The organism is Pseudoglutamicibacter albus, from assembly GCF_022346425.1.
Lineage (GTDB): Bacteria > Actinomycetota > Actinomycetes > Actinomycetales > Micrococcaceae > Pseudoglutamicibacter > Pseudoglutamicibacter albus.
The window spans coordinates 1-104,788 of the sequence record NZ_JAKRCW010000008.1 but is presented as its reverse complement, the minus strand read 5'-3'; the positions used below and the strand labels follow the sequence as shown (position 1 = coordinate 104,788).

Below are 104,788 nucleotides of genomic sequence, written 5' to 3'. Positions count from 1 at the left end.
GGGCTGGTATGGGGCCGGGGTTGAGCGAGTTTGTTGCGTCGATATCGGGCGCTCGCACCGCGAGCGTGTCCTTCTCCGGTTCAGGCCGCCCGGTTTGGCCGGTGGAGGGCTCAGCCTTGCTGTGTTCCGCCGTTACGTCGGGATCCTCGCTGTCAGATGATGCCGGCGTGTCGCTAGAGTCCGGGTCGCTAGGTAGGTCACCGCCGAGGCGTATCTCATCGGGGAGGTCTTCGGGTTGCATGCCCGGAGGCCTGGAGGTTTGGCCATCAAGCTCCGAGGCGTTGGGCTCATCTGAACGCGCAGTCATGTCGGCTAGACTACCTAAGTTTGGAGCGAATTACGGGAAAGACGAGAGTCTACTCGTTAGACTCTTAGTAGACGCGGCATCGCCCGCGATTGTGACTTGACCGAACTGCGGTGCTGTGCGCCGCGGCTGATACGAGGATGATTGACCTATAGTGCGCAAAATTATTAGCACGGCTGCCCTGGTGATAGGCGTGGTGTGCCTCATTATCGGTATCGGACACATGACCTGGTGGTCTCCGCAGGATCGCCTCAGCGCTGAGATCCCGGACGATACCCCGGATGCGCCGATCACCATGATTTCTTCAGAGATTCATTTGGCGCCGGATTCCAACCCAGAGGTCAAACTGGGGGAAGAAGGCAAGTTCACGGTCGCAGTCGCACGCCCCTGGGACATCCAGGAGTGGGCGGGGTCCTCTGCGATGAACGTGATCGAATCTGTGGACACCGGTTCGCGCACGTTCAAGGTCGAGCACAAGAAGGGCGATGCAAAGGCTCCTAATCCTCAGGGCTCTGACCTCTGGATTTCAGAGTCTGAGCAAGAAGGCCGGTGGGATGTGGCCTGGCCTGAGGAGATTCACGGTCCTGTCGCGCTGCTGGTCATTAAGGACGGGACTGAACCTGCGCCGAAGGATCTTGTGGTGACGTGGGATAACCCGGAGGCTGAGATGTCAGCCAAGTGGGCTAAAGCGACTCCGTGGTTTGTTGCCGCTGTCATCTTGTTTGGTCTTGCCCTGATTCTGGCGATGTCTCGTCCGAAACGGCGCGGTGGCCGTCGCGTTGCTGATTCTCCGCGCCGTGCCGCAGCGGCTCGTCGAGGAGAGGACGCTGACCGGCGGGCTAACCACACCGGCCGCGCCGCTGGCGCAGGTATCGGTGCCGGTGTCGGTGCTGGCGCCGCCGCTGGGCATCCAGACGGCCAGCCGGGGGCAGATGCTGGATACGACGGTGACTCCTTTGAAGGTGCCGGCGATACGGCTGAATACGAGTTGCCTAACTTTGGCGGTAGCGATCCATATGTTCCGCAGTCGGATGACACGATCGTTGCAAGCCGCAGGCACGGCGTGGTTGCTCCCGCTGATTCTGAGGAACATGACGGTAACGACCAGGACCGCCGCGACGACGATGACGACTATAACGGCGGCGGATCTGCCGCACCGGCTCACGGCGAACAATCATGGGGAGACGATGAGCGCAACTGGCAGGAGGGCGATGACGTGAACCCTGAAGAAGATCCACGATTCCGCTCTGTTGCTGAACCTGCTACAACTAAGAGCCTTGGCCAACGTGAGGGTCGGCGCTCTCGTGCCTGGAAGGGCCTGATTGCTGTGGGTGCGGCCCTCGGCCTTGCGCTCCCGTCTCAGGTCGCGTGGGCGGACACCTCGGCCGAGAAGTCTGAGGAGGCCACCGCTAAGGCTGAAGAAGAGGAAGCCTATTCGATCCTGGTCACAACCCAGCTAGAGCGCATCATGAGTGATGTCAGCGACGTTGCTGCTGAGGGCGATAAGAAGCGTGACGCGAAGAAGCTCGAATCACGTTTTGAGGCAGACGCTCTGAACCTGCGCCAGGATCTTTACAGCGCGTTGAAGAAGAAGGTCAAGCTCAACGACAATCTTGTTCCGCCGATTTCGAAGAAGGTTGTGACCGCCGCTGTTCCGGTAGACCGTGGCTTCCCTCGAACCGTCATGGCTGTGACCACGGGTAGCAACAAGGACCTGCCGGTCATTGTGACCCTCAAGCAGGCGAATGCCCGTTCTCAGTACAAGGTTGTGTCCGCAGTCCCGATGGTCGAGGGGGCAACGTTCCCGGGTATCGCTGTGGGGGACCCGGAGGTCCGCGCAGTTTCTGGGGGAGGTAAGAAGGGTGGCCCGATGTCACCTGAAGATGCCTTGAAACAGTTCTCTTCTGCACTGGGTGATGCGAAGTCCGGCGCTGCGAAGAAGTTCGCTAAGTCCCCGATGGTCGATCAGCTGCGTAAAGCAAACTCGGAGACCAAGAAGAGCTACGAGGGCGACGGCAAGGGTAAGTTCACGACCGATTACAAGGTCAACGCGAAGTCTGCTAACGCTTTGAAGATGCCGGATGGCAGTGTCATGGTCTCCGGTTTGGTCACCGAAACCATGAGGATGACCCCGGAGAAGGACGGCGGTAAGACGAAGCTCGCCGGCTTCATCCGCGAGTTTGTTGGCAAGGAAGAGACTGACAAGCCGGTCGAGGCTCGCCTCACGATTCCTGTGGTCATCAACATCAAGGACGGCAAACCAGCCGAGGTCGTTGGTATGTCGTATGTCCCTGTTGGTGTAGAGCTGAAGTAGCGACCGTGCGCCCCGAGGAACCCGCGGGGCGCGACTGAGAGGATGAGGCACGCAGTGTCGATGGATTCTTCATCATTTGATGCACAGCCTGGGCAGGCACACAACCCGAATGCGAGTGTGGGTGCTTCCGGAAGCCAAGTTGAGTTCGCCGCTCCAGCGTCCTCGGCAGGTGCTGTGGACTTATCATCGCTAGGCCAGCAAACTCCAGGCCAGGCTACTGAGGCATCGGACATGGAAGCCTCGCTGGGCCAGTGGGCCACGATGGTTACGGAAGAGTCGCTGCAGGAGTTCGCGCAGCTCAGCACGCGGGTCCCGGCGTTCTTGGTCGCGTATTCGGCGCGCTCTGAAGCCGCCGACTCCGTGGTCCGGGTTGTGGATGATGCGGTTGAGGCTCAGGCGGGTAAGTTCGTTCTGGGTGTTGTGGATGTCGATGAGCATCCGCGTGTGGCTCAGGCCTTGCAGATTCAGCAGGTGCCGATGCTGCTTGCGGTCTTAGGCGGCCGACCGATGCCGCTCTTCGCAGGCCCCGTTGATTCCGAACAGATGGCGGCAACACTTCAGGAGTTGCAGCAGGTTGCGGTTCAGCAGGGGATGGCTTCCACGGTCGCACCTATTAACACGGCTGGCGCCGAAGCGGCTGGTGGCCGGTTCGCTGAGGCTGATGCGCTGGTTGCGCAAGGGGAATATGATGCGGCGCGGGCTTTGTATGAGCGTGCCGTGGAGGAGAACCCGGCTGATGCGGAGGCTGAGGCCGGTGTGCATCGGGTTGATTTGTTGAAGCGGGTCTCTGGTTTCGATGCGCAGGAGGTCCGTGATGCTGCGGCTTCCAACCCGGATGATGTTCATGCCCAGATCGATGTCGCTGATCTTGACGTCGTGGGCGGGCACGTGGATGATGCCTTCTTACGTCTGATTCGTTTCATCGGAGCGCATCGCGGTGATGACCGTGAGACGGCACGGGTGCACTTGGTTGAGTTGTTCAGCGCGGTGGGGCAGAACGATCCACGCGTTGCCGCTGGTCGCCGCAAGCTGGCGATGAGCTTGTTCTAGTTGGACCGGTGAAGTAACCGGAGAAAATGTGTCAAGAGCCACACATTCTAGTGTGGCTCTTGATCTGCATTAAATCGCATGGTTCGATTTTTATATGACGCATATTGCAGGCGAACCTGCGCATAACCATGAACGTGGGGTGGGGCCTACGCATAAAGGTCATGAAACAACATCACATCAGACGCAAGGAAGTTATCAGATGCAAGGTTTAGCGGATCCGTCCTCGGCGGCGGTGAGTTTCCGTGGGCTAGGTAAGAGTTTCGGGGATAAGGTCGCGGTCTACCCGTTCGCCTTCGACGTTCCGCGTGGATCGTTCTATGGACTGGTGGGGCCTAACGGGGCAGGTAAGACCACAACGTTGTCCATGCTGACCGGCTTGCTACGCCCGGATACCGGACATGCCTATGTTCATGGAGTCGATGTGTGGAAGGAACCACTCGTAGCGAAGAAGAAGCTGGGCGTTCTGGCTGATGGTATGCGGCTTTTTGACCGGCTTTCGGGCCGTCAGTTGATCACATACACGGGACGTTTGCGTGGCATGGATGCCGAGGTGGTTAACGCGCGCGTTGAGGATCTCTTGCGGGTCATGGACCTACAAGACGCGGCTGATAAGCAGGTTGTGGATTATTCCGCGGGTATGCATAAGAAGATCGCGCTCGCGTGTGCGATGATTCAGGCGCCGCAGGTTTTGGTTTTGGATGAGCCTTTCGAGGCCGTGGATCCTGTTTCGAGTGCCAATATTCGCGACATCTTGAATAACTATGTTGAGCAGGGCGGTACGGTCCTGATTTCGAGCCACGTCATGGCGATGGTTGAGCGGATGTGCACGCACGTTGCGGTGATCGCGCAGGGGCAGCTCAAGGCTGCTGGGACGGTGCAGGACGTATGCGACGGTATGACCCTTGAAGACCGCTTTGTTGACTTGGTGGGTGGCCGCGGCGAGCAGGAAGGGTTGTCTTGGTTGCACAGCTGATCAAGCTGCGGTGGAGGTTGTTCGTTAACGGCCTGATCCGCAATAAATGGCAGCTCTTTGGCGTAATCCTGGGCGGGCTGTACATGGGGTTCCTGCTGGTGATCGGTGCGTTGGCGTTGGCGGCGATGACCCCGGAAGATGCGCCTTTTGCTCAGATGATCGTGGTGACGCTGAGCGCACTGGTAGTGCTGGGTTGGACTGTTGTGCCCGCGTTCTTCACGGGCATGGATGGGGCGATGGAGCCGCAACGCTTTGCGTTGTTCCCCATCAGCGCCGGAAGGCTCGCTCCAGGGTTGTTACTCGCCGGTTTCATCGGAGTACCTGGCGTGGCAACGCTGATCTTCATGCTGATCGCTGCCTTCTCTTTTAAGTTCAACGCTGACTTGCTCGCGTGGGCGATTGTTGCCGGTCTGCTCTCAGCGTTGGCGGCGCAGCTTTTTGGGCGTACGTTCATGACGTGGTTTAGCACGGTGGGTGTCAAGCGTGGTGTGCGTGAATTAGGGACTGTGGTCTTGTTCCTCCCGGTCATGTTCATGGGGCCGATGATGGCCACGTTGGGTCCGGAGACGGATCATCACCTGATCGTGAACGTTCTAAACACGCTAGCTACCGTGAGCTCATATTCACCGTTCGGTGCGTTCTTTGGCGCTGTGTGGGCCTTTGCATCGGGGAACATGGTCCACGGCGTGATCAGTAGCGCGATCGGTTTTGTGAGCATTGTGGTGTGCTGGGTTCTCTATGTTCGCATCGTCAAGAAGGCCGCGGTGTCTCCTCCGCATACGGCCGCATCGAAAGACGTGAAGGGGCTGGGCTGGATCGGGCGCATGCCGGCAACTCCGTGGGGTGCGATCGCCGGCCGCGCGCTGATCTATTGGCTTAAGGACGCCCGCTATTCGGCCTCCTTGATCATGGTGCCGGTCCTCATCGTGGTGATCGGCATATTCATGCCACTGTTCCAACCGGACGCTGCTTTCGGTGGCCACCTCGCCGGCATTATGGTTGGCGCGCTCATGGGGTTCAGTATTTCTGCCGATATTTCTTATGACTCAACGGCGTTCCATACACATGTTCTCACCGGGGTGCGTGGCTGGCAGGACCGGCTGGGCCGTGTAGTTGCGGTGCTACCGCTCTCATTCGTAGCAGTCGGACTATCCGCGGTGGTTCCGTTGCTGATTCTGGACCGCGTCGAGATGATTCCTGATTCGCTACTGGCTTCGCTGGCAGCACTCGGTGTTTCATTGGGGCTGTCTGCGCTGGTATCGGCACGCTGGATTTATGCTGTTCCACAGCCCGGGGACTCCCCGTTCCAAACGCCACAGGGTGCCGGTATGCGGATGTTCATTACCCAGACCCTCTACCTCGTCGCCGTAGCCATTCTGCTCGCGCCTACCATGGTCTTCTACCTCATGGCGTGGAACGAGGCACGCGTGGTTCCGTTCGCAGTAACCGCCGCGTTCGACATCGTGTGGGGTCTGGTGATCTGTGTAGTAGGTATCTGGCTAGGCGGGAAGTGGTATGACCGTTCGACGCCTGAGCTAATGCAGACCGTTATCCGCCACGCGTGATCAATCATCTTTCCTCGTGTGCGCTCGGGCCGGGGCGGCATAGAATGGGTGGCATGAGTTCTCTCAACGATCCGTATGCCAACGATCCTGCCTCGCCTGACATTGCCTCACCTGGCGGTACTGCTGTGATGGACCGGCAGCTGCAAGAGCAGTTGTCGGAACCAGGGGACCATGAACGTTTTGCGCACTACGTGCAGAAAGACAAAATCATGGAGTCCGCTCTCACGGGTGAACCGGTGATCGCTTTGTGCGGCAAGGTTTGGGTTCCAGGCCGTGACCCGCAGAAGTTCCCGGTGTGCCCGGACTGCAAGGAAGTCTATGATTCGATGATGGGCGACTAAGCTAGCCCAGCGTCTGCGCCGGTTGACCCAGCGGTTCACTGTCGCGCTGTTTCCAAGCCGTGTTTGTTGCACGCGATGCTTGTTTTGTTGCGCCCGTTTCCGCATAGAAACCGGTGCTCTGTTTCTGTTGGTTGAAGAATGATTGTGGAGTGATGCCTTTATGTCCGATGCCCTGTTTTCCGTGGGCGAGGACATGCCACCGGCGTATCCGGAACGAGCCGCGTGGGGCACGGCTCCTAAGCTGCGGCAGTGGCAGGCGGAGGCTCTCGAAGCGTTCTTCAACAGCCCAGAGAAGGACTTCCTTGCAGTTGCAACCCCAGGCGCAGGTAAAACAACGTTCGCGTTGCGTGTAGCCAAGACCCTGGTTGAGCGCGGCACCATCAACCGCATCACTGTTGTAGCGCCGACCGAGCACCTGAAGACGCAGTGGGCTGACGCCGCCGCCCGCATCGGGCTCTCCATTGACCCGAACTTCAAGAACTCCGATGGCCGCCACGGCCGTGGCTTCATCGGCGTTGCGGTGACATACGCGCAGGTTGCGAACAAGCCGCTGTTGCATCGAGCACGCACTGAGGCCGGGAAGACGCTCGTGATCCTCGATGAGGTCCACCACGCAGGCGACGCGTTGAGCTGGGGCGACGGTATCCGGGAGGCTTTCGAACCTGCGGTGCGCAGGCTATCGCTTACGGGTACGCCGTTCCGTTCGGATACGGCGCAGATCCCGTTCGTTGAGTATGTAGAAGACGAAGAGGGCATCCGCCGTTCGAAAGCCGACTACACCTACGGTTATGGTGAGGCGCTCAAGGACCACGTTGTTCGCCCTGTCATGTTTATGGCCTATTCCGGTTCGATGCGGTGGCGCACCTCAACAGGTGAAGAGATGGAAGCCCAGCTGGGGGAGGCCGCGACCAAAGACATCACACAGTCAGCATGGCGTACCGCTTTGAACCCTGAGGGTGAGTGGATCCCGAAGGTTCTTCGCGCAGCGGATCAGCGTTTGACTGAGGTGCGTCGAAGCGTTCCGGATGCCGGCGGATTGGTGATCGCAACCGACCAAGATAGCGCGCGTGCGTATGCGGCGATCCTGGATCGCATCACAGGCGAGAAGACCACGGTTGTGCTCTCCGATGATGCCGGGGCCTCGCAACACATCGAGGACTTCACAGAGAACACGAAACGGTGGATGGTCGCCGTGCGCATGGTGTCTGAGGGTGTTGACGTGCCGCGTTTGGCAGTCGGCGTTTATGCGACCTCTACGTCCACGCCACTGTTCTTTGCTCAGGCGATCGGGCGTTTTGTGCGCTCCCGCAAGCGCGGCGAGGTCGCGAGCGTCTTCTTGCCCTCGGTGCCTGTTTTGACGCATCTTGCCAACGAGATGGAGGTAGAGCGCGATCACGCACTGGACCGGCCAAGTAGCGGTGAAGACCAGACGATGCAGGAAGTCGAGGCGGAACTGGCTCAAGCCAACCGTGAAGAGCGCGCATCAAGTGAGCTCACTCATGGCACCTTCCAGGCCCTTGAATCGGATGCGAGCTTCGACCGTGTTCTCTACGACGGCGGTGAGTTCGGGCTAGGCGCGGGCGTGGGTTCCGAAGAGGAACTTGATTTCCTTGGCATCCCGGGCCTACTGGATGCCGAACAAGTCGGTGAGCTGTTGCGTCAGCGGCAGGCCAAACACCTGAGCAAGCGAAAGACCACGGCACAGCGACAAACGCCGGGGCAAGAAACACAGGGAGTCGTGGATCACCGCCAGCTCATGGATTTGCGTACCCAACTCGCTAAGTCTGTTGCGGCGTATGCGAATAAGACGGGTATTCCACACGGTCAGATCCACAACAAGCTACGCGCCATTAGTGGTGGCCCGCCGGTGGCGCAGGCTTCCGAAAAGCAGTTACGTAACCGCATCTCGACGCTACAGAAATGGTTTGTCGGCCAAAAATAAGGGCCGAAAATAAACGCCGTGGACGGCGCCTAACCGTGGACGGCGCCTAACAACAGCGGCGGCGTCCAGAACAAATATGCCATCTATGCCCTGGGCGCCGCCGGTTGTGTGTGCTTCGTTTCTGTGATCTTAGTCCTCGATCAGCGTTGGGATCACGGGTTCGCCCCGCATCAGCTGGCGTGCCCGCCCCGGCATTTCTTCGATCGAGGATTTACGCCGCTCGATCGCTGCCTCGACACCAGCAGCGCCGGTCAAACCGTCCTGGATTTCGCCGTTCACCACGAGTGGGATCTGCAGCGGGCGGTCGCTATCGGTGGCCCCGGAAGGAACCCGGTTCACACCGATCAGCTCAGCGGTTGCGCGGCCGCGTTCATTGATCTGGCGGTACGCATACTTCTTACCACCCACCGATTTCTTACCGGATGCCGATTTCGCGACCGGAACCCACTGGCCGTCATTGCCCTGACGCGCAACCAGCTTGTACACCATGGAGGCGGTCGGTGCACCCGAGCCGGTCACGAGCTGGGTTCCGACCCCGTAACCATCCACTGGGGCAGAACGCAGCGCTGCGATCGCGTACTCGTTGAGGTCCGAGGTCACGATGATCTTGGTATTCGGGTTGCCGAGATCATCGAGAAGCTCCCGCACCCACACCGCCTGGGACAGCAAATCACCTGAGTCCAAGCGCACACCACCAAGCTGGGGCCCTGCTACTTCAACGGCGGTGCGCACGGCCTGCTCCACATCGTAGGTATCCACGAGCAGGGTCGTGTCAACACCCATCGAATCAATCTGGGCTTTGAACGCCTCACGCTCAGAATCGTGCAGCAGGGTGAAGGAATGCGCGGCCGTGCCCGCGGTTGTGAGACCGTAGCGGCGGCCCGCTTCAAGGTTGGAGGTGCTAGCAAAGCCTGCGATGGCGGCCGCGCGTGCCGCCGCGATCGCGGACTCTTCGTTGGCCCGCCGCGATCCCATCTCAATGCATGGCCGTCCGCCCGCTACAGCGATCATGCGGGACGCCGCTGAGGCGACCGCGGTGTCATAGTTGAGCACTGAGAGCAGATAGGTTTCCAGGATCACCGCTTCAGCGAACGTGGCCTCGACCTGCATGATCGGGGAGTTCGGGAAATAGATCTCACCTTCGGCGTAGCCGGTGATATTGCCGGAGAAACGGAAATCGGCGAGCCAGTTGAGCATCGCATCGCCAACCACTTTGTTATCCGAGAGGTAATCGAGGTCTTCGGTGGTGAAACGGAAGCTTTCAAGCCCCTCAAGGAACCGTCCGGTACCGGCCAAAAGGCCGTAGCGGCGTCCCTCCGGGAGACGGCGTGCGAAAACTTCAAAAACACTCTTACGGTTTGCTGTACCGGAGGCCATCGCGGCCTCGATCATGGTCAGCTCGTAGCGGTCGGTCATCAGTGACGTGCTCGTTGACATGTCCCCAGCCTAATATGTCAAGCCCTCTGAGGTGGCACTCGGGTCCCACCACTACAATGTGTCGTATGGTTGCCGCAACCTCTGTGAGTTATCAAGTGGAGAAGGACAACGCGTTCGCACCCGCTGCCTCGCGCCCTTTCGAGCTTGTTGTGTGGGATGACCCGGTCAATTTGATGTCCTATGTTTCCTACGTGTTCCGCACGTACTTCGGCTATTCGGATTCGGTTGCACAGAAACTCATGCTTGAAGTGCACCATTCGGGCAAGGCCGTGGTGGCTCGCGGGCCGCGGGAAAAGATCGAAGCCGATGTTGAAGCCATGCACGGTTTCGGTTTGCAGGCCACGATGCGCGGAGGCGACGCCTGATGGCACGTCCTTTCAGAGCTACACGAAAAGGCTATTCAACTGAACTTGACTACGCAGAGGCCCAGCTGTTGGTGATGCTGGCTCGCGACATCGACCAGTTGCTTGCCGGGCGTGAAGCCGAACACGTCGATGCGGGTCTGAAGGCCGTATCGGGCACAACGGGCGCCGCTTCAAGGACAGCCTCAGACTCCGTAGAAGAACCAACAGTTACAGCAGCCGACGGGGCAGACCGCTGGTGGGAAGAACTGGGGCTCAGTAACGACATAGCGGACGCGGGGGCCTCGCTGCTAGGCAGGTCGGCTACGTTGGATGACCCTCAGGACCCAGCGCTTTTGGCTATCTTGCCGCGTTCGATCCATACCGATGACGCGGTGGGCGCCCTTGACGGTGCGGATGCAGCGATGCGTGCACGCACCGAGCCGGGGCTCATCGCTCGTCAAAGGGAAGGCTTGAAGTGGCTTGCGCGTGCTGTGATGAAAGACCCATTTTTGATTCCGCATGAGAAAGCGGGGCAGGTGGCCTCGACACTCAACGTCATGCGGCTTGTATTGGCAGCCCGCCTGGGCATCGAGGATCAACAGGACGCCGATCGCGTGCAGGAAGCCATGGAACAAGGAGTGTCCGATGACCCGGACCAAGGCATGGTTATGCTTTACGGCTTCACCTCGTGGCTGCAAGACTCACTCATGCATGCGTTGTTGCGTGGAAAGGCTTAGCCTAGATACGCATCAAGCACCTCATTTTCTATGTGCATAACGGAGACCATGAAACCGGCATTGAACTCTGCCTTAGCAGATAGCGCCCGAGCGGATAGCGCCTCAGCAGAAAACGCCTCAGTGGAAGGCAGCGTCGCAACAGAAAACAACGCCGCGGCTACGGTGACTCGTGCGTTGCGTGGAGAAGCTTCAGCGAGTGATCCCACGTTGGCGCCGATCGGCGTGTTCGATTCCGGGGTTGGCGGGCTCACGGTGGCTCGCGCGATCATCGATCAGCTTCCACAGGAGTCCATCCTCTATGTGGGGGATACCGGGCGCGGCCCGTATGGGCCGTTGCAGCTTGCGCAGGTGCGCGCGAATGCGCTCGACATCATGGACCAGCTGGTCGAGGCCGGTGTCAAGCTTTTGGTGATCGCATGCAACACAGCCTCGGCCGCTGTTTTGCACGATGCACGCGAGCGTTACACGGTGGGTTACGGCATCCCGGTGGTTGAAGTGATCAAGCCGGCCGTGCGTGCGGCGGTGCGTGCAACCCGTACGGGCCGCATCGGTGTGATTGGTACGCAAGCCACGGTACGCTCACGAGCCTATGAGGATGCGTTCGCGGCCGCCCCGCATATTGAGGTGCGTGCGGCTGCGTGCCCTCGTTTTGTGGAGTTCGTTGAACGCGGCGAAACCTCAGGCGAGGAACTATTGGATGTTGCCCAGAGCTATCTGCAGCCGCTCAAAGAATATGGCGTGGATTCGCTCGTGCTGGGGTGCACGCACTACCCGTTGCTCACGGGCGTGATCTCTTACGTCATGGGGGAGGACGTGAGCCTGGTGTCCTCAGCGGACGAGACCGCGAAAGACGTGTTCCGTTCCCTCACTGAGGCGGGCCTCATCGCCCCACCCGAGGCGAGCGCGCGCCACATGTTCATGGCTACCGGTGACACCGAGCATTTCTCGGTCATGGCTCAACGATTCCTCGGACCCGAGGTGACGGGTGTAACCCACATGATCCCGCGATATCCCGACAACACTTAATCGGAGCTCATGACATGAAACTGACGATCATCGGCTCCACGGGATCATTCCCAGGCCCCGGCTCGCCTGCATCGTGCTATCTGCTGACCGCACACGACGGAACCCGCCCGTGGCGCGTGCTATTGGATTTCGGGTCCGGATCCCTTGGCGTACTGCAACGCTACATGGATCTCAAAGACATCGACGCGGTCCTGATATCCCATCTGCATCCAGACCACTGCATGGATCTGTGCGGGTTACACGTTGCAGTGCACTGGGACCCAGAAGGCTGGGGCAGGGACCGCGTGCGGGTCTATGGCCCAGCCGATACCGCAGACCGCATGGCAGATGCCTACGGCCTACCGCGCGATCCGGGTATGCGTGAAGACTTCGACTTCCGGGATTGGGTTGCATACGAAGCCGTCACGATAGGGCCGCTGACCGTAACACCGTATCCGGTGGTCCATCCCGTCGATGAGGCCTATGCGTTCCGCATTGAAGGACACGAGATCCTCGAAGGCCGGCAAATCCACTCCGTATTGACCTATTCAGGAGACACGGACGAATGCCCCGAACTCGTCGAAGCCGCCCGTGATGCCGACCTCTTCTTGTGTGAGGCCGCATTCCAAGAAGGACGCGACGACCACATCAAGGGAGTCCACCTGACCGGAAAGCGGGCCGGCGAGGCAGCGAAAGCAGCCGGAGTCCAGCGGCTCCTGCTCACCCACATCCCCGTCTGGACCGACCACACCACCGTATTAGAAGAAGCCCGCGCCGAATACAGTGGCGAACTCGCGGTGGCCGTCTCAGGGGTAACCTACGGCGTACGTTCAGGCGAACGCATCGGCGACCCACGCACTGCAACCATGTCCCGCGTCCCAGAATCCCTAGCACGCGCGCTCCAAGAGGCCGGCGTGCGGCACCGGCCCATCCCAGGCCACCGCGGAACCCGCGAAAACCCCGTCCAACCGGGGCCGCACGATCCATCGCCATAAAATCCACCGCCATAAATGCAGGCGACCCTTGCCGCACCAGCACATAACAAGCCGATTACAAAACACCGTGAACCCACCAAAGAACGGATACGATGACCGCATGGGCATAACTAACACACGCGCCGATGGTCGCCGAGCAGACCAGCTGCGTCCCGTCACCATCACCCGGGCATGGTCAAAAAACGCTGAAGGATCAGCTCTCATCGAATTCGGTAATACCCGGGTTCTGTGCACCGCTTCCTTCACCGAGGGCGTACCCCGCTGGCTCAAAGGAGAAGGGCGCGGCTGGGTTACCGCTGAATACGCGATGTTGCCGCGGGCAACCAACACCCGCAATCAGCGTGAATCCGTCAAAGGGAAAATCGGGGGCCGAACCCACGAAATTTCCCGGCTCATCGGCCGATCCCTTCGCTCCGTGATAGACACCAAACAGCTCGGTGAAAACACCATCGTGCTCGATTGCGATGTACTTCAAGCCGACGGCGGCACCCGCACCGCCGCCATCACCGGCGCATTCGTCGCACTCGCCGACGCAGTCGAATGGGCACGCCAAGAAGGCCTAGTTGATCAGGACGCGCAGGTGCTGACCGATACCGTCGCGGCAGTCTCGGTGGGCATCATCGACGGAACCCCTGTTCTGGATTTGCCGTACGTTGAGGACGTCCGCGCGGAGACGGACATGAACGTTGTGGTCCGCGGCTCGGGCGATTTCGTTGAGGTACAAGGTACTGCCGAGGGTGCGCCATTCAACTGTTCAGAGCTCGATGCACTGCTGGATTTGGCAGTGACGGGAGCGGCAGAACTAGCCGCAATGCAATGCGAAACACTGGGATGGCAACGATGAACGCAAACCCTACCGAAACTGTGAACCCCAACGAGGAAACAGCCCCGCGGATCGTGCTGGCATCCCATAATCAGGGAAAGCTAGCGGAGCTACGCGAACTGTTGCGCGGCAAGGTCGAAGGCCTCGATGTAGACACCCAGCTCATTGATGCGGCAACCGCGGGCGCTGCCGATGTGGTCGAAAGTGACGTGACTTTCGAAGGCAACGCGCTGCTCAAGGCCCGCACCGTGGCCCGAGAGACCGGGCTGATCGCGATCGCCGACGACTCCGGCCTGGCCGTAGACGTCATGGGTGGATCCCCAGGTTTCCTCTCTGCACGCTGGGCAGGGGTGCACGGCGACGATGAAGCTAATAACCGCTTGTTGCTAGCGCAGATGGCCGACATCACCGACCCGATACAGCGGCGCGCTTACTTCGTGTGTGCTGCCGCAGTGGCAAGCCCCGACGGCTACGAAGTCGTGGAACGCGGGGAGCTCGAAGGAACCCTCTTGACCGAGCCGCAAGGTGAGGGCGGCTTCGGATACGACCCCATCGTGCAACCGCTGGGCTCCAGCAAGTCACTCGCCGAACACACCCCAGAGCAGAAGAACAGCATCAGCCACCGCAAGAAAGCAATAGAGGCGCTCTTGCCTTCGATTATCGCTGCCTGCTCTAACAGCTAACGGAAAATAGCTGACGGAAAACAGCGGCGGGCGGATTGCGTTGATACGCAATCCGCCCGCCGTTTAGTTTCTCGGTTGTTTAGTTTTTCGTTTGATGAGTTTCTTCTACCGCTTCCCGTGGGGCGGCTGGCTTGTTCTTTTTCGAGTTGATGCGGTGACGCACGGCCTCGAAGATGATCGGGGTGATGGAGAGCAAAACGATCGCGATGAAGATGATGTCGATGTTCTTGCCGACCCATTCGAAACGGCCCAGCCACGCACCTAGCAGGGTCACGCCGCCGCCCCACAAGACGGCGCCGATCACGTTGTAGAGGAAGAACTTGGCTTTGTTCATGCCGGCAACACCGATGATCACCGGAACGAAGGTGCGAACAATCGGGACGAAACGCGCCAGAATCAGGGCTTTGCCGCCGTGGCGTTCAAAGAAGTCGTGCGCCTTGACCACGTGCTCGCGTTTGAAGACCTTGGAATCGTCGCGGCTGTAGAGGGCTGGGCCGGTTTTCTCGCCGATATAGAAACCGAGTTGGTTACCCACGATCGCGGCGATGATGATCGCGGGGATCGCAACCCATAGTGGGGTTTCGATCGCCCCGGTTGCCATCAGCATGCCCGCGGTGAACAGCATGGAGTCACCCGGTAGGAAGAAACCTAGCAATAAACCGGTCTCAGCGAAGATGATGCCGACGACCAGCGCGATGACCCACGGACCTAACCCTGAATCACGCAAGAAAACGTCAGGGTTCAACCAGTCAGGTAGGAACGCGGCACCGACATTAACGACGTTGGTCACGGCCTCAGGCGAGACTAAACCAGTGAATAGATTGCTCAGCATGAGAAGAATTCTACGTGGCTATCCGTGATGAGCCGCATCGGGGCTTATATGATCCGCATCGGGGTAGAATAAGCTCACGTGGCTGTGGATTTTGTAGCAATTGACTTTGAGACCGCTAACGGTTTTCGTGGTTCTGCGTGCGCCGTGGGGCTCGTGAGAGTCCGTGATGGGGCAGTGGTCGATACCTATGCGTCGTTGCTACAGCCGCCTGCGGGTTTCGATCATTTTGATCCCCGCAACGTCTCGATCCACGGGATCCATCCCGAGCAGGTTGAAACGGCGCCGCGTTTTGCAGACGCCTATCCTGAGATTGCCGAGTTCATCGGCGGTGACCTTGTCCTGGCGCATAATGCGGCTTTCGATATCGGCGTGATCCGTGCCGGTCTGCAGGCGTGTGGTGTTGGTGCGCAGAAGTTGGTGTATGCCTGCACGGTCCAGTTGGCCCGTAAGGTCTATGACTTGATGTCTTATTCCTTGCCTTTTGCAGCACATGCTGCGGGCTTCGACTTGACCTCACATCACGATGCGTTGGCGGATGCGCGCGCGTGCGCGGCCATCGGGGTCGATGCGGCCCGCAGGCTCGGTGCCAGCACGATGACCGAGGCTGTGGAACAGGCTGGCTTGCAGGTCTCGACGATGGCGAGCTTCAAGCCGGGGGACCCTGAGTGCAAAGCGCTGCGTGACGCGCGCGGATGGCGGGTTGCCGGGCACGCTGTTCCGCAACAGCTGGATGCTCCGTGGCCGGTTGAAGGCCCTAACCCTGAACCGAATCACGACGCAGACCCTGCGAATCCGCTCTTCGGTCAACGCGTGGTGTTTACTGGCGAGCTCGGTATTCCCCGTAACGAGGCGAAAGAGCGCGCCGCCGCGGTGGGCGCTCAAACAGCTGACAGGGTGTCTACCACCACGAGCGTTTTGGTTGTTGGCGACGGTTTCGTTGCCGAAGACCTCACATCAGGCCGCATGACGCGCAAGGCACGCCATGCATTGGCGCGCCGCGACATGGGGCAAGACATTTCAGTGATGTCCGAGGCGGAGTTCCTCCAAGCCGTTGGCGGCCACTGGCCTTTGGGTGTTTGATACCAGCCAGTGAACACGCTGCGCTAGCCAGGCCCAGCGCAGGCTCAGAACATGAGTTCTGCGAGCTTCTTCGAGTATTCCTCGATGAGCGGGTAGTGGTGGCGGGTGCCTGACTTGCCGGTCACGGCGGCGATGAGAGCGGCGGCGAACATGCCGGCCTGGAGGTAGCCTTCATCGGCGAGCGCGGTCCCTACGTCGGTAGCGTGGGCTTCACTTGCATCTGTACCTAACGCGTTGAGGGCTACACCGGCAGCCAAGGTGAGGTTCGAGCGCGCAACACCGTCGTTGTTGTGGTCTGCCCGTTGGGCATGGTGGTCTAGCTGTTGGGCGCTGCGGTCTGGTTGCTGGGTGTGTTCGCCAACTTCGGCGGCGCGCTCGAGTGCCTGGATGAACGAGTTTTCTCCGGCGTCTTGGGGCATCTGGTGGGTGGCGCGGACGATCAGTTCCGCGGCATCCGCGCACGCGGCGTGGGCCTGTGGGGAGCCGTGGGAGAGGGCTGCGGCGGCTGTTGCGAAGGAACGGGTCTGCTCGATGGGCAGATAAGGGACCACTCCGAGTGCAATGGCGCGTGCCAGGACGCCGGGACCGTCTGTTGCGGCGAGCTCGGGAACGCTTGCGGCGGGACGGTTAAACGGGCGATGCGGAAGACTCATCTCGGGGGAGCGCAACCCAACGATGTTCTGCGGGTCCCCGCCTTCCTGGACGCCGAGCGCGAGCATGTGGTCCGTGAACGGGCGCGCCGGAGGGACCGGAGCGCCATCCGGTAGTTCACGGTCAACTGCGCGGATCCAACGCAGTGCACCGAGCCAGATGCATGCCGGCTCATCGGATGCCACCCCGTCGTGGGCCCATTCGAGGGCTTCCATGAGGCCGTCTCCGATCGAGAGCATCAGCATCGTTTCGGGTCCGAGTTGATGGACCTCGGTGGTGTCGGTGCGTTCAACCTCTGCCGCGGCACTGAGCACAGCGTAGACGAGCCCGGCGTATCCTGCAGGGTCGGATGGGCGAGGTGTTGGTGCGGAGTCTGCGGGAGAATTGCTCATGCCTCCAGCCTAGCGGTGTTCGTCATCAAAATCTCAGGGGTGCTGGGTAGGGTGAAGCCATGAAGTTCCTGCACACATCGGACTGGCATTTGGGCCGTAATTTTCACGGTGAGTCCCTCGAATCGGCTCAACGTAAGGCGTTGGGTGATGTGGTCGATGCCGCCCGTGAGAACGCGGTCGATGCGGTCTTGATCGCCGGTGATGTGTATGACCGCACGGTCCCGCCTGAACGAGCGGTCACGATGTTTGAAGACACACTTGAAGAACTCGTGTGCCTGGGTATCAGCGTGGTGGTGACGAGCGGGAATCATGACTCGGCGCGCAGGATGTCTTTCGGTAGCCGCTTCATGTCCGCTGCTGGCGTGCACTTCCGCACGAACCTGGAGGGCAGCATCGTCCCTATCCGCTTCACGCAACGCAGTGGCAACGGCGGAGGGGTCACTGTTAGCAGCGAGGCCGAGAGAGGGGTTCATGGTGCAGGCGGCGAGGTGGTTCAGCACGTTGATGTGTATGGGCTTCCGTACCTCGAACCGCGGGTTGTCGCAGCGCAATTGGGGGTTGAGAAACTCACTCATCACGATGTGGTTGCCGCCGCGGTAGCGAGAATCCGCGAGGTTGCCCAGCAACGCGAAAGCCAAGCCGGGGAAGTTCCGGTCAGGACGGTCATCATGGCGCACCTCTTCGCGGCCGGCGGCATGCCCACCGATTCGGAAGCAGTATTGTCTGTGGGGCAACTGGATCAGGTTTCAGCCGGGCTTTTCGCTTGGAGTGACTACACGGCCTTGGGGCATCTGCACGGTCCGCAAAGCCCCCTACCGAACGTGAAATATAGTGGCTCGCCGCTGCCCTATTCCTTCTCTGAAGCGCATCAAGAAAAAGGCGGGTGGATCGTGGAGATCAACCCGGGTGAGGATGTGAGCGCATCCTGGGTTGCGTGGCCGCCAGCGGTGCCGCTCGCGATCCTTAGAGGACCTATCGAGGAGCTTCTCACCAAAGAAGAACACGCCTGGGCCGAGCAAGCGTATTGTCAGATCACGCTCACAGATGATCAGCGCCCAGAGCGCCCCATGGAACGGCTGCGGGAACGTTTCCCTAAGACCTTGGTGCTCCATCACGAAAACCGTGCAACCTCCCGCGGTGCTGAAACCTACCGGGCACGGATGAAAAAGGCGGAGAATCCGCAACAGGTCGCCGAAGGGTTCCTGGAATTCGTGCGCGAGCGCAGCCCGAATGAAGAAGAGACGAAACTCATCGAAGAACTCATCGAGCAGGCACGTGTTGAACAAGCAGGTGCCCAACAATTAGGCGTTGGGCAGAGGCAGGTAGATGGGCGGAGACAGGTAGATGGGCAGAGACAGGTAGAACAGTCCCACAGCGGGGCGGACGCGCAGAAGGGCCGGGCATGAAACTCCACACCCTCACGATGACTGCCTTCGGCCCGTACGCCGGAACCGAAACCATCGACTTCGATGCGCTCTCCGGAACCGGCCTGTTCTTGCTGCAAGGGGACACCGGGGCCGGGAAAACCACCATTCTCGACGCCGTGTGCTTCGCCCTCTACGGGAAGCTTCCCGGCGCCAGAAGCGAACTGGGAACCAACCCGCCCGTCAGAAGCAGCTACGCTCCCGCATCCCTCGCCGCTTCCGTAGAACTCGAATTCTCAATTGATGCGCAACGCTATCGAGTCAAACGTTCCCCGGCATGGAACCGACCGAAGAAACGCGGCACTGGAACCACCGCAGAGAACGCGAAAGCCTACGTCGAAGAGCTGGTGGATGGCCACTGGGTCAGCCGCGGCGCCAAACCTGCTGACGTCAACGTCTTCCTTGACGGCGCACAAGGCCTCTTAGGCCTCACCCTCGACCAATTCACTCGCGTGGCACTGCTACCACAAGGGGAGTTCGCCCAGTTCCTCAAAAGCAGCACGAATGAACGCGACGCACTGCTCTCAACCCTGTTCGATGTGTCCCTCTACGAGAACCTGCAGAAAACCGCGAACGAACATTCCAAACATCTCGAAGCCCAAACCCGGGACACTCAAGAAGCCTATGAACGCTGCATCGAAGACCTTGAAGAGCTCGCCGTGCGCTTTTGTCTTGAACCAGCGGATCTGGAAGGCGCAAGCGATGATCTCGGGTGGGCTGAAGGCCTGACCGAGGCGGCATCGCAGCTCATCCAGCGGCGCAGCGAGGCTCGCCAAACGGCAACACAGCACTACGGGGATGCGAAAGATAAGCTCGCCCGCCTGGAATCTGTGGCGCGGGACGCCCGTGAATATGAAAACTACCGGCAGGCCCGCGCCGAACTAGAGGCCGGAGAGGGAGAGGCCGAGCAGAAACGGCAGGTCTTAGCACTCCATGAGCGCGCACGTGAAGCCCAGCGCTTCATGGAAGCAGAAGCGAACGCGGCCAGCACGGTTGCGAAACTCAGCGACGCATTCGAACAAGCTCGCTTGGAACTACCTCGTACGCTTCCGGTGGACCAACCCGAACACGCCTACCCATACCGGGAACTGACCCGAGGCAATGATGCATCTGAAACTCATGCCGCGGGCCTCGCGCTCTCACAACCTGTGCACGAGTTCACCGCGTGGGAAGAGGCCATTGCTCAAGCGCGCACACGGCAGCGGGAACTCATCACAAGCCAGGAGGCGTGCAAAGCATCTGCGGCTACACTTCACCGCGCCCAGGCCGAGAGTGAAAAGCGTCAAGCCCACGTTGAGCAGGCAAACGAGACCCTCACACAAGCAGACACCAGCTATGAGCGGGCACTCGAACAAGCTCAAGCGTGCCAGAAGCCGGAACAAGGCGCGTCCCAGCTGGAAGAACGTCTCCACAAGCTCACCGAGCAAGCACAAGCGGCCCGGGCTGTCGAAGACGCCGAGGCAGCCCACAAGGCGGCGCGTGAACGCAGCGAAGAAACCCAAACCTCACTCGATGCTGCCCGGCAACACGAACATGACCTCTACTCCCAGCGTGAGGCGTACCTCGTGGCGAGCCTTGCCCAAGATCTCACACCAGGTGAGCCGTGTAGCGTGTGCGGCGCGACCGAGCATCCCTCCCCAGCCACCCACGCACAGACCGCGGCCGGTGAATCGGAGACCACCGGCTCGGATCCAACCACACCCATCCCAACGGTCACCGAACACGACATCGAAGAAGCCCAGCAGGCCAGAAAGCGTGCCGAGCGTGAGAACAGCGCGGCACAAGACCACGCGCGTGACAGCTACGAGGCGCTGAGTGCGGCCCGAACCCAAGCCGGTGGCCTGAGCCTGAAGCAGGCCCAAGAATCCATCGCGGAGCTGGCGAACAAACTGGAATCGGTGCGTGAGCAAGAAGACGCATTCGAGCGGGCAGAGACCGCCGTCACTTCAGCTGAAAAAGCCGTTGACGAAGCTCGCAGCCGACTCAAACACGCCCACACCGAAGCCGCCGCGAGCCGGCAAACCCTCGAAGAAGCAAGCCAAGAGGATGAGCGGCGTCGCCACAAACAGCTCGCACTACAAGGGGAGTGGGAGAGCATCGAGGTCCTGAACGCGGCACTCACAAGCTTCACTGACACCATGCGGCGCTGCATCGACCTACATGCCCGTGCAACAGATGCACAAGAGCAGATGAATGAAGCACGCACAAAGGCTGAAACGTACCTCACCCATCACAAACTCACCCGCACAGAAGCAGAGAGGAACCTCCTCGAAGATGAGGAAGCAGCGCTGCTGAAGAAAGACATCAAAGCCCGTGCCGAGCTTGAAGCACGGTCAGAGGCGCTTGGTTCGCTCGAGTCCGTTCAGCGCGCAATCCAACGCATCGAAGACGGCGCGAGCACCCCAACGGAAGAACAGCTGACCGAACAGCGCGGGCGAGTCCAGCAAGCGGCGGAACGTAAAGATGAAGCGCTCGCCGCCCACATTGAAGCTCGGCATGTCAGCGAATCGATCGATCAGGCTTGCGCAGAACTACGCGATGTAGATTCCCGGCGCGGCGAGCTCGGGGCGCAAGCGCAACGGGCCAAAGCTATAGCGGCGGCCCTCAACGGGACCGGTGGCGAGAACCTCAAGTCCATGAGCATCCGCGCCTATGTTCTAGCGGCTCGGCTTGAAGCGGTAGCTGAGGCGGCGACCCAGCGGCTCAGCGTCCTCTCCGATGGCCGCTACAGGATCCTGCATGATGACACGAAGAGCCGTAACAGGAAAGCGGGCCTCGACCTCGTGGTTGAGGACTCGTGGAACAGCGTGGTCCGCCCCACCGCGACCCTCTCCGGGGGTGAAACCTTCCTCGTCTCGCTCGCGTTAGCGCTGGGACTTGCTGACATCGTGCAGGAAGAAACTGGCGGCATTACCATCGAGACGCTTTTCGTCGATGAAGGGTTCGGGACACTCGATAAAGAAACACTCGATAAAGCGATGACCGGCATCGAACGGCTCCGGCAAGACGGACGGATGATCGGCATCGTCTCCCACGTCGAAGAGTTACGCAGCCAGATCCCTGACCAGATCTATGTCCAGAAGACTCGTAAGGGTTCACAAGTGAAAGTCATCACAGCAGACCAGCCGCAAACTTGAAAGACGGCCGGACGCGTGTAGGCAAGGGCTAGCATGAGAGGCATATGACACCAGTACAAGGCCCAACTGAAGAAGCGCCCCAATCAGCTACGAGTTTCCGCCGCCTAGCTCAAGACGCCGGGGCGCTCTATTTCCCGATCTCGCTGCTAGCACGCTTGCCGATGTCGATGCTCGGCATGGCGTGCCTGACCTACATCGTCGCCTCGGCTGAAGACTTCACAACCCCAGGGCTCGTGACCGCGATTGGCGGGGTAGGGGCAGCGATCGGCACGCCCATCTCTGGGGCCCTCTCAGACAAGCTGGGGCAAAAACCAACGCTGCTCGGCCTGTGTCTCATCCATGTTCTCGCCCTCATCGGGGTGTTGTACTTCGGCTCCGGTAGCGACGGGCCGGTCACGCTCACCCCGCAGCTGATGATCATTGCGTTGATTGCGGGGGCGAGCATCCCGCCATCCGGCCCCATGACGCGGGTGCGTTGGATCAACAGGTACGGGGCTGACCCTCACCAGCTACGCACACTGGAGGCCGCGCAAAGCTACGAGTCCACGATGGATGAGCTCTCTTTCGTACTGGGCCCCGCATCGGTCGGAATCCTCGCGGCAACCTTCGGCCCAGCGGTGCCGATCTATGTTGCGATGGCGTTGTGCATCGTGATCATCCCGGCCTTCGCGTTCCATCACACCGAGGCCTATTCACGCTTCAAGAAGCCGCGCACAACCGTTACGGAAACTACGCCGGCCACCCAGAAGCCACCGCGGCGAGGCAACGCTACGCTCATCGCTATCACCGTGATCGGGATGCTCGGGGTCGGGACCGTCTTCGGCTCGCTGGCCACGATCCTCACTTACTTCGCCGACTACACCGGCAACCCGGGAACCGGCGGGCTGATCTATGCGGTCATGGGCATCACATCGGGCCTTGCCGCCCTTTCTGTAGCGCGCTGGCCTGTCACGTTCTCTCACCCAGCGAGGCTCTTGACAGGGGCTGTCACTCTCGTGCCTCTCGTGATCGTGCTGTGGCTACCGGAAACCCCGCTTTCGATGAGCCTTGCGATCCTGTTACTCGGTATTCCTATCGGGCCTATCCTGGTCACGAACTTCACGCTCGCCTCCAGCATCACCCCGTCGCACCGGATGGGATTCGTGATGACACTGCTCTCGGCAGCGATCACGTTGGGAACATCGGCGGGTAACTCGATCGCAGGCCGCCTCACGGACGCCGGCGGACACCACCTCGCCCTCGTGGCAACGCTGGGCGCATCGGTTCTCGTCTTCATATGCGCGTTTTCGTATACAGTCCTGAACAAGCAAAAACAGCGTTAGAGACTTGGTACAGTGACTCCTATGATGAACCGCACCTATCTGGGATCCCGTGTGATTGGTCTCGGACATTTTCAGCCAGAGAAAATTCTGTCCAACCATGATCTCGAAAAACTCGTCGACACCAACGACGAATGGATCCAGGCCCGCACCGGTATCAAAGAACGCCGCATGGTCGGTGAAAACGACACGGTGGTGAGCATGGCCGTCGAGGCGGCACGTATGGCACTCAAGGACGCCGACGTCTCGACTGTCGATCTCATCGTGGTTGCGTCCACAACCTCCCAGAACCGCACCCCGAACGTCGCATCCCGTGTAGCGGAGGCTCTCGGATTGGAGCGTCCAGGTGTGCTCGATATCAACACCGCGTGCTCGGGCTTCGAATATGCGGTTGCGGTAGCGGATCAGTTCGTCTCTTCGGGCGTTTCTGAGCGCGCGCTTGTGATCGGTTCTGAAGCGCTGACTAACTTCACGGACTACACCGACCGCACAACGTGCGTGCTGACCGCCGATGGTGCAGGCGCCTTCGTGCTGGAACGCACTGAAGAGCCTGAGATCAGCCCGGTAGCGTGGGGCTCGATCCCCGAGCTAGGGGATGCGGTTGTGATCGATGGAGAGCCGGAATACTTCAGCCAGAACGGCCGTAACGTGATGCGATGGGCTCTTACCGGGGCGGTCAAGGAAGCGCAAACGGTGCTCGAGAAGGCTGGCCTCACGATCGATGACATCGACGTGCTGGCTTTCCATCAGGCCAACCTGCGCATCATCGAGCCTCTCGCTAAGGGGCTTGGGGCGAAAGATCAGATTGTGATCAAGGATGTCGTGAATTCCGGAAACACCTCCGCTGCGTCCGTGCCGCTTGGTCTTTCTAAAGCGTGGCACGCCGGCGAGCTTCCGCGCGGTGGGCGGACGTTGCTCTTCGGGTTCGGCGGCGGGTTCACCTTCGCGGGCCAAGTCATCAAGCTGCCAGCCTAAAACTGCGGCGGCTGAAAGCGACAACGCTTTTCGTGGCCTACAACATGCCTTGTGCATGACGCAAAAGTTTCGCACTCTATCGTGGTGATGTGACGCGTGTCGCATTAGATCTGTGTATGATGTGGTGACCGTCACAACCGAATGATCGTTCGGTTGGCAATAGTAAAAGTCAGGCCCTACCTTCATCACAAGGGTCTGCTGTGGCCAAAGAAGGACATCATGACCACAACATCTGCACCCACGGCACATTTGGATGCCGCGACCAAGCGCAAGGAAGAACGTCGCGTCCTTGCCGGAACCCTCGTCGGAACCTCGATCGAGTGGTACGACTTCTTTATCTACGCGCAGGCAGCATCGCTTGTCTTCGCGAACCTCTATTTTGATCCGCTAGCTAAAGATGCCCCAGGTTTGACGCAGGTCATCTCGCTTGCCACGATCGGTATTTCCTTCCTCTTCCGTCCACTCGGGGCCGTGGTTGCTGGACACCTCGGCGACAAGCTCGGGCGTAAGAAGATGCTCGTTTTGACGCTCATGATGATGGGCTTCGCCACCGCTGCGATCGGTTTGGTCCCAACCTATGCAACTATCGGTGTTGCCGCTCCGATCCTGCTGATGCTCCTGCGCATTCTCCAGGGCTTCTCCGCCGGTGGTGAATGGGGTGGAGCGGCGCTCATGGCTGTTGAGCACGCGCCTAAGGGCCGCCGGTCGCTCTTTGGCGCCTACCCGCAGATCGGTGTCCCGATCGGCATGATCCTGGCAACCGGTGTGATCTTCGCTCTCCAGCAGATCCTCGGCATGCAGGCCTTCCTTGAGTGGGGCTGGCGCATCACGTTCCTGATCTCGATCCTGCTGGTTGTGGTGGGCTACATGATCCGCCGGTCTGTCTCTGAGTCTCCTGTTTTCGAGGAACTACAGGAGCGCCGCGCCGAGTCCTCTGCTCCGCTGGGCAAGCTCATGAAGCAGAACAAGCGCGAGGTCTTCCTCTCGGCATTCATCTTCATCGCTAACAACGCGATCGGCTACCTGCTTATCGCGTTCTTCATCGGCTTCCTCGCCAAGCGTGAAGAGAGCCCGCTACCACTCGGTCCGGTCCTTGGCGCGACGATGGTCGGCTCCTTCGGCTGGCTGACCTTCACCTTCGTCGGGGGCTGGCTTGGCGACAAGATCGGCCGTGTACGCACCTTCCAGCTCGGCTATGCACTCTTGGCGGTATGGGCTATCCCGATGTGGATGATCATCAAGGAAGTCAAGACCGTTGACGATCTGTGGATGTACGTGCTCGCAGTGTTGCTCATGACTGTCGGCTTGGGGCTGTCCTACGGCCCGCAGGCCGCACTGTACGCGGAGATGTTCCCGTCCTCGGTTCGCTACTCGGGCGTCTCGATCGGTTACGCGCTCGGTACCGTGCTGGGTGGTGCGTTCGCTCCGATGATTTCGCAGATGATCCTCAACCGCACCGGTGAACCGAACATGATCGGTGTCTACATGATTATTGTCTCGGTTATCTCCTTCGTTGCTGTGACGATGGTCAAGGACCGCCCGGACCGCGACCTCAACGTCGATAGCGCAGACCAGATGCGCGAAGAGAACCGCCGCACCACGTTGCGTAGCTTCCGCGACTAAATCGCTGAATAGCTGACTACTCAATAGTTGGATACGAAATAACTGAATACTGACTAACTGTGGCGCCCCGGCGGTTCAACCGCCAGGGCGCCACAGCTACGCCTGGATGAGTTCGAAATCCACTAGCTCGCCTTCATGCCCGTTGATCACCAGGCTTAAAGCCTGGGTGCCCGGGTAGTAGGTGCGTGTGCTGGTGACCCGAAACGGGTGCGTTTTGGTTACCACACGGGTTTCACCTGGCGCCAGCGTGTATTTGCCGAGGCGGAACACGCTCGGCTTCCTGGTGCGGTTCATTTTCAAGAAGTGCACGCGTGCCATCGTTAGCTCCGGGTAGAGCTCCAGGTAGGGACGCACCGCTCACGAAGGCCCTGAGCGAACACGGTCACGCGGTCCAGGATTTCTAAACCCTCGATGCGTGGAGCGACCCACTCGGCGTATTCGTCAGCATCGATACCAAGCTGCGCACCGAGCCTTCGCGCGGTGTCAGGGTTGAAGTAGTTCTTCATTCTGGTCCTTGATTTTGTTTTCGCGTTTGAGTCGTTTGCGTTCGCGGCGGCCCTCGACGAGCCGGTAGAGGACCGGAACAAGGATCAAGGTCAGCAGCGTCGATGAGATGAGGCCACCGATCACCATGACCGCGAGAGGCTGCGAGATGAATCCGCCGCTACCGCCCGTCATACCGAAAGCGGTTGGGACCATCGCGCCGATCGTCGCCATCGCCGTCATCAAGATCGGACGCAACCTGCGCAACGCACCCAGCTCGATCGCCTGGTTCAGCGGCATCGCGTCGCGTTCACCTTCAGCGCGGTGCGCGGCGGTGTCGCGGTACTGGTTGATGAGGTCGATCAGGACGATCGCGTTGGTGACAACAATGCCAACCAGCATCAACATGCCGATCAAGGACGGCAGGCCCAACGGGATCTGCGTGATCAACAACGCGAGCAACGAGCCGATGAACGCGAACGGAATCGAAACCAACAGAATGAACGGCTGGATGAGTGAGCGGAAGGTCGCGACCATGATGATGTAGACGATCGCGATAGCAAGCAGGACCGCGATCCCCAACTGCATGAACGCATCTTCCTGCTGGGTTGCCGCCCCTCCGATGCTTGCGTGGGCGCCGTCAGGCAACTCAAGTTGGTCCAGCCGCTGGCTCACCTCAGCCGATACAGCGCCGAGGCCGGCGGCGGTAGGGGAGATCGTGACTTGCGCAATGCGGTCGGTGTTGCGCGAAACCACAACGGTTTCTTTCTCCTGCTGAGAAACCTTAGCGATGTCGGAGACAGTGACCTCACCGGTTGCGGTAGGGATCTTCACCTTCTCAAGGTCCTCGAGTGAAGAGATCGTCTTACCTTCACCGATCTTGATCGTGTAGGTCTGGAAGCCGAGGGTGGTGCGGCCAGTTTCCAAGGGTTCGATGGTGCCGTTGAGCAACGCGCCCACTTGCTGCGCGCTCAACCCCTTTTCAGCCGCCTTCTTCCGGTCCACGTCAACGCGTACGGTCGGCTGGGTTGTGGTGAGGTCATTCTTGATCGCGGTCACCTCAGGGATGTCCCGCATCGTGTCCGTGACCTTCTTGGTCGCTTCCGCGAGAGTTTCAGGTGTGTTGCCTTGCACCTCGATCGTGATGTCCTGGTTGAAACCACCACCGGTTCCTGGGGCGGAGACCTCGAACTCGGCGTCTTTATCGAGGCCTTCGAGCTCTCCGATCTGCTTTTCGACCTCGGAGCGCGCTTCATTGACTTTGGATGAGTCCTCGACCACCACAATGAACTGGGCCGTGTCCGAGCCTTGCCCGCCCATCATCACGGAAAGCTGGTCGGTGCCGGAGCCGACCGTGTACTGGACGTCGCGGACACCATCGACCCCCTCAATCTTCTCGGAGACCATACGGGCTTGTTTTTCGGTGGTATCCAGCGAGGAACCTGCAGGCAGGGCGAGCTCGGCGTCGAAAGAGGTCTCACCCATGTCACCGAACATGTTCGTTTTGATGAACGGAGTCAACGCGATAGACCCGGCGAGCAACACCACGGATGCCACGAGCGTGATGACCGGATGCTTCTGCGTGGAACGCAGGACGGGACGGTACGCCCGCTGCAGGGCCGGTAAACGCTCGGCGGCATCAGTATTGCGGCTCTTGCGGTTCCGAGAGGTCTTCTCGCCGGAGATGAACCAGTAGGCGAGAACCGGAACGATCGTGAGCGAGACCACCAGGGATGCAAGCAGTGCGATGCTCACTGTGAGGGCGAACGGACGGAACAGTTCACCGGCAAGTCCGGATACGAAAGCGATCGGCGCGAACACCGCAACGGTCGTCAACGTCGATGCGGTGATGGCTCCGGCTACCTCGCGGACAGCGTGGATGATGCTCTCACGGCGGGAGACGACAGTTCCGTCGCGTTCGGTCCGCGCATCGAGTGCGTCATTGGCGAGGTGGCGACGAATATTTTCGATCACAACGATCGCGTCATCGACCACTCGGCCGATCGAGATGGTGAGCGCACCCAAGGTCAGCATGTTCAGTGAATAACCGAAACCGAACAGGCCGATGAACGTGGCAAGCAAGGACAACGGGATCGAGATCGCGGTGACAAGCGTTGCCCGGAAAGAAAGCAAGAAGATCAAGATCACGAGGATCGCGAAGACGAGGCCAAGCAGGCCTTCCTTTGTCAGGTCAGAAACCGCATCGGTGATCGGTTCTGCTTGATCGAAGATCACCACGCCTTCGGCATCGGCGTCCTTGAGTAGGCCTGGCAGGGTTTCCTTGATCTTCTCGACGATCCTGACGGTGTCAGCCTCGGGTGTCTTGGTGATGGAGAGCGCAAGCGAGAGCTCCCCGTTGGTGCGGGTGATCGAGGAGCTGGCCTCATCCGCAAGCTCGACTGTGGCAACATCACCCAGCAGCGAGACCTTGGGTTTGCGGTCTTGCGGTGCCTGCGGCGCGCCATCTTGCGGGGCTGAGCCCTGCGGCGCCGCGGCGGCTATGGGGAGTTTCCGCCACGCATCGAGGTCCGCTGGGGCACCGTTGGTCTCGGCCGGCAGACTCAACGTACCTTTTTCAATCGACCCCAGCGGGACTGCGCTACCGACTTCGCTGATCGCTTTCTGCAGGTCTTGCTCGCTCAGGCCCGCATCTTTCATCTTCTTCTTGTCGGGGGTGACCTTGACGTATTGGGAATCAGCGCCCGTGAGTTGGGCCTGGCGGACCCCATCGAGCCGTTCAATTTCAGGGATGACGTTGGCGCTCACACGGTCTGCGACAGCGGAGAGCGAGCCGTCACCGGAGACGGCGTAATACACGACCGGGAAGTCGCTGAAAGACCCTGCGAAAGAGGTGGGCGAGACGCCCTCGGGCAACATGTCGCTGGCGTTCGAGATGGCTCGTTCAACCTGGTTTCGTGCACGGTCCATGTTGGTCCCGTAATCCAGGGAAAGCTGGATGGTCGTCAGCCCTGCCCGGGATGTCGATTTGGTGGATTCAAGCCCCTCGACCGCCTGCAGTGAGCGTTCCAGCGGTTGCGCCACCTGTTCGTCCATGACTTGCGGGGAAGCTCCCGGGTGCTGCGCTGCCACCGAGATCATCGGGAACTCAACCGATGGCATGAGCTCTTGTTTCAACTGGTTCATCGAAACAACGCCGAACGTGCTCACGAACAGCGTGATCAAGATGATCAGGGCCCGGTTTCGCAGCGAGACTTTCGCCAGGTGGTGCATGAGGATCCTTGATGTAAGGCCGGAAAAGGGAGATGGGGGCGTGCCCGCAACGAAACGTTACGGACACGCCCCCATCCTATGCGTTGTTGGAGCGAGTAGTGGACAGACCTAGTTCAGCCCCAGGACCTTATCGGTGCGGTCCTTGACCTCGCTGTAGAGGGAAGCGTTGTTGTTGAGTTTCTGACCCAGCGATGGAATGAGCTCCTTGACCTGGTCTTCCCAGCCAGCCCACTTATCAGCGAAGCAGGTCTTGAGCAGGTTGACCATGATCGGTGCTGCAGTGGATGCGCCAGGGGAAGCACCGAGTAGGCCGGCGATGCTGCCGTCAGCCGAGGAGACAACCTCGGTACCGAATGCGAGGACAGCCTTGCCGTTAGGGCCCTTCTTCATGGTCTGGACGCGCTGGCCCGCGGTGATCATCTCCCAGTCGCCCTTCTGAGCGGCAGGGTAGTAGGCGCGCATCGCTTCCATCTGCTGGTTGCGGGTCTTAGCGAGCTCGGATACGAGGTAGGTCACGAGGTCGAAGTTGGACTTCGCAACACCGAGCATCGTGCCGAGGTTGTGTACACGAACCGAGAACGGAAGGTCGAAGAAGGAACCGGACTTGAGGAACTTAGGCGAGAAGCCGCCGTAAGGACCGAACATGAGGGACTTCTTGCCGTCCACGTAACGGGTGTCCAGGTGTGGAACGGACATCGGAGGAGCACCCACGGACGCCTGGCCGTAGACCTTGGCTTCATGGCGGGCGATGACCGATTCGTTGGTGCAACGCAGGAACTCACCTGAAACCGGGAAGCCGCCGTAGCCCTTGATCTCATCGATACCGGACTTCTGCAACAGTGGAAGAGCGCCACCACCGGCACCCACAAAGACGAACTTGGCGTTTACCTCGAGGGTCTGCTTGGAAGCCTTGTCCTTCACGGTCACAACCCAGCCGTTGCCTGCGCGCTTGAGGTTGGTGACCTTGTGGTTGTAGAAGACGTCGGTGGAGTTCTTAGCGTCCATCGCGTCGAGTAGCTGGCGGGTCAGGGAACCGAAGTTGACGTCGGTGCCGGATTCGGAGCGGGTCATCGCGACGTCGTTGTTGGTGCGGCCTTCAGCTACCAGCGGGGTCCACTCGGCGATCTGGTCGATGTCGGTGGTGTGCTGGAAGTCCTGGAACAGAACGTTCTGTTTGAGGGTCTCGTAGCGGGTCTGCAGGTAGCGCTTGTGGTCTTCACCGATCACGAAAGAAGCGTGCGGCAACGCGTTGATGAAGCTCGATGGGTCCTTGACGATGCCCTGCTCGACGAGCCACGCGTAGAACTGGCGGGACTGCTGGAACTGTTCGGCGATGCCGAGCGCCTTGGTCGGGTCGACGGAGCCGTCAGCAGCCGCTGGAGAGTAGTTGAGTTCGCACAGTGCGGAGTGGCCCGTACCGGCATTGTTCCATGGGTCGGAGGATTCGGCGCCAGCGCGGTCAAGGCTCTCGAACACGCCGATGCTCCACCCCGGCTCCACATGGTTGAGGAAGGTTCCGAGCGTTGCGCTCATGATGCCGCCGCCGATCAGTGCGACGTCGAGGGAGATCTTCTGGTTGGTCGAAGACACGGATGCAACTCCATCTGACATGTTTGTAGGTAAACCTTAATAAGTCTACGTCTCACAGTACCGCCGGGCTCTGTATAGGTGAAACGTATGGCGGCCTTTTAAGGGCCCAAAGTTACTAGCGCCACGTTCTGCGGTAACTTCTCAGCGCCCGCCTAGTCCTAGCTCAGCAAGAGGCGCCCCAGCGTAGCTAGCGGGCGCTATCTGCGGCGAGCTTTTACCGCATCGTCACGAGTTCGAGTGGCTCTTCAAGATATGGGTTCAGCGGGTAGTTCGTGACGTCGCTGGAGAGGCCGAGGGCCGATGCCGGCAAAAGTAGCGGGTAGAGCGGAAGGTCGGCTATGAGGTCGGTTTCGATGTTTCGGTAGGTCTCGCGGCGTTGGCTTGCTGAAGCGATGGCAAGGGCCGCATCGAGACGGTGCGGGATGTCGGTCAGGCGTGCGTTGCACAGGGGCCGGGGTCCGCTGAAGAGGCGAGCGAGCATGTCATGCGGGGAACGGTAGAGCCCGTGTAGCCCGAAGAGGAAGAGCCCAGTGTGTTTTCCCTCGAGTAGCGCTGGCAGGAACTCGGTGTCCCAGTGCATGGGTTTCAACTGGGTTGTGATGTGCACTTCCGCGAGTTGTTTCTGGATGCCTTGCGCGGTCAATTCGGGTAGCGGGAAGTAGAGGAGGCGTACGCCGGTCGGGTAGGCGATCGGGATGCTTTCTCCGCCGTATTTGGCTGTCTTGAGTAGATCGGTGGTTGCTTTTTCATCCCGGATCGCGGGGCGTTCAGGCTGTACCCCTAGGGAAGCTGGCGTGTATCCGTTAGCGCTTAAGGTCGATTCTGGGAACTGGTCTTTGAGCAGTTGCCGTTCGTCGATGTTTTGCACGATCGCTTGGCGCATCGCGCGTTGTTTGAGGTTCTCGTCGTTGTGGTTGAATCCGAGGTAGACCACGGAGAACGGGTCGCGGTGCATAACCCGCAAGCCGGCTTGGGCGATCTCTTTTTGTTCTTTCGCTGCCACCGCATCGACGACGTCGGCATGCATCGGATTGTCGTGTTTGCTTGCCAGCCACTGGGCCGGTGTCGCTGAAAGGCTTGAGTGGATGAACGCGATAGTGGCTGGGGCTTTGCCTTCGGCAGGTGCTGGACGCAACGGCAACCCGCCGTCGTGACTGGAGTCCTGGCCATAGTCTGGGGAGCCTTGGCTCGCGCTCTCGCTGTGTGTTGCACTAGCCGATGCGGCGGCGGATTCACGCTCGCTACGGAACTCTGCGCGTAGCTTCAGGCGTGTGGTGTTGGTTTCTTCGCGGTGAGGTGCGGTCTTGGTCGCTTTCGCTTCAAGGGTGTATGCGCCGGCGCCAATAGGTGTGGCGACAGGTTCGGTTGAGTCCTTGCCGAAAGCTGCCGGGGAGAGGACCCCGAGTCCGGGGTGTGTTAGCGCGTCTGGGAATGCGAAGCATGGGCGGGCGAAGTGCACATCGAGTACGTGTTTGCTCAGAGTTTTATAGCTCTTGATGAGCGGGGCCGACGCCGAATCGGCGAGGAGCGTGTCGATCGCCGAAGGCGTGGAAGCTGTGGATGCGATCTTCTGCCAGCGTTCAAAATTGGCTTTGAGCGCATCGGAATCGAGTTCTGTTCCATCGGAGAAGGTCAGGCCGTGTGCAAGCGTGATGCGCAGACGAGTGCCGTCCTCGTTGAGGCTTGCCGTGCGCGCTAGGATGCCGGTGAGGTTGCCGTCGGCGGAGTTGATGCTCACTAGCGGCGGGCAGATTTGTTGAATGATGCGCTGATCGAACGGATCGTGGATAAACGCCGGATCCCAGAGTCGTGGGGGTGCTGCGGCGAGGAAAGTGAGTTCCGTGCGGGTGCTTTTGCCCGGTGAGGGGGCACCGTTGGCGCATCCTGCCGCCATGAGCGCGAAAAGCCCCCATCCTAGGACTGCGCGGCGGCTAGGGCCTGTAGAAGCGCGGTCTTCACGCGAGGAGCGACCTTTGTTGTGTGGGGGGAGTGCGCTATGTGGCATCTGTTCACCATCCCAGGGTGATGGCTTACATGAATGTTATGTGTAAGCGAATGAACGCATAAAGCAGAAAGTGCGGGCGGAGGGACTTGAACCCTCACGTCAAAGACACTGGAACCTAAATCCAGCGCGTCTACCAATTCCGCCACGCCCGCGGACGGCACCTGAGCCGGTACCGCTGATCTATATTAGACCAGTTTCAGATCTCGTTGAAGTTTAGCAACGTGTCCTTTAGCTCGCACGTTGTATTGCGCGAGTTCTACGGTTCCGTTTTCATCGATCACGATGGTCGAGCGGATGAGGCCCTCGTATTCGCGGCCGTAGTTCTTTTTGATACCCCACGCGCCGTAGGCTTCTGCGACGGCGTGGTCTTCATCGGAGAGTAGCGGGAAGCTCAGCTGATCGCGTTCCACGAACTTAGCGAGCTTGTCCACCGGATCGGGGGAGATCCCGACAACCTTGTAGCCGTGTGCAGCCAGAGATTCGAGCGAGTCACGGAAATCGCATGCCTGGGTTGTGCACCCTGGGGTCATTGCTTTCGGGTAGAAGTAGACGATGGCTTTGGTCCCGTTGGTGAGCTCACTAAGGCTCACGGTGCTTCCGTCAGCTGCAGTGAGAGTGAAGTCGGGTGCCGGTTGGCCTGGCTCAAGACGGTTGGTCATGCGTCCTCCTCGAAGTGCGCTTGATACGCGAAAGGCTGAAACTGTTGTACAGTTTCAGCCTTTCATATTGGTGCGCCCTCCGGGACTCGAACCCGGAACCTATTGATTAAGAGTCAAGTGCTCTACCAATTGAGCTAAAGGCGCTCGTCTCGCGTAGTGATGCAAGGTGCGTCAGCGGTTCTTGCTGAATCGTTGTGCATCGCTCGCGGCGACCTGTTCAACATTACAGTCAGTTTTCGTAAACGCCAAATCGGAGCCAACGGTTGAGCGCTTTTGTGAGATACAGCATATTGCTGGGGCTCGTGAAGCCGTGCCGCCTCCTATGTTCCCGTGCTCTGGTGCGATGCTCACTTAGGGGGCTAGTTCAGGCTTAGGGGGCGGTGCCGGCCTCGATGGCGTCGGCGAAGAAGTTGATGAACTCTGCGAAATCGACTGATTCGCCGTACTGGTCCAGGGTCACTGCTGGGGTACGTTCGGTTCCAGAGCTTGATGCTTCTAGCAGCACGGTCGGGTACGGCGGGCAGGTGACGCGGAAGGTGCGTCCGGTGGTCATTTCGAGTTCCACTGAATCTGCGGAGTAGATCCCTACCGCGCTGATGTTGGTGAGGTTGATGCTGACTGCGGACTCGCTGGCTTGAAGAGTGTGGGCGTCGATGGGTGCAACCACGAGTTCGATTGGCTGGTTCCTGAACCCTATGAGGCACGGGCCACCCGAACCTGCCAGCCCAAACGCGTATGCGATGTTGAAGGAACCGTAGTTGGGGATTTGCTCATCGAACACTGCGCGCAAGCGGGCGCGTAGCTCGTCTTGCACTATAGGTTCGCTGGTTGGGACGGGTTCATTTGTGTCCATGTTCTTCACCATACGGGAATGCCCTGCCGTACCGGCGGAAAGCGGTGGGGCAGGGCATTCTCCATTCACTTGGGTTGCGCTTAGCTGTGCGGTTTAGAGATCTTGTGGGCGTGCGATGCGTTCCAGCGCGCTGATGTCGCGCACGGCTCCGCGGTCGGCTGAGGTGGCCATGAGCGCGTAGGCGCGTAGCGCGCGGCTGACCTCGCGGTCGCGTTTGAGTGGCTGGTATCCGTGGCCGGCCTCGAGTTGATCGCGGCGGGCCTGCATCTGTTCGTCTGAGATCTCGAGTTGGATTGAGCGGTTGGGGATGTCGATCGTGATGGTGTCGCCGTCCTGGATGAGCGCGATCTCGCCACCCGAGGCGGCTTCGGGGGAGACGTGGCCGATAGACAAGCCCGAAGTGCCGCCGGAGAAGCGGCCGTCGGTGATGAGGGCGCACTTCGCGCCGAGTCCCAGGCCTTTCAGATACGAGGTTGGGTAGAGCATTTCCTGCATGCCTGGGCCACCGCGCGGGCCTTCATAGCGGATGACAACTACGTCGCCTTCCTTGATCTCTTTAGACAAGATCTTGAAGACGGCCTCGTCTTGGGATTCGCACACCACCGCTGGGCCGGAGAACGTCCAGATGGATTCATCCACGCCGGCGGTCTTCACGACGCATCCGTTGCGTGCGATGTTGCCGTGTAGAACAGCTAGGCCGCCGTCGGCGGAGTATGCGTTTTCGGCGTTGCGGATGCAGCCGTTTTCCGCGTCGGTGTCAAGGCTGTCCCACACTTCGGACTGTGAGAACGCGGACGAGGAACGCTTGCCACCCGGGGCTGCGTACCAGAGCTTTTTGGCTTCTTTGCTGGCTTTGCCGCCGCGGATGTCCCATTTATCGAGCCAGCTAGTGAGGTCGGGGGAGTGTACGGCATGCACGTTGGTGTGCAACATGCCGGCGCGGTTGAGCTCCCCGAGCAGGGCAGGGATGCCGCCTGCCCGGTGGACGTCCTCCATGTAGTAGGTCCGCTCACCGGCAACGTTGGGCGCAACCTTGGCCAGGCACGGGACCTCACGGGACTTCTTGTCGATGTCCGGCAGGGTGTAGTCGACTTCGCCTTCCTGTGCTGCGGCAAGCAGGTGGAGGATCGTGTTGGTTGAGCCGCCCATCGCGATATCGAGTGCCATTGCGTTATCGAAGGCTTCGCGGGTTGCGATGTTGCGCGGCAAAACGGAAGCGTCGTCGTCTTCGTAGTAGCGCTTGGTGATGTCCACGATGGTGGCCCCGGCGCGTTCGTATAGCTCCTTGCGCGCGGTGTGGGTTGCCAGAACGGAGCCGTTGCCAGGGAGTGCAAGCCCGATCGCTTCGGTGAGGCAGTTCATCGAGTTCGCGGTGAACATGCCGGAGCAGGAACCGCAGGTTGGGCATGCGTTCTCTTCGATCGAGAGCATGTCGGCATCAGATACGGATTCGTCCACGGCGTCGGCGATCGCGTTGACGAGGTCGAGGCTTTTCACGGTCCCGTCAGTCAATACGGCGCGGCCTGATTCCATGGGGCCGCCGGATACGAAGACGGTGGGAATGTTGAGGCGCAGTGCGGCTAGCAGCATGCCCGGTGTGATCTTGTCGCAGTTGGAGATGCACACGAGCGCGTCTGCGCAGTGGGCGTTGGCCATGTATTCGACGCTGTCGGCGATGATGTCGCGGCTGGGCAGCGAATACAGCATTCCGCCGTGGCCCATCGCGATCCCGTCATCGACTGCGATCGTGTTGAATTCGCGAGCGACCGCACCTGCATTGTGGATCGCTTCGGAGACGATGCGGCCCACGGGGGCTAGGTGGGTGTGGCCTGGCACGAACTCTGTGAAGGAGTTGGCGACGGCGATGATCGGCTTGCCGATGTCCTGGTTGGCGACACCGGATGCGCGCATGAGTGCGCGTGCTCCTGCCATGTTGCGGCCGTGGGTGACTGTGCGTGAACGAAGTGCTGGCATGTCTCTAGTCAAACATGCGCAGCGAGGCGGGTGCTGTTGATTTAAGACGTATGACGCACGTGTGAAGCGTTCACATACTGGTCTGTGGTCCAGTATGTGAGATTGTTACGGGCTCGGTTTGGATGTCCTAGATCACTATTGAGACGATTGGGAAACGTGCTTGAGGCCACATGCTCGGCCTCGCCCTCTGGCCGCGATACAACGCGAGCGGGAGTAGCGCATCCGGGATGACCTTCCAGTTGCGCATCGGCACGGGAGTACCAAACACAGCTACTAGTACATCACTCGGTGAGAGGGGACAGCATCATGGGGCAGGCGAACGCTGCATCCGATGCGTCTGCGGGAAAGAACTCCCGCAAGACACACCACCCCCGCGGGCACGCGGTGGACGTCATGGGGCCTAATCGGAGCGTAGATCCGATTGAGATGACGGGCGCGCAGGCTATTGTGCGTTCCCTTCAGGAACTAGGTATTGAGTCTGTCTTTGGTCTTCCGGGTGGAGCTATTCTGCCAACCTATGACCCGCTGTTGGAGGCACCGGAACTCAACCACGTGCTGGTGCGCCACGAACAGGGGGCTGGGCACGCGGCTCAGGGTTATGCGATGGTGACTGGCCGTCCGGGTGTCGCGATCGCAACCTCCGGGCCAGGTGCAACCAACCTAGTGACCGCGCTCGCGGATGCCCATATGGACTCCGTCCCGATGGTCGCTATTACCGGTCAGGTGAACTCCAAGGTCATCGGTACTGACGCGTTCCAAGAAGCTGACATCGTGGGTATCACGATGCCGATCACCAAACATTCGTTCCTGGTGACCAACGCCCAGGATGTCCCGGACACGCTCGCGAAGGCTTTCTATCTGGCGACCACGGGCCGTCCCGGCCCGGTTCTGGTCGATGTGACCAAGGACGCTCAGGAAGGCCTGATGACGTTCACGTGGCCTCCGCAGCCAGCCATGGCAGGCTATAAGCCGACCTCGAAGGGTCACATCAAGCAGGTGCGCGAGGCCGCTAAATACATCGCATCCTCGATCCGCCCGGTGTTCTATGTTGGTGGTGGCGTGATCAAGGCTGATGCGGCCGAAGAGTTGCGTGAGCTGGCAGAGCTGGTGGGTGCACCGGTAGTGACCACGCTGACTGCGCGCGGTGCGTTCCCGGACTCTCACGATCAGCATTTGGGCATGCCGGGTATGCACGGTTCGGTTGCTGCGGTGTCTTCGCTTCAGCAGGCGGACCTGCTGATCACTCTCGGTGCGCGTTTCGATGACCGGGTGACCGGCGTGCTGGATTCTTTCGCACCGGAAGCTCGCGTGATCCACGTGGATGTGGATCCGGCGGAGATCTCTAAGAACCGCAACGCTGATGTTCCGATCGTGGGGGATCTGAAGAGGATCCTCCCGGACCTGACTGAGGCGTATCGCGAACGCAAGGATGAGGGGGAAGCCCCGGATCTTGAGCCGTGGTGGGAGATCCTCAACCGCATCCGCGATACGTATCCGCTCGGCTACACCAAGACAACCGACGGCGCGCTCGCCCCTCAGCACATTATCCAGCGTTTGGGTGAGATTGCTGGTCCTGAAGCGATCTATGTTGCAGGTGTTGGCCAGCACCAGATGTGGGCTGCCCAGTTCGTGAAGTACGAGCGGCCTCGCCAGTGGCTGAACTCCGCAGGCTTGGGCACTATGGGCTATTCGATCCCAGCGGCGATGGGCGCCAAGGTCGGCAACCCGGACCGTGTTGTGTGGGCCATCGACGGCGACGGCTGCTTCCAGATGACCAACCAGGAGCTGGCGACGTGTGTGATCAATAAGATCCCGATCAAGGTTGCGCTCATCAACAACTCGTCGCTCGGTATGGTTCGGCAGTGGCAGACGCTGTTCTATGACGGCCGCTACTCCAATACCGAGCTGAACACGGGTAAGGATTCGATCCGTGTCCCGGACTTCGTGAAGATGGCGGATGCCTACGGTTGCGTTGGTATCCGTGTGGAGACCGAGGACGAGATCGATGAGGCGATCGAGAAGGCGATGTCCATTAACGACCGCCCCGTGCTGATCGACTTCATCGTCTCCAAGGACGCCATGGTGTGGCCGATGGTCCCTTCAGGTGTTTCAAATAACGAGATTCAGGTGGCACGAGGCATGACGCCTCAGTGGGAAGAGGAATAGGACTACATCAATGGCACGCCATACTTTATCGGTACTGGTCGAGGACGTCCCCGGTGCGTTGACTCGCGTCGCTGGCCTCTTCGCCCGCCGTGCATTCAATATTGATTCTTTGGCTGTAGGCCCCACCGAGACCCCAGGGCTTTCCCGCATGACCGTAGTGGTTCAGGCGGATGAGAAGCTATTGGAGCAGGTGACTAAGCAGCTGAATAAGCTCGTCAACGTGATCAAGATTGTTGAGCTTGAGCAGACACACTCCGTGCAGCGTGAGCATGTGCTGATCAAGGTCAACGCTGACGCGGAGACACGCACCCAGGTGACGCAGGCGGCGGATTACTTCCGTGCCCGTGTGGTGGATGTTTCACCGGACACCGTGGTGCTTGAAGCGACCGGTTCGGGCGAGAAAATCTCTGCACTCTTTGACGTTTTGGAGCCGTTCGGTATCCGCGAGATCGTGCAGGCTGGAACGTTGGCTATCGCACGCGGACGCAAGTCGATGTCGCATCGGGCTTTGCACTCGATTTCGGCCTAGCTGGGGCATCGATCTGGGGCATCGAGTTGCGACACATCGCAGCCGATAAGTGACCGAGAAAATTTTTAGACCTAGAAGAACTCAAACTGTAAGGAATGGTTTCGTGAGCACCACTATGTACTACGAAGAAGATGCAGATCTGAGCAAGCTCAGCGATAAGAAGGTAGCCGTTATCGGTTACGGTTCCCAGGGCCACGCTCATGCGCTTTCGCTGCGTGATTCGGGCGTGGATGTCCGTGTTGGTCTTGCTGAGGGCTCCAAGTCCCGCGCTAAGGCTGAAGCTGAAGGCCTCAAGGTCCTCAACGTTGCTGATGCCGCGGCTGAGGCTGACGTCATCATGATCTTGGTTCCAGATCAGGTTCAGGCCAAGGTTTACGAGGAGTCCATCAAGGACAACCTCAAGGGTGGCGACACCCTCGTCTTCGCCCACGGTTTCAACATCCGTTACGGCTACATCGAGCCGGGCAAGGACATCAACGTGATCATGGTTGCTCCTAAGGGCCCAGGCCACGTTGTCCGCCGCGAATTTGAAGCCGGCCGTGGTGTTCCGGCGTTGATCGCCGTTGAGAACGATGCGACTGGCGATGCCAAGGAGATCGCTCTGGCGTGGGCTAAGGGTATTGGCGCTACCCGCGCCGGTGTCATCGAGACGACCTTCACTGAAGAGACCGAATCTGACCTCTTCGGTGAGCAGGCTGTTTTGTGCGGTGGCGCGTCCCAGCTGGTGCAGTACGGTTTCGAGACCCTCACTGAGGCCGGTTACGCCCCAGAGATCGCATACTTCGAGGTTCTGCATGAGCTCAAGCTGATCGTTGACCTCATGGTTGAAGGCGGCTTGTCCAAGCAGCGCTGGTCGATTTCCGATACCGCTGAGTTCGGTGACTACGTCTCCGGTCCACGCGTGATCGATCCATCGGTTAAGGAAAACATGAAGGCTGTTCTGAAGGACATCCAGGACGGCACCTTCGCCAAGCGCTTCATGGATGACCAGAACAACGGCGCCACCGAGTTCCAGAAGCTGCGTAAGGAACAGGAAGGCCACGCGATCGAGGCGACCGGACGCGAGCTGCGCAAGCTGTTCTCCTGGATGGAAGACACCGATTCGGACTACACCGAGGGCACTGCCGCTCGCTGAGTCCAGCTCCAGCCGTTCGCTAGCGTGAACGGTGAGCCTCACGGCGGGAAAAGAACTCATGGTTCTTTTCCCGCCGCCGCGTTTAACTGTCTCGCCGGAAGAGGACCGTCCAGCAGATCAGGCGGGCAGATCAAGCCGGCAACCGCATCGTTATATTGCATTTCATGAAGCGTGCTGTGTGTCATACCAGCGAAACCTGGGTGGCACTTGGCTGTGGGGAAGATAGCGTTAGGTGCAGTGGGCTTCCACGGAAAGTGCAGTGCCTGCTAAACACGCTTGATAAACCAGTGACATAACCCCATCGATCGAACAGAGGATCACGTTCGTGGCTCAGACTCAGCCTGTTGTACTGATTGCAGAAGAACTTTCGCCCGCAACCGTTGAAGCGTTGGGCCCAGATTTTGAGATCCGCACGACTGATGGCGCGGACCGTGAACGTTTGCTCGCCGATATCGCTGATGTTGATGCGATCTTGGTTCGCTCCGCCACGCAGGTGGATGCAGAGGCGATCAGCGCGGCCAAGAACCTCAAGGTGATTGCGCGTGCCGGTGTCGGCTTGGACAACGTCGATATCAAGGCCGCCACCCAGGATGGTGTGATGGTTGTCAACGCGCCAACCTCTAACATCATTTCCGCAGCTGAACTGACGGTGGGCCACATCATTGCTGCGGCCCGCAATATTCCTGCCGCTAACGCTTCGATGAAAGAGGGGCAGTGGAACCGCAAAGCATTCACGGGTGTCGAACTCTTTGAGAAGACCGCTGGCATCATCGGTTTGGGCCGCATCGGCGCGCTTGTCGCAGAACGGCTCGCCGCATTCGGCTTGAAGCTCGTTGCATATGACCCCTACGTGACCCCGGCTCGCGCACAGCAGCTCGGTGTCACGCTCGTGGAGCTCGAAGAACTGCTCGCCCAGGCTGACTTCATCACGATCCACATGCCGAAAACCCCGGAGACTACCGGGATGATCTCAACCGAACAGTTCGAGCGGATGAAGGACACCGCGTTCGTCTTCAACGTCGCCCGTGGCGGCCTCATCGACGAGGAAGCACTCTATACGGCGCTGACGCAGGGCCAGATCGCCGGCGCAGGTATTGACGTTTACACCTCCGAGCCTGCCCAGGGCATCAAGTTCATCGAGCTTCCGAACGTTTCGGTGACCCCGCACTTGGGTGCCTCGACCGCTGAGGCCCAGGAGAAGGCTGGCGTGGCTGTCGCTAAGTCTGTCCGTTTGGCTCTCACAGGTGAGTTGGTTCCGGATGCGGTCAACGTTGCCGGTGGCGTGATCGATCAGGACGTGCGCCCTGGTATTCCGTTGGCGGAGAAGCTCGGCCGTATTTTCTCCGCACTCGCGCAGGGTGAGCGTTTGACCTCGGTTGAACTCACGGTGGCTGGTGAGATCGCCTCCAAGGACGTCACGAGCCTCAAGCTCGCCGCCCTCAAGGGTGTTTTCACCGATGTTGTCTCGCAGGGGGTCTCCTACGTCAACGCGCCTGTTCTTGCGGAACAGCGTGGTGTTGCAACCCGTTTGACTACCACCGAGGTCTCTGAGGACTACCGCAATAAGCTCGTGGTTTCGGGTGCCTTGGCCTCCGGAGCTGCGTTGTCGGTGACCGGTACGTTGACGGGCCCCAAGCAGATCCAGAAGCTCACCGCAGTGTTTGGGCAGAACCTTGAGATCCCGATCGAGGACCACATGTTGATTCTGCGTTATGAGGACCGCCCGGGTGTTGTGGGTGCGTTGGGTCGCGTCTTGGGGGAGCACAACGTCAACATTGGCGGTATGCAGGTGGCCCCGGCCGATGAGCAGGGCCAGTCCGCCGCGGTTGTCACGATTGATGACGCCCTGCCGGAGGGCCTGTTGGAGACCATCGGTGAACAGATCGGCGCGAGCGTTGCTCGCGAGGTCGACCTCGAAGAGTACTAAAACCTGACTTAGCTCTGGCGCATCAAGGCACCGCAACGGTGCAGGGCGTGGTGCAGGGCAGGGAGCTGGGGACGGTGTGAGGAACAGTGTGGGGTGGGTGTCATGTACGCCCATCCCACACCTCATTTCGATAGAATCGCGGCGTGACTGATCTGGGTAAAGATAAAACGTTCTACATGACCACGGCTATCTCGTATCCGAACGGGGAACCGCACATCGGGCATGCCTACGAATTCGTGGCGGCTGACGCGATGGCGCGTTTCAAGCGTCTGGATGGCTATGACGTCTACTTCCTCACGGGCACTGATGAGCATGGCCAGAAGATGATGCAGACTGCACAAAAGCAGGGCATCACCCCGATGGAGTTGGCGCGTGTGAACTCGGATCGGTTCCAGTCCACGCAGGATGCTTTGGGTATTTCTTATGACCGGTTCATCCGCACCACTGATGCGGATCACCAGGCTGCCGCCCAGGCGATCTGGAAGGCCATGGAGGCCAATGGCGATATCTACTTGGGCCACTATGCGGGCTGGTACTCGGTACGTGATGAAGCCTATTACGACGAGGAAGAGACCCACGTAGGTGAGGATGGGGTCCGCTACGCGACCGAGACGGAAACTGAGGTGACCTGGACGGAAGAGGAATCGTATTTCTTCCGTCTCTCCAAGTACGCTGAGCCGTTGCTTGAGCTGTATAAGGAGCAGCCGGAGTTCGCGGCACCGGGTTCCCGGTTCAACGAGGTGATTCGTTTCGTTGAGCGTGGGCTCGAGGACCTCTCGATTTCGCGCACGACTTTCGACTGGGGTATCCCGGTTCCGGATGCGCCAGGGCACGTGATGTATGTGTGGGTTGATGCGTTGACGAACTACCTCACGGGCGTGGGCTACCCGGATACCGCGGGGGAGAAGTACAGCAAGTACTGGCCGGCCGACGTGCACATTATCGGTAAGGATATTTCCCGTTTCCACGCGATTTATTGGCCTGCGTTTTTGATGTCTGCTGGCATCGAGTTGCCCAAGCGCATCATGATTCACGGGTTCTTGCACAATAATGGCGTGAAGATGTCTAAGTCTCTCGGTAACACGGTGGGTCCGGCTGACTTCATCGAGAATTACGGCTTGGATGCGATGCGGTACTTCTTCTTGCGTGAAGTGCCGTTCGGTGCGGACGGCTCGTATTCGCATGAGGCGATCGTGAACCGTATGAACGCGGAGTTAGCTAATAACCTCGGTAACCTCGCGCAGCGTTCCCTTTCGATGGTCGCTAAGAACCTTGACGGGAAGATGCCAGCACTTGAGAATCTGACGGAGGCTGACACGCAGCTGTTGGCTTCCGCCAAGGGTCTGCTGGACTCGGCCCGAGCTCATTACGATAAGCAGGCGTTCTCGCTGGCCCTTGCTGAGCAGTGGAAGGTACTGCACGATGCGAACTCGTATTTCGCTGAGATGGCTCCGTGGGTTTTGCGCAAGGAAGACCCGCAGCGCATGTCTGTTGTGCTGGCCGTGACCTTGGATGTGGTGCGGCGGGTCGCGTTGCTCGCTCAGCCGGTCATGCCGGATTCGATGACCCGCATGCTGGATGTGCTGGGTGTCCGCCAGGGCGCGATGCGCACGTTCGCGGCGTTCGATAGCACAGTCGAGGCGGGCACGCCGTTGCCGAAGCCGCAACCGATCTTCCCACGCTATGAGGAGCCACAGGACAGCTAACGCTGTGGAACCACAGCGTTAGCTAGCGTAACTGGACTACAACGGTGGGGCCGGTTCACTTCAAAGTGAACCGGCCCCACCGCTCTTATGTAGCTAGACCATGTAGCTAGCCGCTGTAACGCTTCGTGAGCGTTTACTCGACGGCGAGCCCCTCAACTGGAGTGATCTTGGCCGCGCGGCGTGCTGGCAATACCGTTGCCAGCATGGTGATCGCCACGGTTGCTACCCACAGGATGAACAGCGGGATCCACGGGATCGTGAACTCTGCACCATCCATTACACGGAGCAGAGCGGTGGACCCGAAGTAGCCGAACAAGGTACCGAAGATCACTGCCGCCAGCGCTGTGATGCCTGCGATCAGGAACGCTTCGAGGAACAGCATTGAGCGTAGCTGCTTGCGGGTGAGGCCAAGGGCTCGCAGCAAAGCGTTCTCGCGGGTGCGTTCGAGGATCGAGAGTGTCAGGGTGTTAGAGACACCCACCAGCGCGATGAGGACCGCGACACCGAAGAGCCCAACCACGATCAGCGTGAAGGTCATGATGGTGGCGTCGTACGCTTCCTTTTCCTGTGCGGCCAGTTCAAGGTTCTGTGGGGTTACGTGTGCTGCGTTGGCGATCACCTCAGAGGCGGTCGTCGGCTTAACGTCTTCGCCCAGCTTGGCCCAGATCTGTGTCTGCTCATCAAGCGTCTCGATGTTGAGCTTCTGAGCGGTCTGGATATCGATCATGCACGGAACGGCTGCCTTCGAGGCGGTACCGTGAGGCTTGAGCGTGGTGCCCTTGATCTTCAGCGGAAGAGCTTCCTCAAGTTTTCCGACCGGGCCGAACTCGTTTGCCCCAGGCAACGGCACGTTCGAAGGCACGACCTTCTTCAACGCCTCGACATCGCCAACATAGAGGGCGCTGCAGGAGGTCTCGGCCATCTGGTCTTCCGTGAGCTTCGCAGGTTTGACCAACACTGCTGCCTCGACCTCGTTAGCCTTGGCAACGTTCTCGAGCGTCTTATCCGTTGGGAGCTTGTCCTCTTCGAAATAGACTTTGGCATCGATCGGGAACTGGTTGGAGATCATGTTGTTCATCGTGGCCCTGAGGCTGAACATACCCGTGAGGCATGCCGCAACCAACACCACACCGATCATCAGTGCGGAGCCGACCGCACCCGTGCGGGCTGGGTGGCGTACCGCGTTGAGCCCGGCGAGCTTTCCAGCCGGTTTTCCAGCGAAGAGCTTACCCGCCTTCCCCACAAGGAACGGCACGAGGAAGGTCGCGACAACGAGCAGGCCGAGGAAGGCCAGTACGCACCCTATGAAGACGACCATGAAGAACACCGCGGCAATGTCGGAGGCCTCGCTGACAGGGGCAGCCATGCCGATGCCGATGAACAAAGAACCCAGCAGGATCAGCAACACACCGGTGGTGATGCGCTTCTTGCCCTTACGGCTACCGACCGTCACGGTTTCTTGCGGCTGGAGGGCAGCGATCGGGGAGAGGCTGGAGGCCTTCTTTGCTGGGCGGATCGAGGCAAGCCATGTCATGACCACTGCCAGGACCATGCCGGCTGGGATGGACCACCAGTTGAATGCGAACTGGAACGTCGAAGACTTAGTAACCCAAGCCATGATCGAACCACCGCCGGCGATCATCGCGATGCCGAGCGCAACACCAACCACGCCGCCGATCAACCCGACCAGGAGGCCTTCGGTGCGCATCATGGACTTGATCTGCTTTGAGCTAGCACCGATCGTGCGAAGCAACGCAAGTTCGCGGGTGCGCTGAGCCAAAACCACGGTGAACGTGTTCGATGTGACGAGCACACACACCACTGCCGAGAGCAGCACGAACGCGAAGAGCGCTACGGTGAGGAAAACCATGGAGGAGCCGATGCTCTCCATCGACTGCTCGAGCAGCTGTTCCGGTGTCGCAACCGTGACGCCCTCGATGCCGGCTTTCTGCACGGCGGTCTTGATTTGGCGTACGATCTCATCCGGATTGCTACCTGGAGTGAGTTTGAGCAGATAAACCGGCTCGGGAGTGCCCATCAACAGGCCTGAGGCTTCAGCCTGCTTATAGTCCATGAAGACCAGAGGCAAACCTAAGTCATCGATCATCTTAGAGTCTTCAAATACACCGTTGGCCTCGTATTTCTGTGGCTTAGCTTCCTCCGGGTCCTGCTCCTGCCCGTCAGAATCCGGCGAGTATCCCAGGGTCAGCGCCGGCGCGCTTGAGTCCTGAGAACCCTTGAAGCGCTGTTTGATCTCCTTGGAGATACCGATGCTCTTGCCATCAGGGAATTCGCCTTCGAGTTTCTTGAAACCGAACAGGTTCCAATCTCCCTTGACTGCATAGAGGGTCAGAGGATCGTAGCCTCCGCCGAGTGAGAAGATCATTGCGCTCTGATACATCGCATGATCAGCAACCGAACCGTTCGAGGTCACAATCTTGTCGATTTGCTCCAGCCCCTGTGCTGCTTTTTCAGGGTCCCCCTGAGACTTGCCGGTATCCTTCACCTGCACGACAACATCAGACTGTGAATAGACCTGGCCTTGGGAATTGGCGAGGCTCGCCTTCGAGGAGGTCGAGAAGTTCATGACAGCGCTGAGGAACGCAACACCGATCGTCACAGCGAGGATTACCGCTATATAGCGGCGCAGATAAGCGCGCACATTCGCGCGTGCAATCGTATTCATTATTTGGCCCCCAACTGAGCGAGTGCTTCAGCCACACCCTGGGCTGTCGGGTGATTGATCTCGCCGGCAATAACACCGTCAGAGAGCAACAAGACACGGTCAGCGTAGGAAGCAGCCTGCGGGTCGTGCGTCACCATGATTACGGTCTGGCCGTATTCGTGCGCTGCGCGCTGCAACAAGGTCAGCACCTCGCTACCGGACTCCGAATCCAAGTTACCGGTCGGCTCGTCACCGAAGATCACATCGGGACGGGACAGCAATGCACGTGCCACAGCAACACGCTGCTGCTGGCCACCCGAGAGCTCGTGTGGCTTGTGGTTCAAACGTTCGCTCAAGCCCAAACGCTCAACGAGCTCGTTGAACCAAGCCATGTCCGGCTTTTGTTCTGCAAGCTCAAGCGGAAGCAGAATGTTCTGCTTGGCGGTCAAGGTAGGGACCAAGTTGAACGCCTGGAACACGAAACCCACGCGCTCGCGGCGCATACGGGTCTGCTCGTCTTCATTCATGGTGTCCACGCGAGTATCACCCAGTGACAATGCCCCGCTCGTAGGGCGATCCAGGGTTGCCAGCATGTGCATCAACGTGGACTTACCCGAACCCGAAGGGCCCATGATCGCGGTGAACCTACCGCGGGTAAAACCCACAGTCACGTTGTTCAAAGCCGTGACCTGAGTAGAGCCCTCACCAAAGATCTTGGTGAGATTCCATGCTGCAACTGCCGGCTGAGCCGCGTGCGAACCGATGTGTGCTTCAGATGATGGAGGTTGTGTAGTCATGCTTCTACAGTAATTTCCACGCGATCTGTGATCATCGACCACCAGGATGGAAAAACGCAAGGCCATGTCATACTCAGGTATGACATGGCCTCGAAACGGCAACAGATGACCTGCTTAAGGGGTCACGACGCCTGTTTTATACGCAAGGACGACAGCCTGAACGCGGTCACGGACCTCAAGCTTGGACAAAACACGGCCCACGTGTGTCTTGACGGTGGCCTCAGACAAACACAACTGCTCAGCGATCTCCGTGTTAGAGAAGCCCTCAGCCATGAGCTTGAAAACCTCAGCCTCCCGTGCAGTCAGAAGCTCCAGAAGATCCTGAGCTGACGCCCCGTCTTGTTGAGCCTGAGAACGCAAAAGAGGCGCCATATGATCCAGAAGCCGCTTAGTAGAACTCGGCGCAACCACCGCACCACCATGGAACACAGTGCGGATCGCCTCCAGCAGATCCTCCGGAGGAACATCCTTAAGCAAGAACCCGGCAGCACCAGCCGAAATCGCATCAAGAACGTACTCATCCAAATCAAACGTCGTCAGAATCAAAACCCGCGGGGCCTCCACACCACGCCGAGCCGCATCCGAAAGCAACTGCGTGGTCGCGGCAATCCCATCCATTCCAGGCATACGGATATCCATCAAAACAACATCCGCATCACCAACAGAGGCACCACTTGCCGGCGGCCTGCACACCGCAAGACCATCAGAGGCCTCCGCAACCACACACAAATCAGGCTGCGAATCAATCAACATCCGAAAACCAGAACGCACCAACTGCTGATCATCAACCAGCGCAACCTTAATCCGCTCCATGGAACCCTCCAAACCCACGACCTTCCAAGCCCAAGCTCGGCTCAATCACTTTCATACCTAACGATTTACTGATTCAAGGATCGCGTGCTCACGCACTAGCAAGCTCATCCGAGGCATACGGGATGAACGCATACACCTGATAGCCCCCAGGCAAAACCGAGAAAGCAACCTTACCCCCATACAGCTCAGCCCGCTCACGCATACCAACCTGCCCTCGCCCACTCGAGGGCAACGCGGCAGCAACCCCAACAGTCACCGGACGCTGCGCCCCCGAAGCATCTGCCACCGAATGATGCTGTGCCGAATCGCCCTGTGTCGAATGATGCTGCGCCGAATCGCCCCGCACCTGCGAATCATTGGCCACCGTCACCGCAAGCCCACCGGCCATCCACGTCAAAACAACATCCGTACGCGTAGGCGCAACCGCGTGCTTACGAACATTCGTCAACGCCTCTTGAACAATCCGATACACCGCCAACTCAGCACCGGGAGGCAAGGTACCGGCAGGGGAATGCTTCCACTCAATCGATGTCTCAATGCCACTCGCGCTCGCGGTGTAGGCGAGTTCATCAAGCCGATCAAAACCAGGGGCGGGGGCTCTGCGGGCCTCATCGCCCTCATCCCTCAAAACACCCAACAGAGAGCGCATCTCGGTCAACGCTTCACGCCCCGTTTGAGAGATCGTCTCCAAAACCTCGCACGCTACTTCCGGACGCTGTACGGCCGCGTACCTGCCGCCGTCTGCCTGCGTCACGATGACCGAGAGCGAATGAGCCACCACATCGTGCATCTCCCGAGCAATACGACGCCGCTCATCCGCTGCAGCGAATTCACGCTCCCTGATCTGCTCGTCGATAAGCCTCTTCATGCGCAGCTTTTCGGTCTCCACGCGTGCCCGCCGTTCAAAAGAGAGCCGACCGAGAAGCCACGCGACCGCCACGACGAGCCAATGCCCAATCAGCGCGGCCACGTAGTCAGCGGCTTTCAAATACTCTTCATCGTGCGCTAAAAAGAATATGATCGCTAAAACGGAGCCGAGAAGCCCTGCCACTAAAGCCGCGTTCGAGACCCAGCGGCTCCCATGCGCGGCAGAAGAATAAATAATGAGCGGCACGAGGATCAGCGTGGGTTTCGCGTCGGCGACAACGCACACCTGGACAAGGCATGCGATCACCGCGGTTATCAGCGCAGCACCCGGGTTATAACGGCGAATAGCCCACGCGACGCACAACGCCAGCCCCACCAGAAGTATGGTGCCTTGACGCACGGGATAGGGGAACTTCGGCCAAAATGGCAACGCAAGCGCGCCCTCATAATAATTACCCGAATCTTGGTCTGGCAAGTGCGGCCCCAGCACGATAGGACCTGCTACCCAGAACATGAAACTGATGATCAGGGCCATGCCGGTGGCTTGCATTATATCGATCCTCACCGGGTGGGTGCGGATCCAGGTTTCCGTGCGCCTTATCCTGCCTGGGCGAGTGCTAGGGGTCTGGGTCATACACCTCACTCTAGTGAGTAAAAGGCACTTTTGACTGCGACTCAGGTATGAGTCGCGGTGGCGCCACGGAGCGACGGTGCTTGGGTGCATAGCCGTGCTGTGCCGAGGCTGTCATAAACGCGTCCCACATAGTGGGATGTTGGCTCATATTGTGGACGAGGGCGTATGGTGGAAACCATGACGCGCACACTTGATTTGGCAGTGATCCCCGGCGACGGCATCGGCCCCGAAGTTGTTAGCCAAGCCCTCAGAGTCATCATGGCATCGCTGGAGAACACCGATGTTGACGTAGCGACCACCGAATACAACCTCGGCGCCGAGCACTGGCTCGAAACCGGAGAAACCCTCACCACGGAAACCCTCGAGCAACTCCGTGAGCACCAAGCGATCCTCTTCGGCGCGGTAGGTGCCGCCCCCAACGATGAACGGATCCCATCAGGCATCCTCGAGCGCGAGATCCTGCTCAAGCTTCGATTCGCCTTCGATCACGCCGTGAACCTGCGCCCATCCAGGCTCTTCCCAGGCTCCGTGAGCCCACTGAGCGAACCCGGCCAGATCGACTTTGTTGTGGTCCGCGAAGGAACCGAAGGCCTCTATGCAGGTAACGGCGGCCAATTCAAAACGGGAACCGAGCACGAGATCGCAACCGAAGTATCCATCAACACGGCCCACGGCGTCCGCCGCGTAGTCCGCGACGCCTTCCAACGCGCCAACGCACGCCGCAAGAAGCTCACGCTGGTCCACAAACACAATGTTTTGGTCAACGCCGGCAAGCTCTGGAACCGCATCGTCAACGAAGAAGCCACCAACTATCCAGACGTCATCGTGGACTACCTGCACGTCGACGCGGCAACCATCTTCATGGTCACAGACCCAGCCCGCTTTGACGTGATCGTGACCGATAACCTCTTTGGCGACATCCTCACCGACCTCGCAGGAGCCGTCACCGGCGGCATCGGGCTCGCCTCCTCCGGCAACATCAACGTGGATGGAACCGCGCCGTCGATGTTCGAGCCAGTCCACGGATCCGCGCCAGACATCGCAGGAAAGAACATCGCAGACCCGACCGCCGCGATCCTCTCCGGTGCACTCCTGTTGCGCCACGTAGGGCTATGCGAGCAAGCCGACGCGATCGAAGCGGCAGTCGAACGCGACCTCGCGGCACTCGTTGATGCGCCCGCCGCGCCGCAGCGAGCCACAACCGAAATCGGCGATGCGATCATCGCGCAACTGAGCGCATAGCGCGGCCTCAAACTCCCATCATCGGTCTTGCTCTACCGCATAGGGTAGGCGCGGGACTAGGGTTACCTAGAGGTGCATGCAGACTCAGCGTCTGTGTCGCCGCACAAACACATCACGAGCCGCCACCAAGAGCGGCGAAACGTATCGGAACTGGAGCACAACAGTGGAATTCACCCGCACGCTCACGATCAACCCGACCTCGGACGAGGAACGCTCAAAGATCCTGCAAGACCCAGGTTTCGGAACCCACTACACGGACCACCAAGTCATTATCGACTGGGATATTGACAAGGGCTGGCACAGCGCGCGGGTAGTTCCATATGGCCCGGTCACACTTAACCCGGCCGCCGCTGTTCTGCACTACGGCCAAGAAATCTTCGAAGGGCTCAAAGCCTACCGCCACAAGGACGGCGGCGCGTACAGCTTCCGTCCCGAATCCAACTCACGCCGTCTGAACCGCTCAGCGGTCCGTTTGGGAATGCCCGAACTGCCGGTAGACGTCTTCCTGCAGGCGATCAAGGAACTTGTGAGCGCTGATGAGGCGTGGATCCCAGACGGTGACGGCGAATCGCTGTACTTGCGACCGTTCATGATCGCAACCGAAGCGTTCCTGGGGGTGCGGCCATCGCATCGTTATGAGTTCCGCGTGATCGCCTCACCTGCCGGTAACTACTTTGGCGGCGAGCTTAAACCGGTTCAGATTTGGCTCTCTGAAACCTATGCCCGCGCAGGTCACGGAGGTACCGGCGAAGCCAAGTGCGGCGGCAACTATGCGGCCTCGCTCATCGCCCAACTCGAAGCTGAGGCCAACGAGTGCCAACAGGTCATCTTCACCGACCCAACAAACGATCACGCGGTCCAGGAACTCGGCGGCATGAACGTGTTCTTCGTGATCGATAACGGCAAGACTCTAGTCACCCCAGCGTTGGACGGCACAATCCTACACGGCATAACGCGCTCCTCAGTGCTTGAGCTCGCACAAGAGAAGGGCCTGGCTGTCGAGGAACGCACCTTCACACTCGGTGAGTGGAAACAGCGCCTCGATGAAGGAACCCTCGATGAAGTATTCGCGTGCGGAACCGCCGCAGTCATCACACCGATCTCGCAGCTACGCGGCCGTGACATGACCCTCACGATGCCGGAAGTGAAGCACGATGGCGTGTGGGCAACAATCCGTCACGACCTCCTCGGTGTACAGACCGGTGCGGTCGATGACACACGCGGATGGCTGCACCAGCTCGCCTGACCGCGCAGCCCCTTGACATCCCCGCACCCAACTGAGCTCCAGTAGACCCAGTAGGCTGGTTTCATGCGTATTGCCCGTTGTGTCATTGATGATGATCCGTTCTATGGACTCGTGGAAGACGAGCAGGTTATCGAGCTAGCTGGTGACCCGTTCTTCCACGGCGTCCAGCCAACCCAGACCGTGCACGCATTAGATGATGTGCGTTTGGTCGCGCCGATAATCCCGCGTTCCAAGGTTGTGGGTTTCGGCAAAAACTATGCCGAACACGCCCGCGAGATGGGTGGGGAAGCCCCCGCCCGGCCAGTCATGTTCCTGATCCCGAACACCGCGGTTTTGGGGCCGGGAGAGCCCATCCGGTTCCCGGATTTCTCCGATGAGATCTCCTACGAGGGGGAGCTCGCTGTTGTGATCGGCCGGATCTGTAAAGACGTCCCGCCGGAGAACGCCCACGAGGTCGTGTTCGGGTACACGATCGCCAATGACCTCACCGCGAGGGACGCCCAACGCAACGATGGTCAATGGTCCCGTGCTAAAGGCTTTGACGGGTCGGTTCCATTGGGTCCGTGGATCGAGACCGAAGTGGACCCTGATGCGTTGGTGATCACCACCACAGTGGATGGCAAGACGGTCCAAGACGGCAATACCCGTGACATGCTGACCCAGGTCGCGGGCCTGATCGCGCAAGCCTCCGAAGCGTTCACGCTGCTTCCAGGCGATGTGCTGCTCACCGGAACCCCGGCAGGCGTTGGGCTGCTGCAGGAGGGGCAGACCGTTGAGGTCACCATCGAAGGCATCGGCACGCTATCGAATCGCGTGATGTAGCCGGCAACCGCACGGTTGGCGGCCCCGCATCGGTGCTTGCCTCGCTTCGGTGCTTGTCTTCATCGTTGGTTGCCCTCATCGTTGATAACGACCTACTAAGATAAAGGATCATGAGCTTTACTGCGTCGCTTCCTACGGTTTCCGATTCAACTCCTGTTCGCGTTCGTTTCTGCCCTTCGCCCACCGGCACCCCGCACGTCGGTATGGTCCGTACCGCCCTGTTCAACTGGGCTTATGCGCGTCACACGGGCGGAACCTTGATTTTCCGCATCGAGGACACGGATGCCGCGCGTGACTCTGAAGAGTCTTTCAACCAGGTCATCGACGCGATGGAATGGCTCGGGATCGACTGGGACGAAGGCATCCGAGTGGGCGGGCCGCAAGAACCGTACCGCCAGTCCCAGCGCATGGATATTTACGCTGATATTCTGCGCAAGCTGATTGACGGCGGATACGTGTATGAGGACTTCTCGACCCCGGAGGAAGTCAAGGCACGCCGCCAGGCAGCTGGGCAGGACGTCCAGTTAGGCTATGACAACTACGATCGCGACCTCACCGAGGAACAGAAGCAAGCCTTCCGTGACGAGGGCCGCAAGCCCGTGTTCCGTCTGCGGATGCCGGACGAGGACATTACGTTCGAGGACCTCATCCGCGGTGAGATCACGTTCCCAGCCGGTTCGGTTCCTGACTTCGTGGTGGCCCGCGCCAACGGCGCGCCTCTGTATACGCTGGTCAACCCGGTTGATGACGCGCTCATGGGTGTCACGCACGTTCTGCGCGGCGAAGATATCTTGTCCTCGACCCCACGTCAGATCGCGCTCTACCGCGCGCTGATTGAGCTGGGGATCGCTGAATACCTGCCGCGTTTCGGCCACATGCCATACGTCATGGGGCAGGGCAATAAGAAGCTGTCCAAGCGTGACCCGGAATCATCGCTGTTCAACCTGCGCGACGCCGGCTTCATCAAGGAAGGCCTCGTCAACTATCTCGCGTTGCTGGGGTGGGCGATCTCCGGGGATGAGGACATCTTCACGACGGAGGAGATGGTCAAGGCCTTTGACATCAAGGATGTACAGCCCAACCCTGCCCGCTTTGATGTCAAGAAAGCCGAAGCCATCAACGGAACGCACATCCGTAGGCTTTCGCCTGAAGTTTTCATTGAACGTTTGATCCCGTACCTGCGAAACGCTGAGCTTGTCTCGGACCCGCTGACACAAGACGAACAGCGCATCCTTGAAGCGGCGGCGCCTCTGGTCCAGGAACGCATGCAACTGTTGGGCGAGGCGCCTAAGATGCTGGACTTCCTGTTCAAGCCAGACGCTGAGATCACGATGGATGACGACGCCCTCAAGCGCATGCCAGAGAACCTGGGCGAGGTCATCGACGTTGCAGCGGACGCGCTCGAGAAGGTCTCCGAGTTCACGGTAGACAACATCGAGCAAGCCCTGCGGGAAAGCCTCATTGATGGCCTTGGGCTCAAGCCACGCCTAGCGTTCGGCCCGGTCCGCACCGCTGTTTCCGGGCATCGGGTGTCCCCGCCACTGTTCGAATCCCTCGAAATTCTGGGTAAAGAATCAACCCTGGCGCGGCTGCGTGCATTCCGCGAGAACCACGCGGAGTAAACCCGGCGTTAATGTGGCGTTCGACACGAGGGAGGAAGCCGATTTGGTTTCCTCCCTCGTCTCGGGTAGGCTAGACAATCGCATGCCGTCGCGAGAAAACATTTGATCGCAACGAAAAACACTCGGTGAATGCTAGCAGTTTGAGAATACTGATTCGCAAAACCGGGTAAGCATAATTGAATATGAGAATTCATATTGATCGTGCTACGCTGTAGTGCACATTGGGATATGGTGTAATTGGCAACACGACTGATTCTGGTTCAGTTATTCTAGGTTCGAGTCCTGGTATCCCAGCGAAGATCTCACCGCTGTTATGGAAGCGGGTAGCCCTCACGGCAGAAGAGATCAGCGATTCCCCTTAAACCCCACACGTACTTGTTCTGGCAAGCAGTGGGTTAAAGAGATGGGGAGTAGCATTTGGCCCCATCGTATAGCGGCCTAGTACGCCGCCCTCTCACGGCGGTAACGCGGGTTCGAATCCCGCTGGGGTCACGTCGCAACACACGGTTCACTAATTCAATATGTGATGCAGATTCATTGAGGATCTGCGTAGCGTGTCGCGAAAGCGGCCCCATCGTATAGCGGCCTAGTACGCCGCCCTCTCACGGCGGTAACGCGGGTTCGAATCCCGCTGGGGTCACGCAAGAAAAATCCCGGTGATCGCATCACCGGGATTTTTTATACCCTAATCTGGCTAGTGACTCATTCACGTGCGCAGAAATGTGCGCAGAAACGGGTGCAGAATCGTGCGCAGAAAGGGAAACCGGTGGGGACCGTCAGTGGATTAGGTGAGGCAGCCATCATCGCCTCCATCAACCGCGCCTTCGCGCCCAACGCTAGCTCAGCGGGCTCCGTGAACTCAGCGGTCCAAGGCCCTGATGAGGCTCGGGGTCGCGGAGCAGTGCTTGTTGGTAACGGCGATGACGCCGCCGTACTCGCCGCAAACGCGCGCCTGGTCTTGACGATGGATACCTCGGTTGAAGGCCAAGACTTTATGCAGGCGTGGCCCAGCGGTGCCGAAACATCCCCGCGGCTACTTGGTTTCAAGTGCGCGGCGCAGAACCTTTCCGATATTAACGCGATGGGTGGGCGGGCCCGTTTTCTTCTGATGTCCCTGTCACTCTCGAAGAATGTTGCGGCGAGCTGGCCCAGCGAATTCGCTGCTGGCATGCGGCAAGCTTGCGAGGTACTCGGGGCGGAAGGTGTGGAGCTGATCGGCGGGGATGTATCCGCCGCTGAAGCGATCTCCATTACGATCACTGCGGTCGGGGAACTCGATAGTAAGGCCCGGCCCATCGTCCGCAACGCGGCCCAGCCAGGGGATCAGCTCTATATCGCCGGCAGGCTGCCAGGCACATCCGGCACAGCCCTGAACCGGCTCCTGGACTCCAGAACGCAACAAGAGCCTTACCTAGAGCACGTGCCGGGGCAGCACGCTCAGCCTGACGAAGACGAATTGGCTCGCGCTCTCGAGGCGCACTTCATGCCCACCCCGCCGCTGGAGCTCGGACCAGCACTAGCTGCAGCTGGCCACCGCATCGCCGGCATCGACGTTTCCGACGGTCTAGTGCGGGACGCCACGCGCATCGCCGAAGCCAGCGGGGTAGACATGGTCCTGGATGAGGCAGCTATTGAACGGATGGCGGCACAGCTGGGGCAAGCGTGGGCCCTGCAGAGCGCAGAAGCGCGCCACAACGTTCTCTACGGAGGAGAGGAGTTCAACCTCTTATTCACCGTGCCCGCCGGAACGGAGTTGCCTCAGCTACCGGGCGTCAGCACCGTACGAATCGGCGAGGTTACACAGCTGAACCAGGCAGGCCGGCAGTCTGGGATTTATCTGGAGGGGCAGCGCCTGGATGAAAACCTAGGTTTCGATCACTATTCGACAGATAAGCCCTAAGTAGTACGAGCCCTCAAGGAGCGAGCGCTGCGAACTTAGACTGAGAACCTAGATTGCAAACCTAGACCGCGATTGAGGCGCTGAGATCATGAGCGACTTGCGCGACGATGCTTCCGTAGCGTTTCCCCGGGTCATTGCTGATGCGTTGAACAGGCCCGGACATCGAAAGCGCGGCCACAACCTTCCCGGTCGGGCTGAAGATCGGCGCGGACACGGAGGCCACACCGCGTTCGCGTTCTCCCACGGACTGTGCCCAGCCGCGCTTCTTGACGCGCGCGAGGTCATGCGCAGTGAACCGCGCCCCTTCAAGACCCTGCACGATGCGGGCCTGATCCTCCCACGCGAGCAAGATCTGGGCAGCCGAACCTGCGGCCATGGACAGTTGCGTACCCACCGGGATAGTGTCGCGTAGGCCAGTGGGGCGCTCTGCGGAGGCAATGCATACACGCAGATCGCCTTGGCGTTTGAAAACCTGGGTGCTTTCGTTAGTGAGTTCCCGCAAGCGCTGTAGAGCTGGGCGCGATGCGGAGACAAGCCGGTCTTGACCTGCGGCGGCCGCTAGCTCAGATAGACGTGGGCCGAGGACGAACCTGCCGTGAAGGTCTTTGGTCACAAGGCCGTGATGAACCAGGGCTTGGGCGAGCCGGTGGGCTGTTGGCCGGGCGAGGTGGGTCGCTTCCACGAGGTCCGCGAGGCTTGCAGGTCCAGACTCGAGGGCATCAAGGATCATCGTCGCTTTATCGATGACGCCCACACCACTGTTTTGTGACATGCTAGAAACCATAACGTCTCAATCTTTGAGACACAAGATCAGAATGTGGAATAGTCTGATGTTAGCGTGGTCGTGAACACACGCCGCGATCACAGCAAGCATCGCAGCTGTGAGCATCGTGACTGAGACCATCACAGCTGAGAACATCGTGACTGGGAACGCACAGCACTCAGAAGGGAAGAACGACATGTCGAGCACAGGAGCCGCGCGCACCTTGGCAGAGAAGGTGTGGGAAGACCACGTCGTAGCTCGAGGCGAGGGTGAAGGCCTCGACCGCCGCCCTGATTTGCTCTACATCGACCTACACCTCGTGCACGAGGTCACCTCGCCGCAGGCTTTCGAAGGCCTGCGCCTAGCGGGCCGAAAGCTACGCCGGCCTGACCTGACCATCGCGACCGAGGACCACAACACCCCAACCCTGGAGATCGACCGGCCCATCCAAGACCCGATCTCCGCAAAGCAGATCGAAACTTTGCGCGCTAACTGCAAGGAATTCGGTGTCCGCTTGCACTCGCTGGGCGATAAAGAACAAGGCATTGTGCACGTCGTTGGCCCACAGCTGGGCCTCACTCAGCCCGGTATGACGATCGTGTGCGGTGACTCCCACACATCAACCCACGGCGCGTTCGGTGCGCTGGCCTTCGGCATCGGAACCTCGGAAGTCGAACACGTCATGGCAACCCAGACGCTGCCGCTCAAGCCGTTCAAGACCATGGCGATCAACGTTGAAGGAACCCTGCGCCCAGGCGTGACCTCGAAAGACATCATCCTCGCGGTGATCGCCAAGATCGGTACCGGTGGCGGGCAGGGCTACGTGCTGGAATACCGCGGCTCTGCGATCGAGCAGCTTTCGATGGAAGCCCGCATGACGATGTGCAACATGTCGATCGAAGCCGGCGCGCGTGCGGGCATGATCGCCCCAGACCAGACAACCTTCGACTACATCAAGGGCCGCCCACACGCCCCACAAGGCGAAGAATGGGATGCCGCGGTCGAATACTGGAAGACCCTGCGCACCGACGATGACGCGACATTCGATGCAGAAGTGTTCCTCGACGCTGACGAGCTCGAACCCTTCGTAACCTGGGGCACCAACCCGGGCCAGGGCGTTTCGCTCAACGACGTGGTTCCGCACCCAGAAGAATACGGTGACGAGAACGAGAAAGCTGCAGCCCAACGCGCGCTTGAATACATGGGGCTGGAAGCCGGAACCCGAATGAAAGACATCCGCGTAGATACAGTATTCTTAGGCTCTTGCACCAACTCCCGCATGGAAGACCTCAGGGCCGCGGCGGATGTGATCCGCGGGCAAGAAAAAGACCCGAACGTACGCATGATCGTGGTTCCCGGGTCCGCACGCGTGCGGCTTGAAGCAGAAGCCGAAGGCCTGGATCAGGTTTTCAAGGACTTCGGTGCCGAATGGCGCTTTGCCGGTTGCTCAATGTGCCTGGGCATGAATCCAGACCAGCTCTCCGAAGGCGAGCGCTGCGCATCGACCTCCAACCGCAACTTCGAAGGCCGCCAGGGTAAAGGTGGGCGAACACACCTCGTGTCCCCGCTCGTAGCAGCGGCAACCGCGGTCCGAGGCACACTGTCCTCGCCATCGGACATCATCGAAAACCACGCCGCAACGGCCTCTGCATAACCGCACGCTGGTAGAGAAGGACATTCATCATGGAGAAATTCAGCACACACACCGGCGTTGCCGTGCCACTGCGAGCATCCAACGTCGACACCGACCAGATCATCCCGGCGGTCTACCTCAAACGCATCACCAAAACCGGCTTCGATGACGCGCTGTTTGCCCGCTGGCGGCAAGACCCGGAGTTCATCCTGAACCAAGAGCCGTATAAGAATGGCAGCGTTCTGATCGCCGGCGCGGACTTCGGTACCGGATCCTCACGCGAGCACGCCGTGTGGGCGCTCAAAGACTACGGCTTCCGGGTAGTGATCTCATCGCGTTTCGCCGATATCTTCCGCGGAAACTCCGGCAAGCAGGGCCTACTCACGGCACAAGTTGAGCAATCTGACGTTGAACTGCTGTGGAAGCAAGTTGAGCAAAACCCTGGGATGGACATCACGGTCGACCTTCCGAACCGCACCATCACCGCGGGCTCGTTGACCGTGGGCTTCTATGTCGACTCCGATACCGCGTGGCGTCTCGCTGAAGGCCTCGACGATATCGACCTTTCGCTGCGCCAAGAAGAGGCGATCGCTGAATACGAAGCACGCCGTCCATCGTTCAAACCAACCACACTCCCAGCCCGCTCTTAAAACGGACTCCAGGCTGTGCTGCAGGATTGAATCTCCTGTTCGTTTTCATAGCATTGCCAGTCTGAATCCCCAGTCACTTGCAGATGTGAGATTATGAATCACTCAATGCATGTGGCTGGGGATTAGCTTTTCCATGCCACACGCCCTGACCTATATGATGGTGAGGAACTAACGGGGTCATCCCGTGCTTAACCACTGCCCGCTGATGACAAGGAAAGCTAAAGCGTGACGACCAAGGTCCTGTCCATTAATGGTGGCCGCCCACTCACTGGTGAGGTGACGGTACGTGGTGCCAAGAATCTGGTGCCAAAGGCGATGGTCGCGTCCTTGCTGGGTAGTGGGAAATCGATTCTGCGCAACGTCCCTCAGATCAGGGACGTCGACGTGGTAGCTGGCCTGTTGCGCCTGCACGGCGTGACGGTCGATATCGATCACGACAAGGGCGAGCTCGTGATGGACCCCTCGGGCGCCAAGACTGCCTCGAGCGCCGAAATCGATGCCTTCGCAGGGGACTCGCGCATCCCGATCCTGTTCTGCGGCCCGCTCATGCATACGATCGGGGAAGCCTTCATCCCGGACCTGGGTGGCTGCCGCATCGGCGATCGCCCGATCGACTACCACTTGCAGGTTCTGCGCGAATTCGGCGCTGTGGTTGAAAAGGCTCCGAACGGGATCAGCATTTCCGCTCGCAACGGCCTCTACGGCGCCAAAGTCGAGCTGCCGTATCCTTCCGTTGGAGCGACCGAGCAGGTTCTCTTGACCGCGGTGCGCGCCCAGGGTATCACCGAGCTGAAGAACGCGGCGGTTGAACCTGAGATTCAAGACCTCATCTCTGTTCTGCAGAAGATGGGCGCGATCATCGACCTGCGCGGCGAACGCACCCTCGTGATCGAAGGCGTCGAATCGCTGCGCGCCTACGACCACACCGCGCTACCAGACCGCAATGAGGGCGCATCGTGGGCTTCCGCTGCCCTAGCGACCGGGGGAGACATCCTCGTGAAGGGCGCGGACCAGAAAGACTTGTCCGCGTTCCTGAACTGCTACCGCCGCCTCGGTGGCGAATTCGAAGTCCAGAGCGAAGGGATCCGGTTCTTCCACCCCAGCGGTGACCTCAACCCCCTCGTCGTAGAGACCGATGTGCACCCTGGTTTCATGACGGACTGGCAACAGCCGCTTGTAGTGGCTCTGACCCAGGCCACGGGTGTCTCGATTGTGCACGAGACGGTGTATGAGAACCGTTTCGGCTTCACTGACGCGCTCAAGCGCATGGGTGCAACGATTCAGCTGCACCGCCAGTGCCTCGGATCTCTGCCGTGCCGCTTCGGCAACCGTGACTTCCTGCATTCCGCGGTGATCACCGGTAAGTCCAATCTCAAGGGCGCTGACTTTGTGATCCCGGATCTGCGGGGTGGATTCTCCCACGTGATTGCAGCGCTGGCAGCCGAAGGCGTGTCGAATGCCACCGGCATCGACCTCATCAACCGCGGCTATGAACACTTCACCGATAAGTTGCGTGGCCTAGGTGCCGATATCGAGCTGAAGGAACAAGCGTGATGGCGCGGAAGGGATCTAACGAAACCCTCGCCGCACGCATCACTTTCGGGACCGCCGCAGCTTTCGTACGCCCTGCCCTGGCGCTGTTGTTGCGCCGAACCTGGGTTGGTATGGGTTCGATCAAACCGGGCTCGATCATCGTTGCGAACCACATCAGTGAACTTGACCCGCTCATCATTGCCGAATCGGTATATGTGCAGGGATTGCTTCCGCGTTTCCTCGCGAAGTCACCGCTGTTCAAGATCCCACTGGTTGGCCGCGTTCTGAAAGCGACCGGCCAGATCCCGGTAGAACGCGGAGGGCCGGGTGCCAAGCTCTCGCTCGAAGCGGCAGCTGAAGTGATCGGACGCGGCGGTGTGATCATCATCTATCCGGAAGGGACCTTGACCCAAGACCCGGATAAGTGGCCTATGCAGGCCCGCACGGGTGCGGCTCGGCTCGCACTGAAAACCAACGCACCAGTGGTCCCTGTTGTCCACTGGGGGGATCAGGAACTTTTGGGCGGCAAACCACGCAGGCTCAAGCTGTTCCCGCGGAAAGCGACCGTGGTCATGGCAGGTTCGGAGATTGACCTCGATGACCTGCGTAGCGGACCAATGACCCGCTCGGTGCTGGACGAGGCAACCACCCGCATTATGAAACACATGACGTACCTGGTCTCTGACTTGCGCGGTGAAGAACCCCCGGAAGCGCCGTGGAATCCTACGGCCGATAACGATGAACAGCTCAAGCAGCGCGAAGAAGAAAAGCGCCGCCGCCGTGAGCAAGAAGACTGGTAGAAAAGCGGTGAAACCGCGCAGTAGATACCCCGCAGTAGACACCGCGCAGTAGACGCTTCAGAAGAGAACACAGCGTTGGAGGCATACGCGTGAAGAATCTCACCGTGATGGGTTCAGGCTCGTGGGGGACCACGTTCGCCAAAGTTTTGGCTGACGCCAACCCGGAAGCGACCGTAACGTTATGGGCCCGTCGTGACGAGGTGGCCCAAGAGATCGCGACCAAACACACGAACAGCGGCTACCTCGGTGAATTGATGTTGCCGCTCAATGTCACCGCAACCTCGGATCCGGGAGCGGCACTTGCTGGTGCGGACATGGTGGTTCTCGCTGTACCGGCTCAAACCTTGCGGGAGCAGCTCACCCAATGGGTGGAGCACATCCCGTCTGAGGCGATCATCGTTTCGTTGATGAAGGGCCTGGAACGAGGCACGGGTCTGCGCATGACTCAGGTGGTTCAGGAAGTTCTGGGAACCAGGCAAGACAAGCTTGTGGTCCTCTCCGGCCCTAACCTTGCTCGCGAGATCGCGCGTGAAGAACCCACCGCCTCGGTGGTTGCGTGCGCTGTCACTGAGACCGCTGACGCCGTCGCGAAGGCCTGCACCGCCCCATACTTCCGTCCCTACACCAACCGGGACGTGATTGGCGCTGAGATCGGCGGGATCGTGAAGAACATTATCGCGCTCGCGGTGGGTATGTGCGATGGCATGGGTATGGGGGATAACACGAAGGCCACCGTGATTACCCGCGGGCTTGCAGAAACCACTCGTTTGGCTGTGGCTCTTGGCGGTAAAGCGGAGACGATGTCGGGGCTTGCCGGTATGGGGGATCTCGTGGCTACGTGCGCCTCATCGTTGTCCCGAAACTACACTGCTGGGCGTCTGTTTGGTCAGGGGCTGAGCATGGAGCAGGTGATCTCGAAGATGACCCAGGTGGCAGAAGGCGTCAAGAGCTGCTCGGCTGTTTTGGAACTTGCTCACGAAAACGGTGTTGATATGCCGATCGCTGCGGCGGCTTCGATGGTTCTGGATGGATCCGAGCCGGTGGTGAAGATGCCTAAGCTGCTGTTGGACCGGGATCTGAAATCGGAAGGAGCGTAACCAGTGTCAACGCCTCAACGGAAGGTTTTGCTCCTTTTCGGTGGCCAGTCGAGCGAACATTCGGTTTCGTGTGTGACCGCGGCCGGAGTTTTGCGTGCGATCGATACGGATCGTTTCACCGTGATTCCAGTGGGTGTCACCCAGGACGGCGTATGGACGCTGGTTGCGCCGCAGCAGGTTCTGACGTATTCCTTCGACGGCGGTGTTGAACCGATGGTTGAGCCTCAAGGCCAGCCGGTGCGGCTCATGCGCTCGGACAGCCCCGATGCGGCGGCGCGTCTGGTCACGGATGCCCAACCAGGTGAGATGGTCAAGATGCTCACCGGTATCGACGTTGTGTTCCCGCTGTTACATGGTCCATATGGCGAGGATGGCACGGTTCAGGGCCTGCTGGAGCTGATCGGGGTCCCATATGTGGGCTCGGGTGTTGCGGCTTCTGCTGTGGGTATGGATAAGCATCTGATGAAGATGGCTTTCAACGCAGCTGGCTTGCGTGTGGGGCCTTATCAGGTGGTCACCAACCGTGAATGGGATGCGGACCCTCAAAGTTGCTTAGACCGGTGTGACTCCCTTGAGCTTCCGTTGTTTGTGAAGCCTGCGCGGGCAGGCTCTTCGCAAGGTGTTGTGCGTGTGGATGATCGTGAGGATTTGAGCCTTGCGATCGAGGAAGCCCGGATGCATGACCCGAAGGTATTGATCGAGCAGGGCATCACAGGGCGTGAGATTGAGTGCGCTGCCTTAGAAGGGCGCCGAGGCGAGCCGACACGTGCCTCGGTGGGCGGTGAGGTTGTGGTCGATGAGGCCGCAGCTGACCTGTATGACTACGAATCGAAATACCTGGCCGATGACAACGCACGCACCGAAGCCCCTGCACAGCTGAGCGAGGAGCAGGCTACATCCCTCAAGGAACACGCGATCATCGCTTATGACGCACTCGGTTGCGAAGGCCCCTCACGCGTGGACTTCTTCTTGGATGAAGCCGGCGAATGGATCATCAACGAGATCAACACGATGCCAGGCTTCACCCCGATTAGCATGTATCCGCAACTGTGGGCGGCAAGTGGTTTGCCGTACGAAGATCTGATCACCGAGCTGATCACCCTTGCCCTTGAGCGGCAGCCGGGGTTACTGCGTTAGCCGTTCTTCTTGCCTTCGCTGACCACGTCCTCGTCCGCGTCCTCAGGCGCTTCGAGGTTGAGGTCGCGGGCTGAGGTGCAGCGTTTGGTTGCTTTGTTGTTCTTCACGGCATCAGAGACCGCAACTGCGACATCGGAGGAAGAGATGCGTGCCGTGTCGATCGTGATGGTGATGTACGGTTCACGGCCGTAGGTTGCGATCGTCCATGTACCGTCATTGTTCTCACGCGCGGTCCAATCCACCTCATCCAAAGTGGAACACCTGTCTGAGGTGACGGCGGGCGCAATCTCACCGCATTTGAGGATCGCTGAAGCCGGTGAACCCCACGCGGCAGTCGACTGGCTCGTGGTTTTCCGTTTAGGCTGCCCTGAGATCTCTTGTGGCAAGGTGATCATGACCTGTGAGCATCGGGCATCTGCTGCGTTCTCTGCGGGAGCGACCTCGACCGGTTCGCTACAACCGCTCAAGGTGAGGGTTGCGCCAATACTCAGTACAGTGGCGATAGCGGCCTTGCGTCCACGACAACGGAGTGTGATGCGAGGCTGAACAGGCCTAGAAGGCTGAGAGAACACGGGAAAAGCACGCATATCTTCAGTTTATCTGCAGGGTGCGGCTCTAAGCTTTCCTGTAAGACAGTTGTACTGTGCACATCAGATGCGCATTGAACGAGGTAGGAGACCGCCGATGAGCGACCGGAGATTCAACGTCGACCCTGACCGGTATGACGACGACCGGTACGACAATGGTCAATGGGGCGATGAGTTCAGCGCGACCTCCTCGGGGCGCTCAAGCTACGGATCCGGTTCAGGGTACGGAGGGGAACAAGGATATGGCTATTCCCAACCTGCCCAGCCGTATCAGCCTGCCCAGCCATACCAACAGGGGCAGCCGTACCCGGCCAACCAGCAGTATCAGCAGCTTGGTCAGCCGTATCAACAGCCGGGGCAGCAGCCGTATCCGCCGCAGCGCAAGCCGCGAAAGAAGAAGAGCGGGGGCAAGAAGTTCCTGATTTCGCTGCTCACGATCGTCCTTGTTGTTCTGGGTTTGCTGGGTGTCTATGCGGCGGTGCTTGCCGCGAAGTTCAACGAGTCCCACGCGATTCCGGTGGCGGAGGCGTTCCCGCAAGGGCAGCGGCCGCAACACGGGCCAGGGGATAGGTCCGTCAACATTCTTCTGCTCGGTAACGATTCCCGCGGCGGTCAGAACGATTCCGGCCGTACGGACACGATGATGCTGATGCACATCCCATCCGATAGGCACGGGGTCTATGTCACCTCGATCATGCGTGATACGTGGGTGAACATCCCGAATCACGGTGAGGCGAAGATCAACGCCGCCTACGCGATGGGCAAGATGCCCTTGACCGTGGCAACCCTAGAGAACCTGTTCAACGTTCCTATCGATCACGTCATGACCATCGACTTCTCCGGATTCGAAGGGATGGTCGATGCGCTGGGCGGGGTCACGATCGATGTTCCACAGCCCTTCGATAAAGCAGGCACCCACTATAAAGGCCGCATGGACGTCAACGGCAAGCAAGCATTGTGGTTTGTCCGCGAGCGTTACGCCTTCAAGGACGGCGACTATCAGCGTGTGAAGAACCAGCAGCAGCTTGTGAAAGTCATCTTCACTAAAATGCTGAGCCCGCAAACCTTGATCAACCCGGTCAAGACAACCAACACGGTAGGCGCAATGGCGCCCTATATGACCCGCGACGAGACCCTCACCGGATGGAAACTCATGCAGCTTGGGATCACCATGCCGGGTGTGAGAGCCAACGACTTCCACTTCATGACCCTGCCGAATAAAGGCGTGGGCACCAGCGCTGACGGCCAATCCATCGTGGTCCCGGACATGGACGTGATCAACGAATTCTCTAAAGCGATGCGAGAAGGCGGCATGGAGGATTTCATGACTCGCCACGGATTAGCTAAATAAGTATTCTGAACCAATGGTGGATGAGTGAGAGGGAGGGCACGGTGACGCAGGCAATCCGCGCGGACTTTTCAGGGCTCCAAGACTGGCTGAGCCTCAGCGTCACCGAGCTAACCAAGCAACAGGAATCCCTCAACGCGATCAACGTCTTCCCAGTCCCAGACGGTGACACCGGAACGAACCTTGTAGCGACGATGCGCACCGTGCACCAGGCCATCACCGAGGCTGAACCTACCGGGGACCTCGGGCACCACCTCGCAACTGCTGCCCGGCAAGCGCTCGGCTCAGCCCAAGGAAACTCAGGATCCCTCGTCTCAGTGTTTCTACTCGGGATGGGTGAATCCCTCGCAGGAATCACGACCCTCACCGCGCCGGCGCTCGCCGAGAGTCTCGAAGCTGGACGGTTACGGGCGTGGGCCGCGTTGTCTGAGCCTGTGGGCGGAACCATCTTGTCAGTCATGGAAGCCGCAAGTGATGCCGCCAGAGCACGAGCCAGCCAACAGAAACAACGCGGCCACCAGAAACAGTCCGTCCCACAGGGCACCGTGCCACAGCGCACCGTCCCACAGTGCAAGCGCCAGCTCACCGGGCCCGAGACCGAACCTGCCGCGCTGATAGGAACCCTCGAGGAGGCGTGGCGGGCCGCGTTGAGGGAAGCCGAGCACACACAGGCCCGGTTGAAAGACCTCACTGATGTTGCGGTCGTGGATGCCGGCGCGGTCGGTTTCGCGATCATCCTGAACTGTTTGCTCGCCGCAGTCACACACACCGCCGTTGACCCAGAGCCTTATCGTGACTTGCCCGGCTATCATGACCAAGGCGAGATCCGCATTGAACAGGTTGAAGCGGCCGATGGTGTGGAAGTTGTATGCACCGTGACCGCATCGGCACTCGATGCTGCCCTGATGCGTGCCGCGCTCGATGCGGTAGGGGACTCCGTTGTCATGTCCGCCATGGAACCGGTCTCAGAGCACGATCCGGAGTACCGCGGCTACAACCACGCCAACCCGAGCCAGAAGGCTGCAACCAGCGAGCACACACTTTCCTGGAGGGTGCACGTGCACGTCCCCACCGAAACAACCGCGCTAGAGATCATCAGCAAAGCCGGGGAACCCACCGACATCGCAGTCACGCCGCTACAACACCTAGCCGAACACAACTCAACACGCCCACACACGGCAGGGCAGAGCTCTCAAGGCTGCAACCACGCTGGGATAAACCACCGATGACCGCCGAAACAAACCCTCAGCCAGGTGCCACAGCCTCAGCCGAGCCCTCAGCCACTACAGCAACCGCAGCAAGCGCAGCCACCACAGCAACCGCAGCAACCTTGACCCCAGACACACCACTGATCGAGGCGCTGGGCAAGCGTGATGCCCAAGCGATCCAGAAAGCCTTCGGTTTCAACACCGTCGCAGACATGCTCGCCCACATCCCCCGCCGCTACCTCGACGTAGGAGAGCTCACGGCCGTCCGCGACCTCCCGCTCGGCGAAGACGTGACCGTAGCCGCCAGAGTCATCCACGCACACCAACGCCGCATGCACCGCCGCAAAGGATTCCTCCTCGAGATCGAAGTCGAATCCGAACAAGACGGCGGACTCATGCCCATGACCTTCTTCAACGGCTACCTCGCCGCCCAACAACTCACACCAGGCACACGCGCCGTCTTCAGCGGCAAAGTCACCGCATATAAAGGCGCACTGCAACTCTCACACCCCGAATACACACTGCTCGGAGAAGACCAAGAAGCCGAAGCTAAACCCTTCCCGATCTACCCGCTCAAAGGCAAAATCGGGCAGATCCGCATGCGCACACTCCAAGCGAAACTACTCGAGCGCATCGACCCCGAAACCTTCACCGACCCTATCCCCACACCACTACGCACCCACCACCGGCTACCAGACCGTGTGTCCGCGCTACGAGCCATCCACCAACCCGAAAACCTACAAGCCGCCTACCGGGCACGGCAACGCTTCGTATTCCAAGAAGCCCTCGTCCTACAAACATTCCTCGCCGACCGCAAAGCGGCACTCGCCGGGCAGACCGCCGTCCCACGGCCCAAGCATACAGGCGGCCTGTTGGAGGCTTTCGACGCAGCGCTACCCTTCATGCTGACCCCGGGACAGGTCGAGGTAGGGGAGCAGATCGCATCAGACCTCGCACGCTCGCATCCGATGAACCGGCTGGTCCAAGGCGACGTCGGCTCGGGTAAAACACTGGTTGCTCTGCGTGCGATGCTCCAAGTGGTCGATGCGGGCGGGCAGGCCGCGTTCATGGCGCCCACTGAAGTTCTGACCCAACAACATGCCGCAACACTGCGTTCGATGCTAGGGGAGCTGGCACGGGCCGGTGAGCTGGGTGCCCCAGAGACCGCAACCCGGGTTGAATTGCTGACAGGCTCGCTCAAGACCGCCCAGAAACGTGAAACCCTGCTAGCTGCCGCTTCAGGGCAAGCAGGCATCGTAGTGGGCACACACGCCTTGATCTCTGATCACGTGCAGTTCGCTGAGCTCGGGCTCGTGGTGGTCGATGAACAGCACCGCTTCGGTGTCGAACAACGCGATAAACTACGCGACGGTGCAGGGGCGACACCGCACATGCTAGTCATGACCGCAACCCCGATCCCGCGAACGATCGCGATGACAGTGTTCGGGGACGTCGATGTTTCGACGCTCAAAGGCTTGCCAGCCGGACGCGCCGAAGTCAAAACATTCGTGGTGCCGCTGGCCTTGCCGGCCTGGAAGGAACGCATCTTCACCCTGATCCGCGACGAAGTAGCTCAAGGCCACCAAGCCTACGTAGTGGTTCCACGCATCACAGCCAGCGAAGACCAATACCACAACGAACCAGCCGACTCTCCTGGGCAACCTGGCTCCGCTGGACAACCTAGCTCCGCTGCAGCAACAGTTGCTCCCGAAGAAGGGATGCTTCCGCTAGAGGTCCAAGCCCAAGAGAACCACACGCAACGGACCCCGCTAGAAACCATGTACGAAGTACTCGCGGGACACCCAGCCCTCAAGGACGTGCGCATCGGAGTCCTCCACGGCGGAATGGACCCAGCCGACAAAGCACAAGCCATGGACGACTTTGAAAACCACCGCAGCGATGTCCTGCTCGCGACCACAGTGATCGAGGTAGGAGTGGACGTCCCCAACGCCACCGTCATGGCGATCATCGACGCCGACGCCTTCGGCATCTCCCAACTCCACCAGCTACGAGGACGCATCGGGCGCGGAAACCTGCCCGGAACCTGCCTCTTGGTAACCAACCTCGAACACCAACACCCCTCAGTCGAACGGCTCGAGACAGTCGCATCCACCACAGACGGCTTTGCGCTCGCCGAGGAGGATGTCAAACTGCGCCGTGAAGGCGACATTCTGGGGCAAAGCCAGTCGGGCGGGAAATCGACGCTCAACCTCCTACGCGTCATGAGGGACGCCGATGTGATCCAAGCGGCCCGCGAAGACGCCCACGGCATCGTCGCGCCGGGTTGGCGCGCGGCTCACCCCGAACTCGCGCGGCTCGTGGCTGAACTCGAAGACTCCGAAAGCGCGGCCTATCTGCAACGCTCCTAAGCCTTCTGGAGCGGTTATGGGGTTTCGGCTACTGGTGTTTCGGCGAAATACAGGGTGGTTTCCCCATAGCGGCGTGGCTTGAGCGCTGAAAGGCCGTCCGGCCACTGTGGGGCAGGCGAGCTGGAGGCTCTCTCGAGGCACACGACCGCATCGGGAGCCAGGTGGGGCACAAGTGCGGCTAGAAGCTCATCCACCTCCTCAGTGCTCATGGGGTAGGGAGGGTCGAGGAAGACGAGCGTAAACGAGACGCCCGAGTAGTTGGCGAGGAACGTTGCCGCCTTCGCCTGCTCAACCCTGGCTCCGAACGCGCAGCCCTTCCCAGGCGCTGTGCTATTGACAGGCGCTGGGCTGTTTATGGGCGCTGTGTTGCTGATGGGCGCTGTGTTGCTGACGGGAGCTGTGTTGCTGAGTTCCTTGTTGATGAGTGTGGCGTTGGCGCGTAGGGCTTGGATGGCGGGGCGGGCGTGATCCACGAGGATCGCGTTGTGGGCTCCGCGCGATAAGCTCTCGAGTCCGAGCGCTCCGGATCCGGCGAAGAGGTCAAGTACGCGGGCGCCAGCGATGACGTCCCAAGAGTCCAGGCGGGAGAACAGGGCCTCTTTGACGCGGTCGGTGGTCGGGCGGGTGTCGTGGCCGGGCACGCTTGTGAGTCTTCGGCCGCCGGCGACCCCTGCGATGATGCGGCTCACTTATCCTCCTGAGGTTGCTGCCCGGTTGTTTTCATCTGTTCGGTTTCATGTGTTCGTGTCCGTGTAGCGGGGATCATTGGGCCTGGCCTGCGAACACCGCGGCGAGTTCACCGGGGCTCAGCACGGTACCTGGCCGCGGGCCTGCCGCGTGGAGGGCGGCTAACTCCTCGGCGGTGAACGGGGCGGGTGAACGCCGCGCACCAAGCACGACGTTGCCGGGCATCGTGAGAGAGAACATCGAGGAATCAGCGGCAACGAAATAGCTAGCTCCGGCGGCCTTGAGTGAGTCAGCCATCCGGCGGGTCGCCTCAAGACCCGGCTCGTCGCCGATGTTGATGAGAACAAGCCCGCCGGGGACTACCGCATCGAACATTTCGGTCATAAACCCCGGATCGAACAGGCGAGCTGGCGAATCAGGCTCGATCGAGATATCAAGCACGAGAGCATCGGCAACTCCGGCGACCTCTACCGCGCGAGGCAGGGCATCCCGCACATCGCCGGCGATCACGTGCGGAGCGTTGGTGCCCGGGAACGGAACCTTCGCCAAGACCGTATCGATCAAGTCAGGATCTAAATCCACCACGATGTGCCTGCTGGCTGGCTCCGCTACGGCAAGGGCCCGCGGCAAAGACAAACCTCCGCCGCCTAAGTGAATATAGGTTCCAGCGCGGAAAGCAGTGCTTTGCGATGTTCCAGCGCCGTCCGATTCTCCGGTGCCGCGTGCTGCTCCGGCGCCGCGTGGGGTCCACAGCTGGAGGGCGGCCTGCATCCACTGAAGGTAGTCGTAGAGAAGCCGCGACTGATCATCCGGGAAAACCGTGGACTGTTCGGCCCCATCGATATCTAAGGTCAACCCGCCCGGGATCCACGGGGAACGCCACCAAGCAGCTACCGCCCCCGAACTGAGAACCTCGCTACCAAGGAACTGAGACCCACTCGGACGCGAAGTATCAGGGTGTTCATTCACGTTTGACGCCTCATCGGCGTTATGTACTCCGCTCATGATCACCGGCCAGCGCTTTCACCCGCTACCGCCTGCGCAACATCAGCAAGCGAGGCACGCAACCGTTTCGCGCCCTCCTCAACGCTCGCTTGGTCCTTGCAAGCGGCAAAACGCAAGTATGAAGCGAAACGGCCCTCAAACTCAGGCGTCGTGAAGGCGCTGACCGGAACCGCAGCTACACCGGCCTTCTCAGGCAACACCTGAGCGAGCTCGGTCGCATCCTCAATACCCAACGGCGCCATATCGGCCAGCACGAAATATCCACCACGTGGCCGCACAACCTTCGCGCCAGCGTCTTCAAGCGCATCGACCAATACATTGACTTTCTCACCCAGCTGCACAGCACGGCGGGTGAAGAACTCGCGCGGCAAACGCAAACCATGAGCGATCGCCGGCTGGAACATCGGGCCGGTAGAGAACGTCAGATACTGCTTGACGGTACGCAACGCATCGATCAACTGAGCCGGGCCAGTAGCCCACCCGACCTTCCACCCCGTCAAAGAGAACGTCTTCCCGGCAGAAGAAACCGAGATGGTTCGCTCCCACGCCCCAGGCGTGTGAGCAAACGGCACAAAACCATTGGCAAGCCCCAGACGCTCATCGCCTTTTTGGTTATAGACCAGGTGCTCATAGACCTCGTCAGAGAGGATCAAAGCAGAAGCCTCAATAGCAGCCTTAACGATCGCTTTGCGGGAGTCCGGACTAAACACCGATCCGGTCGGGTTATGCGGATCATTCACGATGATCATGCGGGTGTTCTGATCCACCGCCTGAGCCAAAGCCTCACAATCCGGCTGAAAAGAGCCCGTCTGAGCGTCAAAAACCATCGGGACAGTCCGCAATTCAACCCGGGCAAAACCAGTCAACGCCGCATAGGCGTCATAAAACGGCTCGAAAGTCACGACGTTATCGCCCGGACGAGTAAACGCGAGCACAGCCGCAGCGATAGCTTCCGTAGCACCTGAGGTCACAACAACCTGCGCATCCGGATCCACCGTCACCCGATACCAGGACTGCTGATGCTCAGCGATCGCAACCCTCAAATCCTGGACACCGGCTGCCGGAGCGTACTGATGATGACCACGCGCAAGCATCTGCTGAGCGATATCCACGATCTCATCAGGCGCATCGTTATCCGGAATACCCTGACCTAAATTCACCGCCTCATGCAGCCCAGCAAGATCCGAAACCTCCTCGAAGATAGTTTTCTTCAGCCCATGAGCCCCCGCCAGACGCGCTCGCCGCGCCCCCTGGAACCACGGCGCAATCGAGGGTGAGGCAGGAATCGAAGAGAAGCGGGGCTGCTGGCCCGGGTTTGAAGTATTCGTGCTGGTCTCATTGATGCTGGCCATGCTTATACAGTACCGAGCCCATACACGGACGCCGCTGCGCATAGCTGCGCGCCACAACCTGTGAATGCATCCCAAACCGTACGAATTCGACGACGTTCCCAGAAAAATATGAAACAGTGTTCACATGACTCGTGTTGTATGCCCAGGGTCCTTCGACCCTGTCCATAAGGGCCATCTAGAGGTCTTCATGCGTGCGGCCTCACTCTTCGATGAGGTCATCGTTGCCGTCTCCACGAATCCGGCAAAGAAATACCGTTTCAGCGAAGAAGAACGCGTCCAAATGATCCGCGACCAGGTCTCAGCGATCAGCGGCATCACAGTGGAACCCATGGGGGACGGGCTACTAGCCGAATACTGCGCTCGCAAAGGGGCGCGCGCCATCCTCAAAGGGCTACGCAACAGCCAGGACTTCGAATTCGAAACCCCGATGGCCTCCATGAACCGCCACCTCACCGGCGTTGAAACCGTATTCATTCTCGGAGACCCGGAGTATCAGTACGTTTCTTCATCGCTGATCAAGGAAGTTGCATCACTCGGGGGAGACATAACCGAATTCGTCCCCAAGAGTGTCGCTGCGAAATTTGCCTAGTAAACCCAAAGCGACTCTATTCTTAGAACTTGGGACTATCACTTCTGTGAGCGGTCGCTTCGTTGGATCATCAGGGCGCCCATAGCCGTGATCGACTACGTGAGGAGCATTGATGTACGGAACCACGCAGGGTACCTATGTGCCCCGCCGCGTGAAGCACCGTCGTGTGCACGTCGGCCGTATCGTACTGGGATGCCTGCTCATCATCATGGTCACCGTCGCAGGAGCAGGCCTTGGCCTGGCCTCAAAATTCGGGCGTGCCTTCGAGAAAACCAGCACAATCGCAAGCGCTTTCCCGGACGAGGAAGACCGCCCGGTCAAAGACCCAGGCGACACTTCCATGAACATCCTGCTACTTGGCGCGGACGGCGGCCCCGGTAAAGGTAAGCGGGCGGCTATCGACCCGAACGCGACCGCAACTGACCGGCGTTCCGACTCCATGATGCTCGTCCACATCCCAGAAAGCCGCGATAAGGTCTACGTCATCTCGCTCATGCGAGACACCTGGATCACGATCCCAGGCCACGGCGAGGCAAAACTCAACGCCGCAATGGCTAACGGCGGCGTCCCGCTACTCATCCAGACCCTCGAAGAACGGCTCGACACCCGCATCGACCACGTAGCGATCATCGACTTCCAAGGATTCCGCGACCTCACCACAGCAATCGGCGGCGTCACAGTCGACAACGAATACGACTTCATCGCCCACGACACCGACTACCACTACCCGAAGGGCAAGATTCACATCGACGGCGACAAGGCCCTACGCTTTGTGCGCGAACGTAAGAGCTTCCCCGACGGCGACTATCAGCGCGTACGAAACCAACAGAAGTTCCTCAAAGCTGTCTTTGGGAAAGTCCTGAGCGCGGAGACCCTGTCAAACCCGGCCAAGCTCTTCAAGGTCGTGGATTCTATAGCCCCATACATCTCCATGGACGAAGAATTCTCTGACCCATCCCTGCTCACCGGGCTGGGACTGCAGATGAAGAACGTACGTGCCTCCGACATCGTGAGCTTCACGCTGCCAACCGCAGGTACAGGTACAAGCCTGGACGGACAGTCGATCGTTTTGCCTGACCAAGCCGCGATCGATGCGCTCGCGGAAGCTCTGCGCAACGACACGGTCGCGGATTACTATGCGGCGCTACCCGAAGATAAGAAAAAGTAAGCGGCAGCACACCGATTGCATCTGAATCGTCGATGCGCGCTAAGGTGAGCAACACACGAACAGATAGAATCTTTCACACCAAGCCGGCCGTTTTGCATGTACGGCCAGCATCATTAGAGGAAGCAGTAGCTCGTCTATGGACATCCCAGCGTTGGCACAGTCCCACGGCCTGAGCCGTGTGGGCGCGCGCCCTGGCCTCTTCGCCTATTATCGAGAGACCTGGCGGCGCAGGCGATTCGCCATCGTCTTTGCACAGTCCAAGATCCGTGCACGCAACTCCCAGAACCGTTTGGGTGTGTTCTGGGAGATCTTGAAGCCTACCTTCAACGCGTTGATGTACGGGTTCATTTTCGGTGTCCTGCAAGGAGACCGGCGCCCGCCCGGGTTCGCGGCGTTCGTGGTGATCGGCGTGTTCCTCATCGAGTTTTTCTCCAAATCGATGAGCGACGGCGCCCGCTCTATCACCGGTAACCGTGCGCTCGTGCAGTCGCTAGCCTTCCCGCGCGCGACCCTTCCGTTCTCGATCGTGATCCAGCAGATCCTCACCCAGATCCCCATGTTGGGTGTCATGTTCATATACGTCATGGCACTGGGCTACTGGCCACGGTGGCAGTGGCTTTTGATCATCCCGCTATTCGCGCTCTATGCGATCTTCAACACAGGGGTTGCATTCCTGTTTGCACGTTTGACTGTGCACACACACGACCTGACGCAGCTGCTGCCGGTCGTGAACCGTTTCTTCTTCTTCACATCCGGTGTCTTGTTCTCGGTCGAGAACATCCTGGCTCAGTGGCCAGCCGTGATCACCGTGTATGACTTCCACCCGATCTATCAGGTCCTCACCATCGCACGCGGACTTGTTTTGGGTGGTAGCCACACGTTTGATCCGATGGCGTGGGCAGTCGTAGCGGGCTGGGCTGTGGGCCTGTTCGTGATTGGCACCGTATTCTTCTGGCGAGCGGAGGAACTCTATGGCCGAGTCTCCTAAAAAGGAACAACCTAAAAAAGGGCAAGAAGTCGTGGCCGAGCTCGTTCCGCCGAGCCGTGAGGAGCAGCTGCGCATCGACCCTGATCGTCAACCGGTTGTGATCGTGGATGACCTCCATGTGAAATACAAGGCGTTCTCTTCAGGCCGCTCGGCCGGGGCGAACAGCCGCGGAGGCATCTTCAAGAAGCGGATGCGCGGGGTTCGTGAAGTGCACGCGCTCAAAGGTGTCAGTTTCGTTGCGTATAAGAACGAATCCATCGGCATTATCGGTTCGAACGGTTCCGGTAAGTCGACGCTACTGAGAGCCATCACCGGCCTCACCCCACCAGCTGAGGGCGCAACCTACGCTTCAAGCCGCCCGAACCTCCTTGGCGTCGGTGCGGCTTTGATCCCGAGCGTCTCAGGCGATGAGAACATCACCTTGGGTTGTTTGGCGTTGGGGTTTTCGATGCATGAGATCGAAGAGCTACGCCCCAAGATTGTTGAATTCGCGGGCCTTGAGGATTTCATCGACCTTCCGATGCGCACGTATTCGTCAGGTATGCAGGCGCGTTTGAAGTTCTCGATCGCGGCTTCGAAGTTCCATGACATCCTGATTGTCGATGAAGCCTTGTCCGTGGGAGACGCGGCTTTCCGTAAGCGGTCTGAGAAGCGGATCCGTGAGATCCGTGACGGCGCCGGCACCGTCTTCTTGGTGTCCCACTCGATGAAATCGATTCAGGATACCTGTAGCCGAACTATTTGGATTGAAAAGGGTGTCTTGATGATGGACGGGGACACCCCAGAGGTCGTCAAGGCGTATCAGAGGTCACGAGGCTAATGACTAAGAATGCGTTGCCGCAGCTGAATGCGAATCCAACGGTTGCGTATGTGATCCCTGTGCTGAACGGGGCCGCCTATATTGCGGAGGCTATCGCCTCAGTTTTGGATCAGGAATATGAAGGATCCCAGAAGGTCGCTGTGGCTGTGGGGCCCAGCAATGACGGCACTGAACGGATTGTGCAGCGTATCGCGGCAGAAGATTCGCGCGTGCTGTTTGTGGAGAATCCGGCCGGTAACACGCCGTCAGGTTTGAACCGGGCGATTGAAGCGGTCGACGCGGATGTCATCATCCGCGTGGATGGCCACTCTGTTTTGAGCCCGGGCTATACGCGGATCGCGATTGAGGCGTTGAAAGAGACCGGTGCCGCCGATGTTGGCGGGATCATGGATGCACAAGGCACCAACCCGATCCAGCGAGCTGTCGCTGCGGCCTATAAGTCGCCGTTCGGTTTGGGGAACGCCCCCTACCACACCGGCGCGCAGGCAGGCCCCGCTGATTCCGCTTATCTCGGTGTGTTCCGCCGCGAGATCTTCGAGATCGTGGGGCTCTATGACGAGACCATGATCCGTGCCCAGGACTGGGAGCTGTGCAAACGCATCCGTGAGGCCGGCCATACGGTGTGGTTCGACCCTCGCTTGCGAGTTCGCTACTACCCCCGCGATAACTTCGGGGCTCTGGCCCGCCAGACCTTCGCTTCGGGTGTGTGGCGTGGGGAACTAGGGCGACGAGGCCCAGGAGGCGCGCGCCTGAAACACTATGCGCCTCCCGCTGCACTGATCGGCTTCGGCGCGGGCATCATCGGACTTATGATCCGTCCATTTACCTCGAAGGGCTCGGCCCTGCGCAAAGCGAGTACCGCGGCCGCGATAGCCCCGATCGGCTACGGCCTCGGCATCCTAGGGGCCGCTTGGCATGCCGGCCGTGAGCTACCGTTGAAGGAGAAAGGATTGCTCGCGCGGGTATTGCCGACAATGCACGGAACCTGGGCGGCCGGCTTCATCCGTGGCCGCATCATGGGCGCCGGCGACGTCAAGGACACTTCGAGAGTCAAATGACCCACAATTTTCCATCGAATCTGCAGGTTTCTGCTGACGGCACCGTCCCGGTTGGTCCGGACGGGTTGATCCGGCCGGCGAACCCCACGCTCGCCCAACTGCGTGCCGTGTGCCAGCCTCCGCATGTGCGGGCGCGCAAGAACGCAGAACACTGGACCGCTGAGCTGTATCTCCGCCACATCTCGATCTATTTCACGCGTGTGCTCGTCAAGACCAGGATCACCGCGAACCAGGTCACCACGCTCATGATGATCACGGGCTGGTTCATGGGGGCCGCAATGCTGATCCCGGGTATCTGGGGCCCGTTGATCGCAGTGGTGCTCTCGCAGGTTCAGCTCTACCTCGACTGCTGTGATGGGGAAGTGGCGCGCTGGCGCGGCGTCCGTGGACCTAAAGGCATCTTCATCGATATGGTTGCGCACCACTCAACTGAGGCGGCCGTTGCTGTCGGGGTGGGCGTACGGGTTGCGATGGGGATCTCCCCGGGTGCGTTCACCGCGGCCGGATGGGCTGCGGCCTGGGCCGGGGCAACGTTGGGTGTCTTGCTGTTGATGAACCGCTCGCAGTCGATCATGATGCATGCCTCGCGCGCGTTCGCCGGTGTTGAGAAGCTCCCGGACACCTCAGAGGCCCGAGCGATGCCGCCGGCTTCACTGATTGGACGCTTGCGCAGCATGGCGCGGTTTGTTCCGTTCCACCGCATGCTTCACGCGGTTGAGTTGAGCCTCATCTTCTTTGCGGCCTCGATTGTCTCTGCGGTGATTGGCCAGCCGGTTGTTGCCGAATCGTGGGTCATGTGGGTCTTGCTCGTTGCCACAGTGGGTGTGAACGTGGGACATTTCTGTGCCCAGGTGTTCTCTGCGCGCCTAGCGCCGCTATCGACCGGCTGGGAGTATAAGCGCCCCGAGGACGTTCAAGCACAACCTGTAGAGCTCACGGATGCTACTGATGCGTCTGTGCGTACAAGCGGTGAGAACTGATGTTCTCATCCCTCAAACGTCGGATCGGGAAGCTACGCTCAGCTGGCCGCCGTCAACCGCACCTCATGGTTGAAGGCACACCCACAGTCGGTGTTGTAGTGCTCACGATGGGCCAGCGGCCTGTCGAGCTGGCTCGTGCGTTGCGTTCGTTGCGGCGCCAGAAGAACGTCAACGTCAACATCGCGGTGGTCGGCAACGGCTGGCAGCCAGTGGGGCTGCCTGATGGGGTCAAGGGCGTCAAGCTCGAAGAGAACCTTGGTATCCCGGCTGGCCGGAATGCTGGGGTTGAGCACGTGCATGGGGAGTATCTCATGTTCTTGGATGATGACTCCTGGCTGTTGGATAACGACTTCATAGCGGAGGCGGTTGAGCGTTTCCGCCAACACCCGTCCATGGGCCTTTTACAACCGCAGATCGTGGACCCTGCTAAACCAGGCCAGTCGCCCCGCCGCTGGACGCCGCGTATCTGGAAACGCACTCCAGACGTTTCCAGCAACGTGTTCCACGTAGGGGAGACCTGCCTGGTTATGCCTCGGCACCTCTTCGACGAAACCGGCGGGTGGGCCGGTGGCTTCTGGTACGCGCACGAAGGCATCGAACTTGCGTGGCGTATCTGGGACACCGGTCACCGGGTCTGGTATGCGGGTGACATGCGTGTGGGCCACCCAGTGGTTGATGCCCGCCGGCATAAAGAGTTCTATCGCCTGAATGCACGTAACCGCGTGTGGCTGGCCCGCAGAAACTTGCGTCCGCCGTTCAAATGGATCTACCCAATGGTGTGGGCGTTGGGGCAAACCGTGAGAATGCGGAAGGACCCCCGGGGCCTGCGGCAATACTGGGAAGGTTTCCAGTCCGGTTGGGAAGGCTCGCCATGGTATCACCATCCGCGGCCTCCTTTGAAGTGGTCAACGCATCTACGGATGGCTCGCTACGGGCGCCCACCGCTGATATGAGCCAGCCAGCAGGTTCGATGTGAGATGATGAGTCGAGTTAACCCTGCGTCCACCTTCTGTTTGGACGTTTCTCATATTCTTCTATGTCTTCACCAGGAGGACCTGTGGCACGCACCATCATCACGTATGGGACGTTTGACCTTTTCCACATCGGGCATCTGAACATTCTGCGCCGCCTGAAAGAGCAGTGCGACCGCCTCATCGTGGGTGTTTCAACGGATGAGTTCAATCAGATCAAGGGTAAGAAGCCGATTGTTCCTTTCGAACAGCGGATCGAGATCGTCCGTTCGATCCGTTACGTGGATGAAGCGATCCCGGAAGAGAACTGGGACCAGAAGCGTAGCGACATCGAGAAGCACAACGTTGACGCGTTCGCGATCGGTGAGGACTGGAAAGGTAAGTTCGATGACCTCGAGGACATCGTTGAGGTGATCTATCTTCCTCGTACGGACGGCATCTCAACGACCGAACTCAAGCGCATTCTTTCGAGTTTCGATGCCCGCAAGGTCAACGAACTCAAGGAATCCCTCGACACGCTCTCGCGCATTGTTGAGGAGCTTGGCTAATGCCACGAGGCGTTTCGCCGCTCGATGCGGTGCTGAAAGTGCGGCGTATTGCAGGTAGGAGCTTTTCGCTGGGCAGTGCTGGGCTGAAAGCCCTCAACGACCAGCTTGCTAAGCGGGCAGCGGCGCGGCGATTCGCTTCCTCAACTGACGCCGAATATTCAGTGGCGTTGGTTCATGCGGGTGGCCCGCTCACTACGTATCAGATGCGGCAGTGGGTGCGGCCACTCAATGCTCTTGATGAGCATCTGCGTGAGCAGGGCGTGCCTGGTGCTGCGATCATCGTTCGTGATCCACGCGTGATGCAACAGTGCGCCGATATCGCGAAAGTGCCCGTTGTTTTGGCGTGGGGGATGGCCGAGGTCATCGAGGCCCTCAACAAGCCGAGTGTGCGTGTTGCGCTGTATGCCAACAACAACACGTTGAGTTTTCAGGCGATGGCCGCTCAAATCCCCGCGCACGTGCATGTAGGGCATGGCGAATCAGATAAAGCGTCGATGGTCTCGAACCAGTTGAGGGCCTACGATGCTGCCCTCATCGCGGGTCAAGGAGCACGTGACCGCCTTGCCGCCCGGCTTGTGGGGCTGGATCGCGTTGCCCTATATGAGGTGGGGCGTCCGCAGATGGACTTCCCGGACCCGCCTCCAGCGAGTGTGCCGGAAACTGCGAAGAAGACGGTTTTCTATGCCCCCACATGGGAGGGCGACCGGGCTGAGATGTCGTATTCCTCCCTGGTTTCATGCGGTTCCGCCGTGGTCGAGGATCTTGTGGATGCCGGGTATCGACTCATTTACCGGCCGCACCCGCAGACGGGGAAGAACTCATCGTTGCATGCTGCGGCGGACCGCGCGATCCGGCAGACCTTGCATCGGGCTGGTGCTGAGCATGTGGTCGATGACCAGCCGGGCCTTGGCTGGCAATGGGATGTAGCTGACTATGCGGTGCTCGATGTTTCCGCGATGGCCTTCGATGCGCTGGCGGCTGACAAGCCGACCGTGGTGATCGCGCCTGAACACGAGCAAGCTGAACGAGTCAGTGGCGGCATCCTAGAGTCGATAGTTGTATTGGATCCGCGTCAGGCCAAAGCTTCTGGGCAAGCGGGTGGGCGCGATGGCGGGATCTGTGAGCTTCTGAAAGTTGCCGAGCGCGAGGAGTCGGTCTCCCAACGGCGCCGATGTGCGGCCTACTATTTTGGTGATGTAACTCCCGGGGCCCAGCGAAGGCGCTTCGTTGATGCTTGCTGGGATATCCTCATCACTCGGGACCGAGCGCTCGTGGATACGCTCGGTCTCGCATCAGTACTCTCCACCTAAGGGAGACGTTAGAGATCGTGAGTAGGTTGCCGGTCAAAGACGCCTTTTTCTCCATCCGTTTCGCCTATGCGTTGCGTCGGTTGCAGCAGCGCCACGCATCGATGGGCCTCACGCCCGGCAGGGTGTGGGCCTCCTATGCCGAGGGTATCTCCGATGAGGTAGCTACCCGTTTACCGGTTACTGAGCGCTCCACTTTCCGAGGCAGAGCGGTTCTGTGGATAGAGAAGCCAGACGTTGGCGGCAACGAACTCTCAGTTGCGAATCCGTCGGCAGGACTCAAGCTTCTCCGGGCGCCGCGCCGGTTTGTCCCGCCGGAAGCTCAAGCCGCTTGGCGGGTGATCGCCAGCAACGGGCGCGCGATTCATCCGGCGGCGCAACCGTTGATATGCGCGGGCGAGCCTGGTCAGGGCGTCACAGGCACGATGTTCTTCAACGAGCCTGTGGATGCGGTCATCACGTGGGTCGATGGTTCTGATCCTGAATGGGTGCAACGTAAGAGCGCATTTCAGCCGGGGCAATCGGCACGTGAAAGTTCGAACGTCGAGGCCCGCTTCAGTGATAACAACGAGCTGCGGGCATGCCTGCGTGGCATTGCGGCCTATGCCCCGTGGATCAGGCACATCTTTATCGTGACCGACCAACAGGTTCCGGCGTGGCTCGATCAGTCTGCCGGGCAAGCCGGCGGAACCGGCGTGAGCATCGTAGACCACCGTGAGATTCTGCCCCACAACGTGCTACCGACGTTCAACTCGCACGTCATCGAGTCAGCCCTGCACCGCATCCCAGGACTATCGGAGCATTACCTGTACTTCAACGACGATGTGATCTTGGGTGCGCCGAGCACCCCGGAGGACTTCTTCACACCTGTCGGTCAGATGCGCGTTTCACTGAGCGGACAGGGCATTCACGGTGACTTACCGGTCATGGATTCAGCACGTAAGAACCGCGAATTGTTGATGCAACTGACAGGTACGATCATGGATCGCCGGTATAAACACGTGCCTCACGCCCAGCTCAGAAGCGTCGCCTATGAGCTAGAAGAGGCCATCGGGGAACATACTTCACAAACGCGTTCGCATCGGTTTAGAAACCCTGCGGATGTCTCTTTCGCTTCCTCGCTGTTGCTCAGCTATGCGGTCGCTACAGGGCGCGCGGTTCCATCAGCGTTGTCGTATTCATACATCGATGTGGGGCAGAACGATGCGGTGCGCCGCTTAGGCGGGCTACTGCGAGAAAGAACTGCTGCACAGAATGGTTCGGCGGAGCAGGGCTACGGACGTTTGGTCAACTGCTTCAACCAGGTTGAAACCATGAGCGCTGGCAACAGCAAGGCGTTACGGAAAACGCTTGAGGCCATGTGGCCGTGGGCCTGCCCGTGGGAAACCACCTGAATGTGAACCGGCTTGCGTTTGGGTACTAGAAACCCTGGCACGTAACCGCAGCGCAACCCCTCAAAACACAAGCGATGTGTCGAGCCGAGCGCTCCTATGTTAAAACCGTCGCTAATATAGCGGTGGAGCTTGTGCATAGCAACGGTAAAGGAACTCTCAGCAAGTGGACCCCAAGGGCATTCTGAATAAAGCTAAAAGCAACGTGGTTCGTTCCGCGATGCGCTCAGTGAACCTCACCCGCGGTGCTCTGCGGCGCCGTCGTGCCGTCAAACCGCGTGCAGGTAGTGAATACCTAGCTGTGAGTCCGGATGCCCTCGGCTTGATTCTGACCGCTTATGGGTTCAAGCAAAAGCCGGTTGCCCTGGTTGCTGTAGCAGCGGAGCACGTCGTGGCGCGATTCGACGTTGAGCAGGCAACGGTTGAGTCTCGGACTGATGCCTATACAGCCACGGCAGACTACCGCGTGATCACCAACGCTCTATCCAACCTCACGATCGCGACTGAGGACATCGACCGTGATGAGAGCACACCTGAGGATGGCGAGGACGAGGGATGGAAGCTGCAGCTTGGCTGGTTGCTGGAGCCCAGCGAAGAACGCCCGGTCGGCGCCAGCAGCAGCGTTGTCTTAGGGGAGCACGTAGTTCACGAGACTGAACTAGAGCACACCGCCGGTATGCAGTGGATTCAATGGGCTGGCCGCGCGAGCAAAACGGAGGCTTCAGCGTTTCCGCGCCGCCACGTCAACGGTCACACCGTGACGCCGCTGATCACAACGCGTGGCAACGTGCGCATCGACGTCAACACGCCACCGGCTCTGCACGCATTGATCTACGCTGACGATGTTTGCGTCCAAAGCAACGGCATTCATGTCAAAGGCCGTGTTGCTTCAGCACAAGGCAACGTGACGCAGCCGCGATTCGTTGTGGTGGGACGTGAGACTGGTACGCGTTTTGAATCCCGTATGCGCTTGGAACTTGACCGTGGCTGGACTCAAACCGATTTCGGACGTCGACGCTACCGGTATGACGTGCGTGTTCCGATCAACCCCCTCATGTGGGACAGCTTCAGCAACTCGGAACCGTTCGATGCGGTAGTCGAGTTCTATGACACCGAAGGCGTTGTGCATACTCGCCGTGTCTCGCGTGTGCCGATCGAGTCTCGCGTGGCAGCACGCGGCGGAATCCTAGAAAGTAGGGGTCGCATCGCTTGCGTGAGCCCATACTTCACGTTCAAAGCTAAGGCTTTGTCTTTCCATATCGAATGCTTCGAGCTATCAGTCAAACCGTTGCTGACAGGCACCCGGAAGGTCGATCCGCAAGCCGATGTGTGGCTCATCGGTGAACAGCCGTGGCGAGCAGGAGACAACGGCTACCGTTTCTTCACGTGGCTCAGGCGCAAGCATCCGCAGATCAACGCGTACTACGTGATCGACAAGGATTCGCCGGATATCGAGAAATTCTCCGGCGAGCCCAACGTGGTGTTGAGCGGGACCTATTCCCATTTTGAGAAAGCGCTCCAAGCGAGCAAATTCATTGGAACGCACCACCCCGATTTCCTGATGCCAACCTACGCGCCTTCGTTCAAAGCGCGGCTGCGTGGAACCCGGGTATTCCTGCAGCACGGCGTGCTCGGAGTGAAGCGCATGACGTCCACGTACGGCAAGAACGCCCCCCAGTTCAACGTGGACCAGTTCTTTGTCTCCTCAGAGAAAGAACGCGAGATCGTGATGAATGACCTGGGATACAAGGCCGACCAGGTTGTTGTCACTGGCCTTCCACGTTTCGATTCCCTGTTGGGGGAGAGCGTTGAGCCGCGGCGCGGCCAGGTTGTGGTGATGCCGACGTGGCGGGACTGGATCCGTGACGAGGAAGGCTTCCTCGCCTCCGAATATTTCCAACAGTGGCACCAGGTGCTCTCCAGCGATGGCTTCGCCCGCGTCGTTCGTGAAAACGGGCTCGACGTCAAGCTATATCTGCACACGAATATGCAGCGTTTCGCCCACCACTTCGAAGACCTGCCTGTCACGGTGATCTTCCCCGGTGAAGAAGACGTTCAGTGCCTCATGCAAGAATCTCAGCTCTTGATCACCGACTATTCCTCGGTTGCATTCGACTTCAGCTTCCTCGGCAGGCCTGTGATCTATTTCCAATTCGACCGGGGGCGTTTCCTTGGCCGAAACGGCTCCCACCTTGATTTGGACGCGGAACTCCCAGGCTACATCGAGTTCACCGCCAACGATGTTGTAGAGCGGCTTCGCAGCTGTGCTGCGTCCGGGTTCGAACAGACCGAAGAGTTGCGTGCGCGTAGCCGCAGCTTCATGACGCACCGTGATACACGTAACTGTGAACGGGTTTTCAAGGCGGTCATCACCGGGCCGGAGCACACCATCGTAGGCTCAGGCTCGCCATGGAAAGACGCGATGCCGTTGGTGGTACGCCGTTTCCGCCGTAGCCGCTGGTACTGGAAATCCATGCGGGCTTTCTATAAAGCGGCCTCCGTTATGCCTGGCAAACGCGAAAGCCTCGTCTTCGAATCTGGGCTGGGTAAACAGTATGCGGACTCGCCGCGATACATCTATGAAGAGCTCCTCCGGCGCGGAGACACCCGCCCTAAAGTCTGGATCTATAGCGGCCCGCACGTTTTCACCGACCCGAACACGGAAGTGGTTCAACGGTTGAGCCCTGAATACTACGCCGCCTTGGCCCGTGCCCAGATATGGACCATGAACCAGTCAGCGCCTTCGTATCTGAAGCGTCCTGCGAAGGTGCGTTTCGTACAGACTTGGCACGGGACACCGCTCAAACACATGCAGCTCGATGCCGCTGGAAAGCAGGAGCAGAGCGAGGGATACCTTGAGCGCGCCCAGGCGGGTGTACGGCAGTGGACCCACTTACTTTCACCGAGCCTGTATGCGAGTTCCGCGTTTCGGTCCGCGTTTGGTTTCAACGGGCCCATCGTTGAGCTTGGTTATCCCCGTAACGACATTCTCGTCTCAGACGAGGCGCCTGCCATCCGCGAACACACCCGAGCCCAATTGGGGCTGGGGGAGCAACGCGCAATCCTGTATGCACCGACCTTCCGCGACAACCAGAAGAACGCGCGCGGCAAGCTCGCCTTCCAGCTTCCGTTCGATCTGGAGACATTCGCGCAGCAGATGCCGGATGACACGGTTCTTCTGCTCCGCATGCACAGCCTCATCGCTAGCCGTATCCAGATACCTGAGCACTTGCGTGACCGGGTCAAGGACGTCTCCTCATATTCGGATATCCAGGAGCTTTTCCTCGCATCCGATGCCCTGATTACTGACTATTCTTCAGTGTTCTTTGACGCCGCAGTGTTGCGGTATCCGATCGTCTTCTTCGCTTACGACCTCGAGGATTACCAGCAGAACCTGCGTGGCTTCTACCTCGACTACATGAAAGACCTTCCAGGCCCGATCGTCCAGGATGAAGCGGAGCTGTGGGCCACGGTGAATGAGCGCCTCGAGAAGGGGATCGACCAAGGCCAACGCAGCCGCTTCATCGAACGCTTCGCACCGCAAGACGACGGGCATGCTGCCGAGCGCGTCGTCGATGAACTCTACTGAGCACAACAGGCCTGTGCTCACGGATGTTCGCATGTGGGTTGCGCCACGCCAACTGGAGTTGATTGGAGACGCGACGGTGAATCAGCTAAGATGGAATGTCGCATGTGTTCTGCTCACAGAAGGAGTTAGGTAGATGAGCACTGAGGCGTTGAACACGCCATCAGCATCAGCCTGGGTCTTCGACGTGCATGAGATCGCCCGGAAGGTCGGTTCGATGCATGAAGAGCAGAAGACGCTTCCGGTGCCTGAAGACCTGAAAGTTCCGCTGATTGGCGTAGAGCCCGGCTCGCGCGTTCCAGTGGAACTACGGTTCGAAGGCGTACACGAAGGTGTATTGGTGACCGGGCAAGCAACCTTGCCGATTAAGGGCGAGTGTGGCCGTTGTCTGGACCCCATTTCCTACACATACGATGCGCACTTCCAGGAACTGTTTTTCCACCCGGAACAGCAGCTTGATTCGGATGACGAGACGGAAACACACGTGATCGTCGAAGACAAAGTAGACCTGGAGCCACTGCTTCGCACCGCCGTGGTTGGTGAACTACCGTTCCAACCACTGTGCGATGAAGACTGCATGGGTTTGTGCGATCAGTGTGGGGTTCGACTCGAAGACGAGCCGGAACACCACCACGAGATAGTGGATCCCCGTTGGGAAGCACTGCGTGGGTTGAGCACCTTGGGTGAGGAAGCGCCCCAGGAGCACACATAAGGCTGAGATCCTAGTCCCGGATACCCGGGCAGGTGAAGCCGACATAGATTTTGACTCTGGACGCTCACCGTCCAGAACTGACCAGCAACAAGGAAGAGAGACAAGCCGTGGCTGTTCCAAAGCGGAAGATGTCCCGTGCGAATACACGCAACCGCCGCGCTCAGTGGAAGGCCACTGCGCCAACTCTGGTGAAGACCGTTGAAAACGGTCGCGTGACGTACAGCCTGCCTCACCAGGCGAAGATGGTCACCGACTCGGCAGGCACCGAGCTGTTCCTTGAGTACAAGGGACGTAAGGTAGCTGACGCCTAAGTTGTCTGTGGCTAAAGCAACTGAGCTTTCGAAGCGTCTCGGGGTCTCTTTAGACCCCGAGACGCTTCGTTTAGCGTTGACGCACCGCTCGTGGGCCTATGAGCACGATGGTGAACATAACGAGCGCCTCGAGTTCTTAGGGGATTCGGTGCTCGGGTTTTGTGTCACCACGTTCATTTTTGAGCAGTACCCGACGGTTTCTGAGAGTCAACTGACGGCGTTGCGTGCCCGTTTGGTCTCTACCCAGACGCTCGCCCAGGTGGCTCGTGCGCTCGGCGTGGGGCCGCACATCCGGCTCGGTAAGGGCGAGCAGCAGTCTAACGGTCAAGATAAAGATTCGATCTTGGCTGACACGATGGAAGCGCTCCTGGGAGCCGTGTTTTTGAAACACGGCTTGGACGCCGTGAAACGGATCATCGCCGAGAACGTGCTTCCGCTGATTGACGATGAGGAAACGATTCGCCGCAGCACAGACTGGAAGACGCTGATTCGGCAGATCGCGGGCCAACACGATCTAGGTGAGGTTGTCTATGACATCACCAGTGAAGGGCCGGACCACGCCCACACCTATACTGCGCGGCTCTTGATTGGCGATAAACGCTATGCGAATGGCACAGCGACCTCCAAGAAGGACGCCGAGAAGATCGCTGCTGGCGCATCCTGGAAGATGCTCGTGGGGGACTTGATCGCGATGGGCGTGATCGATTCAGATCCGCTCTCACCTGGGCACAAAACCTCCGCCTGATGCCTGAACTGCCTGAAGTTGAGGTTGTCCGCCGCGGCTTGATGGATTGGGTTGTTGGGCGGCGGATCGAACACGTAGAGGTCCACGACCCGCGTTCAGTTCGGCGTCAGGTCGGTGGTCCTGACGCCTTTATTTCCGCGGCAACATCAATGACCATTACGGCGGCGGTGCGTCGCGGTAAGTTCCTGTGGCTCACGCTCGCCCCTGATTCTGCCTCGGAAGGTTCTGGGCAGCCCGCGATGGCGGTCATGGCTCATTTGGGTATGTCTGGGCAGGTGCTCGTCGAGGACGCCGAACAGCCGTGGGAGAAACACCTCAAAGTGCGTTTGGTTCTATCCGAGCGCGACGGCGCACCTACCGAGCTGCGCTTCATAGACCAGCGGATCTTCGGTGGCATGTGGATCTCCGAGCTTGTACCGACACCGGATGCCGGCCCTGGTGGGGTAGGAGACCAAGCCCACCTGATCCCGCACGCCGCACACCACATCGGGCGCGATGTCCTAGACCCCCTGACCAATGCGCGTGCCTTGCGGAAGCAGTGGCGCAACAAACGCACCGGGATCAAGAACGCACTCATGGATCAGTCCGTGGTCTCCGGGGTGGGCAACATTTATGCGGATGAGGCGTTGTGGCGGGTCAAGAGGCACTATGAGACTCCGGTATCGCGTCTGCCTCTAGCGGAGATCGAGGCTTTGCTGGAGGCGTTGCGCGCCGTGATGCTCAGTGCGTTGGAAGCCGGTGGGACGAGCTTCGATTCTCTCTATGTCAACGTCAACGGCGCTAGCGGCTATTTCGACCGTTCCCTCAACGCCTACGGGCGAGCCGGCCAACCCTGCCCGCGGTGTGCCAACAACGGCAAGCCAGGCATGATTGTGCGTGATCCGTGGGGTGGGCGCTCATCGTTCCGGTGTAGCTGGTGCCAACGCCGCCCACGCGGACTCTGACCACGTGAACGCGGGAAAGGGGAAAATCCCCGGTTTCTTAGCGTGTGCGTTACATAATAGAAATCACCATGTATTTGAAATGCCTGACGGTTCGCGGATTTAAGTCATTTGCTTCCGCGACCAGCTTCGACTTCGAACCCGGCATCACGGCCGTGGTGGGCCCCAACGGGTCAGGTAAGTCGAATGTTGTCGATGCGCTCGCGTGGGTCATGGGTGAGCAGGGTGCTAAGACGTTGCGTGGCGGGAGCATGGATGACGTGATCTTCGCCGGCACGAGTTCCCGCCAAGCGTTGGGCCGGGCACACGTGACGTTGACGATCGATAACTCGGATGGCGCGTTACCGATCGAATACACGGAAGTCACGATCTCTAGAACCTTGTTCCGTTCAGGTGGTTCCGAGTATGCGATCAACGGTTCCCCGGTGCGTTTGCTCGATATTCAGGAGTTGCTCTCCGATTCCGGTTTGGGTCGTGAGATGCACGTGATCGTGGGGCAGGGTCAGCTCGATAAGATCCTGCAGGCTAGCGCTGAGGAGCGCCGCGGTTTCATCGAGGAAGCCGCGGGGATTCTGAAGCATCGGCGTCGCAAAGAAAAAACGCTGCGCAAGCTGGATTCAACTCAGGCGAATCTGAGCCGATTAGATGATCTTGTCAAGGAGATCGGGCGGCAGTTGAAGCCGCTGGGCAGGCAGGCGGATACGGCGCGGCGTGCTCGTGGTGTTCAGGCGCGGCTACGTGATGCTAAGTCGCGCCTGCTGGCCCACGATGTGGTGCAGCTGCTGGATGAAGCCGAGTCAGCTTCCGTGAAGAGGGTAGATCTGGAAGAAGCTCAGAGGCAGGCCAGTGACGCTGTGGATGCTGCAACTCGCACGGTTTCCGCGGCTGAAGTTGAGGCTGCGAAGGCATCCCCGGCTGCGGCTTCGGCACGTGAGACGTGGTACGAGTTGTCTCAGTTGAGCGAGCGCTACACGGGTTTGCTGCGGGTCGCGGAGGAGCGGCAGCGGCTTTTGGGGCAGCCGCTTGAGCGTTCGTCGGTAGGTGAAGATCCGGATGTTTTGGAGCGCCGCGCTGAGGCGAGCGACGCCGAGGCTGATGAAGCGGACGAGGCTGTTGAGAAGGCCCAAGATGCCCTTGAGGCCGCCGGTGGTGAGCGCGCTGAGGCTGAGTCGAAGCAGCGTGCAGAAGATGAGCGGTTGACTGCTCTATTGCGGGCAGTTGCGGATCGCCGTGAGGGTTTGGCGCGGCTTGCTGGGCAAGTAGGCACTGCCCGGCAGAGGCTTGAATCTGCGGTAGGTGAACGCGAGCGTACCGTTGAGGCTCGCGATGCGGCACGCGCTCGAAGTGCCGAAGCTAAGAGCCATATGGATGAGGCGCAGGCGGAAGCTGATGAAGCGCGGGAGGCCACGGTGGCGCCTTTGGCGCGTGTGCCTGAATCGCAAGGAGCGCTGGATGAGGCGAAAGCTGCGTTGCAGTCGGCGCGTGATGCGTTGAACACGGCGCGTCAACGCCGGGCGGGGCTTGAAGCGCGGGTAGCTGTTTTGGCTGAGACTACCCAGCCGGATGCTGGGGCGGGCACGTTGCTTGAGGGGCACGAGAATGCCCTCTTGGATGTGTTGAGTGACCGCTTGACAGTCGAACCGGGCTTTGAGGCCGCCGTCAAAGCGGCTTTGTGTGGTGCTGAGGACGGCTGGGTCGCTGCAGCGCAGGTGACACTCGAGCAGGTGGCGGAAGCCGCGGCTGCCGGTGCCGAGGGGTCGGTGACGTTGCTACATACCGTGGGGCAGCATCGTGGTGATGTGTTGCCTTCCGGTGCGCGTAGTGTCGCCGATGTGGTGAGCCCTAAGCCAGGGGATGAGCAGCTTGTTGAGGCTTTGCTGGGTAGGACTGCGTTGCTGGATTCGGATGCTGAAGCCCGCGCTGTGGTGGCTGAGTCCGGGTGCACGGCGGTCACTGTTGAAGGGCATCGGTGGACGCGTGCTGGCGTGGTGATCGGTGCTGGCGATGGCGCGGGAGCTTTGGCGCGGGTGCGTTCGCTGGAGACAGCTCGGGAAGAGCTCACGGAAGCCGTTGCGGCGTGTGAGGCGGCTGAGGCGGAGGTTGAGCGCGCGCAACCCTCCGTGAACAACGCGCAAGCAGAGCTGAAAGCAGCCGAGGACGCGGCGCGGCAGGCCAGTGATGCTTCCCGGAACGCCGCGTCGCGTGTTGAGCGGCTGTCTTCGCTTGCGGCTCAAGCCGATGCGGATGTTCAGCGGCATGCGGACGCGTATGTCGCAGCTGATGCCGCTGTTGAGAAGGCGCGTGTGGGGCTTGAAGAGCTCAATGAGCGTTTGGCTGTGGCCCAGGATGTTCCGGAAGAAGCTGAACCCTCGACGGCTGAGCGTGACCGTCTAGCTCAGGCTGCATCGCAGGCTCGTGAAGCTGAGATTCAGGCGCGGTTGGCTTTGCGGGAGGCCCAAGAACAGGCCCGTAAGCTTCGAGACCGGGCGCATTCTCAGCGTCGCGCGGCCCGTGCTGAACGTGCCGCACGTGAGGAGGCACAGCGTCGTGCAGCGCGGCGTGCCGCACAAGCGAAGAAGGCGGAGACAGTCGCCGAGCGTGTTCGCACGGCGCAACGGCTCCTGGCTCGTTCGGTTGAGGCGGCTCACGTGCGTGTCGAAGAGTCCGAGGAAGCGGTGCGGCGCTGCAACGCTCAACTCGAGACCGCGCGCGCAGCTCTAGCGAAGGCGCAAGCCCGCCTCTCTGAGCTGCGGGACGAGGCGCACAAGACAGAGATAGATCAGGCAGAGCGGCAGGCCCGCTTCGAAGCACTCGAAGAGAAGGCGTTGTCTGAGGTTTCGATGACCCCGGACCACCTGGTTGAACACTTCGGGCCGCATCTTCCGGTGCCATCCGATTTCACCGACGCCACCGATCCCTGGGCGGAATTGCGTCAAGAGGTCGATCAAGACGGTAACCCGGTTGACGGCGAGCCGTTTGACCGCGAAACTCAGCTCAAACGTCTCAAGCAGGCCGAACGCGACCTTCAGGCCTTAGGCAAAGTCAACCCGTTGGCGTTGGAAGAGTTCGCGGCCCTTGAAGAACGGCATTCCTATCTGGTTGGTCAGGTCCAAGACCTCACCAACACCCGCGCTGAGCTTCTGAATCTCATCGAAGAAGTAGACCAACACGTCAAGACGGTGTTCGCTGACGCGTTCGCTGACACAGCGAGAGAGTTCACAGCAATCTTCAGTCGGCTGTTCCCGGGGGGTGAAGGCAAGCTGACACTCACGGACCCGAGCGACATGCTGAGCACCGGCATCGAGGTTGAGGCGCGCCCCGCCGGTAAGAAAGTCAAACGGTTGTCGCTGCTCTCGGGTGGGGAGCGTTCACTCACGGCACTCGCGATGCTGATCGCTATCTTCAAAGCACGGCCCTCGCCGTTCTATGTCATGGACGAGGTCGAAGCCGCCCTCGATGAGCGGAACCTGCTGCGCCTGCTCGAGGTCTTCAAAGACCTACAACAGGCCTCCCAGCTGATCATCATCACTCACCAGAAACACACGATGGACATCGCCGATGCCCTCTACGGGGTCTCGATGAGAGGCGACGGCGTGAGCCACGTTGTGTCCCAGCGCATCGCGCAAGACACAAAGACCGGGGATCACGAACCCGCCTAGCGGGGTTTGCTCGGGCTCACTTCGGTGTGTTCGATGTTCTGCCGAGGCGAGACCAAAGCCCACGCGATCACACCGGCACCCATGAGCAGACCTGAGAGCACGAAAGCCCAACTGAACCCGAACTGGTCTGCGATCCAACCAGCGATCAACGGCGCCATCACAGCCGGAAGATCAGCCGCCATCTGGAATATAGACATCACGCGTCCCGCATGATGCTTCGGCCCCACGATATCGGCGATGCTTGCCTGCTGGGCCGGGTTGAACATACCAGTCCCGAAACCCGCCAACGCTGACAAAGTCACGAGCACCGCGACGTTGGGGGACAAGCCAGTAGCCGCCGTGCACAGTCCAGCCAGGCTCAACCCGATCATGATGGGGCGCCGCCGCCCGACCCTGTCAGACCAGCGGCCGCTGAACGTCAACGCTGTAGCGTTACCGGCCGCGAAGCCGGTCATAACAAGACCCACAGACAACGCCCCAAGACCCAACGCTTGAGCCGCGAACAGAGGCACAATAGCTACCCGCACACCAAAAGAGCACCACCCGTTACCGAAATTAGAGACCAGCGCGGCACGATACTTCGGGTTAGCTAAAGCATCAGCGAGGCTATACGGCGGCAGATGATGGCGAGCCCTCGGCTGGCCGCGACGCCCGCGAGAACTCACCAGGAAATAAAACACAACCAGTGAAGCCGCAATCAACGAGCCACCGTAGATGAAGAACGGAACACGGTAGCCCAACGGAGCCAACAAGCCACCCACCAATGGGCCCGCCACGTTACCGATCAAAAACGCCCCACCATACAGGCTTGCGACCCGGCCACGGATATCCGCCGGAGAGGTCCGGGCAATGAAACTCGAAGCCGCAACCGTAAACGTGACAGAGCCGATACCACCGAGGCCTCTAACAAGAATCAGAACCCAATAATTCGGGGCCATTCCACACGCAATCGTTGAGATCGCAACGATGAACACCCCGAGCACATACGCCCCCGGCTCTCCCAACTTTTCAGAGACCCCGCCGGCAAAAGGCGCAAACCCCAAACGTGTGAAAGCAAACACCGAAACGATCGCCGCCGCCATCATGTGGCTCACCCCAAAACTTGAGGCGTACTGCGGCAGAATCGGGGCGATCAACCCAAAGCCAATAGCGATCAGCAAAGCCCCAGCGATGAGGACTTTAATCTCACGAGGAACCGGGGTCGGACGCGCCGAATGCGATGAGGAAACAGGGTGAGGCATGATGCATCTGATCGTAGATCATGACTAAGCCAAGAGAAACATAACAATTAGCTGAGAGTTGCGTATCAATGCGGTATCAGTCCCGAATTTTGGACATTCCACCTAGATTTCGTTTGTATCGTGGATTCGCTTGTGTTAAGCGAAGAAAGAGGTAAATGAGGTGAGCCAGGTCAGCCGCGTTGCACCCCGCACACCATCCCCAGGTTTCGGGGCCCCAGGCCGAACGTCCAGCGGCCGACAGCGCAACTTTGTGCTCGATGCGATGCGCGCGCTCGCTGTGCTCCTGGTTATCGGTTATCACGTGGCACCTGATGCGGTTCCGGCCGGCTATCTGGGCGTGGATCTCTTCTTCGTTCTATCGGGGTATCTGATTACCTCAAGCTTGTTGCGCCGCACCGCGCACCTCTATGTGGAGTCGGGCACTAAGAGGGCCCGGCTGAAGGCGTTTTTCGGGAAGTTCTATTTGGGTCGTTTGCGGCGCTTGGTGCCTGCTGCGATCCTGATGCTGATCGTGATCCTGCCGTTAACGTTGCTGGCAAACCCCGATGTGCGGGTTCACTTGGGCAGACAGGCTGCTGGTGCGCTCACGGCAACGGCGAACTGGGTTCAGCTGGCTGCCGGAGTCTCGTATTTCGATCAGGACCAGGCGCATCTTCTGAACCACATGTGGTCGCTGGCGATTGAGGAGCAGTTCTATCTGTTCTGGCCGATCATCATCATCGGCTTGTCGTATGTGGGCGTGCATTCTTCCTCGAAAAAGATGTCTTCGCTTCATCGCACGGTAGGTACGGTTGCGTTGATCGTCGCGGTGCTTTCTGGCATTTCGATGGCTGTCACGTATTCGTTGACTCGTGACTTTGATCAGGCGTACCTGAACACGTTGACGCACTGCTTCGGTTTGCTTTTGGGTGCTGCGGTTGCCTGCATGCCGCGGGAGTTGGACTTAGGCTCTGGGGTGCGTGCGCTTGTGACCGTTGTGGCGTGGGCTGTCCTAGCTGTTGGCGTTGTGGTTTTGAAGGAGCAGACCGCGATCACCCAGCTGGGCGGCATGTTCGTGTTCTCTGTTGCCGCGGCCGCCGCAGTGCTCATGGCGACGACGGGCCGGCAGGCTCACTGGCAACCGCGCGGGTTGCTCGCGGCCGGGCTGCGGTGGGTCGCTGAACGCTCGTATGCGATGTATTTGTGGCATTGGCCGATGGTGGTGTTGGCTGCCGCGTGGATGCCTGACCCCAACGGCGGTGAGGTTGAGCTTGAGCTTCTGCTGGCACGCGCATCGTTGGTTGTTGTTGTGACGTTTGCGCTTTCGGCGGCATCTTTCCGTTGGGTTGAGCAACCGATCCTGACGAAGGGCTACCGCGTTTATGCGGCCGAGATCTGGGCGCGTCTTTCCGATAGGGCGGCAATGCTGTGGAGCGCGGCCGTTACCATCGTGGTAGCACTTGCTTTGATTGCGGTGGGGACGGCGCCAGCTAAGACCCAACAGCAAGAGCGTCTGGAGGCTTTGGCAGCGCAGGCGCAAGCTATTGATATGGACGGTGACGGCTCGGGTCTTGACGAGGCGGCCGGAGACGGCGAAGAAACTGAGGCTAAACCGGGCAAGGATAGCTCGAGTAAGGACAAGCCTGCTGAGGGTAAGGGCTCCCAGGATGAGGGAGCTAAAGACAAGAAACCTAAGCCGGAGAAATCTAAAGACAAGGCAAAAGATAAGTCAGGGAAGGGCTCGGATAAGACCACTCCAACGATCCCGTCGAAGAACATCACGTTCATTGGCGATTCAGTCACGGTAGCCTCGGTGCCGGCGATTCGGCAGGTTTATCCGGCCTCTCCGGTGCAGGCGAGTGTGGGTATGCAGATTTGGGATGCCCCGGATGTGGTCAAACAGCTCAAAGCACGCGGGAAGTTGCGTGAATATGTCGTTCTAGGTTTGGGAACCAACGCGACCTTCACCAAGGAACAGCTCGGCTCACTTCTGGCAGATGCCGGGCCGGGCACCAAGTTCGTGCTCGTGATGCCGTATGGGGACCGCGAATGGATTCCGGATGCGCGTAAGAACATCGCTGCGTTCGCTCAAGAGAACCCAGATAGGGTTCGTGTGGCTCACTGGGATCAGGTTGCGGTCAATGCAAGCGATATCGCCTCCGATGGTATTCACCCTGGCCCTGAGGCGGCGAGGATGTGGGTTGAAGAGGTCACAAAGGCGCTGAATTCGTTCTAGCTTGGACTGTAGCGCTCGCGGTCTGTGAGAAGCTAATGATGTGAACGAACAGACTATGTGGATCCTCATTGGCCTCGCCGCCGTGGTGCTCATCGCAGCGATCGTGATTGTTGCGGTCGTGCGTGCGCGCCGGCCGCGGGTGCCTCATGCACCTCGAACCTCGCAGACCACCGCGCATGCCCCGAGAACAGGGCCAGCGGGCTCAGCTGATGTGGATGAACCGAGAGCTCATTCACCACCTGCCAACGGCGCGCCAGCTGGTGGGGTAGCGGTCGATGAGGCTGGCACTGGTGAAGCAACTGCCGCACCGGCTTTCGACACTCCGGCTCCTGCGCAGGGCCGTCTGGCGCGCTTGCGTGCCCGTCTGGTCCGTTCGAACAACGTTTTCGGCAAGGGCCTTTTGGCTCTGTTGTCCTCCGACAAGATCGATGAGGACGTGTGGGACGAAGTTGAGATGACGTTGCTCGCCGCTGACCTCGGTACTGAGGCCACCGACGAGTTGATCTCTAATCTGCGTGAACGCGTCAAGATCGAGGGATCCCGGACCCCGGAGCGGGTGCGTGAGATCTTGCATGAAGAGTTGCTCAAGGTTGTTGATCCGAGCCTGGACCGCGCGCTGGATACCGAGCGGAAGGACGGCAAACCGTCCGTCATCCTGGTTGTTGGTGTCAACGGTGTTGGCAAGACCACCACGATCGGTAAGATCGCCCGCGTATTGGTCGCCGAAGATAAGGATGTTCTCTTAGGTGCTGCGGATACGTTCCGTGCCGCTGCAGCTGATCAGTTGCAGACCTGGGGCTCGCGCGTAGGTGTGCCTACGGTGCGTTCGGATAGGGAAGGCGCTGATCCGGCATCGGTTGCTTTCGATGCGGTCGATAAAGGTATTGAGGCTGAGGTCGATACGGTCTTGGTGGATACCGCGGGGCGCCTACAGAACCGCTCCAACCTCATGGATGAGCTCGGCAAGATCAAACGCGTGATCAACAAACGGGCCGAGGTGCGCGAGGTTCTGTTGGTTCTGGATGCAACGACGGGGCAGAACGGTTTGAGCCAGGCCAAGGTGTTCTCTGAAGTCGTGGATGTCACCGGCATCGTTTTGACCAAGCTTGACGGTACGGCCAAGGGCGGCATCGTGGTTGCGATCCAACGCCAGCTGGGCGTTCCAGTGAAGTTGGTCGGCTTAGGCGAAGGCCCAGATGATTTGGCTCCTTTCGAACCGGAAGCGTTCGTGGACGCTATTCTCGACTGATTCGAGTGCGCGGTCCGTTACACCAGCAGGAAGCAATGTAGCGGACGGGCTAAAATGATTCGTCGATACGTAAACATGTAGGCCCTCACCTACATCAGTTCAATCAGATAAGTGAGCAGGACAACGTGTTCAATTCTTTAACAGAGCGCCTCACCTCGACGTTCCGGAATCTGCGCGGCAAGGGCCGTCTTTCGGAAGCCGATGTTGACGGTACCGTCCGTGAGATCCGGCGTGCGCTGCTGGATGCGGACGTTGCTGTTTCTGTTGCCCGCGAGTTCGCGGCCAACGTCAAGGAGCGCGCTCTTTCGGCGGAGGTCTCTGAAGCGCTGAACCCTGCCCAGCAGGTTGTGAAGATCGTCAACGAGCAGCTCGTTGAGGTTTTGGGTGGCCAGACTCGCCGCCTTGAGTTCGCGAAGTCTGGCCCGACCATCATCATGCTGGCTGGTCTGCAGGGTGCCGGTAAGACGACGTTGGCCGGTAAGTTGGCTAAGTGGCTCTCTTCTGAGGGGCACACTCCTTTGCTGGTTGCCGCTGACCTGCAGCGCCCGAACGCTGTGACTCAGTTGCAGGTTGTTGGGCAGCGTGCAGGTGTCCCTGTCTATGCGCCTCATCCTGGTGTGCAGTCTGAGTTCGAGGAAGTTACGGGTGACCCGGTTGTGGTTGCGCGTAACGGTGTTTCTGAGGCTCGCCAGAAGCAGCACGATGTGGTGATTGTTGACACCGCTGGTCGTCTTGGTGTTGACGCCGAGTTGATGCAACAGGCTCGCAACATTCGTGACGCGATCTCCCCGAATGAGGTCTTGTTCGTGATCGACGCGATGATCGGTCAGGACGCGGTCGCCACGGCACAGGCGTTCAACGAGGGCGTTGATTTCACGGGTGTTGTCTTGTCGAAGCTTGATGGTGACGCGCGTGGTGGCGCCGCGTTGTCTGTCGCTTCGGTGACGGGTAAACCGATCATGTTCGCCTCCACGGGCGAGAACGTCGGCGATTTTGAGGTTTTCCACCCTGACCGTATGGCTTCGCGCATCCTGGATATGGGCGATGTCATGACCCTGATCGAGCAGGCTGAGCGCACGTGGGACAAGGCTGAGGCCGAGCGCATGGCTAAGAAGTTCGCCGATCAGGAGGACTTCACCCTTGATGACTTCTTGGCTCAGATGCAGCAGATCAAGAAGATGGGCTCCATGAAGAAGATGCTTGCATTGATGCCGAACATGGGTATCGACAAGCGTCAGCTTGAGCAGTTTGATGATTCGCAGGCGGACCGTGTTGAGGCGATTGTGCGTTCAATGACTCCGCATGAGCGCGCCGCCCCTAAGATCATCAACGGTTCGCGCCGTGCCCGTATCGCTCGTGGTTCGGGTGTTTCGGTGTCTGAGGTGAACCAGTTGCTTGAGCGTTTCACCCAGGCTCAGAAGATGATGAAACGTATGGCCGCTCAGGGTGCGATGCCTGGTATTCCGGGTGGTCGTGCTGCTCGCCGTAAGGGCGGGGCGAATAAGAAGCGCGGTAAGAAGTACGGCAACCCGGCACGCGCTGCAGCGGCGGCTCGGGGCGAGAAGGTTCAAGGCCATAAGCAGGCGGGCTCGTCCTTCGCTAAGAAACAGGATCTCAAGCCTGAGGATTTGCAGCTTCCTAAGGGCTTTGAAAAGTTCTTGCGGTGAAGCGATGAGTGAGCGTCACTTCTCGGATTCTGCTGACGGTTCCGCAAATTGTTCCGCACACCAGGCGGCGGGTGTTGCACAGTATGGCGTGTCTTTATTAGGGCCTGCCGTGTTGACCGGTGTGGACACACCAGAGAACGGCGGGGCAGGTACTCGTTGGGTTGAAGATGCCGTATTGCTTGATGCTCCCTCCGTGCAGTCTCGTAGCCTGTTGGCGGGCTCTCGCGCAATGATGTTGCTTTCGGCTTATCCTGCCGGTGCCCGTTCTGTAACTGAACCAGCCACTGACGCAGGCCTGGGTGAGGCAACGGAGCCCGGAGCTGAAACGGGCATCGTGGTTTCTCTACGGATGTGGAGCGCTGATTCGCGCGCCGGGTCGGCCCCAGATCTGGCATGGGACAGCGGCTCCAACGCCGGAGTGAAAGACCGCTTCGGGTCTGTCGGTGTGGTGAGTGAGCAAGCGCAGACGCAAGCCGCTCAGTACCTGGCTGAAGTGGCTGAACTCGCTGCTGCTTCGATCGATACGCCGAGTGCGCGCGCAGCGACCGTGGTGCGTGAACCGCTCGAAGAAGCCTTGACTTTATTGGGACAGGATCCTAAGTGGGCTTCGATTGCTCTGGGACTCACTCAGGTGGACGGTGTGCGCGTTGTTGAGGCGCTAGATGAAAGCGAGCACGAACGCGCAAGCAGGGAAGCGCTCAGCCAGGCGCGCGCAAGTGTTGCCACAACGGGGCGCAACCGGCCGGTTACGGCACCCGGTGCAGGGACGTGGCGCAGCCGCTACCCGGTTGCCGCCATCATGCTCTCGATCCTGTGGGTCGTGCTGGCTGTGGCCTGTTTGGTGCTGAGGCCTTTTTCAATTGGCGCAGCCAATTTCATTGTTGCTTTCGTTTTGGGTCTGGATGCCGTGGCAGGCTTGATTGCGGCCGTGTCTGGCATCAAAGTTAAGAGACAAAGGGCTCAACGGGGCTCGCAGGGTAATCAAGGGCAGGATGGAACTCTAAGGAAGGATCATCAGCAGTGATCGCCTCGAACACATCTTTGGAGTCGGAGCGCCAGACTGTATGGCGTGTGACTGTTGCGTGGCCGGTGACTGACCCGGTGGGCCAGCAAGAACGCGTTGACGGTCTCACGCAGATCTTGACGCAACGCAAGATTATTGGCCTCATGGGTCCTGGCCGCCCAACACGCCGCGGCTTGGCTGTTGAACTGGTTTTGCCGATGCGCGAAACACGGGTGTTGACCGCCCAAGCTGACGGAGCTATTGAGCCCAGCCTTGGAGGCGAAGAGTTCGCTGCGAAGCTTCACGAGAGCACCGGCGCCGTTATCGTCAACGGTGACCCCGCATCGGGGGATTTCGCTGTTTTGGCGTCTCCGAAAGAGTTCAGCGACCGCCAGATCGCAGGCGTGCTTGAAGAGCGGATCACCTCGATTCTGTTGGTGGATACCGTCAGCCCGGATGCAGTCGAAGAAGCACTCGACCGAAGTGACGTTTCAGGTTGGATGTCGGAAGGGGAACGCACGGTTGTCGCGTTGGATTCCGCGCCTTCCGACCCTACGATGTTGATCATGCCGGGGGCCTCCAAGCTTTCCTCCTCTATCAGGGAATACGCTGGCCGCGTTGATGTCGTGCTGTGGGGCCCGTCTGATGAAGGCAACGAACCCGTGACACGTCGTCGCCGTGCCGCCCGGAACACTCCGCTGATCAATACGTATGCGGGGGCTCGTTGCCGCCCGATCGTATTGCCAGAAATGTATCGCCCGGCAGGCTCTGAGGCGGCTTCGCTCTTGTTGAGGCTCGAGGAAGATTTTGCGCCGCTGAGCGAAGACGACATTAAGGCGTTGGCATCGATGCTTCCGCCAAAGCGTGTCGATGCGTTGGTGACCGCGATCAACGAGGCGCCCGTTCGTGGTGTGGACCCTGAAGGTGGCGCGTTGGCACCTCTGGAAGACGGGCTCATGCCTGGCGAGGAAGACGAGCACGCCGTTGAAGACGGTGCGTACTCTGCGACACGCGCGATGCTTGAAGCATTAGGGGAAGACCCGGATTGGGTTGAGCTGTTCGACGGCGGCTCACCGGATGGCGGTTCTGTACGCAGTGTTGGTTCACCAGCGGGAGCAACTGTTTCCGGCCGAGATGCGGAATCTACCTGGGCGCACGTTGCCGAGGACGACGCGGTTGAAACAGAGCCTGATGCTGAAGAGACAGCCACTGAAGAGGCAGTCACAGAGGAGACGGCCGCCGGAGAGATCGAGGCGACTGAACAGCGTGAGTCCGATCAGCCGGACGAAGACCCTGCTCAGCTTGAACTAGCGGGGTATGAACTGGATGGGTCTGAACCGGCGGAGCCTGAACTAGCGGACTCTGAACTTGTGGAACCTGAACCAAGCGAGGCTCGCGCCACGGAACATGAACTAACGGAGCCTGAAGTAACGGACGCTGAGGCAACAGAGCCTGATCCAACCCAGCCAGAGTTGGCTGATTCTAAGGATGAGTCCAAGGACGAGTCGCTGGGCGGTTTCGAATCACAGTTGGCCGGATCGGACGTCAAGGACTCCGAACCGGAGGAAACTGAACAGGACTTCAACGCTATCTTGGAGTCCCCGGCCACAACTGAGTCCCCGGCTACAACTGACTCTCCGGCTGCAACTGAGACATCAGCCGCGGCGGAGGAGCCTCGCCGGGCAACGTCTCGTTCCGGTCTGCCCGAGCCGACCCCAGCGGGAACGACCCCGGTCGCAACCGAGACCCAGCTCAAAACTCAGCCTCGACGCATCGGCCACATCGTATGGCTGGTCCTTGGGGTCGTGGTCTTGGTAGCGGGCGGGCTGATGGTTCTGAGGGGGATCGAAGTCGTGAGCTTTCCGTCGGTTCCGTACCAGTCGCTGTCAACCCTTGCGATCATCGGTGGAGTCACAGCCCTCGTGGGTGCGGCACTCGTACTGCTGTCCGTCTCTTTGTGGCCTAAGAGTCGCAAAGCGAAAAGCAAGTGAGCCGTAAAGCGAAGAGCCAGTCGGCAATCGAGAAATGTAAGTAGCCGAAAAGCGAATGCACGGCGGATAGATCCGTGCTTGAGCGTCAAACGGCGGCGTCAGAGTGTGCGGCGGCACACGCGCACAGGGTGTGCGTTGGAGGCCAACGCATGGCATAATAGACCGGGTACTCGGCGTGCGTGGCCCCCTCTCTCTGCGTTCGTCGGACATTTGGGACGTTTACTGCTGCTTTACCCCAGAGCTCGGCGGATTCGTCCCGTTCAACAGAAACAGGAGTGACCACTAACGTGGCCGTTAAGATTCGCCTGAAGCGGATGGGTAAAATCCGCCAGCCTCACTACCGTATTGTCGTCATCGATGGCCGCGCTAAGCGCGATGGCCGTCCGATCGAGGAAATCGGTACCTACAACCCGATGACCAACCCATCGACCATCAAGGTCGAGTCCGAGCGTGCACAGTACTGGCTCGGTGTTGGCGCTCAGCCTTCGGATCGTGTTCTCTCGATCCTCAAGCTGACCGGTGACTGGCAGAAGTTCAAGGGTATCGAGGGTCAGGAAGGCTCGGTTAAGCTCCCAGAGCCTAAGCCTGAGTTCGTTGCACCAGACAAGGGTTCGGTGATCCTGCCAGAGGCAACCACCCCTAAGAAGTCGAAGGCTGACGCAGAAGAAGCTCCAGCGGAAGGCGCCGCTGAGGAAGCTGCTGAGCCAGCAGAGACTGAAGAAGCCTGAGGCCCAGCCTGATGCTTGAAGACGCACTGGATCATCTGGTTTCCGGGATTGTAGATAACCCGGACGATGTTGATGTTCGCCGTCGTAACGGACGCCGGCATGACGTGTTGCAGGTTCGTGTCAACCCGGAGGACCTCGGCCGTGTGATCGGCCGGCAAGGCCGCACCGCTAAAGCGTTGCGTGCCGTTATCGGTGCTCTGCCTGGTGGCGATGACGTCCGTGTGGACGTCGTGGACACCGACCGTCAGCGCTAACCCAGTTAGATCGGCGTCTCTCACATCGTTGTGAAAGCGGCCCTAGCCAACCCCAAGCAGGCTAGGGTCGCTTTCGCATATCGGGGCGTCAACCTCAATCGTTGTTCAACTCTTCAAAATCTTCTCTCCACCTAGAGAGGCCTCACATGGATGTTAAAGTAGCCCGCATCGGTAAACCCCACGGGATCCGAGGCGAAGTCACGGTTCAGGTTCTAACGGATGATCCGGAAACGCGTTTTGCGCGCGGAACACGTTTGCTGACCGAACCCGCATCGCGCGGCCCGCTCACCGTGAAATCGGCGCGGTGGAATAAGCACATTCTTCTGCTCGGCTTTGATGAAGTCAACGACCGTAACCGGGCTGAAGAGCTGCGCGGAACCATGCTCTATGTTGAGGCCGAAGAATCCACAGATGATGCGTGGTTCGAACACGATCTTCTCGGGCTCGAAGTTCACGTAGACGGTGAGGTGATCGGCAAGGTTTCGGCTCTCCATACCGGTCCCGCCCAGGACCTTCTCGAGGTTGAATTGAGCGATGGCTCCGAAACGCTGTTGCCGCTAGTTGAGGAGATCGTCCCCGAAATCGACCTTGATGCCGGAGTGGTCACCGCGACACCACCGCCAGGGCTTCTCGACTTGGACCGCGAGTAAGCCGCCGAGGCATCGGCGATCATCAAACAAATAGGACGTATTCGTACAGGACGTAGGCTTTCATGCGCATCGACATCATCACGATTTTCCCCGAGTTCTTTGATGCCCTTGACATCTCCCTGATCGGTAAAGCCAAACAACGCGGCCTGATCGACGTTCACGTCCACGATTTGCGGACCTACACTTACGATCGCCACAGGACAGTTGACGATACTCCCTACGGTGGGGGCGCGGGCATGGTCATGAAACCTGAGCCGTGGGGTGAAGCGCTCAGCGAAGTACTAAGAGACAGCGATGCGGTGCATGAACAGGACACGGCCCTCAGCCAGGTTGAAGCAGGCGCTGAACCCGACGCTACCTGCGCGCCGTTGCTGTTGGTGCCTTCGCCCGCGGGCACTGTATTCAGGCAGCCGGTTGCTCATGAGTGGGCCGAAGAGAAGCATATTGTGTTTGCGTGCGGACGTTACGAAGGTATCGATGAGCGCGTCATCGAATGGGCCCGTGAGCGTTTCCGTGTGGTTCCGTTCTCGCTCGGCGATTATGTCCTCAACGGCGGGGAAGTGGCGACGATGGCCGTGATCGAAGCCGTGGTTCGTTTGGTCCCAGGCATGGTGGGGAATCCGGAATCGCTCGTGGAGGAAAGCCATTCAGTCGCTGGCGATGCGTTACTTGAATATCCCGTCTACACCAAACCGGCCGTATGGGAAGGCCGCGAAGCTCCTGCGGTTCTGCTTTCGGGAGACCACGGCAAAGTGGCTCGCGCCCGCCGTGACTGGCAACTGGAACGTACCAGTCAACGCCGGCCAGATCTCATCGAGAACTTACGCACAGCACGGCTCAGCAAGCATGACGTAGCGACACTCACGTCGTTAGGGTGGAACCTCCAAGGTGAGCATCCTTCACGCTGAGGAAACCGTAGTGCCTCATGTCAAGTTGATCGCGTAGCCTTAATCGTGCCTCACAGAGATTGATCGCGTAGCCCTGCTTAGGCAGTATGGAGTTTCACCCCACCGGTTTGTCGTTTCCGTCGGTTCT

At 59.6% G+C, this 104,788-nt stretch carries 84 protein-coding genes and 5 tRNA genes; 65 read left to right on the top strand and 24 right to left on the bottom strand.

Annotated elements, in window-relative coordinates:
* A partial coding sequence (locus MHJ63_RS06485) for a hypothetical protein (RefSeq protein WP_239446547.1) occupies positions 1-307 on the bottom strand: 307 nt, incomplete at its 3' end.
* Between the two features lie 220 nt (positions 308-527).
* Here MHJ63_RS06485 and MHJ63_RS06480 point away from each other — a divergent pair.
* The 6 genes from MHJ63_RS06480 to MHJ63_RS06455 all read left to right on the top strand — a co-directional run bounded on the left by MHJ63_RS06480 (position 528) and on the right by MHJ63_RS06455 (position 8,489).
* Positions 528-2,618: a DUF8094 domain-containing protein gene (locus tag MHJ63_RS06480; protein WP_239446546.1), complete on the top strand. Its 2,091-nt coding sequence runs from the start codon at positions 528-530 to the stop codon at positions 2,616-2,618.
* Between the two features lie 60 nt (positions 2,619-2,678).
* Positions 2,679-3,668 (top strand): tetratricopeptide repeat protein, encoded by a 990-nt coding sequence (locus tag MHJ63_RS06475; RefSeq protein WP_239446545.1) that lies wholly within the window; start codon positions 2,679-2,681, stop codon positions 3,666-3,668.
* A 199-nt stretch (positions 3,669-3,867) separates the two neighbouring features.
* Positions 3,868-4,641: an ABC transporter ATP-binding protein gene (locus MHJ63_RS06470; protein ID WP_070507034.1), complete on the top strand. Its 774-nt coding sequence runs from the start codon at positions 3,868-3,870 to the stop codon at positions 4,639-4,641.
* Entirely contained in the window at positions 4,626-6,206 is a 1,581-nt protein-coding gene (locus MHJ63_RS06465; RefSeq protein WP_239446544.1) for a hypothetical protein, read from the top strand. The genes MHJ63_RS06470 and MHJ63_RS06465 overlap by 16 nt, the downstream gene beginning before the upstream one ends.
* 53 nt (positions 6,207-6,259) lie before the next feature.
* Positions 6,260-6,547, top strand: coding sequence for a DUF3039 domain-containing protein (locus MHJ63_RS06460; RefSeq protein WP_239446543.1), 288 nt, complete (start codon positions 6,260-6,262; stop codon positions 6,545-6,547).
* A gap of 160 nt (positions 6,548-6,707) precedes the next feature.
* The gene (locus MHJ63_RS06455; RefSeq protein ID WP_239446542.1) at positions 6,708-8,489 is read left to right on the top strand and encodes a DEAD/DEAH box helicase; all 1,782 of its coding nucleotides are present in this window, start codon (positions 6,708-6,710) and stop codon (positions 8,487-8,489) included.
* Between the two features lie 129 nt (positions 8,490-8,618).
* On the opposite strand, the gene MHJ63_RS06450 is transcribed toward MHJ63_RS06455, so the two are convergent.
* Positions 8,619-9,926 carry a nicotinate phosphoribosyltransferase gene (locus MHJ63_RS06450; protein ID WP_239446541.1) on the bottom strand — a complete coding sequence of 436 codons (1,308 nt, stop codon included), beginning with the start codon at positions 9,924-9,926 and terminating at the stop codon, positions 8,619-8,621.
* Positions 9,927-10,009: 83 nt separating this feature from the next.
* Between MHJ63_RS06450 and clpS the strand changes: the two genes are divergently transcribed.
* The 6 genes from clpS to rdgB all read left to right on the top strand — a co-directional run bounded on the left by clpS (position 10,010) and on the right by rdgB (position 14,513).
* Positions 10,010-10,291, top strand: coding sequence for an ATP-dependent Clp protease adapter ClpS (clpS, locus tag MHJ63_RS06445; protein ID WP_239446540.1), 282 nt, complete (start codon positions 10,010-10,012; stop codon positions 10,289-10,291).
* Positions 10,291-11,007, top strand: coding sequence for a DUF2017 family protein (locus MHJ63_RS06440; protein ID WP_239446539.1), 717 nt, complete (start codon positions 10,291-10,293; stop codon positions 11,005-11,007). The genes clpS and MHJ63_RS06440 overlap by 1 nt, the downstream gene beginning before the upstream one ends.
* 120 nt (positions 11,008-11,127) lie before the next feature.
* A complete protein-coding gene (murI, locus tag MHJ63_RS06435; protein WP_420876139.1) occupies positions 11,128-12,033 on the top strand; it encodes a glutamate racemase in 906 nt (301 codons plus the stop codon).
* Positions 12,034-12,047: 14 nt separating this feature from the next.
* Positions 12,048-13,007 (top strand): MBL fold metallo-hydrolase, encoded by a 960-nt coding sequence (locus tag MHJ63_RS06430; protein WP_420876138.1) that lies wholly within the window; start codon positions 12,048-12,050, stop codon positions 13,005-13,007.
* Positions 13,008-13,107: 100 nt separating this feature from the next.
* Positions 13,108-13,851 carry a ribonuclease PH gene (gene rph / locus MHJ63_RS06425; protein ID WP_239446538.1) on the top strand — a complete coding sequence of 248 codons (744 nt, stop codon included), beginning with the start codon at positions 13,108-13,110 and terminating at the stop codon, positions 13,849-13,851.
* On the top strand, positions 13,848-14,513 hold the full coding sequence (gene rdgB / locus MHJ63_RS06420; RefSeq protein WP_070490579.1) for an RdgB/HAM1 family non-canonical purine NTP pyrophosphatase: 666 nt from the start codon (positions 13,848-13,850) through the stop codon (positions 14,511-14,513). The genes rph and rdgB overlap by 4 nt, the downstream gene beginning before the upstream one ends.
* Positions 14,514-14,592: 79 nt before the next feature.
* On the opposite strand, the gene MHJ63_RS06415 is transcribed toward rdgB, so the two are convergent.
* Positions 14,593-15,345 carry a VTT domain-containing protein gene (locus tag MHJ63_RS06415; RefSeq protein ID WP_084590331.1) on the bottom strand — a complete coding sequence of 251 codons (753 nt, stop codon included), beginning with the start codon at positions 15,343-15,345 and terminating at the stop codon, positions 14,593-14,595.
* A 78-nt stretch (positions 15,346-15,423) separates the two neighbouring features.
* On the opposite strand from MHJ63_RS06415, the gene MHJ63_RS06410 reads away from it, so the two are divergent.
* On the top strand, positions 15,424-16,425 hold the full coding sequence (locus tag MHJ63_RS06410) for a 3'-5' exonuclease (protein ID WP_035754624.1): 1,002 nt from the start codon (positions 15,424-15,426) through the stop codon (positions 16,423-16,425).
* Between the two features lie 44 nt (positions 16,426-16,469).
* Here MHJ63_RS06410 and MHJ63_RS06405 read toward each other — a convergent pair whose 3' ends face one another.
* Positions 16,470-17,468: a hypothetical protein gene (locus MHJ63_RS06405; RefSeq protein ID WP_239446537.1), complete on the bottom strand. Its 999-nt coding sequence runs from the start codon at positions 17,466-17,468 to the stop codon at positions 16,470-16,472.
* Between the two features lie 59 nt (positions 17,469-17,527).
* Here MHJ63_RS06405 and MHJ63_RS06400 point away from each other — a divergent pair, with 59 nt between their 5' ends.
* The 5 genes from MHJ63_RS06400 (at position 17,528) to MHJ63_RS06380 (ending at position 25,946) form a co-directional block, all read left to right on the top strand.
* Positions 17,528-18,874: an exonuclease SbcCD subunit D gene (locus MHJ63_RS06400; RefSeq protein WP_239446536.1), complete on the top strand. Its 1,347-nt coding sequence runs from the start codon at positions 17,528-17,530 to the stop codon at positions 18,872-18,874.
* Positions 18,871-22,029, top strand: a complete 3,159-nt coding sequence (locus MHJ63_RS06395; RefSeq protein ID WP_239446535.1) for an AAA family ATPase — start codon at positions 18,871-18,873, stop codon at positions 22,027-22,029. The genes MHJ63_RS06400 and MHJ63_RS06395 overlap by 4 nt, the downstream gene beginning before the upstream one ends.
* Positions 22,030-22,073: 44 nt before the next feature.
* On the top strand, positions 22,074-23,351 hold the full coding sequence (locus MHJ63_RS06390) for an MFS transporter (RefSeq protein ID WP_239446534.1): 1,278 nt from the start codon (positions 22,074-22,076) through the stop codon (positions 23,349-23,351).
* Between the two features lie 21 nt (positions 23,352-23,372).
* Positions 23,373-24,323, top strand: coding sequence for a beta-ketoacyl-ACP synthase III (locus MHJ63_RS06385; protein WP_239446552.1), 951 nt, complete (start codon positions 23,373-23,375; stop codon positions 24,321-24,323).
* Positions 24,324-24,542: 219 nt separating this feature from the next.
* Positions 24,543-25,946: an MFS transporter gene (locus tag MHJ63_RS06380; protein WP_239446533.1), complete on the top strand. Its 1,404-nt coding sequence runs from the start codon at positions 24,543-24,545 to the stop codon at positions 25,944-25,946.
* A 96-nt stretch (positions 25,947-26,042) separates the two neighbouring features.
* On the opposite strand, the gene MHJ63_RS06375 is transcribed toward MHJ63_RS06380, so the two are convergent.
* The 10 genes from MHJ63_RS06375 to ilvD form a co-directional block, all read right to left on the bottom strand.
* Positions 26,043-26,264, bottom strand: coding sequence for a hypothetical protein (locus MHJ63_RS06375; protein WP_239446532.1), 222 nt, complete (start codon positions 26,262-26,264; stop codon positions 26,043-26,045).
* A 2-nt stretch (positions 26,265-26,266) separates the two neighbouring features.
* The gene (locus MHJ63_RS06370; RefSeq protein ID WP_239446531.1) at positions 26,267-26,452 is read right to left on the bottom strand and encodes a hypothetical protein; all 186 of its coding nucleotides are present in this window, start codon (positions 26,450-26,452) and stop codon (positions 26,267-26,269) included.
* Positions 26,430-29,660, bottom strand: coding sequence for an efflux RND transporter permease subunit (locus MHJ63_RS06365; RefSeq protein WP_239446530.1), 3,231 nt, complete (start codon positions 29,658-29,660; stop codon positions 26,430-26,432). The genes MHJ63_RS06370 and MHJ63_RS06365 overlap by 23 nt, the downstream gene beginning before the upstream one ends.
* 108 nt (positions 29,661-29,768) lie before the next feature.
* Positions 29,769-31,271, bottom strand: coding sequence for a malate:quinone oxidoreductase (locus tag MHJ63_RS06360; protein WP_239446529.1), 1,503 nt, complete (start codon positions 31,269-31,271; stop codon positions 29,769-29,771).
* A 193-nt stretch (positions 31,272-31,464) separates the two neighbouring features.
* Entirely contained in the window at positions 31,465-33,255 is a 1,791-nt protein-coding gene (locus MHJ63_RS06355; protein ID WP_239446528.1) for an ABC transporter substrate-binding protein, read from the bottom strand.
* A 71-nt stretch (positions 33,256-33,326) separates the two neighbouring features.
* Positions 33,327-33,407: transfer RNA gene (locus MHJ63_RS06350), tRNA-Leu, on the bottom strand.
* A gap of 33 nt (positions 33,408-33,440) precedes the next feature.
* Complete coding sequence (gene bcp / locus MHJ63_RS06345; protein WP_239446527.1) at positions 33,441-33,914, bottom strand: thioredoxin-dependent thiol peroxidase; 474 nt, start codon at positions 33,912-33,914, stop codon at positions 33,441-33,443.
* 68 nt (positions 33,915-33,982) lie between these two features.
* Positions 33,983-34,058: transfer RNA gene (locus MHJ63_RS06340), tRNA-Lys, on the bottom strand.
* Between the two features lie 226 nt (positions 34,059-34,284).
* The gene (locus MHJ63_RS06335) at positions 34,285-34,767 is read right to left on the bottom strand and encodes a hypothetical protein (RefSeq protein WP_239446526.1); all 483 of its coding nucleotides are present in this window, start codon (positions 34,765-34,767) and stop codon (positions 34,285-34,287) included.
* 93 nt (positions 34,768-34,860) lie between these two features.
* Positions 34,861-36,741 (bottom strand): dihydroxy-acid dehydratase, encoded by a 1,881-nt coding sequence (ilvD, locus tag MHJ63_RS06330; protein WP_239446525.1) that lies wholly within the window; start codon positions 36,739-36,741, stop codon positions 34,861-34,863.
* Positions 36,742-37,047: 306 nt separating this feature from the next.
* Here ilvD and MHJ63_RS06325 point away from each other — a divergent pair, with 306 nt between their 5' ends.
* From MHJ63_RS06325 to metG, 5 genes are all read left to right on the top strand, one after another.
* Positions 37,048-38,907, top strand: a complete 1,860-nt coding sequence (locus MHJ63_RS06325) for an acetolactate synthase large subunit (RefSeq protein WP_239446524.1) — start codon at positions 37,048-37,050, stop codon at positions 38,905-38,907.
* 10 nt (positions 38,908-38,917) lie between these two features.
* Positions 38,918-39,436 (top strand): acetolactate synthase small subunit, encoded by a 519-nt coding sequence (gene ilvN / locus MHJ63_RS06320; RefSeq protein WP_035754647.1) that lies wholly within the window; start codon positions 38,918-38,920, stop codon positions 39,434-39,436.
* 115 nt (positions 39,437-39,551) lie between these two features.
* Entirely contained in the window at positions 39,552-40,571 is a 1,020-nt protein-coding gene (ilvC, locus tag MHJ63_RS06315; protein ID WP_239446551.1) for a ketol-acid reductoisomerase, read from the top strand.
* A gap of 325 nt (positions 40,572-40,896) precedes the next feature.
* On the top strand, positions 40,897-42,498 hold the full coding sequence (serA, locus tag MHJ63_RS06310; RefSeq protein WP_239446523.1) for a phosphoglycerate dehydrogenase: 1,602 nt from the start codon (positions 40,897-40,899) through the stop codon (positions 42,496-42,498).
* 143 nt (positions 42,499-42,641) lie between these two features.
* On the top strand, positions 42,642-44,204 hold the full coding sequence (metG, locus tag MHJ63_RS06305) for a methionine--tRNA ligase (protein ID WP_420876137.1): 1,563 nt from the start codon (positions 42,642-42,644) through the stop codon (positions 44,202-44,204).
* 133 nt (positions 44,205-44,337) lie between these two features.
* On the opposite strand, the gene MHJ63_RS06300 is transcribed toward metG, so the two are convergent.
* The 4 genes from MHJ63_RS06300 to MHJ63_RS06285 form a co-directional block, all read right to left on the bottom strand.
* Positions 44,338-46,890: an FtsX-like permease family protein gene (locus tag MHJ63_RS06300; RefSeq protein ID WP_239446522.1), complete on the bottom strand. Its 2,553-nt coding sequence runs from the start codon at positions 46,888-46,890 to the stop codon at positions 44,338-44,340.
* Positions 46,890-47,666 (bottom strand): ABC transporter ATP-binding protein, encoded by a 777-nt coding sequence (locus tag MHJ63_RS06295; protein ID WP_035757203.1) that lies wholly within the window; start codon positions 47,664-47,666, stop codon positions 46,890-46,892. The genes MHJ63_RS06300 and MHJ63_RS06295 overlap by 1 nt, the downstream gene beginning before the upstream one ends.
* A gap of 114 nt (positions 47,667-47,780) precedes the next feature.
* The gene (locus MHJ63_RS06290; protein WP_239446521.1) at positions 47,781-48,479 is read right to left on the bottom strand and encodes a response regulator; all 699 of its coding nucleotides are present in this window, start codon (positions 48,477-48,479) and stop codon (positions 47,781-47,783) included.
* Between the two features lie 88 nt (positions 48,480-48,567).
* Entirely contained in the window at positions 48,568-49,980 is a 1,413-nt protein-coding gene (locus MHJ63_RS06285) for a sensor histidine kinase (protein ID WP_420876136.1), read from the bottom strand.
* A 177-nt stretch (positions 49,981-50,157) separates the two neighbouring features.
* Between MHJ63_RS06285 and MHJ63_RS06280 the strand changes: the two genes are divergently transcribed.
* From MHJ63_RS06280 to thiL, 8 genes are all read left to right on the top strand, one after another.
* Positions 50,158-51,222 (top strand): 3-isopropylmalate dehydrogenase, encoded by a 1,065-nt coding sequence (locus MHJ63_RS06280; RefSeq protein ID WP_239446519.1) that lies wholly within the window; start codon positions 50,158-50,160, stop codon positions 51,220-51,222.
* A 163-nt stretch (positions 51,223-51,385) separates the two neighbouring features.
* Positions 51,386-52,468, top strand: a complete 1,083-nt coding sequence (locus MHJ63_RS06275; protein WP_239446518.1) for a branched-chain amino acid aminotransferase — start codon at positions 51,386-51,388, stop codon at positions 52,466-52,468.
* Positions 52,469-52,531: 63 nt separating this feature from the next.
* Positions 52,532-53,290, top strand: a complete 759-nt coding sequence (locus MHJ63_RS06270) for a fumarylacetoacetate hydrolase family protein (RefSeq protein WP_239446517.1) — start codon at positions 52,532-52,534, stop codon at positions 53,288-53,290.
* A 110-nt stretch (positions 53,291-53,400) separates the two neighbouring features.
* A complete protein-coding gene (gene gltX, locus MHJ63_RS06265) occupies positions 53,401-54,912 on the top strand; it encodes a glutamate--tRNA ligase (protein ID WP_035757199.1) in 1,512 nt (503 codons plus the stop codon).
* 222 nt (positions 54,913-55,134) lie between these two features.
* A tRNA-Gln gene (locus MHJ63_RS06260) sits at positions 55,135-55,206 on the top strand.
* Positions 55,207-55,331: 125 nt separating this feature from the next.
* Positions 55,332-55,404 (top strand) — tRNA-Glu (locus MHJ63_RS06255).
* Between the two features lie 75 nt (positions 55,405-55,479).
* Positions 55,480-55,552 (top strand) — tRNA-Glu (locus MHJ63_RS06250).
* A 126-nt stretch (positions 55,553-55,678) separates the two neighbouring features.
* Positions 55,679-56,812, top strand: a complete 1,134-nt coding sequence (thiL, locus tag MHJ63_RS06245; RefSeq protein ID WP_239446516.1) for a thiamine-phosphate kinase — start codon at positions 55,679-55,681, stop codon at positions 56,810-56,812.
* Positions 56,813-56,873: 61 nt separating this feature from the next.
* Here thiL and MHJ63_RS06240 read toward each other — a convergent pair whose 3' ends face one another.
* Complete coding sequence (locus MHJ63_RS06240; RefSeq protein WP_239446515.1) at positions 56,874-57,584, bottom strand: IclR family transcriptional regulator; 711 nt, start codon at positions 57,582-57,584, stop codon at positions 56,874-56,876.
* Positions 57,585-57,771: 187 nt separating this feature from the next.
* Here MHJ63_RS06240 and leuC point away from each other — a divergent pair, with 187 nt between their 5' ends.
* From leuC to MHJ63_RS06210, 6 genes are all read left to right on the top strand, one after another.
* Entirely contained in the window at positions 57,772-59,229 is a 1,458-nt protein-coding gene (gene leuC / locus MHJ63_RS06235) for a 3-isopropylmalate dehydratase large subunit (RefSeq protein WP_035757251.1), read from the top strand.
* Between the two features lie 29 nt (positions 59,230-59,258).
* Positions 59,259-59,858, top strand: coding sequence for a 3-isopropylmalate dehydratase small subunit (leuD, locus tag MHJ63_RS06230; RefSeq protein ID WP_035757197.1), 600 nt, complete (start codon positions 59,259-59,261; stop codon positions 59,856-59,858).
* Positions 59,859-60,083: 225 nt separating this feature from the next.
* A complete protein-coding gene (gene murA, locus MHJ63_RS06225; RefSeq protein WP_035757195.1) occupies positions 60,084-61,412 on the top strand; it encodes a UDP-N-acetylglucosamine 1-carboxyvinyltransferase in 1,329 nt (442 codons plus the stop codon).
* On the top strand, positions 61,412-62,191 hold the full coding sequence (locus tag MHJ63_RS06220; protein WP_239446549.1) for a lysophospholipid acyltransferase family protein: 780 nt from the start codon (positions 61,412-61,414) through the stop codon (positions 62,189-62,191). Before murA ends, MHJ63_RS06220 begins: the two co-directional genes overlap by 1 nt.
* 89 nt (positions 62,192-62,280) lie before the next feature.
* Positions 62,281-63,288 carry an NAD(P)H-dependent glycerol-3-phosphate dehydrogenase gene (locus MHJ63_RS06215; protein WP_269634099.1) on the top strand — a complete coding sequence of 336 codons (1,008 nt, stop codon included), beginning with the start codon at positions 62,281-62,283 and terminating at the stop codon, positions 63,286-63,288.
* A 3-nt stretch (positions 63,289-63,291) separates the two neighbouring features.
* Complete coding sequence (locus MHJ63_RS06210) at positions 63,292-64,425, top strand: D-alanine--D-alanine ligase family protein (protein ID WP_035757189.1); 1,134 nt, start codon at positions 63,292-63,294, stop codon at positions 64,423-64,425.
* On the opposite strand, the gene MHJ63_RS06205 is transcribed toward MHJ63_RS06210, so the two are convergent.
* The gene (locus MHJ63_RS06205) at positions 64,422-65,012 is read right to left on the bottom strand and encodes a DUF3515 family protein (RefSeq protein ID WP_083289342.1); all 591 of its coding nucleotides are present in this window, start codon (positions 65,010-65,012) and stop codon (positions 64,422-64,424) included. The two genes, MHJ63_RS06210 and MHJ63_RS06205, sit on opposite strands and share 4 nt — an antisense overlap.
* Before the next feature lie 97 nt (positions 65,013-65,109).
* Between MHJ63_RS06205 and MHJ63_RS09945 the strand changes: the two genes are divergently transcribed.
* Genes MHJ63_RS09945 through MHJ63_RS06185 form a run of 3 tightly spaced genes read left to right on the top strand, consistent with a single transcriptional unit; the run spans position 65,110 to position 69,937 of the window.
* Entirely contained in the window at positions 65,110-66,363 is a 1,254-nt protein-coding gene (locus tag MHJ63_RS09945; RefSeq protein ID WP_275436027.1) for an LCP family protein, read from the top strand.
* A 41-nt stretch (positions 66,364-66,404) separates the two neighbouring features.
* A complete protein-coding gene (locus tag MHJ63_RS06190; RefSeq protein WP_239446514.1) occupies positions 66,405-67,589 on the top strand; it encodes a DAK2 domain-containing protein in 1,185 nt (394 codons plus the stop codon).
* Positions 67,586-69,937 (top strand): ATP-dependent DNA helicase RecG, encoded by a 2,352-nt coding sequence (locus tag MHJ63_RS06185; RefSeq protein ID WP_239446513.1) that lies wholly within the window; start codon positions 67,586-67,588, stop codon positions 69,935-69,937. Before MHJ63_RS06190 ends, MHJ63_RS06185 begins: the two co-directional genes overlap by 4 nt.
* A 14-nt stretch (positions 69,938-69,951) precedes the next feature.
* Here MHJ63_RS06185 and MHJ63_RS06180 read toward each other — a convergent pair whose 3' ends face one another.
* The 3 genes from MHJ63_RS06180 to MHJ63_RS06170 form a co-directional block, all read right to left on the bottom strand.
* A complete protein-coding gene (locus MHJ63_RS06180) occupies positions 69,952-70,626 on the bottom strand; it encodes an RsmD family RNA methyltransferase (RefSeq protein WP_035757188.1) in 675 nt (224 codons plus the stop codon).
* Between the two features lie 73 nt (positions 70,627-70,699).
* Entirely contained in the window at positions 70,700-71,629 is a 930-nt protein-coding gene (locus tag MHJ63_RS06175; protein ID WP_239446512.1) for a spermidine synthase, read from the bottom strand.
* A 2-nt stretch (positions 71,630-71,631) separates the two neighbouring features.
* Positions 71,632-72,981 carry an aminotransferase class I/II-fold pyridoxal phosphate-dependent enzyme gene (locus MHJ63_RS06170; RefSeq protein WP_239446511.1) on the bottom strand — a complete coding sequence of 450 codons (1,350 nt, stop codon included), beginning with the start codon at positions 72,979-72,981 and terminating at the stop codon, positions 71,632-71,634.
* Between the two features lie 124 nt (positions 72,982-73,105).
* Here MHJ63_RS06170 and coaD point away from each other — a divergent pair, with 124 nt between their 5' ends.
* The 16 genes from coaD to smc all read left to right on the top strand — a co-directional run bounded on the left by coaD (position 73,106) and on the right by smc (position 92,755).
* Complete coding sequence (gene coaD, locus MHJ63_RS06165; RefSeq protein ID WP_239446510.1) at positions 73,106-73,570, top strand: pantetheine-phosphate adenylyltransferase; 465 nt, start codon at positions 73,106-73,108, stop codon at positions 73,568-73,570.
* A 112-nt stretch (positions 73,571-73,682) separates the two neighbouring features.
* On the top strand, positions 73,683-74,738 hold the full coding sequence (locus tag MHJ63_RS06160) for an LCP family protein (RefSeq protein ID WP_239446509.1): 1,056 nt from the start codon (positions 73,683-73,685) through the stop codon (positions 74,736-74,738).
* Between the two features lie 136 nt (positions 74,739-74,874).
* Positions 74,875-75,726 (top strand): ABC transporter permease, encoded by an 852-nt coding sequence (locus MHJ63_RS06155; RefSeq protein WP_035757182.1) that lies wholly within the window; start codon positions 74,875-74,877, stop codon positions 75,724-75,726.
* Positions 75,710-76,546 (top strand): ABC transporter ATP-binding protein, encoded by an 837-nt coding sequence (locus MHJ63_RS06150; RefSeq protein ID WP_239446508.1) that lies wholly within the window; start codon positions 75,710-75,712, stop codon positions 76,544-76,546. The genes MHJ63_RS06155 and MHJ63_RS06150 overlap by 17 nt, the downstream gene beginning before the upstream one ends.
* The gene (locus tag MHJ63_RS06145; protein WP_239446507.1) at positions 76,546-77,604 is read left to right on the top strand and encodes a glycosyltransferase family 2 protein; all 1,059 of its coding nucleotides are present in this window, start codon (positions 76,546-76,548) and stop codon (positions 77,602-77,604) included. The genes MHJ63_RS06150 and MHJ63_RS06145 overlap by 1 nt, the downstream gene beginning before the upstream one ends.
* Positions 77,601-78,584 (top strand): CDP-alcohol phosphatidyltransferase family protein, encoded by a 984-nt coding sequence (locus MHJ63_RS06140; protein ID WP_239446506.1) that lies wholly within the window; start codon positions 77,601-77,603, stop codon positions 78,582-78,584. Before MHJ63_RS06145 ends, MHJ63_RS06140 begins: the two co-directional genes overlap by 4 nt.
* Positions 78,584-79,537, top strand: coding sequence for a glycosyltransferase family 2 protein (locus tag MHJ63_RS06135; RefSeq protein WP_338110381.1), 954 nt, complete (start codon positions 78,584-78,586; stop codon positions 79,535-79,537). Before MHJ63_RS06140 ends, MHJ63_RS06135 begins: the two co-directional genes overlap by 1 nt.
* 104 nt (positions 79,538-79,641) lie before the next feature.
* Complete coding sequence (locus MHJ63_RS06130; RefSeq protein ID WP_070506989.1) at positions 79,642-80,103, top strand: FAD synthase family protein; 462 nt, start codon at positions 79,642-79,644, stop codon at positions 80,101-80,103.
* The gene (locus MHJ63_RS06125) at positions 80,103-81,413 is read left to right on the top strand and encodes a CDP-glycerol glycerophosphotransferase family protein (RefSeq protein ID WP_239446505.1); all 1,311 of its coding nucleotides are present in this window, start codon (positions 80,103-80,105) and stop codon (positions 81,411-81,413) included. The genes MHJ63_RS06130 and MHJ63_RS06125 overlap by 1 nt, the downstream gene beginning before the upstream one ends.
* A 17-nt stretch (positions 81,414-81,430) precedes the next feature.
* Positions 81,431-82,804 carry a Stealth CR1 domain-containing protein gene (locus MHJ63_RS06120; protein ID WP_239446504.1) on the top strand — a complete coding sequence of 458 codons (1,374 nt, stop codon included), beginning with the start codon at positions 81,431-81,433 and terminating at the stop codon, positions 82,802-82,804.
* 163 nt (positions 82,805-82,967) lie between these two features.
* A complete protein-coding gene (locus MHJ63_RS06115) occupies positions 82,968-86,390 on the top strand; it encodes a CDP-glycerol glycerophosphotransferase family protein (protein ID WP_239446503.1) in 3,423 nt (1,140 codons plus the stop codon).
* 133 nt (positions 86,391-86,523) lie between these two features.
* Positions 86,524-87,099 (top strand): YceD family protein, encoded by a 576-nt coding sequence (locus MHJ63_RS06110; protein ID WP_239446502.1) that lies wholly within the window; start codon positions 86,524-86,526, stop codon positions 87,097-87,099.
* 107 nt (positions 87,100-87,206) lie between these two features.
* A complete protein-coding gene (gene rpmF / locus MHJ63_RS06105) occupies positions 87,207-87,410 on the top strand; it encodes a 50S ribosomal protein L32 (protein WP_035757176.1) in 204 nt (67 codons plus the stop codon).
* Between the two features lie 7 nt (positions 87,411-87,417).
* A complete protein-coding gene (rnc, locus tag MHJ63_RS06100; RefSeq protein ID WP_239446501.1) occupies positions 87,418-88,155 on the top strand; it encodes a ribonuclease III in 738 nt (245 codons plus the stop codon).
* Complete coding sequence (gene mutM, locus MHJ63_RS06095) at positions 88,155-89,099, top strand: bifunctional DNA-formamidopyrimidine glycosylase/DNA-(apurinic or apyrimidinic site) lyase (protein ID WP_239446500.1); 945 nt, start codon at positions 88,155-88,157, stop codon at positions 89,097-89,099. Before rnc ends, mutM begins: the two co-directional genes overlap by 1 nt.
* A gap of 68 nt (positions 89,100-89,167) precedes the next feature.
* Positions 89,168-92,755, top strand: a complete 3,588-nt coding sequence (gene smc / locus MHJ63_RS06090) for a chromosome segregation protein SMC (RefSeq protein ID WP_239446499.1) — start codon at positions 89,168-89,170, stop codon at positions 92,753-92,755.
* Here the strand turns inward: smc and MHJ63_RS06085 are convergent.
* Positions 92,752-93,996 carry an MFS transporter gene (locus MHJ63_RS06085; protein ID WP_239446498.1) on the bottom strand — a complete coding sequence of 415 codons (1,245 nt, stop codon included), beginning with the start codon at positions 93,994-93,996 and terminating at the stop codon, positions 92,752-92,754. The two genes, smc and MHJ63_RS06085, sit on opposite strands and share 4 nt — an antisense overlap.
* Positions 93,997-94,156: 160 nt before the next feature.
* Here MHJ63_RS06085 and MHJ63_RS06080 point away from each other — a divergent pair, with 160 nt between their 5' ends.
* From MHJ63_RS06080 to trmD, 9 genes are all read left to right on the top strand, one after another.
* On the top strand, positions 94,157-96,211 hold the full coding sequence (locus tag MHJ63_RS06080; protein ID WP_239446497.1) for an acyltransferase family protein: 2,055 nt from the start codon (positions 94,157-94,159) through the stop codon (positions 96,209-96,211).
* 40 nt (positions 96,212-96,251) lie between these two features.
* Positions 96,252-97,460, top strand: coding sequence for a signal recognition particle-docking protein FtsY (gene ftsY / locus MHJ63_RS06075; RefSeq protein ID WP_239446496.1), 1,209 nt, complete (start codon positions 96,252-96,254; stop codon positions 97,458-97,460).
* Positions 97,461-97,585: 125 nt separating this feature from the next.
* The gene (ffh, locus tag MHJ63_RS06070) at positions 97,586-99,127 is read left to right on the top strand and encodes a signal recognition particle protein (protein ID WP_035757162.1); all 1,542 of its coding nucleotides are present in this window, start codon (positions 97,586-97,588) and stop codon (positions 99,125-99,127) included.
* 4 nt (positions 99,128-99,131) lie between these two features.
* Positions 99,132-100,151, top strand: a complete 1,020-nt coding sequence (locus MHJ63_RS06065) for a hypothetical protein (protein WP_239446495.1) — start codon at positions 99,132-99,134, stop codon at positions 100,149-100,151.
* The gene (locus tag MHJ63_RS06060; RefSeq protein ID WP_239446494.1) at positions 100,148-102,121 is read left to right on the top strand and encodes a prolipoprotein diacylglyceryl transferase; all 1,974 of its coding nucleotides are present in this window, start codon (positions 100,148-100,150) and stop codon (positions 102,119-102,121) included. Before MHJ63_RS06065 ends, MHJ63_RS06060 begins: the two co-directional genes overlap by 4 nt.
* A gap of 287 nt (positions 102,122-102,408) precedes the next feature.
* A complete protein-coding gene (gene rpsP, locus MHJ63_RS06055) occupies positions 102,409-102,849 on the top strand; it encodes a 30S ribosomal protein S16 (protein WP_035757211.1) in 441 nt (146 codons plus the stop codon).
* 11 nt (positions 102,850-102,860) lie between these two features.
* Positions 102,861-103,103, top strand: coding sequence for an RNA-binding protein (locus tag MHJ63_RS06050; protein ID WP_035757153.1), 243 nt, complete (start codon positions 102,861-102,863; stop codon positions 103,101-103,103).
* 146 nt (positions 103,104-103,249) lie between these two features.
* Positions 103,250-103,753: a ribosome maturation factor RimM gene (rimM, locus tag MHJ63_RS06045; protein WP_070490351.1), complete on the top strand. Its 504-nt coding sequence runs from the start codon at positions 103,250-103,252 to the stop codon at positions 103,751-103,753.
* Positions 103,754-103,815: 62 nt separating this feature from the next.
* Positions 103,816-104,661, top strand: coding sequence for a tRNA (guanosine(37)-N1)-methyltransferase TrmD (gene trmD / locus MHJ63_RS06040; RefSeq protein WP_070490349.1), 846 nt, complete (start codon positions 103,816-103,818; stop codon positions 104,659-104,661).
* Positions 104,662-104,788 lie beyond the last annotated feature (127 nt).

Bases quoted from the DNA above. Each gene is read 5' to 3' on its own strand.
- MHJ63_RS06480 (WP_239446546.1), top strand. From the start codon at position 528: ATGACCTGGTGGTCTCCGCAGGATCGCCTCAGCGCTGAGATCCCGGAC.
- MHJ63_RS06475 (WP_239446545.1), top strand. From the start codon at position 2,679: ATGGATTCTTCATCATTTGATGCACAGCCTGGGCAGGCACACAACCCG.
- MHJ63_RS06470 (WP_070507034.1), top strand. From the start codon at position 3,868: ATGCAAGGTTTAGCGGATCCGTCCTCGGCGGCGGTGAGTTTCCGTGGG.
- MHJ63_RS06460 (WP_239446543.1), top strand. From the start codon at position 6,260: ATGAGTTCTCTCAACGATCCGTATGCCAACGATCCTGCCTCGCCTGAC.
- MHJ63_RS06455 (WP_239446542.1), top strand. From the start codon at position 6,708: ATGTCCGATGCCCTGTTTTCCGTGGGCGAGGACATGCCACCGGCGTAT.
- MHJ63_RS06450 (WP_239446541.1), bottom strand. From the start codon at position 9,926: ATGTCAACGAGCACGTCACTGATGACCGACCGCTACGAGCTGACCATG.
- MHJ63_RS06440 (WP_239446539.1), top strand. From the start codon at position 10,291: ATGGCACGTCCTTTCAGAGCTACACGAAAAGGCTATTCAACTGAACTT.
- MHJ63_RS06430 (WP_420876138.1), top strand. From the start codon at position 12,048: ATGAAACTGACGATCATCGGCTCCACGGGATCATTCCCAGGCCCCGGC.
- rph (WP_239446538.1), top strand. From the start codon at position 13,108: ATGGGCATAACTAACACACGCGCCGATGGTCGCCGAGCAGACCAGCTG.
- rdgB (WP_070490579.1), top strand. From the start codon at position 13,848: ATGAACGCAAACCCTACCGAAACTGTGAACCCCAACGAGGAAACAGCC.
- MHJ63_RS06415 (WP_084590331.1), bottom strand. From the start codon at position 15,345: ATGCTGAGCAATCTATTCACTGGTTTAGTCTCGCCTGAGGCCGTGACC.
- MHJ63_RS06405 (WP_239446537.1), bottom strand. From the start codon at position 17,468: ATGAGCAATTCTCCCGCAGACTCCGCACCAACACCTCGCCCATCCGAC.
- MHJ63_RS06400 (WP_239446536.1), top strand. From the start codon at position 17,528: ATGAAGTTCCTGCACACATCGGACTGGCATTTGGGCCGTAATTTTCAC.
- MHJ63_RS06395 (WP_239446535.1), top strand. From the start codon at position 18,871: ATGAAACTCCACACCCTCACGATGACTGCCTTCGGCCCGTACGCCGGA.
- MHJ63_RS06390 (WP_239446534.1), top strand. From the start codon at position 22,074: ATGACACCAGTACAAGGCCCAACTGAAGAAGCGCCCCAATCAGCTACG.
- MHJ63_RS06385 (WP_239446552.1), top strand. From the start codon at position 23,373: ATGATGAACCGCACCTATCTGGGATCCCGTGTGATTGGTCTCGGACAT.
- MHJ63_RS06380 (WP_239446533.1), top strand. From the start codon at position 24,543: ATGACCACAACATCTGCACCCACGGCACATTTGGATGCCGCGACCAAG.
- MHJ63_RS06375 (WP_239446532.1), bottom strand. From the start codon at position 26,264: ATGGCACGCGTGCACTTCTTGAAAATGAACCGCACCAGGAAGCCGAGC.
- MHJ63_RS06370 (WP_239446531.1), bottom strand. From the start codon at position 26,452: ATGAAGAACTACTTCAACCCTGACACCGCGCGAAGGCTCGGTGCGCAG.
- MHJ63_RS06365 (WP_239446530.1), bottom strand. From the start codon at position 29,660: ATGCACCACCTGGCGAAAGTCTCGCTGCGAAACCGGGCCCTGATCATC.
- MHJ63_RS06360 (WP_239446529.1), bottom strand. From the start codon at position 31,271: ATGTCAGATGGAGTTGCATCCGTGTCTTCGACCAACCAGAAGATCTCC.
- MHJ63_RS06355 (WP_239446528.1), bottom strand. From the start codon at position 33,255: ATGCCACATAGCGCACTCCCCCCACACAACAAAGGTCGCTCCTCGCGT.
- bcp (WP_239446527.1), bottom strand. From the start codon at position 33,914: ATGACCAACCGTCTTGAGCCAGGCCAACCGGCACCCGACTTCACTCTC.
- MHJ63_RS06335 (WP_239446526.1), bottom strand. From the start codon at position 34,767: ATGGACACAAATGAACCCGTCCCAACCAGCGAACCTATAGTGCAAGAC.
- ilvD (WP_239446525.1), bottom strand. From the start codon at position 36,741: ATGCCAGCACTTCGTTCACGCACAGTCACCCACGGCCGCAACATGGCA.
- MHJ63_RS06325 (WP_239446524.1), top strand. From the start codon at position 37,048: ATGGGGCAGGCGAACGCTGCATCCGATGCGTCTGCGGGAAAGAACTCC.
- ilvN (WP_035754647.1), top strand. From the start codon at position 38,918: ATGGCACGCCATACTTTATCGGTACTGGTCGAGGACGTCCCCGGTGCG.
- ilvC (WP_239446551.1), top strand. From the start codon at position 39,552: ATGTACTACGAAGAAGATGCAGATCTGAGCAAGCTCAGCGATAAGAAG.
- MHJ63_RS06300 (WP_239446522.1), bottom strand. From the start codon at position 46,890: ATGAATACGATTGCACGCGCGAATGTGCGCGCTTATCTGCGCCGCTAT.
- MHJ63_RS06295 (WP_035757203.1), bottom strand. From the start codon at position 47,666: ATGACTACACAACCTCCATCATCTGAAGCACACATCGGTTCGCACGCG.
- MHJ63_RS06290 (WP_239446521.1), bottom strand. From the start codon at position 48,479: ATGGAGCGGATTAAGGTTGCGCTGGTTGATGATCAGCAGTTGGTGCGT.
- MHJ63_RS06285 (WP_420876136.1), bottom strand. From the start codon at position 49,980: ATGACCCAGACCCCTAGCACTCGCCCAGGCAGGATAAGGCGCACGGAA.
- MHJ63_RS06280 (WP_239446519.1), top strand. From the start codon at position 50,158: ATGACGCGCACACTTGATTTGGCAGTGATCCCCGGCGACGGCATCGGC.
- MHJ63_RS06270 (WP_239446517.1), top strand. From the start codon at position 52,532: ATGCGTATTGCCCGTTGTGTCATTGATGATGATCCGTTCTATGGACTC.
- gltX (WP_035757199.1), top strand. From the start codon at position 53,401: ATGAGCTTTACTGCGTCGCTTCCTACGGTTTCCGATTCAACTCCTGTT.
- MHJ63_RS06240 (WP_239446515.1), bottom strand. From the start codon at position 57,584: ATGTCACAAAACAGTGGTGTGGGCGTCATCGATAAAGCGACGATGATC.
- leuC (WP_035757251.1), top strand. From the start codon at position 57,772: ATGTCGAGCACAGGAGCCGCGCGCACCTTGGCAGAGAAGGTGTGGGAA.
- leuD (WP_035757197.1), top strand. From the start codon at position 59,259: ATGGAGAAATTCAGCACACACACCGGCGTTGCCGTGCCACTGCGAGCA.
- MHJ63_RS06220 (WP_239446549.1), top strand. From the start codon at position 61,412: ATGGCGCGGAAGGGATCTAACGAAACCCTCGCCGCACGCATCACTTTC.
- MHJ63_RS06205 (WP_083289342.1), bottom strand. From the start codon at position 65,012: ATGCGTGCTTTTCCCGTGTTCTCTCAGCCTTCTAGGCCTGTTCAGCCT.
- MHJ63_RS09945 (WP_275436027.1), top strand. From the start codon at position 65,110: ATGAGCGACCGGAGATTCAACGTCGACCCTGACCGGTATGACGACGAC.
- MHJ63_RS06185 (WP_239446513.1), top strand. From the start codon at position 67,586: ATGACCGCCGAAACAAACCCTCAGCCAGGTGCCACAGCCTCAGCCGAG.
- MHJ63_RS06175 (WP_239446512.1), bottom strand. From the start codon at position 71,629: ATGAGCGGAGTACATAACGCCGATGAGGCGTCAAACGTGAATGAACAC.
- MHJ63_RS06170 (WP_239446511.1), bottom strand. From the start codon at position 72,981: ATGGCCAGCATCAATGAGACCAGCACGAATACTTCAAACCCGGGCCAG.
- coaD (WP_239446510.1), top strand. From the start codon at position 73,106: ATGACTCGTGTTGTATGCCCAGGGTCCTTCGACCCTGTCCATAAGGGC.
- MHJ63_RS06160 (WP_239446509.1), top strand. From the start codon at position 73,683: ATGTACGGAACCACGCAGGGTACCTATGTGCCCCGCCGCGTGAAGCAC.
- MHJ63_RS06155 (WP_035757182.1), top strand. From the start codon at position 74,875: ATGGACATCCCAGCGTTGGCACAGTCCCACGGCCTGAGCCGTGTGGGC.
- MHJ63_RS06150 (WP_239446508.1), top strand. From the start codon at position 75,710: ATGGCCGAGTCTCCTAAAAAGGAACAACCTAAAAAAGGGCAAGAAGTC.
- MHJ63_RS06145 (WP_239446507.1), top strand. From the start codon at position 76,546: ATGACTAAGAATGCGTTGCCGCAGCTGAATGCGAATCCAACGGTTGCG.
- MHJ63_RS06140 (WP_239446506.1), top strand. From the start codon at position 77,601: ATGACCCACAATTTTCCATCGAATCTGCAGGTTTCTGCTGACGGCACC.
- MHJ63_RS06135 (WP_338110381.1), top strand. From the start codon at position 78,584: ATGTTCTCATCCCTCAAACGTCGGATCGGGAAGCTACGCTCAGCTGGC.
- MHJ63_RS06125 (WP_239446505.1), top strand. From the start codon at position 80,103: ATGCCACGAGGCGTTTCGCCGCTCGATGCGGTGCTGAAAGTGCGGCGT.
- MHJ63_RS06110 (WP_239446502.1), top strand. From the start codon at position 86,524: ATGAGCACTGAGGCGTTGAACACGCCATCAGCATCAGCCTGGGTCTTC.
- mutM (WP_239446500.1), top strand. From the start codon at position 88,155: ATGCCTGAACTGCCTGAAGTTGAGGTTGTCCGCCGCGGCTTGATGGAT.
- smc (WP_239446499.1), top strand. From the start codon at position 89,168: ATGTATTTGAAATGCCTGACGGTTCGCGGATTTAAGTCATTTGCTTCC.
- MHJ63_RS06085 (WP_239446498.1), bottom strand. From the start codon at position 93,996: ATGCCTCACCCTGTTTCCTCATCGCATTCGGCGCGTCCGACCCCGGTT.
- MHJ63_RS06065 (WP_239446495.1), top strand. From the start codon at position 99,132: ATGAGTGAGCGTCACTTCTCGGATTCTGCTGACGGTTCCGCAAATTGT.
- MHJ63_RS06050 (WP_035757153.1), top strand. From the start codon at position 102,861: ATGCTTGAAGACGCACTGGATCATCTGGTTTCCGGGATTGTAGATAAC.
- rimM (WP_070490351.1), top strand. From the start codon at position 103,250: ATGGATGTTAAAGTAGCCCGCATCGGTAAACCCCACGGGATCCGAGGC.
- trmD (WP_070490349.1), top strand. From the start codon at position 103,816: ATGCGCATCGACATCATCACGATTTTCCCCGAGTTCTTTGATGCCCTT.